General features: G+C 58.8%; 108 protein-coding genes, 6 pseudogenes and 1 riboswitch (2 of these 115 only partly in view). Of the genes and pseudogenes, 35 read left to right on the top strand and 79 right to left on the bottom strand.

From position 1 onward, the window contains the following. The 3 genes in view from BMY98_RS01240 to BMY98_RS01230 are tightly spaced (each overlapping or abutting the next) and all read left to right on the top strand, a layout consistent with a single transcriptional unit that may run on beyond the window. Nucleotides 1–503 carry the 3' portion of a dihydrodipicolinate synthase family protein gene (locus tag BMY98_RS01240; RefSeq protein WP_074883517.1) on the top strand. It extends 343 nt beyond the left edge of the window, so 503 of the gene's 846 nt are visible here — the last part of the coding sequence; its start codon lies off the left edge, out of view; its stop codon occupies nt 501–503. Then, nucleotides 500–1,345, top strand: coding sequence for an iron-containing redox enzyme family protein (locus tag BMY98_RS01235; protein ID WP_074883514.1), 846 nt, complete (start codon nt 500–502; stop codon nt 1,343–1,345). The genes BMY98_RS01240 and BMY98_RS01235 overlap by 4 nt, the downstream gene beginning before the upstream one ends. Next, nucleotides 1,338–1,577, top strand: a complete 240-nt coding sequence (locus BMY98_RS01230; protein WP_074883512.1) for a Rieske (2Fe-2S) protein — start codon at nt 1,338–1,340, stop codon at nt 1,575–1,577. The genes BMY98_RS01235 and BMY98_RS01230 overlap by 8 nt, the downstream gene beginning before the upstream one ends. 113 nt (nt 1,578–1,690) lie before the next feature. On the opposite strand, the gene BMY98_RS26630 is transcribed toward BMY98_RS01230, so the two are convergent. Together BMY98_RS26630 and BMY98_RS01225 are read right to left on the bottom strand one after the other, a co-directional pair. Beyond that, nucleotides 1,691–1,852 (bottom strand): hypothetical protein, encoded by a 162-nt coding sequence (locus tag BMY98_RS26630; RefSeq protein ID WP_108119258.1) that lies wholly within the window; start codon nt 1,850–1,852, stop codon nt 1,691–1,693. Between the two features lie 202 nt (nt 1,853–2,054). Continuing rightward, the gene (locus tag BMY98_RS01225; RefSeq protein ID WP_074883508.1) at nt 2,055–3,638 is read right to left on the bottom strand and encodes a putative bifunctional diguanylate cyclase/phosphodiesterase; all 1,584 of its coding nucleotides are present in this window, start codon (nt 3,636–3,638) and stop codon (nt 2,055–2,057) included. 300 nt (nt 3,639–3,938) lie between these two features. Here BMY98_RS01225 and BMY98_RS01220 point away from each other — a divergent pair, with 300 nt between their 5' ends. The 4 genes from BMY98_RS01220 to BMY98_RS01205 are packed head-to-tail and all read left to right on the top strand — an operon-like array spanning nt 3,939 to nt 6,768. Further along, a complete protein-coding gene (locus BMY98_RS01220) occupies nt 3,939–4,487 on the top strand; it encodes a glutathione peroxidase (RefSeq protein WP_074883505.1) in 549 nt (182 codons plus the stop codon). A gap of 53 nt (nt 4,488–4,540) precedes the next feature. After that, the gene (locus tag BMY98_RS01215) at nt 4,541–5,197 is read left to right on the top strand and encodes a dTMP kinase (RefSeq protein ID WP_074883502.1); all 657 of its coding nucleotides are present in this window, start codon (nt 4,541–4,543) and stop codon (nt 5,195–5,197) included. 24 nt (nt 5,198–5,221) lie between these two features. After that, entirely contained in the window at nt 5,222–5,785 is a 564-nt protein-coding gene (locus tag BMY98_RS01210) for a DUF6891 domain-containing protein (RefSeq protein ID WP_074883499.1), read from the top strand. Nucleotides 5,786–5,811: 26 nt separating this feature from the next. Beyond that, entirely contained in the window at nt 5,812–6,768 is a 957-nt protein-coding gene (locus BMY98_RS01205; protein WP_074883496.1) for an ankyrin repeat domain-containing protein, read from the top strand. A gap of 126 nt (nt 6,769–6,894) precedes the next feature. Here the strand turns inward: BMY98_RS01205 and BMY98_RS01200 are convergent, their stop codons facing one another. After that, the gene (locus BMY98_RS01200; RefSeq protein WP_074883493.1) at nt 6,895–8,034 is read right to left on the bottom strand and encodes a glutathione-independent formaldehyde dehydrogenase; all 1,140 of its coding nucleotides are present in this window, start codon (nt 8,032–8,034) and stop codon (nt 6,895–6,897) included. Between the two features lie 239 nt (nt 8,035–8,273). Between BMY98_RS01200 and BMY98_RS01195 the strand changes: the two genes are divergently transcribed. Next, nucleotides 8,274–9,068 carry an SDR family NAD(P)-dependent oxidoreductase gene (locus BMY98_RS01195; protein WP_074883489.1) on the top strand — a complete coding sequence of 265 codons (795 nt, stop codon included), beginning with the start codon at nt 8,274–8,276 and terminating at the stop codon, nt 9,066–9,068. Between the two features lie 80 nt (nt 9,069–9,148). Here BMY98_RS01195 and BMY98_RS01190 read toward each other — a convergent pair whose 3' ends face one another. Beyond that, nucleotides 9,149–11,395: a putative bifunctional diguanylate cyclase/phosphodiesterase gene (locus BMY98_RS01190; RefSeq protein ID WP_074883487.1), complete on the bottom strand. Its 2,247-nt coding sequence runs from the start codon at nt 11,393–11,395 to the stop codon at nt 9,149–9,151. Nucleotides 11,396–11,832: 437 nt separating this feature from the next. On the opposite strand from BMY98_RS01190, the pseudogene BMY98_RS27970 reads away from it, so the two are divergent. The 4 genes and pseudogenes from BMY98_RS27970 to BMY98_RS01175 all read left to right on the top strand — a co-directional run. Then, nucleotides 11,833–12,999, top strand: a pseudogene (locus BMY98_RS27970) (methyl-accepting chemotaxis protein); the annotation flags it as partial. After that, nucleotides 12,985–13,857: a methyl-accepting chemotaxis protein gene (locus BMY98_RS27965; protein ID WP_425438838.1), complete on the top strand. Its 873-nt coding sequence runs from the start codon at nt 12,985–12,987 to the stop codon at nt 13,855–13,857. The pseudogene BMY98_RS27970 and the gene BMY98_RS27965, both read left to right, overlap by 15 nt. Nucleotides 13,858–14,019: 162 nt before the next feature. Next, nucleotides 14,020–15,786 (top strand): methyl-accepting chemotaxis protein, encoded by a 1,767-nt coding sequence (locus BMY98_RS01180; protein WP_074883482.1) that lies wholly within the window; start codon nt 14,020–14,022, stop codon nt 15,784–15,786. Then, nucleotides 15,783–17,267 carry a chemotaxis protein CheW gene (locus BMY98_RS01175; protein ID WP_074883479.1) on the top strand — a complete coding sequence of 495 codons (1,485 nt, stop codon included), beginning with the start codon at nt 15,783–15,785 and terminating at the stop codon, nt 17,265–17,267. The genes BMY98_RS01180 and BMY98_RS01175 overlap by 4 nt, the downstream gene beginning before the upstream one ends. A gap of 27 nt (nt 17,268–17,294) precedes the next feature. On the opposite strand, the pseudogene BMY98_RS01170 reads toward BMY98_RS01175, so the two are convergent. Further along, nucleotides 17,295–17,792 (bottom strand): annotated as a pseudogene (locus tag BMY98_RS01170) (winged helix-turn-helix domain-containing protein); the annotation flags it as partial. Between the two features lie 2 nt (nt 17,793–17,794). On the opposite strand from BMY98_RS01170, the pseudogene BMY98_RS01165 reads away from it, so the two are divergent. Further along, a pseudogene (locus BMY98_RS01165) lies at nt 17,795–18,694 on the top strand (efflux RND transporter permease subunit); the annotation flags it as partial. Then, nucleotides 18,690–19,199: pseudogene (locus tag BMY98_RS01160) on the top strand (MlaA family lipoprotein); the annotation flags it as partial. The pseudogenes BMY98_RS01165 and BMY98_RS01160, both read left to right, overlap by 5 nt. 104 nt (nt 19,200–19,303) lie before the next feature. On the opposite strand, the gene BMY98_RS01155 reads toward BMY98_RS01160, so the two are convergent. Continuing rightward, nucleotides 19,304–20,542 carry an acyl-CoA dehydrogenase family protein gene (locus BMY98_RS01155; protein WP_074883476.1) on the bottom strand — a complete coding sequence of 413 codons (1,239 nt, stop codon included), beginning with the start codon at nt 20,540–20,542 and terminating at the stop codon, nt 19,304–19,306. Nucleotides 20,543–20,941: 399 nt separating this feature from the next. On the opposite strand from BMY98_RS01155, the gene sfnG reads away from it, so the two are divergent. Beyond that, nucleotides 20,942–22,042: a dimethylsulfone monooxygenase SfnG gene (sfnG, locus tag BMY98_RS01150; protein ID WP_074883473.1), complete on the top strand. Its 1,101-nt coding sequence runs from the start codon at nt 20,942–20,944 to the stop codon at nt 22,040–22,042. A 110-nt stretch (nt 22,043–22,152) separates the two neighbouring features. On the opposite strand, the pseudogene BMY98_RS27510 reads toward sfnG, so the two are convergent. The 3 genes and pseudogenes from BMY98_RS27510 to BMY98_RS01140 all read right to left on the bottom strand — a co-directional run. Further along, nucleotides 22,153–22,230, bottom strand: a pseudogene (locus tag BMY98_RS27510) (AAA family ATPase); the annotation flags it as partial. A 158-nt stretch (nt 22,231–22,388) separates the two neighbouring features. Continuing rightward, entirely contained in the window at nt 22,389–23,138 is a 750-nt protein-coding gene (locus tag BMY98_RS01145; RefSeq protein WP_342742080.1) for a WbqC family protein, read from the bottom strand. Between the two features lie 232 nt (nt 23,139–23,370). Beyond that, nucleotides 23,371–24,261, bottom strand: coding sequence for a glycosyltransferase family 2 protein (locus BMY98_RS01140; protein ID WP_074883470.1), 891 nt, complete (start codon nt 24,259–24,261; stop codon nt 23,371–23,373). 722 nt (nt 24,262–24,983) lie between these two features. On the opposite strand from BMY98_RS01140, the gene BMY98_RS01135 reads away from it, so the two are divergent. Then, complete coding sequence (locus BMY98_RS01135) at nt 24,984–25,352, top strand: histone-like nucleoid-structuring protein, MvaT/MvaU family (RefSeq protein ID WP_074883861.1); 369 nt, start codon at nt 24,984–24,986, stop codon at nt 25,350–25,352. Between the two features lie 149 nt (nt 25,353–25,501). On the opposite strand, the gene BMY98_RS01130 is transcribed toward BMY98_RS01135, so the two are convergent. After that, nucleotides 25,502–26,128, bottom strand: a complete 627-nt coding sequence (locus BMY98_RS01130) for a glutathione S-transferase family protein (RefSeq protein WP_074883467.1) — start codon at nt 26,126–26,128, stop codon at nt 25,502–25,504. A gap of 334 nt (nt 26,129–26,462) precedes the next feature. Here BMY98_RS01130 and BMY98_RS01125 point away from each other — a divergent pair, with 334 nt between their 5' ends. Beyond that, nucleotides 26,463–26,711 carry a CsbD family protein gene (locus BMY98_RS01125; protein ID WP_074883463.1) on the top strand — a complete coding sequence of 83 codons (249 nt, stop codon included), beginning with the start codon at nt 26,463–26,465 and terminating at the stop codon, nt 26,709–26,711. Nucleotides 26,712–26,994: 283 nt separating this feature from the next. Here the strand turns inward: BMY98_RS01125 and BMY98_RS27505 are convergent, their stop codons facing one another. After that, the gene (locus BMY98_RS27505; RefSeq protein ID WP_012723149.1) at nt 26,995–28,035 is read right to left on the bottom strand and encodes a hypothetical protein; all 1,041 of its coding nucleotides are present in this window, start codon (nt 28,033–28,035) and stop codon (nt 26,995–26,997) included. Between the two features lie 112 nt (nt 28,036–28,147). Between BMY98_RS27505 and BMY98_RS01115 the strand changes: the two genes are divergently transcribed. The 3 genes from BMY98_RS01115 to istB all read left to right on the top strand — a co-directional run bounded on the left by BMY98_RS01115 (nt 28,148) and on the right by istB (nt 30,947). Next, nucleotides 28,148–28,411: a hypothetical protein gene (locus BMY98_RS01115; protein ID WP_012723150.1), complete on the top strand. Its 264-nt coding sequence runs from the start codon at nt 28,148–28,150 to the stop codon at nt 28,409–28,411. A gap of 239 nt (nt 28,412–28,650) precedes the next feature. Beyond that, nucleotides 28,651–30,201 (top strand): IS21 family transposase, encoded by a 1,551-nt coding sequence (gene istA / locus BMY98_RS01110; protein WP_032657045.1) that lies wholly within the window; start codon nt 28,651–28,653, stop codon nt 30,199–30,201. Continuing rightward, complete coding sequence (gene istB / locus BMY98_RS01105; RefSeq protein WP_012723152.1) at nt 30,198–30,947, top strand: IS21-like element helper ATPase IstB; 750 nt, start codon at nt 30,198–30,200, stop codon at nt 30,945–30,947. The genes istA and istB overlap by 4 nt, the downstream gene beginning before the upstream one ends. 204 nt (nt 30,948–31,151) lie before the next feature. Here istB and BMY98_RS27960 read toward each other — a convergent pair whose 3' ends face one another. The 10 genes from BMY98_RS27960 to BMY98_RS01060 form a co-directional block, all read right to left on the bottom strand. Continuing rightward, nucleotides 31,152–31,241: a DUF4113 domain-containing protein gene (locus BMY98_RS27960; RefSeq protein WP_311138688.1), complete on the bottom strand. Its 90-nt coding sequence runs from the start codon at nt 31,239–31,241 to the stop codon at nt 31,152–31,154. A 169-nt stretch (nt 31,242–31,410) separates the two neighbouring features. Then, nucleotides 31,411–31,791, bottom strand: coding sequence for a COG4315 family predicted lipoprotein (locus BMY98_RS01095; RefSeq protein ID WP_012723153.1), 381 nt, complete (start codon nt 31,789–31,791; stop codon nt 31,411–31,413). 121 nt (nt 31,792–31,912) lie between these two features. Further along, the gene (locus BMY98_RS01090; protein ID WP_032657047.1) at nt 31,913–32,107 is read right to left on the bottom strand and encodes a hypothetical protein; all 195 of its coding nucleotides are present in this window, start codon (nt 32,105–32,107) and stop codon (nt 31,913–31,915) included. A 3-nt stretch (nt 32,108–32,110) separates the two neighbouring features. Next, complete coding sequence (locus BMY98_RS01085; protein ID WP_012723154.1) at nt 32,111–33,400, bottom strand: cbb3-type cytochrome c oxidase subunit II; 1,290 nt, start codon at nt 33,398–33,400, stop codon at nt 32,111–32,113. A gap of 3 nt (nt 33,401–33,403) precedes the next feature. Beyond that, nucleotides 33,404–34,861, bottom strand: coding sequence for a cbb3-type cytochrome c oxidase subunit I (locus BMY98_RS01080; RefSeq protein WP_046722265.1), 1,458 nt, complete (start codon nt 34,859–34,861; stop codon nt 33,404–33,406). Further along, nucleotides 34,854–35,360: a c-type cytochrome gene (locus BMY98_RS26615; RefSeq protein ID WP_012723156.1), complete on the bottom strand. Its 507-nt coding sequence runs from the start codon at nt 35,358–35,360 to the stop codon at nt 34,854–34,856. Before BMY98_RS26615 ends, BMY98_RS01080 begins: the two co-directional genes overlap by 8 nt. Beyond that, nucleotides 35,357–35,719, bottom strand: a complete 363-nt coding sequence (locus tag BMY98_RS01075; protein ID WP_224265906.1) for a hypothetical protein — start codon at nt 35,717–35,719, stop codon at nt 35,357–35,359. Before BMY98_RS01075 ends, BMY98_RS26615 begins: the two co-directional genes overlap by 4 nt. 1 nt (nt 35,720) lies before the next feature. Beyond that, complete coding sequence (locus tag BMY98_RS01070; RefSeq protein ID WP_103388956.1) at nt 35,721–36,956, bottom strand: molybdopterin-dependent oxidoreductase; 1,236 nt, start codon at nt 36,954–36,956, stop codon at nt 35,721–35,723. A 59-nt stretch (nt 36,957–37,015) separates the two neighbouring features. Beyond that, a complete protein-coding gene (locus BMY98_RS01065) occupies nt 37,016–38,008 on the bottom strand; it encodes a YVTN family beta-propeller repeat protein (RefSeq protein WP_012723159.1) in 993 nt (330 codons plus the stop codon). Between the two features lie 158 nt (nt 38,009–38,166). Continuing rightward, nucleotides 38,167–39,063, bottom strand: a complete 897-nt coding sequence (locus tag BMY98_RS01060; RefSeq protein ID WP_012723160.1) for a LysR family transcriptional regulator — start codon at nt 39,061–39,063, stop codon at nt 38,167–38,169. Nucleotides 39,064–39,178: 115 nt separating this feature from the next. Here BMY98_RS01060 and BMY98_RS01055 point away from each other — a divergent pair, with 115 nt between their 5' ends. Further along, a complete protein-coding gene (locus tag BMY98_RS01055; RefSeq protein ID WP_012723161.1) occupies nt 39,179–40,348 on the top strand; it encodes a TDT family transporter in 1,170 nt (389 codons plus the stop codon). Between the two features lie 8 nt (nt 40,349–40,356). On the opposite strand, the gene BMY98_RS01050 is transcribed toward BMY98_RS01055, so the two are convergent. Continuing rightward, nucleotides 40,357–40,965 carry a uracil-DNA glycosylase gene (locus BMY98_RS01050; RefSeq protein WP_012723162.1) on the bottom strand — a complete coding sequence of 203 codons (609 nt, stop codon included), beginning with the start codon at nt 40,963–40,965 and terminating at the stop codon, nt 40,357–40,359. Between the two features lie 45 nt (nt 40,966–41,010). Here BMY98_RS01050 and BMY98_RS01045 point away from each other — a divergent pair, with 45 nt between their 5' ends. Both BMY98_RS01045 and cydB read left to right on the top strand, forming a co-directional pair. Then, nucleotides 41,011–42,438 carry a cytochrome ubiquinol oxidase subunit I gene (locus BMY98_RS01045; RefSeq protein WP_012723163.1) on the top strand — a complete coding sequence of 476 codons (1,428 nt, stop codon included), beginning with the start codon at nt 41,011–41,013 and terminating at the stop codon, nt 42,436–42,438. Nucleotides 42,439–42,441: 3 nt separating this feature from the next. Further along, nucleotides 42,442–43,449, top strand: coding sequence for a cytochrome d ubiquinol oxidase subunit II (cydB, locus tag BMY98_RS01040; protein WP_012723164.1), 1,008 nt, complete (start codon nt 42,442–42,444; stop codon nt 43,447–43,449). 131 nt (nt 43,450–43,580) lie between these two features. On the opposite strand, the gene ppa is transcribed toward cydB, so the two are convergent. The 8 genes from ppa to BMY98_RS01000 all read right to left on the bottom strand — a co-directional run bounded on the left by ppa (nt 43,581) and on the right by BMY98_RS01000 (nt 49,045). Then, a complete protein-coding gene (ppa, locus tag BMY98_RS01035) occupies nt 43,581–44,132 on the bottom strand; it encodes an inorganic diphosphatase (protein WP_012723165.1) in 552 nt (183 codons plus the stop codon). A 114-nt stretch (nt 44,133–44,246) separates the two neighbouring features. After that, nucleotides 44,247–45,530 carry a phosphopyruvate hydratase gene (gene eno / locus BMY98_RS01030; protein ID WP_012723166.1) on the bottom strand — a complete coding sequence of 428 codons (1,284 nt, stop codon included), beginning with the start codon at nt 45,528–45,530 and terminating at the stop codon, nt 44,247–44,249. Between the two features lie 73 nt (nt 45,531–45,603). Then, nucleotides 45,604–45,945, bottom strand: coding sequence for a hypothetical protein (locus BMY98_RS27220; RefSeq protein WP_032657050.1), 342 nt, complete (start codon nt 45,943–45,945; stop codon nt 45,604–45,606). 103 nt (nt 45,946–46,048) lie between these two features. Next, nucleotides 46,049–46,315, bottom strand: a complete 267-nt coding sequence (locus tag BMY98_RS01020; protein WP_012723168.1) for a hypothetical protein — start codon at nt 46,313–46,315, stop codon at nt 46,049–46,051. 42 nt (nt 46,316–46,357) lie between these two features. Next, nucleotides 46,358–46,681, bottom strand: coding sequence for a DUF190 domain-containing protein (locus tag BMY98_RS01015; protein WP_012723169.1), 324 nt, complete (start codon nt 46,679–46,681; stop codon nt 46,358–46,360). Nucleotides 46,682–46,764: 83 nt separating this feature from the next. Then, nucleotides 46,765–47,130 carry a hypothetical protein gene (locus BMY98_RS01010; RefSeq protein ID WP_012723170.1) on the bottom strand — a complete coding sequence of 122 codons (366 nt, stop codon included), beginning with the start codon at nt 47,128–47,130 and terminating at the stop codon, nt 46,765–46,767. Further along, nucleotides 47,127–48,473, bottom strand: a complete 1,347-nt coding sequence (locus tag BMY98_RS01005; protein WP_012723171.1) for a voltage-gated chloride channel family protein — start codon at nt 48,471–48,473, stop codon at nt 47,127–47,129. The genes BMY98_RS01010 and BMY98_RS01005 overlap by 4 nt, the downstream gene beginning before the upstream one ends. A gap of 80 nt (nt 48,474–48,553) precedes the next feature. Then, a riboswitch (Fluoride riboswitch) is annotated at nt 48,554–48,626 on the bottom strand. Between the two features lie 95 nt (nt 48,627–48,721). Next, a complete protein-coding gene (locus BMY98_RS01000) occupies nt 48,722–49,045 on the bottom strand; it encodes a DUF190 domain-containing protein (RefSeq protein ID WP_012723172.1) in 324 nt (107 codons plus the stop codon). Between the two features lie 137 nt (nt 49,046–49,182). Here BMY98_RS01000 and BMY98_RS00995 point away from each other — a divergent pair, with 137 nt between their 5' ends. Next, nucleotides 49,183–49,686 carry a hypothetical protein gene (locus BMY98_RS00995; protein ID WP_074883857.1) on the top strand — a complete coding sequence of 168 codons (504 nt, stop codon included), beginning with the start codon at nt 49,183–49,185 and terminating at the stop codon, nt 49,684–49,686. A 27-nt stretch (nt 49,687–49,713) separates the two neighbouring features. Here the strand turns inward: BMY98_RS00995 and BMY98_RS00990 are convergent, their stop codons facing one another. The 3 genes from BMY98_RS00990 to BMY98_RS00980 all read right to left on the bottom strand — a co-directional run bounded on the left by BMY98_RS00990 (nt 49,714) and on the right by BMY98_RS00980 (nt 52,921). Beyond that, nucleotides 49,714–50,547, bottom strand: coding sequence for a sugar phosphate isomerase/epimerase family protein (locus BMY98_RS00990; RefSeq protein ID WP_074883460.1), 834 nt, complete (start codon nt 50,545–50,547; stop codon nt 49,714–49,716). A gap of 95 nt (nt 50,548–50,642) precedes the next feature. Next, nucleotides 50,643–51,815, bottom strand: a complete 1,173-nt coding sequence (locus BMY98_RS00985) for an MFS transporter (RefSeq protein WP_074883856.1) — start codon at nt 51,813–51,815, stop codon at nt 50,643–50,645. Between the two features lie 179 nt (nt 51,816–51,994). Beyond that, nucleotides 51,995–52,921 carry an alpha/beta hydrolase gene (locus BMY98_RS00980; RefSeq protein ID WP_074883457.1) on the bottom strand — a complete coding sequence of 309 codons (927 nt, stop codon included), beginning with the start codon at nt 52,919–52,921 and terminating at the stop codon, nt 51,995–51,997. Nucleotides 52,922–53,043: 122 nt separating this feature from the next. Between BMY98_RS00980 and BMY98_RS00975 the strand changes: the two genes are divergently transcribed. After that, nucleotides 53,044–53,982: a LysR family transcriptional regulator gene (locus BMY98_RS00975; protein ID WP_074883454.1), complete on the top strand. Its 939-nt coding sequence runs from the start codon at nt 53,044–53,046 to the stop codon at nt 53,980–53,982. Nucleotides 53,983–54,115: 133 nt separating this feature from the next. On the opposite strand, the gene BMY98_RS00970 is transcribed toward BMY98_RS00975, so the two are convergent. Both BMY98_RS00970 and BMY98_RS00965 read right to left on the bottom strand, forming a co-directional pair. Then, nucleotides 54,116–55,063, bottom strand: a complete 948-nt coding sequence (locus tag BMY98_RS00970; protein WP_074883450.1) for a nuclear transport factor 2 family protein — start codon at nt 55,061–55,063, stop codon at nt 54,116–54,118. After that, nucleotides 55,060–56,064: an LLM class oxidoreductase gene (locus BMY98_RS00965; protein ID WP_074883447.1), complete on the bottom strand. Its 1,005-nt coding sequence runs from the start codon at nt 56,062–56,064 to the stop codon at nt 55,060–55,062. The genes BMY98_RS00970 and BMY98_RS00965 overlap by 4 nt, the downstream gene beginning before the upstream one ends. Nucleotides 56,065–57,284: 1,220 nt before the next feature. Between BMY98_RS00965 and BMY98_RS00955 the strand changes: the two genes are divergently transcribed. After that, complete coding sequence (locus BMY98_RS00955; RefSeq protein ID WP_139214422.1) at nt 57,285–58,589, top strand: tyrosine-type recombinase/integrase; 1,305 nt, start codon at nt 57,285–57,287, stop codon at nt 58,587–58,589. A gap of 38 nt (nt 58,590–58,627) precedes the next feature. On the opposite strand, the gene BMY98_RS00950 is transcribed toward BMY98_RS00955, so the two are convergent. The 9 genes from BMY98_RS00950 to BMY98_RS00910 form a co-directional block, all read right to left on the bottom strand. Continuing rightward, nucleotides 58,628–59,710, bottom strand: a complete 1,083-nt coding sequence (locus tag BMY98_RS00950) for a protein-glutamate methylesterase/protein-glutamine glutaminase (RefSeq protein WP_074883441.1) — start codon at nt 59,708–59,710, stop codon at nt 58,628–58,630. Beyond that, a complete protein-coding gene (gene cheD / locus BMY98_RS00945; protein ID WP_074883439.1) occupies nt 59,673–60,206 on the bottom strand; it encodes a chemoreceptor glutamine deamidase CheD in 534 nt (177 codons plus the stop codon). The genes BMY98_RS00950 and cheD overlap by 38 nt, the downstream gene beginning before the upstream one ends. After that, nucleotides 60,203–61,012 carry a CheR family methyltransferase gene (locus BMY98_RS00940; protein WP_074883436.1) on the bottom strand — a complete coding sequence of 270 codons (810 nt, stop codon included), beginning with the start codon at nt 61,010–61,012 and terminating at the stop codon, nt 60,203–60,205. The genes cheD and BMY98_RS00940 overlap by 4 nt, the downstream gene beginning before the upstream one ends. A gap of 9 nt (nt 61,013–61,021) precedes the next feature. Next, a complete protein-coding gene (locus BMY98_RS00935; RefSeq protein ID WP_074883433.1) occupies nt 61,022–61,561 on the bottom strand; it encodes a chemotaxis protein CheW in 540 nt (179 codons plus the stop codon). 36 nt (nt 61,562–61,597) lie between these two features. Then, nucleotides 61,598–63,256, bottom strand: a complete 1,659-nt coding sequence (locus BMY98_RS00930; protein WP_074883429.1) for a methyl-accepting chemotaxis protein — start codon at nt 63,254–63,256, stop codon at nt 61,598–61,600. A gap of 29 nt (nt 63,257–63,285) precedes the next feature. Beyond that, nucleotides 63,286–65,331, bottom strand: coding sequence for a chemotaxis protein CheA (locus BMY98_RS00925; RefSeq protein ID WP_074883426.1), 2,046 nt, complete (start codon nt 65,329–65,331; stop codon nt 63,286–63,288). Between the two features lie 64 nt (nt 65,332–65,395). Then, nucleotides 65,396–65,683 (bottom strand): STAS domain-containing protein, encoded by a 288-nt coding sequence (locus BMY98_RS00920; RefSeq protein ID WP_074883423.1) that lies wholly within the window; start codon nt 65,681–65,683, stop codon nt 65,396–65,398. 21 nt (nt 65,684–65,704) lie between these two features. Beyond that, nucleotides 65,705–66,073: a response regulator gene (locus BMY98_RS00915; RefSeq protein WP_074883421.1), complete on the bottom strand. Its 369-nt coding sequence runs from the start codon at nt 66,071–66,073 to the stop codon at nt 65,705–65,707. A gap of 9 nt (nt 66,074–66,082) precedes the next feature. Beyond that, complete coding sequence (locus BMY98_RS00910) at nt 66,083–66,994, bottom strand: methyl-accepting chemotaxis protein (protein WP_425438837.1); 912 nt, start codon at nt 66,992–66,994, stop codon at nt 66,083–66,085. An 895-nt stretch (nt 66,995–67,889) separates the two neighbouring features. Between BMY98_RS00910 and BMY98_RS00905 the strand changes: the two genes are divergently transcribed. Further along, nucleotides 67,890–68,414 (top strand): cyclophilin-like fold protein, encoded by a 525-nt coding sequence (locus tag BMY98_RS00905; RefSeq protein ID WP_158273345.1) that lies wholly within the window; start codon nt 67,890–67,892, stop codon nt 68,412–68,414. A 180-nt stretch (nt 68,415–68,594) separates the two neighbouring features. Continuing rightward, entirely contained in the window at nt 68,595–68,987 is a 393-nt protein-coding gene (locus tag BMY98_RS00900) for a PA0061/PA0062 family lipoprotein (protein ID WP_245759997.1), read from the top strand. Nucleotides 68,988–69,100: 113 nt separating this feature from the next. On the opposite strand, the gene BMY98_RS00895 is transcribed toward BMY98_RS00900, so the two are convergent. From BMY98_RS00895 to BMY98_RS00880, 4 genes and pseudogenes are all read right to left on the bottom strand, one after another. Further along, on the bottom strand, nt 69,101–70,210 hold the full coding sequence (locus BMY98_RS00895) for an MFS transporter (protein WP_281248149.1): 1,110 nt from the start codon (nt 70,208–70,210) through the stop codon (nt 69,101–69,103). 321 nt (nt 70,211–70,531) lie between these two features. Beyond that, nucleotides 70,532–71,437: a LysR family transcriptional regulator gene (locus BMY98_RS00890; protein ID WP_074883844.1), complete on the bottom strand. Its 906-nt coding sequence runs from the start codon at nt 71,435–71,437 to the stop codon at nt 70,532–70,534. Between the two features lie 166 nt (nt 71,438–71,603). Then, nucleotides 71,604–71,756, bottom strand: a pseudogene (locus BMY98_RS00885) (carboxymuconolactone decarboxylase family protein); the annotation flags it as partial. A gap of 299 nt (nt 71,757–72,055) precedes the next feature. Then, nucleotides 72,056–72,583, bottom strand: coding sequence for a P-loop nucleotide/nucleoside kinase family protein (locus BMY98_RS00880; RefSeq protein ID WP_074883841.1), 528 nt, complete (start codon nt 72,581–72,583; stop codon nt 72,056–72,058). A gap of 565 nt (nt 72,584–73,148) precedes the next feature. Between BMY98_RS00880 and BMY98_RS00875 the strand changes: the two genes are divergently transcribed. Further along, nucleotides 73,149–73,391, top strand: a complete 243-nt coding sequence (locus BMY98_RS00875; RefSeq protein WP_074883412.1) for a hypothetical protein — start codon at nt 73,149–73,151, stop codon at nt 73,389–73,391. 62 nt (nt 73,392–73,453) lie between these two features. On the opposite strand, the gene BMY98_RS00870 is transcribed toward BMY98_RS00875, so the two are convergent. The 9 genes from BMY98_RS00870 to BMY98_RS00830 all read right to left on the bottom strand — a co-directional run bounded on the left by BMY98_RS00870 (nt 73,454) and on the right by BMY98_RS00830 (nt 81,833). Further along, nucleotides 73,454–73,804, bottom strand: coding sequence for a RidA family protein (locus BMY98_RS00870; RefSeq protein WP_425438836.1), 351 nt, complete (start codon nt 73,802–73,804; stop codon nt 73,454–73,456). Nucleotides 73,805–73,841: 37 nt separating this feature from the next. After that, nucleotides 73,842–75,032, bottom strand: coding sequence for an NAD(P)/FAD-dependent oxidoreductase (locus BMY98_RS00865; RefSeq protein ID WP_074883407.1), 1,191 nt, complete (start codon nt 75,030–75,032; stop codon nt 73,842–73,844). Beyond that, the gene (locus BMY98_RS00860; RefSeq protein WP_074883404.1) at nt 75,025–76,419 is read right to left on the bottom strand and encodes an FAD/NAD(P)-dependent oxidoreductase; all 1,395 of its coding nucleotides are present in this window, start codon (nt 76,417–76,419) and stop codon (nt 75,025–75,027) included. Before BMY98_RS00860 ends, BMY98_RS00865 begins: the two co-directional genes overlap by 8 nt. Further along, nucleotides 76,416–76,784, bottom strand: a complete 369-nt coding sequence (locus BMY98_RS00855) for a (2Fe-2S)-binding protein (RefSeq protein ID WP_074883401.1) — start codon at nt 76,782–76,784, stop codon at nt 76,416–76,418. Before BMY98_RS00855 ends, BMY98_RS00860 begins: the two co-directional genes overlap by 4 nt. Continuing rightward, nucleotides 76,774–77,916: an NAD(P)/FAD-dependent oxidoreductase gene (locus BMY98_RS00850; RefSeq protein ID WP_074883398.1), complete on the bottom strand. Its 1,143-nt coding sequence runs from the start codon at nt 77,914–77,916 to the stop codon at nt 76,774–76,776. Before BMY98_RS00850 ends, BMY98_RS00855 begins: the two co-directional genes overlap by 11 nt. After that, nucleotides 77,913–78,710: an ABC transporter permease gene (locus BMY98_RS00845; protein WP_074883396.1), complete on the bottom strand. Its 798-nt coding sequence runs from the start codon at nt 78,708–78,710 to the stop codon at nt 77,913–77,915. Before BMY98_RS00845 ends, BMY98_RS00850 begins: the two co-directional genes overlap by 4 nt. Before the next feature lie 6 nt (nt 78,711–78,716). Then, nucleotides 78,717–79,589 (bottom strand): ABC transporter permease, encoded by an 873-nt coding sequence (locus tag BMY98_RS00840; protein WP_074883394.1) that lies wholly within the window; start codon nt 79,587–79,589, stop codon nt 78,717–78,719. Further along, nucleotides 79,576–80,649 (bottom strand): ABC transporter ATP-binding protein, encoded by a 1,074-nt coding sequence (locus BMY98_RS00835; protein WP_074883391.1) that lies wholly within the window; start codon nt 80,647–80,649, stop codon nt 79,576–79,578. The genes BMY98_RS00840 and BMY98_RS00835 overlap by 14 nt, the downstream gene beginning before the upstream one ends. 107 nt (nt 80,650–80,756) lie before the next feature. After that, nucleotides 80,757–81,833, bottom strand: a complete 1,077-nt coding sequence (locus BMY98_RS00830; RefSeq protein WP_083398677.1) for an ABC transporter substrate-binding protein — start codon at nt 81,831–81,833, stop codon at nt 80,757–80,759. Between the two features lie 222 nt (nt 81,834–82,055). Between BMY98_RS00830 and BMY98_RS00825 the strand changes: the two genes are divergently transcribed. Then, nucleotides 82,056–82,946 carry a LysR substrate-binding domain-containing protein gene (locus BMY98_RS00825; protein ID WP_074883385.1) on the top strand — a complete coding sequence of 297 codons (891 nt, stop codon included), beginning with the start codon at nt 82,056–82,058 and terminating at the stop codon, nt 82,944–82,946. Between the two features lie 305 nt (nt 82,947–83,251). On the opposite strand, the gene BMY98_RS00820 is transcribed toward BMY98_RS00825, so the two are convergent. From BMY98_RS00820 to gspE, 12 genes are all read right to left on the bottom strand, one after another. Beyond that, entirely contained in the window at nt 83,252–85,624 is a 2,373-nt protein-coding gene (locus BMY98_RS00820; RefSeq protein ID WP_074883382.1) for a membrane-bound PQQ-dependent dehydrogenase, glucose/quinate/shikimate family, read from the bottom strand. A gap of 149 nt (nt 85,625–85,773) precedes the next feature. Further along, nucleotides 85,774–88,128: a type II secretion system secretin GspD gene (gspD, locus tag BMY98_RS00815; protein ID WP_074883379.1), complete on the bottom strand. Its 2,355-nt coding sequence runs from the start codon at nt 88,126–88,128 to the stop codon at nt 85,774–85,776. Further along, a complete protein-coding gene (locus BMY98_RS00810; RefSeq protein ID WP_074883376.1) occupies nt 88,112–88,648 on the bottom strand; it encodes a hypothetical protein in 537 nt (178 codons plus the stop codon). Before BMY98_RS00810 ends, gspD begins: the two co-directional genes overlap by 17 nt. After that, nucleotides 88,645–89,298, bottom strand: coding sequence for a type II secretion system protein GspM (gspM, locus tag BMY98_RS00805; protein ID WP_074883838.1), 654 nt, complete (start codon nt 89,296–89,298; stop codon nt 88,645–88,647). The genes BMY98_RS00810 and gspM overlap by 4 nt, the downstream gene beginning before the upstream one ends. Beyond that, nucleotides 89,288–90,337, bottom strand: coding sequence for a PilN domain-containing protein (locus tag BMY98_RS00800; protein ID WP_074883373.1), 1,050 nt, complete (start codon nt 90,335–90,337; stop codon nt 89,288–89,290). The genes gspM and BMY98_RS00800 overlap by 11 nt, the downstream gene beginning before the upstream one ends. Next, entirely contained in the window at nt 90,334–91,056 is a 723-nt protein-coding gene (locus tag BMY98_RS00795) for a type II secretion system minor pseudopilin (RefSeq protein ID WP_074883369.1), read from the bottom strand. Before BMY98_RS00795 ends, BMY98_RS00800 begins: the two co-directional genes overlap by 4 nt. Beyond that, entirely contained in the window at nt 91,053–91,697 is a 645-nt protein-coding gene (locus tag BMY98_RS00790) for a prepilin-type N-terminal cleavage/methylation domain-containing protein (RefSeq protein WP_074883366.1), read from the bottom strand. Before BMY98_RS00790 ends, BMY98_RS00795 begins: the two co-directional genes overlap by 4 nt. Beyond that, a complete protein-coding gene (locus tag BMY98_RS00785; protein WP_074883363.1) occupies nt 91,694–92,074 on the bottom strand; it encodes a PulJ/GspJ family protein in 381 nt (126 codons plus the stop codon). Before BMY98_RS00785 ends, BMY98_RS00790 begins: the two co-directional genes overlap by 4 nt. Next, on the bottom strand, nt 92,071–92,520 hold the full coding sequence (locus BMY98_RS00780; protein ID WP_074883359.1) for a prepilin-type N-terminal cleavage/methylation domain-containing protein: 450 nt from the start codon (nt 92,518–92,520) through the stop codon (nt 92,071–92,073). The genes BMY98_RS00785 and BMY98_RS00780 overlap by 4 nt, the downstream gene beginning before the upstream one ends. A gap of 9 nt (nt 92,521–92,529) precedes the next feature. Beyond that, a complete protein-coding gene (gene gspG / locus BMY98_RS00775) occupies nt 92,530–92,958 on the bottom strand; it encodes a type II secretion system major pseudopilin GspG (RefSeq protein ID WP_074883356.1) in 429 nt (142 codons plus the stop codon). Between the two features lie 33 nt (nt 92,959–92,991). Then, on the bottom strand, nt 92,992–94,206 hold the full coding sequence (gene gspF / locus BMY98_RS00770; RefSeq protein ID WP_074883353.1) for a type II secretion system inner membrane protein GspF: 1,215 nt from the start codon (nt 94,204–94,206) through the stop codon (nt 92,992–92,994). A gap of 1 nt (nt 94,207) precedes the next feature. After that, nucleotides 94,208–95,926 (bottom strand): type II secretion system ATPase GspE, encoded by a 1,719-nt coding sequence (gspE, locus tag BMY98_RS00765; protein ID WP_074883352.1) that lies wholly within the window; start codon nt 95,924–95,926, stop codon nt 94,208–94,210. Nucleotides 95,927–96,528: 602 nt separating this feature from the next. Between gspE and BMY98_RS00760 the strand changes: the two genes are divergently transcribed. Together BMY98_RS00760 and BMY98_RS00755 are read left to right on the top strand one after the other, a co-directional pair. Further along, nucleotides 96,529–96,780, top strand: a complete 252-nt coding sequence (locus BMY98_RS00760) for a hypothetical protein (protein ID WP_122624976.1) — start codon at nt 96,529–96,531, stop codon at nt 96,778–96,780. Nucleotides 96,781–96,851: 71 nt separating this feature from the next. Continuing rightward, a complete protein-coding gene (locus BMY98_RS00755; RefSeq protein WP_425438835.1) occupies nt 96,852–99,521 on the top strand; it encodes a beta-glucosidase in 2,670 nt (889 codons plus the stop codon). Nucleotides 99,522–99,537: 16 nt separating this feature from the next. Here the strand turns inward: BMY98_RS00755 and BMY98_RS00750 are convergent, their stop codons facing one another. The 4 genes from BMY98_RS00750 to BMY98_RS00735 form a co-directional block, all read right to left on the bottom strand. Beyond that, the gene (locus BMY98_RS00750; protein WP_074883349.1) at nt 99,538–100,188 is read right to left on the bottom strand and encodes a TetR/AcrR family transcriptional regulator; all 651 of its coding nucleotides are present in this window, start codon (nt 100,186–100,188) and stop codon (nt 99,538–99,540) included. Between the two features lie 55 nt (nt 100,189–100,243). Further along, the gene (locus BMY98_RS00745; protein WP_074883346.1) at nt 100,244–101,599 is read right to left on the bottom strand and encodes an MATE family efflux transporter; all 1,356 of its coding nucleotides are present in this window, start codon (nt 101,597–101,599) and stop codon (nt 100,244–100,246) included. A gap of 79 nt (nt 101,600–101,678) precedes the next feature. After that, on the bottom strand, nt 101,679–104,276 hold the full coding sequence (locus tag BMY98_RS00740) for a bifunctional diguanylate cyclase/phosphodiesterase (RefSeq protein WP_074883343.1): 2,598 nt from the start codon (nt 104,274–104,276) through the stop codon (nt 101,679–101,681). A gap of 33 nt (nt 104,277–104,309) precedes the next feature. Continuing rightward, nucleotides 104,310–105,317 (bottom strand): DNA-binding protein, encoded by a 1,008-nt coding sequence (locus BMY98_RS00735; protein WP_074883340.1) that lies wholly within the window; start codon nt 105,315–105,317, stop codon nt 104,310–104,312. A 180-nt stretch (nt 105,318–105,497) separates the two neighbouring features. Between BMY98_RS00735 and BMY98_RS00730 the strand changes: the two genes are divergently transcribed. The 3 genes from BMY98_RS00730 to BMY98_RS00720 all read left to right on the top strand — a co-directional run bounded on the left by BMY98_RS00730 (nt 105,498) and on the right by BMY98_RS00720 (nt 108,010). Next, on the top strand, nt 105,498–106,463 hold the full coding sequence (locus BMY98_RS00730; RefSeq protein ID WP_074883337.1) for a tyrosine-type recombinase/integrase: 966 nt from the start codon (nt 105,498–105,500) through the stop codon (nt 106,461–106,463). 203 nt (nt 106,464–106,666) lie between these two features. Further along, the gene (locus BMY98_RS00725; RefSeq protein WP_074883334.1) at nt 106,667–107,035 is read left to right on the top strand and encodes a histone-like nucleoid-structuring protein, MvaT/MvaU family; all 369 of its coding nucleotides are present in this window, start codon (nt 106,667–106,669) and stop codon (nt 107,033–107,035) included. Nucleotides 107,036–107,272: 237 nt separating this feature from the next. After that, nucleotides 107,273–108,010, top strand: coding sequence for an alpha/beta fold hydrolase (locus BMY98_RS00720; RefSeq protein WP_074883332.1), 738 nt, complete (start codon nt 107,273–107,275; stop codon nt 108,008–108,010). Nucleotides 108,011–108,036: 26 nt separating this feature from the next. Here BMY98_RS00720 and BMY98_RS27215 read toward each other — a convergent pair whose 3' ends face one another. From BMY98_RS27215 to BMY98_RS00695, 6 genes are all read right to left on the bottom strand, one after another. Next, nucleotides 108,037–108,210: a hypothetical protein gene (locus BMY98_RS27215; RefSeq protein WP_158273348.1), complete on the bottom strand. Its 174-nt coding sequence runs from the start codon at nt 108,208–108,210 to the stop codon at nt 108,037–108,039. 108 nt (nt 108,211–108,318) lie between these two features. Further along, a complete protein-coding gene (locus BMY98_RS00715) occupies nt 108,319–108,648 on the bottom strand; it encodes a hypothetical protein (RefSeq protein WP_139214416.1) in 330 nt (109 codons plus the stop codon). Between the two features lie 87 nt (nt 108,649–108,735). Next, on the bottom strand, nt 108,736–109,101 hold the full coding sequence (locus tag BMY98_RS00710) for a response regulator transcription factor (RefSeq protein ID WP_074883829.1): 366 nt from the start codon (nt 109,099–109,101) through the stop codon (nt 108,736–108,738). 92 nt (nt 109,102–109,193) lie between these two features. Continuing rightward, nucleotides 109,194–110,582 (bottom strand): ATPase domain-containing protein, encoded by a 1,389-nt coding sequence (locus tag BMY98_RS00705; RefSeq protein ID WP_074883327.1) that lies wholly within the window; start codon nt 110,580–110,582, stop codon nt 109,194–109,196. 271 nt (nt 110,583–110,853) lie between these two features. Continuing rightward, nucleotides 110,854–111,060 (bottom strand): hypothetical protein, encoded by a 207-nt coding sequence (locus BMY98_RS00700; protein WP_074883324.1) that lies wholly within the window; start codon nt 111,058–111,060, stop codon nt 110,854–110,856. A 78-nt stretch (nt 111,061–111,138) separates the two neighbouring features. Continuing rightward, nucleotides 111,139–111,776 carry the 3' portion of a manganese catalase family protein gene (locus BMY98_RS00695; RefSeq protein WP_074883321.1) on the bottom strand. Its footprint extends 247 nt past the window's final position, so 638 of the gene's 885 nt are visible here — the last part of the coding sequence; its start codon lies beyond the right edge, outside the window — the gene reads right to left on this strand; its stop codon occupies nt 111,139–111,141.

The following is a 111,776-nucleotide window of genomic DNA, read 5'->3' as shown; positions in this document are numbered from 1 at the left end:
TTCTGGCCCACTACCAGGCCATTCACAGCCGCGCGCCGCTGGACCTGCTGATCTACAACGAGTCGGCGCTGTCGGGTAACGAAAAGAGCTTCGACACGTTGCTGGAGATTGCACGGCTGGAGCGCGTAACAGGCCTCAAGGACTCGCCGAGCCAGGCGCGCACCCAGGCGCAGATCGCGCGGATTCGGCAGGAGGGCGTGGACTACTTCATCGGCTGGGAACACGACCTGGCCGGCGAACTGCTCAGCGATGGAAACATTGTCTCCCTGGCCAACCTCGAACCGGCCCTGTGCCGGGTGGCCTGCCTGGGGCCGCAGCCTGAAGTCGCGGCCATCGTGGCCCGGCTGAATGAAACATTCTGCCTGGACGAGGATGACTGGTACGCACACGTAAAGCGCGAACTGGCGGCCCGCGGTGTCTTGCGCTCGTCGCTTACGACTCAGGAGCAGGGCGCACACGAGCACGCCGCACTTGAGCACTTCAGTCGGGAGTACGCCAGATGATCGCTTCCCACAAATCGCTGTTTCGCGCCAACCGGGCGCTCATCGAACAGCTTCAGCCGATCCCCGCCGAGCTGCTGCACTTCGAGCAGCAATGGCTTGACGCGGCGATCCGCGACAGCATGACCGAGCATCAGCCCACCGACCTGAACGAATTACGCGCCATGCTCGCGGCGCTGGTAGAGCAGGACAAGGCAGAGGAACCCGAGACGGCGCGCTACGTGGCCGAACACATGACCCTGGACGAATTCAAGATCCTCGTGCAGGAGTTCGCCCTCGACGGCCTTACCGAAGCCCAAGTGTTTTATCACCTCATGCCGCGTCTGAGCCTTGAAGCCCAGATGCCCATGCTGCGGATGATGATCGACGAGTTCGGTTCGGGGAACATCAGGCGTTCGCACACCACGCTCTATAAGGTGCTGCTGGATGAACTGGGCATGCCGACGGATCTGGAAAGCAATATCCAGGCGAACGCCGAGGCCGGCTGCTCGTTTCCCAACATGTTCTGCTGGTTGACCATGCGCGCCCATGATCCGTCGTATTTCGCGGGAGTGATCACCTACTTCGAGACCGTGGTGCCGTTTTTCTTCGGTTGCTATACGACGCTGTGCGACAGGCTCGGGATAAAAGCCCACACCTATTACAGCGAACACGTGCACATTGACGTCTTCCACGCGCTGGAAGGTCAACGGCTGCTGAAGGCGATGGACAATGACCGGCAGTTGAATCACGCCAACGCGTGGAAGGGAATCTGCATGGGGCGGTTGATCACCAACCACGCATTCGATCAGGCGGTGTATAAGGCTCAAGGGAGCAAGGTCGGTGAGGGGGTCGCCCATGCTTGATGAAGGTGACGTAGCACTCAGGCCCGCAACCTTCGTGATTCAGGCCGGGCAGGACCGATACGAAGTGCCGAGTCTGTGCCCGCACCGTGAGGGCTGGCTGGAGCACGGTACCGTCAATCACAGCCGGCGGACCATCACCTGTCCGCTGCATTTCTCGGTGTTCAGTCTGGAAACGGGCGAGCAACTGGGCGGGCCTGCATGCGGTGGGCTGGTGTGCCGTAAATTGACGTGAATGTCAGGGGAAACCCTGCACGGTCGTGCGGGTGTCATAGCTGTGGATAGAGCGGCTGCTGACGTCAGTCAGCGCCGCTAAACCGCGATCTCAAGCCTGTTTCAACGCCTGATTCACGCCTGTTCGTCTTGCTCGGTCGCATCATCGTCGTGCTTGAGCGCAGGCTTCATGCCTGGCTGCGGCGCGTGCACGGCATCCGGCGCGACTTCTTCGCCGTGGTTCTTCTTCTCTTGCTGCACTTTTTTGTCGTGGGCGACGTTACGTGGATCGGTCATGGCAATTCCTTGATCTGGCAGATGATTCGAGTGCCCGCCGACGCAACACGTTGGTCGTGAGTGTGGGGGCAAGCTTTGGAGTCAGCGCCGGGTTCAGCGTTCAGTGCATTTCATACCGCGATGGCTGACCCGCCATGACAGCCTCGCGAAGGCCGTGAAGCAGGCGCCGAACAATGTTCGCAGCGCCACGGCCCGCGAACCATCAGCCTGCCTGCTGCGCAAACGACGAATGGGTGTAGCAGAACAGGCTGGACGCCGGCTTCGGACGGCCATACAGGTAGCCCTGGGCGTAATTGCATCCACTGTTGGCCAGCCAGGACGGGAGATGGGGCAGGTGACATTCCTCGACGCCTTCAGCCGTCACTTGCATCTTCAGGCTGCGCGCCATGCCCAGAATCGCCTCGACCATGGGCAGGTGATCGGTCTGTCCCGGCTCAAAGAACGACCGGTCTATTTTGATCTTGTCGATGGACAGGCGGGTCAGGTGATACAGGCTTGAGTAACCGATGCCGAAGTCATCCAGCGCCACCGTGATGCCGTGCTCGTGCAATTTCCTCAGGTTTTGCCGCGCCACGTCCAGATTGCCGACGAGGGCCTCCTCGGTGATTTCAACTTCGAAGCGATGAAACGCGAATTGCTCTTGCCGCAGTTGCTCCAGCAACTGATCGGGAAACAGCACGTCGGTCACCATGCCGGCGCTGACGTTCATGGACAAGCGCAGGCGATCGTCCCAGCGATTGGCGGCACGACAGGCCTGCTTGATCAGCGACCGGGTCATGGCGGGGATCAATCCCAGGCGCCCAAGCACCGGAATAAAGTCCGCCGGCGTCGCGGTGCTGCCGTCGGGCCTGAGCCAGCGTGCGAGGACTTCGAAGCCCACAACCTCCTGAGAAGGCAGCGCCACGATCGGCTGAAAGTAGGGCACGATTTCGTCTGCTTCAACCGCCCGTTTCAGTGCCAGTTCAAGGTCGGCCTGGGCCCGGCGTTGCTTTTCGTAGTCCTTGTCATAAAAATTGTAGGTCGAACGCCCGTCTTCCTTGCCCCGGTACATTGCGGTGTCGGCACAGTGCAGCAATGCCGAAGCATCTTGAGCGTCTGTCCATGACCGTGCGATGCCAATGGTGGCGCCCAACGCCGAAGGCTCGACGGCGCCGGACAATGGCGCACTGAGCTGAAACACTGCCGCCTCGGCGATCTGGCACAGCTCGGTCTGGTGTTTGAAATTGAGGAACAGCAGGCAAAACTCATCACCACCCAGACGCGCCGCAATGCCTCCGTTGTCGTCGGCAATGGCCTCGAGCCTGCGCGCGATCTCCACCAGCACAATGTCGCCGGCGGCGTGGCCGTGCTGATCATTGACTGCCTTGAAGTGGTCCAGATCGATCAGCATGACCGCTGCTGGACGCCTCAAGCCCAACTGGTTTCTAATCATTTCCATCAAAATGCGTCGGTTGATCAAACCGCTCAGCGAGTCATAAGTGGCCAGGGATTCAGTCTGCGCCTGAGCCTGCTTCAGTCGACGGTAGCTCAATCGCGTGTTGGCGATCAGACGTTTGAGAAGAATGGTGGGGATGATCAGCGAAATAAGCGAAAATCCCGTGACGGTCATGACGAACCGCCATCTTTCGGCGTCTTCAAAGTCCGCGTCATAGGGCAGGGCGAGCCAGTGCATCACCCAGGCTTCGAGCCTGAATTCCCACACGATGGAAAGTCCAATCACGGTGGACAGCGTGATTATCAGCAGTACAGGCAGGCGACAAGGGTTGCGGCGGTGCAGGTCATTCATGTCAGGCCTCACTGGGCCAGAAAAGTGATTGTGATGTCAGACTGCCATCTTCTCATATAGGTTCGTACCGTTGATCGAAGAATCTTGCCTGGACGCCGAACGGTCTTCTGCGCGTAATCAAAAAAGGGTAAGGGTCGCACTGTGATCATCCCTGGGGTGCCACTGCCTTGGGACTAAAGCGGAAATCATGACTGAATCATTGGCCGCATGCTTTAAGGTGTCCCTGCAGTCCGCCCACTGATGGTCCATCACAGACACCTCATCCCGGCGATAGCCAACCCGGTAAAAAAGGAGCCACACATGACCGATTCTCTGTACGACATTCCCCTCAAGCAAATCGATGGCACGCCAACCAGCCTGGGCCAGTACAAGGGCAAAGTGCTGCTGGTGGTGAACGTGGCCTCCAAATGCGGGCTGACGCCGCAATACGAAGGGCTTGAAAGCCTTTACCAGGGCAAGAAGGAAGCCGGACTTGAAGTGCTGGGCTTTCCGGCCAATAACTTCAAAGAGCAGGAGCCGGGCAGCGACAGTGACATCCAGTCGTTTTGCTCGACCACCTATGACGTGCACTTCCCGCTGTTCTCGAAAATCTCGGTCGCCGGCGACGACACCCACGCGCTCTACCGCGAACTGACTGCCGCCCAGCCCGCTGCCACAGGCGACGGACCGTTCCGTGAACGCCTCAAGGGCTACGGCATCGAAAGCGGCGCGGGCACTGACGTGCTGTGGAATTTCGAGAAATTCCTGATCGGGCGAGACGGCAAGGTGATTGGTCGCTTTGCGCCAGATGTGACCGCCGACGATCCACGCCTGATTGCGGCCATCGACGAAGCCCTGAGCGCCGCCTGAGCGCCTGAGCGGGCAGGGCAAACAAGGCTGTCTATCGAATTGTTGTGTGAAGCATGAACCCTGCGCTTTTTGTATCTCTGGATGGGCCCAAGGGCGTCGGGAAAACCACGCTGCTGGAGGCCGTCACGAAATCGCTGAGGGCCGATGGCAAGAAGGTGATCCGGCTAAGCGAGAGCAAAAGTGATCCCCACCGGGGTGAAATAATGGCCCTCGTCAACCAACTCGCCAGGCATCCCAACCGCGATCTGGAGTTTGAGGTGTGTGAGCGCCTCGCCGACAGCCGTGCCTGGATCTCCCGGCACGTCCTGACCAAGCAGCCCGCCGACAGCATCATCCTGATCGATCGCTGGTACCCGTCGGACGCCGCGTTTCGCCGGCTCGTCCCGTTTGCCGAGATCCTGCAGTTGAACATTGACAGGAACGTGCGCGTGCCGGACCTCCATGTCGGGGTTGTCACTGCGGCCGAAATTTCATGGGGGCGGGCAGCGGCACGCCGGCGTGGCTTGAGCAGTACGGTGGTGCATACGCTGGAAGAACACGCCGCTTGTACCGAGGCGTTCGAGCGGGCGGTTTCAGCTAACGGGTGGGTTTTGTGTCGCAATGAAGGGCGGCTGGAAGACGCGACGGTGCAGGTGGTTTCCGAGGTATGCAACGCGCAAGCCACTAGAGGCTTTCGCTGCCCCGAGGGGGGAAGCTTGGATCTCTATTGATTGTTTAACGAAGGCGAGGTGCCAATGGCCGACAGCAATGAATACGTGGCGGACAGCATACGGACGTGGGTGTGGTCGGGCTTCTACACGCCTGAAGAGATGGATGAGATGGTCGATGACATCATTGACGATGACTGTGATGTACCAGCGCTGAAGGCGTTGATCCTGCCAGAGTGGCAACGCAAGCTCGACGCAGAGCGTGACTGGCCAGAGGTGACTGCCTGCGAGCGGCTCGATGCAGTGTTCTACGATCTCCATGAAGAGGGGATCTGTGCCCTGTCCAATGCGGGTTATACCTTGTCGGACGGATTCACGGAGGTGGCCGAAGCGATTCACCAAGCGCCGAACGAGCATTACCACGGTTTTTGTTTTTATCACGGACAAGACGTGGAACGCGCTGTAGAGGGAGAAGCCCTGCTCATCGCTTTTGGCGCAATCGATGATGATCCTGCACAGAGTCTCAAGGTAGGGCACCGGTTGTGCAGCGTGTTGAAAGCCGCTGGCTTTGAAGTCTTCTGGAATGAAACCGTCGAGCAGCGTGTGGAAATTCACAACTTCAACTGGCAGCGCAGAGCGCCCCGCGACTGAACGGCGATCAATATCAGGAGATGCCCTTGAGCAAGAAACTGTTAAAGGCGGCCGCCCGAGGCCAGAACGAGACGTTGCTGAGCCTGCTGGACGGTGGCGCCGATATCGATTTTATCGACAAGATGCCCGGTCGTACGGCATTGATCGAAGCGGCCATTGCCGGCCATGTACACACCCTCAACCTGTTGATCGCCCGAGGCGCGAGCCTGGACAAGGCCGATAAGACCCTCGGGTTCACGGCCCTCGGCTGGGCCGCCGACAGAGGTGATCTTCACGCAGTGGACGCGTTACTGGTGGCTCAGGCGTCCGTCGATCTGACAGCCCACACCTATCAACAGACGCCTTTGATGCTCTCCGCCCGTGAGGGGCACGCTGGTGTCGTGGCTGCCTTGCTGGCGGCCGGGGCCGATGTGCATTTACAAACCGGCAACGGCCACAATGCGCTGTCGATGGCTGATGCGCGAAACCACGCGGAAATCGTGGCGCTGTTGCAGCAGCACGGTGCGCTGGCGCCTGTCCCGCCTGATGAGTATTCGATGCCTTGGCCCGCCGTGGCAGCGGACGGGTCAGATGTTGATGACAGCAACCCTGCAAGCGTCCTGCGTGGCTTCATCCTGGCCATGTATGCCTGGGAAACCGACTGCTACAGCCAAAAGCAACGCATCGATGATGGCGAGCTTGCCTGGTCGGTTATTCAGGCGGCGCAGAATCAAATAATCGAGCGTTTTTGTACGTCCAAGCCCCGTATTTACGGGAGCCTCGGCAGCTTCGGGTTTCCACCGGAGTATTCGCCCAAAGATGCACTGGTGAGTGTCGAGCGTGAGGCTCGCCGGGCGGTGATCATTACGCGGCAGGCGCCCAGTACGAGGCTGCGGTATGAGGTGCTGTTCGGCCTGACCCGCAAAGGTGATATCTGGCGCATTGATACAAAGAAGCGGCGCGGTTGGGGCGAAGCCGCTGATTGGGAAAGGTCGATACTGTGAGAGGAGCCTTGAAGCTGCCATGTTGATGGGAGTGATCCACACCAAAGCGAGCGCTTCGGCACGGATCACCCATTAACATCGTTCAGGCGCAACCGTCACAACAGCTCAACGGAGTGCGCCAGAGGCTTACGCCGAAGGCTTGAGCACCACTTTGGTCCAGCCGTCGGCGCGCTGATCAAAATGCTTGTAGGCGTCCGGACCTTCGGACAGCTTCAGGCTGTGGGAGATGATCTGCGACGGCTTGGCACGGTCATGGTGAATCAGCTCGGCGAGGCGACGGTTGTACGCCTTGACGTTGGCCTGGCCGGTGCGGATCTGCTGACCCTTGAACCAGAAGGAGCCGAAGTCGAAGGCCATTTTGCCTTCTTTCGCCAGATCGCTCGCAGCGTTCGGGTCCTGCGGCACGAAGACACCCACGACACCGATGCCACCAGTGGGCTTGGTGGAGGCCACCAGGTTGTTCATGGTTTCGTGATTGGCTTCATGGCCGTGCTTGTCGCAGCACTGATAGCCCACGCATTCGCAGCCACGGTCCGTGCCTTTGCCGTTGGTCAGGTTCATGATTTGCTCCACGGCCTGGGTCTGTGCCGTGTTGATCGGCGTCGCGCCCAGCTTGGCGGCCAGGGCCAGACGGTCTGGATGGTTGTCGACCACGAAGACTTGCGAGGCGCCTTTGATCATCGCGGAATGGGCAGCCATCAGGCCGACCGGGCCCGCGCCGTAAATGGCGATGCTTTCACCCGGCAGCAGGCCGGACAATTCAGTCGCGTGCCAGCCGGTTGGAAGGATGTCCGACAGCATGACGTAGTCGTCTTCTTTTTCCTTGGCATCTTCAGGCAGCACCAGGCAGTTGAAGTCGCCATACGGCACGCGCAGCAGTTCGGCCTGGCCGCCCTCGTAAGGCCCCATTTCGGCAAAACCATAGGCGCCACCGGCACTGCCAGGGTTGACGGTCAGGCAGTAACCGGTCAGGCCGCGCTCGCAGTTATCGCAGAAGCCGCAGCCGATGTTGAACGGCAGGCAGACCATATCGCCCACTTTCACGCGATCGACTGCAGCGCCCACTTCGATGACTTCGCCCATGTTCTCGTGACCCAGAATCCGGCCCGTTTCGAAGCTGGTGCGGCCTTCGTACATGTGCAGGTCGGAACCACAAATGTTGGTCGTGGTGATGCGGACCAGGACATCGGTTGCTTTTTCGATTTTTGCATCGGGGACGTTCTGAACGCTGACGTCGTAAGGACCGTTGTAAATAATGGCTTTCATGGGTTCTCCAGAACAATGAGATGCAGATACGGATAGTTCGCCAGTTTTAGTACGACCGTACTGACCTGTCGTTCAAAGAGATTCGCCGCGAGTGACGAACGGTAAATGCTGGCAAAAGGCTCTGGAACGCGGCTTGCGGCCAGCCCGAGACGAAAGCCACCCTCGCGTCTATGCAAGCGGTAGAAGCTCCACTAGGGTGAATTCAGTCCTGCCCCGCAACCCAATGTGAAGGAGTGGAAATGAACATTCAGCTGAATAACAAACGCGCGCTGGTCACTGCGTCCACCGGCGGCATCGGTTTTGCAATTGCCAAAGGTCTCGCCGAGGCGGGTGCCGAGGTGGTCATCAATGGCCGCAGCGAAGGGTCGGTGAAGGAAGCCATCGCCCGACTGGTCAGCGCCGTGCCCGCTGCCACCATCACCGGTGTAGCCGCAGATCTCAGCGATGCCAGTGGTGTTGAAACCCTGCTCAAGGGTGCAGGGCATATCGACGTTCTAGTGAACAACGCCGGGATCTATGGCCCGCAGGATTTCTTTGAAACGGAAGATGAGGTGTGGGACAGCTACTGGCAGACCAACGTGATGTCAGGGGTGCGCCTGAGCCGCGCGCTGCTGCCGGCAATGGTGGCGGGGAAGTGGGGCCGGGTGGTATTCGTGTCGTCCGAGTCTGCACGCAACATTCCGGCCGACATGATTCACTACGGCGTCTCGAAGACCGCGCAGCTGGCACTGGCACGGGGCCTGGCGAAGCGCGTTGCCGGCAGCGGCGTGACCGTCAACAGCGTTCTGCCGGGGCCTACCTTGTCCGATGGTGTGGCCACCATGATGCAGAGTGAAGTGGAGCGCACGGGCAAATCCCTGGAGGAAGTGACCCAGGCATTTGTGGCCGAACACCGCCCGAGCTCGATCATTCAGCGTGCAGCCACCGTCGAAGAAGTCGCCAACATGATCGTCTACGTGTGCTCGCCCCAGGCATCCGCCACCACCGGCGCCGCGCTGCGAGTTGACGGCGGTGTGGTCGACGATATCGTTTGAGCCGGGCGATTTCCCGGCTGAAGCCGCTCCAGCGGAAACCGGCCGCGCGCGTTCAGTCAACTATGAACGCGAGCGGCTCGTCATCGCCTGCTCGCAACCAGCAATGCCAGAACATCCTCGGCCAGCACTGGTGGGCTGAGCAGAAAACCTTGCGCATATGGGCAGCCCAACTCCCTGAGCTGGTCGAGTTGGCCAAGGGTTTCGACGCCCTCGGCAACAATGGCCAGGTCCAGCGCCTCGCCCAGGGACAGGATACTTTTGACGATGGCAACGCTGCGCTCGTGCTTCATCATGCGCGTGACGAATGACCGATCGATCTTGATGGCGTCGATGGGGTAGCGGTCGATGTAGCCCAGGGAGCTGTAGCCGGTGCCGAAATCGTCCAGCGCAATCCGGATGCCCTGCGCGCGAAGGTCTTCGAGGGTCTTGGCAACAATCTCCGGTTCATGCAGGAACACTGACTCGGTGATCTCGATCTGCAAGGCACGGGCATCGAATCCGGTCTCTGCAATAATCTCGGCGACCTGAAGGGCGAAGTCTTTGCGGTTGAGCTCTACCCCGGACACATTCACGTTCAGCTTGATGCCGCACGGCCCGCCTGCGTCTCTCCATTTGCTGACTTCGCGACAGGCCTTGCGCATGACCCACTGGCCAAGGTCGCAAATGACGCCAATGTCCTCGGCCACGCCGATGAACACGTCAGGGGCGATAATGCCCAGGCTCGAATGGCGCCATCTCACCAGTGCTTCAACGCCCACAATCGTTTCAGTGGTGATGGAAAAGATCGGCTGGTACACCAGATAGAACTCGTCGCGGGTAATCGCATGCTTGAGCGCGTTCTGCATCACCAGCATGTCGATTGAGGCCTGGCGCATCGAGAGGTCGAAAACGGCCCAACTGCCACGGCCCTTTTTCTTGGCGGCGTACATGGCCACGTCTGCATCACGGATCAGGTCTTCGGCGGTACGGTGCTGAGCATCCAGCGTCGCGATGCCGATGCTGCAGGAGATGAAGAGTTGTTGGCCGTCGATGGCAGTTGGCAAGCTGAGGGCATGGGTCACACGCTTGGCGGTCTCGATCGCCTGTTCCTGATGGCCCTTGTCGGTCAGCAGTATGGCGAACTCGTCGCCGCCGATGCGGGCAATCACCGCGGTGGGATCGATGCACTCGCTCAGGCGCTCGGCAACGCTTTTGAGCAGCGTGTCGCCAGCATGATGACCCATGCCGTCGTTGACGTATTTGAATCGATCCAGGTCCAGGTACAACACCGTCGCCGCGCCGGGCTCATCGGTGGTTCCCTTGCTCAAGGCTGAATGGATGCGAGCCATGAAGTAGCCGCGGTTCTTGAGCCTCGTCAGTTCGTCATGGAAGGCCGCGTAGGACAACTCGTCCTGAATACGCTCACGCTCGATCAGCCGCGACTCAAGCGCGACACGTTCCTCGCGGTCGAGCTGGGCTTGCCGAAAATGCTGCTCTGCGTCTTTACGCTCGGTGATGTCGCGTTGTACGGAAACCCAATGGGTGAACCAGCCTTTTTCGTTCGCGACCGGCACGATGCTGAGCTGCACCCAGAACCGGGTGCCGTCCCGGCGCGTGTTGATGAGCTCGACTTCCACGGGGTCCCAGCGTTGCAACGCGTCCCTTATTTTCTGGAGCGTTGGGCGGTCTGTCTCCTCGCATTGCAGAATCCGCGGCGTCTTGCCCATGACTTCGTCGAGGCTGAACCCGGTGGTGGTCAGAAAGGCCGGGTTGCAATACACGATGCGTGGCCCCGGCAAATCGATGGGTTCCGCCTCGGTAATCAGAATGGCGTCCTTGGCGTTGACTACCACCGACTCCAGCAAGCGCAAGCGCTCGATGACCGCAGATCCGCCAGACGGATGGGTGGGGTTCATCTTGAGTGCGTCGTACAGATCGGCTGCATGGGTTTGCAGGCCATAGATGTGCGCGGCGCTGAGACGTTTGTGGGAAAGCGGAATCGTCATCAACACCGCACCGGTCAGGACGGCGTCGCCATCCCGGATAGCAACGCAGATCAGCGATTCGTCGACCACTTGATCCAGCCCGGCAGGCAGCGCAGCGTCAGCGGGCATGGCCTCGCCAACGTCGACGACATCCCCGTAGGACAACATCATCTTTAACCAGCCGCCGGTGATTTCGTTCGTGCGCACCTCCGGCGCGTTGCCGCAGGTGGCTACCGTGCGCCACTGCTCCTCGTCCCGCAATATCAGGATGGCGCCCGCCGCCCCGGTCAGGTGGGAAGCCGCGTCCAGAAACTGACCCAGAACTTCATGATTCTTCAAACCAACGTGAGCCTTGACGGCCATGTGCATTACCTGAAAAGGGGACGGAGTGGCAGGCGGTCATTCGATACGAGTAGAAATCAAAAAAACCAGCAACAACCGGGTGCGATATCTGCGGCCACTGGCGAGGTGGTTGGCAGCTTCGGTATCGGCAGGTCGACGAAGTTCAATAAGACGACTTGGCAATGGCTGGCGCTAACCAAGTGAAGGAGTGCGGGCGATCCATCATTTGAACCTTACAGCGTAGTGCTTTCGAGTGATGGGAAATGTCCCTCAACCGCACTGGTTCCAAGTGTTGCAGGCCCTCGAAACCGGAGAGTGGAAAGGTTCAAAGTTATACATGAATAAATAAATGTACAACCCTGCCTAAAGTTCATCCCACCCTCTGCCGATGCGAATAGGCCAGCACATGCGCTTCGTCTGGCCGGGTCACTTGGAAATGGCTCTCAACCTCGCCCTGGATGACGACACCTTCTCTTCGAAGGCAACTGTGGTTGCCCGAACTATTTTTCGCCTGCGGATTGATTACGCGATGGCGTTTGAGGCTTGAAATGGCAGTGGCAACGAGATTTTTGGACAACATCAAGGTTTCCCGAAAGCTGGGGATCGGCTTTGGCATCCTGCTGCTGGCCGTACTGGCGGTGGCGTTTGTCGGTTACACCAGCAATAACCTCCTCGTTGATCGCCTGAACACCACACGCTTGACCGGTACGCTCAACGATGCCGCGCAGGATATGCGTCTCTCCGAAAAGCAGTATGAAGCCTCAGCCGATCAAAACGCGCTTGAGGCTTACCACACACAGCTCAGTGCGCTGCAGGCGCTGACAGCCCAGGCACTGCTTGCAATGAAACGGGCCGAGAGCCAGCAAGCGCTGGCGCAACTGCAAGCCAGTACCGCGTCCTATGATCAAAAGGTCAATCGCCTCGTTGATACCGACAAGTCCACCAGTGGTGCCCTGAAGCCGCTGGGTGCGCTGTCTGACAAATTCGTCGACACATTCTCCAGAATGCTTGAGGCCACCACGGCCAGCGCTTTGGAGCAACCCGGGGTCGAGCGTGTAACCGAGCTGCGCACGGTCGCCGACCTGCGAAATGGCATGACGATGTTTCGTCTCGTGCTGCGCCGTTACATCGCCGTTCCGGACGCCACCAACAAAAAGCTGCTTCTGGACACGACCGACTCGTTCCTGAACAACATCACTAAAGCCCGCACCAGCCTGCCCGCCGAACTGTCCAGCCAACTGGACGAAGCCTTTGCCGGGATGCGGCAGTACCGCGACGTGCTGGTGCAAGTCTCGGCTCTTTTTGAGCAGAAGCAGAGCCTGCGCCAGCAGGTGGATCAAGAAAGCGAGGCCATGGATAAAATCCTGACCGGCTTGAAGGACACCCAGCAGCGGCTGGCCCTTGCCGATCAGCACGATGCATTGATTCAGGTGGTCGTTCTGACCTTGTTTGCCGTGGTGGTGGGGCTGCTGGCTTCTGTGATCATCTCCCGTCAGATCACCCTGCCGCTGGCGCTCACGGTCGACCTGGCTCGCCGGATTGCCAAAGGTGACCTTACTGTTCAGTCCAGATCCACGCGCCGAGACGAGGTGGGCGACCTTCAGAATGCCATGCAAGAGATGGCGCAAAGCCTCAACACGCTGGTGCAGGGCATCGGTGGTGGCGTGACGCAAATCTCCAACTCTGCCCAAAAGCTGTCCGCCATGAGCGAGCAGACCAGCGCCGGTGTTCGTCAGCAAAAAGTCGAAGTGGATCAGGTCGCCACTGCCATGCACGAGATGGCCTCCACTGTTCAGGAGGTCGCGCGCAACACCGCCGACGCCTCGGCCGCCGCCACCCTGGCCGAAGAGCAGGCGCGTCACGGCAGCGCCGTGGTCAAGCAGGCCACGACGCAGATCAGCGAGCTGTCCCAGGCAATAGAGGCGCTGGGAGAGGCCATGAATGTGCTGACGCAGGACAGCGGGCAAATCGGCAAAGTCATTGACGTGATTAAGGCGGTTGCCGAACAGACCAACTTGCTGGCACTCAATGCCGCCATCGAAGCCGCAAGGGCCGGGGAGCAGGGTCGCGGGTTCGCCGTGGTCGCTGACGAAGTCCGTTCGCTGGCACAGCGCACGCAAGACTCGACTCAGGAAATCGAAACACTGATCCTCGCTCTGCAGCAGGGCACTCAATCCGCCGCCAGCCTGATGGTGTCCAGCCGGGAACGCACGCTGGACACAGTCGAACTGGCGCAAAAAGCTGAGCAGGCGATCAACCAGATCAACCACTCCATCGGCACTATCCAGGAAATGAGCCTGCAGATATCCGCAGCCGTCGAGCAGCAAAGTGCGGTGGCCGAAGAAATCAACCGCAGTGTGCTGAGTGTTCGTGACGTCGCCGATCAGTCCGCGACAGCGAGCGAGGAGAGCGCAAGGGCAACCGTCGAGCTGGCGTCTTTGGGCAGCGGTTTGCAAAAAATGACGTCGCATTTCAAAACGTAAGACGTTTCACCCGGTTGCCTGCCGAGCAAACAACGGGAAGCAGGGCTTTTCCAGAGCCCTGCCTCCTGCGGCGCCATCGAAGGTTGGACAGTGAACAGCGGTTGCTTATCGCTTTCAGGGACGGAGCCCCGCCCACTCAACATCATTTAGCGGATCTGCCCCATGAATAATAAATCCAACCCAACCGCCGAACTTGCCCAGGCCGGCGCCGACCTGAATTCTCTGCTAAGCGCGATCGACCGCTCCCAAGCCGTCATCGAATTCGATCTGCAGGGCAATGTGCTGTACGCCAACCAGAATTTTCTCGATTGCATGGGCTACGACCTCGAAGAAATTCGTGGGCGCCATCACCGGCTGTTTTGCATGCCCGACTATGCGACCAGCAAGGAATACCTGATGTTCTGGGAGAAGCTGGGGACCGGCAAGTTTGACGCCGGCCAGTACCAGCGTCAGGCCAAGGACGGGCGCCAGATCTGGCTGCAGGCCACCTACAACCCGGTGATGGACAACAACGGCAAGCCATTCAAAATCGTCAAATTTGCCAGCGATGTCACCGAAGTACGCAATCGCAATGCCGAATGGGAAAGCAAAATCGAGGCGATCGAGCGCTCCCAGGCGTTGATCGAGTTCACCCCTGAAGGCTATGTATTGAACGCCAACAGGAAGTTTCTTTCGGCCATGGGTTACACGCTGGACGAAGTCGTCGGCCAACATCACCGCATGTTTTGTGAACCCGAATACGCGGCTTCCCTGGCGTACCGCGAGTTCTGGGAGAAACTCGGCAAGGGCGAATACGACTCCAGCGAGTACAAGCGCCTGAGCAAGGACGGTCGGGATGTCTGGATTCAAGCGTCCTACAACCCGATTCTTGATACCCAGGGCCAGACGTACAAGATCGTGAAGTTCGCCACCGACGTGACCGAGACCAAACTTCGCACCATGGAGCACGAAGGCAAGGTCAACGCGATCAACCGCGCCCAAGGCGTGATCGAGTTCGACCTGAGCGGCAATATTCTCTCGGCCAACGCTAACTTCCTGGATCTGGTGGGCTACCGGATGGAGGAATTGAAGGACCGGCACCATTCGCTGTTTTGCGAACCGGAGTATGTCAAGACCACGCCTTATCGTGAATTCTGGAGCGCGCTGAGCAGCGGAAAATTCTTCACCGGGCGCTTCATGCGCATCAGCAAGTACGGACAGAAAATCTGGATTCAAGCGACCTATAACCCGGTGTTCAACGCGACGGGGCAACCCTACAAGGTGGTCAAGTTCGCCACCGACATTACCGCTCAGGTCGAGCTTGAAGAGGCCATTGAAGCCAAGACCCAGGCGATGGATGAGTCGGTCACGCGCCTGATGGAGGCCATTGCCGAAGTGGTCAAAACCACTGGCGACGCCAACGATCAGGCACGCATTACCCAGGATGAAGCCCAGCGCGGTTCCCAGACCCTCAACGAGGCGTCCGCGGCGATGGACACCATCGGCAAATCGGCAGAAGACATTCAGGAAATCATCGAGGTGATCAGCACGATCGCCGGTCAGACCAACATGCTCGCCTTCAACGCCGCCATTGAAGCGGCGAGGGCGGGTGAGCATGGGCTGGGCTTCTCTGTGGTGGCCGATGAGGTGCGCAAGCTGGCGGAGAAGTCCTCCCAAGCCACCACCAAAATCAACAAATTGATTCAGGAAACGGTCCGCCGCATCAACTCCGGCAGCGAGATCTCCCGCAGCGCAGGCAGTGCGTTCGAGCGCATCGTAGCCGGGGTCGAAAAGACCAATGGCGCGATGACCACCATCGGCGCGGCGACGCAAGAACAGCATCACCTGGCTGAGCGTGTCGCTGAACTGATCGACGAGCTCAACCGTATCAAGCTCGCCACCGGGTTGGGCAAAGGCTTGAGCGCCCCAGGTCAGGTTGAAACCCTATGAGCGAGGCCCTCGCGTTTGGGATAGTCAAACTAGGCGCGCTGGAAGTCGCGATTGACGCCCAGGCCCTGGAGCAGGTGATCAACTGGCCCGCCCGGCTGCAGCCCCATCCGCTGCAAGGCGGGGCATTGCTCGGCATGTTCAGCCTGCGCGGCAAGGCGCTGCCACTGATTGAGCTCCGGTCGTTGCTGGGTGAGCACGACGTCGCCCAACACGACCCACTGGAAATGGTTGCCATCGTCAACCATCAAGGCCGACGCCTGGGCATTGCGGTCAGCGGCGTCAGCGATGTCATGAAAGTCGAGGCGCGGAACCTTTGTCGTCTCGGCGGGGAGGGCACCGCGGTCGCGCTGCTGCCAGAACTCGTGCTGGTCGAAAATGAGCGAATGATTTACCGGCTCGACCTCGACGCGCTGTGCGGCTCGCCCCAAGTGTTGACTGCGCAGTCCAGAGAAGTTGCCGACACCATGCAGGTTCAGGACCCGTCCCGGGAGCTGCATCATTTGCTGTTGTTCGAGTGCGAAGGAAAGCGCTACGCAGTAGACGCCAAAGCAATTACCGAGCTGGTGGACCGCCCGGACATGCTGCCCAGCAAATTGGGCGGCGACTTCTGCCTGGGCGTCGTGAACCGCCGCGGCGTTGATGTACCTGCCTTGAGCCTGAACCGGATCCTGGGTATTGAATGTCCGGCGACGGCCCAGCCCCAGAATCAACTGCTGGTGTTGACCTCGCGAGAAGGCTATCGCATCGGTCTGGTCTACGACCGAATGATTTCGATTGTGCGCAAGCGTGCTCACGAAATTCTCCCATTGCCCCGCTATGGATTGCGGGAGCCCGGGCTGTTTGCCGGCGTTGTCGGGCTGGAGAACGGAGAGCAAGCGCTGTTGCTTGATTACCGCGAGTTGCTGGAGCGCAAAGAGACACTGAGTTTCGCCAGGATCTACCAGACCAGCGCGCCCAACCAGGATGCGCTGGGCTCGCGTCTTGCGCAGATGAACCAGACGTGTCTGGTGTTCCAGGCGTCCCAGCCGTTCGTGGTGCCCCTTGATCAAGTGTTGGAAATCCTTGATATGCCCGAGCACTACGTACGGTTTGCCCAACAGCAGTCCCATTTGTTGGGCAGTTACAACCTGCGTGGCGAGCAGATTCCGCTGGTCTGCCTGAGCAGCCTGATAGAGGGCACAACGCCTCCCGGCAATACGCTGGAGCGGGTGCTGTTGGTCAAAGGCGAACTTCATAGCTTCGGGCTGGTGGTCAACCGCACCGACTCCATTGAAACCTTTACCCACCCGGCCTCCGAGCATCCCGAGGGTTGGGAGCACAGCGTGAGGGTCAAGGGCTCGGTCAATGACCGCATGCGCAGCCTGGTGAGTATCGGCAAGGGTGATCAGGTCCGCTGGATGACGCTGATCAATCTGAGCAACATCGTCAGGGGACTGGAGATGGCCGTGACGGAGGCGCAGACCCGGCGCCTCGCGGGTTAAGCCAGGGACATTTGCCTCGCTGACGCTTCACCCGTCAGTGAGCTGGAACCGATAGCCGACGCCATACAACGATTCAATGGGCGTCTCCCCAGGGCATGCCTGCTCCAGCTTGCGCCGCAGGTTGCGGATATGGCTGTCCACTGTCCGGTCAGTCACCACGCGGTGGTCGGAGTAGAGCTTGTCCAGCAGTTGATCTCGGGAAAAGACCCGGCCGGCCGAACGCGCAAACGTGCTGAGCAACCGCAGTTCAAGGCGTGTCAGGTCCAGCTCGACACCATTGAGTGACGCGCGGTGCTGTGCGTCATCAATGATCAGCCGCGGTGCAACGCCGGTCAGCAGTTGGGGGCCGCGGCGCAGGATGGCCTTGACCCGGGCCACCACCTCGCGGGGGCTGAAAGGCTTGCAGATATAGTCGTCAGCGCCCAGATCGAGGCCCCGAAGGCGGTCCATTTCTTCAACACGGGCGGTGATCATGATGATCGGCACGGCGCTGAAACCGCGCAGGTCCTGGCAGACCTGCATACCGCGAGGCGGTCAAGGCCAAGCTTCAGGAGATGGAGCCGTTCTATCCGGCAGAAATGCAGCTCAAAAACGTGATTGCCTACGACACCACGCCCTTTGTGAGCCTGTCCATCGAGGAAGTGGTCAAGGCCCTCGGCGAGGCGATCGTGCTGGTGGTGTTGATCATGTTCCTGTTCCTGCAGAACCTGCGCGCGACGCTGATCCCGGCGATTACCGTGCCGGTGGTGCTGTTGGGCACGTTCGGCGTGTTGTCGCTGTTCGGCTACTCGATCAACACCCTGACCATGTTCGCCATGGTCCTGGCGATCGGCTTGCTGGTGGACGATGCCATCGTTGTAGTGGAAAACGTCGAGCGGTTGATGGGCGAGGGCCTGTCGCCCATGGCGGCCACGCGACAATCGATGAGTGAAATCAGCAGTGCACTGGTCGGCATTACCCTGGTGCTGAGTGCGGTGTTCATTCCGATGGCGTTTTTCGGCGGCTCCACCGGGATTATCTATCGGCAGTTTTCCGTGACCATCGTCTCGGCCATGGTCCTCTCGGTGTTGGTGGCCATGACCCTGACACCCGCGCTCTGCGCTTCGCTGCTCAAAGCGCATAACGGCCAGACGCCAAGTGCTCAGCGTGGGTTCTTCGGCTGGTTCAACCGCACCTTTGAACGGGCCAGTGCCGGTTATGAGCGCTGGGTGGGTGCGGTGTTGCGGCGGTGGGGACGGAGCCTGCTGCTTTATGGGCTGGTGCTGGTGGTCATGGCGGTGGGCTACATGAGTCTGGCGACCTCGTTCCTGCCGGACGAAGACCAGGGAATTCTGCTGGCACAGATCCAGTTGCCGGTGGGGGCGACGGACAGCCGCACGCAGGCCGTGATCAAGCAGTTCGAGGATTACATTCTCCAACAGCCTGACCCCCCACATTCTTCAGGACGGGATTCACAATGCGCTGAGCAATCTGGGGGAGGTGAAAAATGTAGCCAACCATTTACTTCAAGCCAGGTTTCACAGCGCCGGCGTTGATACGAGTCGCTTTTTGTTCAACAGCACGATTGGCCTGGCGGGTTTGATCGACGTCGCCACGCCGATGGGCTTGCCGCGCAGTGATGAGGACTTTGGCCAAACGCTCGGTCGCTGGGGTGTCGCGAGCGGTCCGTACCTGGTACTGCCGCTGCTGGGGCCGAGCACATTGCGCGATGCGCCGGCGATCCTTCCCGATGCATACGCCAACCCGATTCGCTACATCGGCGACGTCCCTACGCGTAACAGTCTGTATGGCGCGAGCATCATCGACGGACGTGCTCAATACCTGAAGTCTGAAAAACTCATCACGGGCGACAAGTACAACTTCATCCGAAGTGTCTATCTGCAGACCCGAGCGTTCAAAATCAACGGGGGAGAGGTGCAGGATGACTTTTGATCCGCTTGACGACCCGCAAAGCGTCGCGTGCCAACATGAGGCACCGCGACGGGCTTGCCAGATTCAAGGCCAGGAATCGAAATCTTCGGCTGTAAGCAACGCTTTCAACTGGCCTTCGGCTCTCCCTGCCCGATTTGCCAGACATAGGGTGGCTCGGTGCCGTTGATACTCCAGTCACCGACGATCTTCGCCTTGTAGATAAGCGGGTTATGGGACGCGACGGTCCGCGCATTACGCCAGTGGCGATCCAGAGCTTTATTGACGCTAATGCCTGAGGCGCCGAGCGCATTGAACAGGTCGGTGGCGGCTCGCAGAACAAGATCGGAGACGACGACCTGTGCTTGTGCCGTTTCGATTTCCGCTGCAATGTTTGCCGTTCGCTCTGCCTCGGGGTTCCCCGAAAACCGCGCTTCATAGGCTCGCTGCAAGGGCGTTGCAGAGCGAAGGGTGGTGGCCTGTGCAGCGTAGACCTGCGCGGAAATCTGGCCGACCACTTGCTGGATCTGAACATCGGCGCTCACGCGGGTGGCATTGCCGTGGCTGTAAACACGTGTGCGCTCGCGGATCTGCTGGGTAATGTCGCGTTCTATCGCCCGACCTGTGCCCGCCAATACGGCGAGCAACACCAGTTGGTAGAACGCGGTTTGATAGTTGAAACGGTTTTGGAAGGGGATGATATGTGTCGCGGGAACAGGGACGTTATTGAATACCGAGGTCCCGCTGCCTGTCGTGCGTTGTCCGAAACCGTCCCAATCATCACTTTGCTGTACCCCGGCGTGACGGGCATTGACCACTGCAATAATGTCCGCACCCGTGTCTGATCGCTGGGCGTACACATCGATCCAGTCAGAAAATAGACTGCCGGTGCTGTAGTATTTTTTTCCGTTCAAAAGAAACTGCGCTCCGTCCGGAGTCGCTTTGGTGATGACTTCACCGAGCTTTACATCGCCTGTTTCTGTCCACGCGTTACCCACTAAATCGCCTTCAACGAAGCGCCGGAACCATGTGTCGCGTTCGGCCGTCGCGGGCGAGTTCAGTTGATCTTCTACGAAGGCAAAATGGCCGCGCAGGGACTGCGGAATATTGGAGTCGGCTTCGGCCAGCTCGATCAGCAACTCACACAGTTGCTCAACAGAAGCGCCGGCGCCGCCATATTCTTTGGGCACTCGGACAGCACCGAACCCGGCCTGCTTGAGCCATTTGATGGGCTCGTCGGGAAGTGCACGAGAGTGTTCTCGCTCAACGGTGCCCGCTGCAATGTGCTGGAACAGCGGCCGAAAACGATTAGCCAGTGCTTCGTAGTCGGTACCCAGAGAAAGCGGATTGTTCGTCGCGTCAGGCATAGGGGAACTCCCGTGATGATGAAAGCCGTCCGGTGCTGGCGGCTTCAATACACCCGCTTTGCATGCTCCATGCCTAACCATAAAGGGCCGATTGATCCGGGTTATCCGTTGAATCCAAGGGCACAACTGTTGATGCATCAACAGTTGTGCTGTGTTGCTGGCTCTCTCGTAACAGCGTCTCGCGGCGTGCAGGCAATACAACTGTTTGCCGGCGAACACCTGTTCAGCAAAACGTTGTTAGCGAGAAAACCAAAACATGTGATCCGGTCGTTAACCTGTTGAAATGTCGTTAAATAAACAACTGGCACAGTTGCTGCTATTTCCACATCAGGCAGGTGGGGCACACCGTACTTGGCGACCACGCCGGGCGGCTCCCTTGCTCTACTTGGAGATCGGCATATGAGTCAGAGCGCAATCAAATTCGCATACTGGGTACCCAACGTCAGCGGCGGGTTGGTCGTTAGTAAAATCGAGCAGCGCACCCACTGGGGCATCGAATACAACCGCAAGTTGGCACAAATTGCCGAGCAGTCGGGCTTTGAGTATGGGCTCACGCAAATCCGTTTCACCGCCGGGTACGGCGCAGATAACCAACACGAATCCGTTGCGTTCAGCCATGCGCTGTTGGCGGCGACCGAGAAACTCAAGGTGATCGCGGCCATCCTCCCCGGGCCCTGGACACCCGCCGTGGTTGCCAAGCAACTGGCGACGATTGATCAACTGACGGCCGGCCGTGTGGCGATCAACCTTGTCAGTGGCTGGTTCAAAGGTGAATTCCAGGCCATCGGGGAGCCATGGCTGGAGCATGACGAGCGCTACCGTCGTTCCGAAGAGTTCATCCGGGCGTTGAAAGGCATTTGGACAACCGACAACTTCACCTTCAAAGGCGATTTCTATCGCTTCCACAATTACACACTGCGTCCGAAACCGATTCAGCAACCCCACCCTGAAATTTTTCAGGGCGGCAGCTCCCGTGCTGCCCGCGACATGGCTGCACGCGTGTCCGACTGGTACTTCACCAATGGCAACACGGTAGAAGGTATCAAGGCGCAGGTGGATGATATTCGCGCTAAAGCAGCGGCGAACGGGCATTCGGTGAAAATCGGGGTCAACGCGTTCATTATCGCTCGCGAAACCGAAGAGGAAGCTCGCGCGGTGCTTCAGGAAATCATCGACCAGGCGGATCCTGAAGCCGTGAATGCATTCGGCGATGCGGCAAAACAGGCCGGCAAGGCCAGTCCTGAAGGCGAGGGTAATTGGGCCAAGTCCACCTTTGAAGACCTGGTTCAATACAACGACGGGTTTAAAACGAATCTGATTGGAACGCCGAAACAAATTGCCGAGCGCATTGTGGCGTTGAAAGCCGTGGGCGTGGATCTGGTGCTCTCGGCATTTCTGCACTTTCAGGAGGAAGTGGCGTATTTCGGTGAACACGTATTGCCGCTTGTACGCGCGCTGGAAGCTTCAGATCAGACGGTTTCTGTGGCTCAAAGCGCCTGAGGTGTTGCGGAGAAAATTTGCTGGCCGGGGAGGGGGCTGAGTCATTTGCCGAGCAGGATTTCCTGCAACCCCTCGCGCCCGACGACCAGCCCATACGGACATTAGATGCAAGCCCCGCTCGCAGAGACGAGCTCTTGGGCGATGGTGGTTTTTCCGGTGCCAGGAAGGCCGCTGAATACGATAAGCATTGTCTGTCCTTGGACGTGGGTTGATTCACTATACGTCGTGGCGTGGAAGCGACCCATCCGTATGTTGTCCATCAACCAGCCGCTGAATCCCTGGTCTGGGCATGTACACCATCAAGACGGAACGCTCGAGAGGGCCTGACCAGACACTCAGGGTAAAATCAGGCGTACCGCGCTTCTCGCGCCGGCAGCGGTGTGACGCTATCGCTTTGTATTGAATAGCATGGCAACAGTTCTCTGACTGTCTCAGCAGAGTTAAACATCACTACATCAATGATCGAAAGATTGCCAACGAAGGTCGACCGGTACTGGGGATAGGCAATGTCGTCCATTTTAAGGAACTCAAGCGCTAATCCGTGCTGCGCAAAGTACCCGGAGTCGTAAAGCGCGGTGCCGCCTACAGAATTAATACAGGTGCTCGCACCAAACAATTTCGCTGTCTTGATGACCCGGTCTTGCTTGTCGATTGAGCCCGCCATCTCCAGGTCAGAAGCTTTATAAATCGGTGTTCGAATATCCAGATAATGACACAGCTCTTTGATCGAGTGCTCGATGTACAGCGCCAGGTTCCGCTGCGGCGAGCGAATCAAGTGCTGTAGCAGTGGCATGACTTTTCCGTAACAAGGCGCTTTGGAGTAGCAATGAGTGATTAATTTGATCAAGCGCTCTGCTTCTTCGTCGAAGTTATCGCAAAGCCGGCGCTGATTGATGCCCAAGTCGAATCGATCACGTTTGAGTGGAAAAGTGACCATCCTGGGCTCGTTCTTATCGAGTATCCTGTTGCGATTGACCCAGCCAGCCTTCATGTATTGCAAGTCATCGCCCAGAACAAACACATCGGCTGCCGCAATAAGTTGGAAATACCCGAGGTAGGGGAAAAGGTAGGGCTGCATCATTGCGATGGTTTTCATCAGGTTAATCTCCATATTTTAGTTACGCCAATAACTACCTTGATTGGTTGCTTTTGTATCGATATAGCATGACGATGCACTGCTAATAGCTGATGACTAAAAGGGATGACGAGTCGCGGTGGGGCGCTGTCAAGGCTTTTAGTCCAATGCGTGAACGCTTTCTTCTGTTAACCTCTGGCGCCCTGCAAGGGTGATGCAATGCCCAGCCTTGTTTTTCAACTTTTTCTGCGCGCTATTGAACATGTCGTTCACTGCGAGACGGAATGAGCCTTTTGCCCAAATTTATGCTGACGTTTCGAGCGACCAGACCCAGTGCGCAGAGTTTCTGAAAAGGCGAGATGGCCGACAGGCACATGCCAAACAGCTGAGTCAAGAAGTACTCATATAACGGCTGATTGCCCATGCGATGGTAGTAGTTTGCGAGTGCGGAGTACGTTTGCAAATTCATATGTAACTTGCGTCTGTGGGAACGCATGGAAAATATTCCACCTGGGTGAACCCGGTAAGCGGCAGGCTTTATGCGGCCGAGAAACTTCCCCTTGCCGTGAGCGCCCAGCAGAGACCACCAGCACATGTCGCCTAGAGGGGCGTGGAGTAACTCCTGGGGTAATTCATGAAGAACGTTGCGAAAACATACCGTCAACGTGGAAATCGGTCGCCCTTGTTGCAGTTCCACAGCGCTTGCATCTCGGCGCCACTTGCCCAAGAGCTGAATACCTCTTTCGCCATTGACGTCGAAGGCCATTGCATCGTGGTAGGTCAACACGTAGTCGTGATTGGCCTCCAGAAAATCAACCTGAATCTGGAGTTTCTGTGGGTCAGTCCAATAGTCGTCTCCTTCGCAATAGGCGATGTAACGTCCGCGGGCTTCCTTGAATATTCCCGGTGTGCAGGTCTTACCCTGCTGGTACTGATTCTCCTCTTGATAAAATGGCCGGATGATTTTCGGGTAAAGCGCGGCATATTTAGCCAGGACCAGCGCTGTGCCATCAGTTGAAGCGTCATCGTTCACCAAAATCTCGAAAGGGAAGGTCGTCTGTTGTGACAGAAAGCCATCCAGTGCTCGAGCGAGAAACGCCGCCTGGTTAAAGGTTGGGCACACGATGCTAAGAAGTGGGTTCATAGTGATACATTCGCTGACAGGTGTGAGTGAAATAGCAAACAGCGTTCAATAACTCCGCCTGATGTACTTCAAGCAACTTCGAGGTTTTGAATGCACACGCAGCGGATCGCGCTTGGGGCAGCTCGTCAGAAACGTTTGCCAAGAACTGTCAACATCTTCGACAACGTGCGTTATAACGACCAGTTTAGAGCTGTGGCCGACGCAAAGAGCAGGCGTCCAGGATCAACGCCGTTGTTCTCCATCCGTGATGTAAAAGCTTCGCGAGCCCTGGCATGCCGACAAGACCATCCGACCCCTATATGTATCGACTTTGTACACATTCTTGTCCAATCGTTTACCTGATCAGGCACCCCGAGAGGCGACATTATTTCGGCGCTGGAAAGCGAGCCTGAATCGGCTGCCTGTTGTGGGAAATCTATAGCTGGGCGCGAGGTATCTAAGCTCATTCAGCCCTGGGGCTTCCGCGATTTGTCATCGCTGGTCTTTGCGATGGATAAGCTACGACACATCCTCCAGCGATTATTTGGCGTCGTTTATCCGCCTGTTGAAAGGGCAGATCTAAGAAGCTCACTATCAACAACCAGTCTTTACAGCGGCAGCCTTGATTTTTATATCGTGCAGCGCAGCAGTCGCTCGGCGCAGTGTTGACGAGAACAAGGCGAATGACTGATCTCCGGCGTTCGGCTAATATCGCTCACATCAAGACGACCCTGGAGATCTACATGTCCCGCCTCGCAGAATTCCGCAAACTTGAACAACAGCTCGCCGCCCAGCTCGCCGAGCTTGAAACGCTGAAAAATGATACCGGTTTGAAGAAAGAAATCGAATTTGAAACCAAACTGCGTGGCCTGCTCGGAGAGTACGGCTTCAGCTTGAGGGAGATCGTTGGCATTCTGGATCCGCAGGCAGCCAGCGGCCGGAAGTCTGCTCCAGTGACTGCCGAGAAAAAGACACGCAAGGCCCGAGAAATGAAGGTGTATAAAAACCCGTTGACGGGTGAGGTCGTAGAAACCAAGGGCGGCAACCACAAGCTTCTGAAAGCCTGGAAGGGTCAGTTCGGGGAAGAGGTTGAGAATTGGTTGGTTAAATGACCTTTTGAAGCTGAAACAGCCGTCGTGAGACGGCTTTTTAATGGGTGCGACTCCGCTCTAAGCTCACATGCAGGTCCGTTGCCACGCCGTGCCGCGTGTGTGGGCTGTGTCGTACACGCCCTTAGAGCCCTGCATCGCCTTGGTCGTACTCAGCCCGCGAACGTGTACTCACCGCCTTTTTCTATTGCACTGATATAGGCCGGCCGCGCCTGGAACCGGTCGATCCACGCGGCAAGGGAAGGGTAGTCTTGCAGCATGCCTTGGGACTTCGCTAATTCGCCGATAAAGCTCATCTGGATATCCGCGCCGCTGATTTCTTCACCCAACAAATACGGGGTGAGTTTCACAGCGGCGTCCAGATAACCTAGATAGTTGGCCAGCTCGGATTCGATTCGCGGCTGGAGCGGCTTGCCAGCGTCCCCAAGTCGCCCGACATAAAGGTTGAGCATGAGCGGCAGCATGGCCGACCCTTCTGCGAAATGTAGCCATTGCACATATTCGTCGTAGGTCGCGGTGGCTGGATCAGGCTGCAAGCGGCCGTCGCCGTGGCGGCGGATCAGATAATCGACGATAGCCCCGGATTCGATCAGCACATGAGGTCCATCCTGAATAACCGGTGATTTGCCCAGCGGGTTTATGGCTTTCAATTCAGGCGGCGCCAGGTTGGTCTTGGCGTCTCTTTGGTAGTGCTTGATCTCGTAGGGCAGGGCGAGCTCTTCCAGTAGCCAGAGGATGCGCTGCGAACGGGAATTGTTGAGATGGTGAACGATGATCATGGGGTTCCCTATGAGATGCAAAGGTGTGTAAGGACAGACTGTCGTGTCGCCCTGTGGTTCTAAATGGTTGCGAAATCAGCAGTCCCTGGCATCTTCTCAAAGGCGGCGCCCCGGACATGATGCAAAACCTGATTCGCGATACGTTCGGCGCCCATTGGCATTGACGTGATCTCCTGCAGTGACGCGCAGGATGGCGACGGGTAGGGGGGCATACGGAGGAATCCCTCGGCTCATCCTCGCTGAACTAATCACTTCGCCTGTCCCCTAATTCTGCGCACGTTGCGTCAATCCCAGGCTGATCCTGGGTCACTCACACACGAAGGTTTGGTGAATCATGAAAAGCGAACAGGTAGAAGGCGTTGTAGAGCAGGTTGCCGGCAAAGCACAGAGCGCAGTAGGGAAACTGTTTGGTGATTCGACGCTGGAGGCGGAGGGTACCGGTCGCCAGGCTTCTGGTCAGTTGACCCAAGCCTATGGCGATGCCATGAACAGCGTATCTGCGTTTGTTAAAGAGAAACCAGTCGCTGCAGTTGCAATTGGTGGCATTGCTTTGCTGATTCTGGACCGTCTTCTCCGCCGCTGAGTGAGGAGCAAGGGAGGCTCCGCCAGGGGCGTCCCTTAGCGCGTACCGGAGCATCAGACAGCCGTTCGGTGGGCTATCGAATCCGACGCGATACTACGAAATCATGGACTGATCGATGCAAAAATTTCAAAAATACAGTTGGTTCTTCGTGCTGGCAGGGGCGGTGGGAAATTGCAACCCATTTGACCAGCCATTTGCATTCGACTTGACCAGTCGTTTGCATCGGAAGTGACCAGGCATTTGCATTGGACTTGACCACTCGCCTAGCGAGTCATTTGAAAGGCTAAAGCAGCGGTACTGGTGGCACTGTCTGTGGCGCGCCATCGATGATGCACATCCATCCCCAAGTTCTCAGTGCCGACGTCTTCTTAAACTCCTCGACCAGCTCGGCCGCAATTTCCCCTATGTCCGTCCGCAACTCGAACTGAGGGCGCATTGCGTGCAAAACGTCAATTCCCATGTCCCCGGCAAGCAGCTTGCACATCAGCTTATTACGAAGCTTCCAAGGTAGGGCTTTTCCGCGCCTTTCCGGATGCTGGTAAACCATGGTGTTCAAATGCGCCGACGCGTGGATGTAGTCAGCGCTGCTCATCCAGATATGCAGATGGGCAGGCACTCCAAGGGGTAGGACGTTGAACACGAGCCAATCGATTAGGCCAACGGCAACACCGCGCGCTTGAAGCTCCATTGCCAGCATCAGAAGTACTTTGTGCAAGGTGCCTGCTGCCTTGATAGCAACGGTTTTTCGACCTAGGAGATCTGCTTCGACCACTATCGCGATCAACGCAGCGAGGGCATCCAAGCTTGCCCTGCGTTCGAGTTTTTCGAGTAGAACTTGAGTGATTGGTTCGCGCTGAACACTGTCCCAAATCATGTTGCTGGTGCTGCGATAAAGCACCAGTTGGACATCGGTATTTAACGCACGGAAGTAGCTGTCGAAGCTGATTTTCTGTTGCCGGGAGATCAGCTTCATCAAAGTCCATATGGGATGATTCAGGTCGCGGGACGATCCAGGTGCTAGCAGTTCCACCCTACTCAAGGTCTTGGCCTTGGGGGAGATCATTTTCTGTTCGTACCTAGACCACTTGCTTCGGTAATGCCGGATCGTGCCATTCGTATTTCTTCGAAATGACTCTTTTTCGAAATACAGCTCAAGGGCATAGGCAGTTTTGAGGCCTGTCCGCTGCCTCAGTCCTTCGAACCAGTAGCCCACTGCGAGCATTTCCACTGTGTTGCTTCGGGGGCGGCTATTTTCCGGAATTTGTTCGCGCAAGCTGCCTGCGAACTCCGAATAAATGTTTGCAATTCTCTTAAAATCAGACACTTAAAAATCCCCGAACGATCTTTGTACCGTAAAAAATGTAGAAGTCTTACGGCTGGAGCGCAAGGGGGCGGTTTATTACTATCAACTGTGACCAAACCGGACATTAAGTGCGATGCGCGAGCCCCTTGAAATCCAATTTCTGTCATTCGAATTAGAGCTCGACCTCAAACAGCGATATGGCCTGATGGTGGGTGGCAGCGCGCTGTGGAGAGAGTTGGGTTACACATCGTACGACGCGTTTCGTAAAGCTAAACAGCGAGGGACAATTGAGGTGCCGCTATTTGAAGTGCCTAATCGTCGGGGGTTCTTTGCTCTGTCCAAAGAGGTCGCTTGGTGGATTGCTACGCAGCGCTGCGCACGGCAGCAGGCCGTATGAACTAAGCATATGAGGAGTATCACAATGAGATCAGGATAGGAGCTAGCCGGTGGATTTGGAGCACAAAAAAGCCCAGGGGTGGAGCCCTAGGCTTTTTTGATGGTGTTAGGTTTCAGCCCTACGCGCCGTCATTCTGTGTTCCCTCGCGTTCGGCGTCAAGTCGATCACATTCCGTTTGTCTGCAATTTTCACACGGCGCGACCTGTGAGGTGTTCACACACCTGTCGCGAGGAGAACATATGAGGCTGCCAATAAGTACGCAGCGCGAGGTGCTACGCCTTACGAGCGACCCCAAGCTGTCGAATAGGGCTATTGGCCTATTAGCCAAAGTGTCCCATAACACTGTTCGCACCATTCGGGATCAGTTGGCACAGTGTGGACAAAGCTGGGAAGAACTGAAGCACCTTGACGACAAAGCGCTGGCGGAGCGTCTGCATACCCAGCCAAAAGTCTCATCTCAAAGGAAGGCTTACCCGTCATGGCCTGCCATCCATGAACAGCTAAAACTTCCTGACATCACCTTGGAACTCCTATGGCAAGAGTTTCGTACAAGCGAGCCAGAAGGCGTGTCTTATGCTCAGTTCACACGGATTTATCGTGAATGGGTCAATAGGCAAAAGCTGAGCATGCGACAGACTCACCTCCCCGGAGACAAGTGCTTCGTGGACTTTTGTGGCAGGACAATGCCTGTGACCAACCCGGATACTGGAGCAATCAGCCAAGCTCAGGTGTTCGTGGCAACGCTAGGTGCCTCGGGATACATTTTTGCCACCGCCGTGAGAAGTCAAACGATCCCAGACTGGCTCAGATGCAACATTCTGGCCCTGGAGTTCTTCGACGGGGTTCCACGGTTCGTTGTGCCTGATAATTTGAAGTCAGCAGTGACGAAAAACACGAGAGATGTGGTGACCCTAAATCGTGCCTACGCCGAGTTTTCTGAGCACTACGGATTTCAAATTTACCCCGCCAGACCGCGTAAACCGCAAGACAAGTCGCTAGGTGAGATTGCTGTTCAACTGGTACAAAGATTCGTTCTCGCAAGGCTGAGAGCGAGCACCTTTTTTTCCTTAGAAGAGCTCAACGAGAAAATCAGCTACTGGGTTGATGAGCTAAACAGTCGAATCACTCGAACGTACCCTAAGAGCCGAACCAGCCGCTTCCTTGAGCTTGACTATCCAGCCCTCAAGCCGCTCCCAGAACATAAGTACAGCTACAGCAAGTGGGTGTATCAGGTTAGGGTAGGCAGCGACTACCACGTACAATTTGAAGAGCACAGCTACTCGGTTCCTTACCACTTCGCGAATCTTCTTGTCGATTTGCGCGTGCGAGACGATTGGCTCGAAATCATTCATCAGCGCCGTCTCATCGGCTCGCACAAGCTCAATCGTCAGCGGGGCACTAGCACTCTCAAAGAGCACTTGGCCCCGAATCACAGATATTTCCAGGACTCCCAGCCGGAAGCTCTGATTGTCTGGGCTGAGACTATTGGGCCGGAAACGCTCCGTTTCGTGAAGGACAACCTCAACCTGCGGAAAGATTTCTCGACCGGTTTGAAGGTCGTTGTTGGCCTGAAACGTGACGTTCGCAAAGGGGCAATCACACCGTCACGCCTTGAGTCCGCGTGCGGCTATGCGAATAGCTTGAACATCCTAAGTTCTGAGCGGCTGCGTTCGATCCTTCGGAACGAATCTGACCTGCGCCCCAACTACCGAAGATCCGCCCCCTTGGTCGAACACGCCAACATACGTGGTGCTGAATACTACGCCTCACAGGGAGATGAGCCGCTATGAAGTCAATCCTCGATACTGCCCAAAACCTTATGTCTCTTGGTCTGCACGGGATGGCAGCAGCCTACGAGCGTCAGCTTGAAACACCGGCGCTGCTGAAAGAACCATTCGAAACAAGGCTTGGTTTAATGATGGATGCCGAAAATAGCGAGCGTGAGAGCAGAAAGGTTGGACGTTTGCTAAAGAACGCAAGGCTTCGTGAGAATGAAGCCACAATAGACAGCATTGAATTCAAGGCGTCTCGAGGCATAGACCGCAATACGGTCATGTCCCTTGGTGAGTGCGAGTGGTTAGCGCGACGTCAGAATGTGATCATCACGGGCGCTACGGGCACTGGCAAAACCTGGCTCGCTTGCGCACTCGGAAACCAAGCCTGCCGCCTTGGGCGAGCGACGCTGTATCGCACTGCCACGAAGCTTTTTGAAGAAATCTCACTTTCTTACGCTGACCACACCACGCCTAAACTACGTCGGCATTTGATCCGCGCAGAATTATTAGTCATAGATGATTTGGGCATCGGTGGCATTGACGCCCAGTTGGGCCCGTTCCTCCTGGACGTTATCGACGAGCAGTCACAGAACGGCTCATTGTTGATTACAAGTCAGTACCCTAAAGAAAAATGGTATGACCTGTTCTCCGACCCCACGATTGCCGATGCAATTCTTGACCGTATCGTTCACAAGTCCCACGTTATAGAACTGAAAGGCGAATCAATGCGAAGGATCAAAAGTCGCAAACGGTTGCAATAGGATCCGGTGTTTATCCAGGTGGGCAATACGAATGCAATTGGTCAAATTGAATGCAAGCAGTTGGTCAAATGCAACGCAATCACCTGTTTTTTCAATAATGTATAATTGGCGGGATTAAGATTTTTGCTATGCTCTTTGAATCATCCTACCTTAATCAGATCTGAGGGTTGAAACCTTTAGTAAGTCCCAGCCCCAGTGCTAGCCCTATTTAAATTTAACAGTCCAGAGGTGATCCAGCTGGGTTGTGCAAATGGGGCTTAGCATCTGGCGCTTCATACCCCAGTATGGCGTTATGGGAACATCTCAAGAGCGTACGGTGCCTCGGCCCCATTTTACGTTGATCTGATCCATCATGCTTTGTGAGGCGCAGCGGCCGCACGTTGGCGGAACTATCAGGTAGTTAAACTTCTAGTTTGCGCCACTGACAAAGCCAGGGCGCATGCTAGCCTGTTAATTAATGAGGTTACGGTTTAGCAACGTGCCAGACTTGGTTGACACCGTCGCCGGTTGTATCCCCTGGCTTGGTATCTTTGACCCAGCTGTAAAGTGGCATGCCTTTGTAAGCCCATTGTTTTGTGCCATCGTCTCGAGTGACGACAGAATAATCATGATCCGCTTTGGCGTTTGCCGACACTGCCAGAGGTGGCCAGTTTGCAGCGCATGGCCCAGTGCAGACCGACTTGCCCGAGGTGTCCTTACCGAACGTGTACAGAGTCATTCCTTTCGCGTCTACGAGTACTTTTCCCTTGTCTGTTTCAGCAACCTTGACTGGCGCGTCGGCGAACGCAAAACCAGATATGCAGCAGACGGCAACAGCAGCGGTGAGGATCATTTTTTTGAACATACGTATTCCTTTGGTTTTTGTGAATTTTTGTAGGCTCGCCTGCTATTTGAAATAGTACGCGACCAGACAGTAGACGAACGCCAGACAGTTCTATTCCAGTTCCGTAAAAAACTTCCCAATATTATGTTTTACCGGAACCCTGATCTTTCCCCCCCTGTTGATCCAATGGCGTTCTTATTTGAGCAAAACGACGTTCACGCTCAAGCATCACGAGCTTGGGCGCCTCACTCCACAGCCGAAGTTCAGGGCTGACCCACCAAGCTACAACGAATGCAGAAACGATCAGGGTCATCACAATTACCATTGAAGCAAACATGATTCACTCCTGCTCGGTAGGTTGGTATAGCGTACGCAAATAGGTAACTACAGCAGTTCGTTGTTCGTCCGAGAGCACTGCTTTCCAGGGAGGCATTGCCGTACCTGGTATGCCTTCACGCAAGACGTTCTCCAGATACGCCGTGTTGCCTTTCTTCTCCCAGAAGTTCGCGGGGCGTGGGGAGAGCCCGCGAGATGCAGGCCCATTGCCCTGGCCACTGGCACCGTGGCAGCTAGCACAATTGGTGGAAAATAGAGACTGCCCAAGCGCTACGTCGCTAGACGGCAAGGCGCGCTCGTCCGCTGTATGCAGGCTTTGCACATAAAGCGTGAGTGCCACCAGCGTTGAGTTATCAAGGTCTCTCCAAGCGGGCATTGCTGTCCCGGGCCTGCCGTTCCACAAAACATCGGCTAAATGCCGGGTTGTAAATTGTGCATCGCGCAGGTTAGCCGGACGTGGCAGCAACGTCGGCGCCGCTAAGCCATCACCTGTTCCACTCGGACCATGGCACCCGGCGCAGTTCTCCGCGAAAGCCGCTTGTCCCAGACGTAATGCGATCGAGCGGTCATTTGCGTTAGTAGGTATCACAAAGCCAGGCACTGGCCCATCCAAGCGAGGTCGCGCGGCGATTGCATCTTGGCTTACATTGAGTGACGCCGACATTTCTTCATCTGCCATGCTGTCGTGCGACATCGCGTTACTGCTCTTCTGGGTTGATTGTTGAGCGTCAACCTGCGCCTGAAGCGGATCGTCATAACCCGAAACTTTTCTAGCTCTACCAAGCGTCTGTAAGTAGGCAACGAGGTCAATTCCATCCGATGTCGGTTTGTTGGCATCACCTTTAAACAACCAGGGATAGCCAGGCATTACAGAGTCACGAACGACATATCGAGGATTGAATAGGTGGGTCAGATGCCAATCATTACTTCGTACCTCGGTTTCCCGAGCTAAATCAGGACCAATGCGGCGAGTCCCCCAGAGTTGTGGGTAGTCGTATTTCGTTTCCCATGCTTCAGTGGGCGCCCCCCAGCGACTGACGTCCTGAGCTACGAATCGTACTTGTTGAGTATGACAATAACCGCACCCTTCGCGGGCATATACAATGCGCCCTCGTTCTTCTTTCGCGGAATACTGTTGCATGTTGGCAGGTGCACGGGCCTCGATTTCCTTTTGCAGTTGCTTCCCAGGCAATATCCCGAGCAGCATAAACGACAAGATAAAGAAGCCGATACCGGCTACAAATATGATCAGATAGGCGCTATTGAACAGGCGATGCTTGGTAACCGTTTGCATACCTTAAACTCCCGCTAACGTAGGGTGAATGACGGGAGAGGTACTTACGGCAGCACCGTTGTTTCGGGCTCCTGTAGTTAGGCCCAGGAAAAACGCGATGAAGCCTGCCAGAATCGGCAATCCGCTTAGGTCTCTGATCCACCAGTACGCCAGAGATGCGCGTACAGAGTCCATCCACGGCGCGGTGGTTTCCCATATTTGTGCCTGTACCAAACCGCCGGCCGTTAGTGTGGTGAACATGGCCAGTAGGCCGATAGTTATCAGCCAGTAAGCCCAATTCATCGCCGCTGCGCTGTAGCGGTTGTTTGGTATACGCTGCCAGGCATGGGCAATCCCGCCAGCGGCAACGAAGGTTGCAAAACCCAGCATCGCGAGATGCGAATGGCCAATTACCCAATCGGAAAAGTGAGTCAATCGGTTGACCGGCATCAGAGCCTGGAACGCGCCCTGCAAACTGACGATTAAATAGAACACCGTGCCCGTCCAGACAAACCTCAGAGGGACATCGCTTGCGACTGTCGAAGCTTGGCCTCGCAGTGACATCAGTTGGTTGAATACAACTAGTATCACGTCCATGCCCAAATACACGGAGGCGATAATGGCCGCCTTCTGCGCGTCCATGGGGATAGCCGAATAGACGTAATGGTGAGTGCCATTGAGCGGATAAAAAAAGAATAGAAACCAGAAACCGATCATTGACAAAAAGTGGCTATAGATAGGTCGATTGGTGGCGGCCGGAATAATGTAGTAAGAGATCGCAAGTACAAATGGCGTAACGAACAAACCCACTGCGTCGTGAATCCAAAGCCCGCTGAATGCAGCACCTTGCGCGCCGGGGATAAATGCAGGCGCGAAATTTCCTACTGGATATGCAAGCAGCGTAAATACGGCTCCGCCGATCAGGTACCAAGCCGAAATATACAAGCCTCCTCGTTGCCGCTTAAGCAAGAAAGGCCCCGCGAATTGGGCACATACCAAAATCAGACCGAGTACTACCACTAGGTCCACGATCATTGGGAACTCCGCCCATTCTAAAGACTGTATTGCGAACCATGGGCTATCGAGCCCGAGGGAAATAAGTAACCATCCGGGCAAAAGGACACCAAGATTCCAAATATAGAAAATGACCCAGCCCAATCTGCGACTGAACACCGGGCGATCAGCCAGGCGCGGGACCATGTGGTAACAGAACGCAAAGAAAGCATTGGCAAGCCAACCAAAAAAAATACCTTGTGTGTGATCGAACCTCAGGCGACCCCAGGTCAGCGCTGCGTGGCTACTCAGCAGATCGGGCATTGTCAGCTTCAGAGCAACAAGCAGGCCCGCAAGAGCTGATAGAAACAGTGTGATCACTGCTGCATAACCGTGGGCTTTGATAAGATCGTAATCAATGCGCGGCAAAATATCCGAGGGTTGATTCGCGTCTAGAGCATGCTCTGTTCCAGCTATCAGTCTACTCATGGCTTAGCTCCTTCAACGAAACGGTTTTGGAGCGGCTTAGAATCCATGCTGCCGTTCCTGATCGCTCCTCCGGCGTCAGTGTTATGTCCGTAGGCCCTGCAGAATAACCATCCCATCCTGGTTGGGGATGGGAAATGGCAGCGACCATGACAGCCAATGCTTCGTGATTAAGCGGCTTCGTCCCAATTACAGATTTATATCGTGCAAGGACTGCATTCCAGCTAGGACCTACCGAACGTTGAGTCGCGTCATGACACCCTGCGCAACGCTGTTGGACCACAATTGCGCCTGCGCCGACCAATGCAGTGGTCAACTCGACCTTATCTGTTGAGTCCACTCGCGACGGGAGAGCATCTCCTCGTCGGGTGATATCCGAGGCGCCGTGGGTGCCGATGACCTTCCAAGATATCAACGTGCCGAGCGCCAATACACCAATCAACATAGCCAATGCAGTTCGGGAAATCCCATGGGCCGATGTGTCGCGAACAGGATCACTCATGGTGTCTCCTTGCCATTGAAGAACATCAGATAATCGATGATTGGTTGTACGGCTTCGTCGGGGATGGGCGCTCCATATTCGTCGCGCATTTTGGCGACCTCAGCCGCCCAGGTTTTACGCGGAAATGCAGGTTGGTTGGTAACGTAACGAGGAGAATGGCAGATCACGCATTGTGCCAGAAATTCGCTGCGCCCCGGACCGTCCGGCAAGTAGGGCTCGTCGTGGGGAACAGTGATTGAGTGCACGGGAGCACCAAAATCGACCTTCGGTTCCTCGGCCGCAAAGGCGCTTGGTATCCAAATAGGTAGGCTACACATCAAGGCAAAAAAGAGCATTCTAGGCTGGAGAAATGTCGTCATCTCACACCACCATTCCAGTGGTTTGTTCGATAACCCGGCGCGCATAGCCTCCCCGATTCCACTGGGTGGTCAGTTGACCTTGCCCGGCGCGGTTGGTGGCGCGGACCTTGAACGTGTATCGGCCTTTGTCAAGGGGGGTCCATACGAAGCGCCACCGACGCCAAGAGAACCGGCCGATCTCGGGGTCGAGCGTCGCATCTGCCCAAGTACGCCCGCCGTCAACTGAAACCTCAACCCGAGCGATACCATCGCCGCCATCATTGGCTAAGCCCTCTAGCATGTATGGATGATTTACAAGCAATAGTTCTTCGGGTTCTGGACGTACGAATACGGAGTGAGTGACAAAGCGGTTGATGGGTACCGTTTTCTTGGAGAGGTTTCCTGGCTCCTCGTTGATCTCTGGATTATCAGGAATTCGGTAGGCTTGGTTCATCCAAATATTGCTTAAAGGTTTATCTAGCACCTCAATGTGAGCCAATGATTTAATCCAGTAAGTCGCGTACCAACCGGGTACCACTAAGCGCAATGGAAAGCCATTGAGCATCGGCAGTGGTGCGCCATTCATTGCGTATGCAACCATCACATCACCATCATTGGCATGGTCAAACTTCAATGACTTCACGATCTTTGGCAAGCCTGGCATTGGCGACTCATCCAGCCCAGAAATTGCCACCTCGACTGCTCCTGCTTTAACACCTGCACGATCAAGGAGGTCCTTGAGGCGAACGCCTGTCCACTGTGCATTTCCCATCGCGCCAAATTGCCATTGCCCACCAGGAGGTTTAGGACCAAACAAGCTTCTGGCATTGCCTGAACATTGGTTCATGGCCACCAGTGTCACGGGCTCGAACTCGTTGACCAAGGCATCAAGAGAAAAAGACTGAGGATTGGCAACCTGGCCATCGAGACGCAGTCGAAAGGTTCGCGTATCGACCTGAGTTGGATACCCCGACAGATGCCACCGAACAAAATAGGCTTCGTTAGGCGTCAGGTCCTGGCGAAAATAATGCAGCGGCGTTTCCAACTGCGGCGGACGATCAGTAATCAGAATCAGTCCCGTTTTCTCTGGAAAACGTACAAGGCGTCGTTCGGACTCTGCGGATTCGATCCTATCTAGTTGCGCCAAGTCCGTTCCAGAAAGGGCTTGGCGCGGAAGCAGGCTAGCGAGACCAGCGCTAGTGGCCAACCCGAGTAAACGACGGCGATTCATCATCCAGAACTCATCACTTCCATTCATTATTATTCACCAGGTCGTGGAGTATCAGCAGGCCCTCGAGAAGGCCTGCGTTGTTTCGATCAGTCAGCCTTGAGCGTCGATACCACCTTGTTGCTGGCGAGATCGACGGTGGAGATGCTCAGGTCCTCGTTGAGGACATAAGCCTTCGACTTGTCTTTGGTGAAGACAATGGCCTGGCGGGGTGCCTTCAAACCGGTCACAGTGGTCGTCACTTTCAGCGTTTTGGTGTCTATCACTGACAGGGTGTTGTCACCCAGGTTACCCGAGTAGACGTGCAGTCCGTCTGGAGTCAGGGCTGCACCGTAGGGGTCTTTGCCCACCATAACGGTGGTTGTGATAGCGCGTTTTTGAGTGTCGACAACTGCGATGCTGTTACTGCCGCTGTTAGCCGCGTACAGCGTATTGCCGTCGGCCGATATGGAGATGGCGCGCAACTTGTTGAAGCCAGTGATCTCACCTTCGATCTTATTGGTCTTGCTGTCGACCAGGGTGATTTTGTCGCCAAGAAAGTTGGTGACATAGACGGTTTTGCCGTCAGGGCTTACTCGGATGCCTTGGCGCGGTTGGGAGAAGCCAGGTACCACAGCTACTGGTCGTTGGTGATCAAGGTCAATAACCGACAAGGTGCTGGCGGCCTCGTTGTTGACGTAGAGCAGGCTCCCATCCTTGCTGAGCGTGGTACCAAAAGCACCTGCACCTAACGGAAGATCTGCGATGACTTTTAATGTTTTGGTGTCGATCTTACGAACGACCCCTAAGCTGCTGTCGGAAAGGTAGAACACATCGCCGTTTGGAGAAAAGACAATGTTGCGTGGCGTGATATAGCCGGTGAGAACCTGACGAACCTTGCCGGTTTTCAAGTCGTAGACCACCACGTCAGGACGCTGACTGTAGGAGACTACGGCTGTCGATTCGTCAGGGCTGACAGCCAGTGAGTTGTTATGAATATCACCATCGAAGGTCCAGCGATCTTCCGCTGCCGACGCACTCATTGATGCGGCGAGCGCGATACCCAACGCCAGTGCAGTCACTGTTTTCTTGATCACATTCATCAGAGGTTCCTCACAAGGGGCAGCCAGGCGTGAGATTGCGCCTTGGCAAATGCAGCTCGCTGATTGCTGCTAGACAATGAGTTGACCTTAAGCGCTTGGGATAAATTCCGAAAACAAGTTGTTGTGGTAGTAGTTACCTACTTTTCAAATAGATTTCGTTAGCTTTGGCTCGCAAACTGAGTGCAACTTTGCCAGAACCGTTCAAGTCCGGACGAGATGAATTTTTCCCGGTGGCGGATCAGAAAAAAGCGCCGGCTCAGCCCAGGCAACGCATGCGGCAGTTCAATCAGGTCTTGAGAAGTCAGCAGATCCCGAACGACCCTGCTCGACAGGCAACTGATGCCGATGCCTTGTGCAAGGACGTGTTTGATGGCTTCTGAGCTGCCGATCTGGCGGGTTTCAGCGAGGTCGTGCAGGTGACGCAACAGCAACTGTTCGACTTCCTCCCGAGTGCCCGAGCCAGGTTCGCGGAGAAGCCACTCAGCAGTACGCAGGTCATCAAGGGTGACCTGCGACTTGAGTGCTAAAGGGTGACGTTGGCCCGCTACAATGAGCAGTTCATCTACAAGCCAAGGTTCGGCACTCAGTTCGGGCAAGTGGCACGGTCCCTCAATCAGTCCCATATCAATCTCGAAATCTGCGACCTTCCGGGCGATAGCCATGCTGTTGGCCATATCAACATCGACCCGCAGGTGCGGAGCCGATTGGCGTAACTCGCCAAGTATCAATGGCAAAACATAGTTGCCTATAGTGGTACTACAGCCTACCCGCAAGCGAGTCTTCAGCTCTGCATGCCCTGGAAGGAAGCTGTTTTCTATCTGCAACGCGTTCTCAAGCATGCTTCTGGCCTGGGGCAGTAATGCTTGGCCGTTATTGTTTAACACCAAGCGTTTGCCTACGCGATCGAAAAGCCGGGTATCCAAGGCGCTTTCCAACTCGTTGAGTGCGGCGCTGGTGGCCGATTGCGAAAGTGACACAGCGATGGCCGCGCTGGTGGTGCTGCCCTGTTGCGCAATGGCGCAGAAGATTTGCAATTGACGTAGGCTTAACTTCAATTTTCTACCTCTTTAACAGGTAACGTAAACCTATACTATCCGTTTAGCCGCTAACCTCATCAAGCTATACTTCAGGCAAGTCACATTGAATGAACACTGAAGCGGGAGCGCGAAAATGAGTGATACACGACTCGCAGCGATTATGGGCGGCAGCCATCCACTGGCAGCATTGTCCAATCCACGAGAAGCGATCCGGCAGTTCACACCTAACTGGTTCGCCGCCACGATGGGCACCGGGATTCTGGCTCTGGCTTTGGGCCAACTGCCATTTGCCGCGCAGTGGCCCAAAGTGTTAGGTGAAGCCTTGTGGTTTTTCAATATCGCGTTGTTTTGCCTCTTTACGGTGTTGTACGCAAGCCGCTGGGCCCTGTTCTTTAATGAAGCCAAACAGATCTTCGGTCACTCCACCGTGTCGATGTTTTTTGGAACCATCCCCATGGGGCTGGCGACAATCATCAACGGATTTCTCCTTTATGGCTTGCCACGCTGGGGGGATGGGGTTGTCGCTTTAGCTGAAGTCCTGTGGTGGATCGATGTCGCCATGGCGTTGGCGTGCGGGGTTCTGATCCCGTTCATGATGTTTACCCGCCAGCAGCACAGTATCGACCAGATGACAGCAGTATGGCTGCTACCTGTGGTTGCGGCCGAGGTAGCCGCCGCCAGTGGTGGGCTACTGGCGCCGCACCTTGCTGATGCGAGTGCACAGTTCACCCTGTTGATCACCAGCTACGTGCTATGGGCATACTCAGTGCCCGTTGCCTTGAGTATTCTGGTGATTCTGCTGCTGCGCATGGCATTGCATAAATTGCCTCATGAGAGCATGGCGGCATCGAGCTGGCTTTCATTAGGGCCCATTGGTACTGGTGCGTTGGGGATGCTGGTACTCGGCAGCGACGCTCCGGCGATCTTCGCCGCTCATGGAATGGCCGGCATCGGAGGCGTTGCCGAGGGCATTGGCTTGATCGGTGGTGTGCTGTTTTGGGGGCTTGGATTGTGGTGGATGGTTTTGGCGCTGCTGATTACCGGTCGCTACTTCAGGGAGGGTATTCCTTTCAACCTCGGCTGGTGGGGTTTCACCTTTCCGCTAGGCGTGTATGCGGTGACTACCCTTAAATTGGGCTCCATGTTGCACCTCGCGTTCTTCAATTTTGTGGGCGTGGTACTGGTATTGCTGCTTGCGATCATGTGGATCATCGTCGCGGCCAAAACTTTGGTAGGCGCGTATCGCGGCAACTTGTTCATCTCGCCCTGCATCGCCTCGCTGAACAAGATGAGCAAACCCTGAACCTTTGGCTACTCAATCGACTGTTTGGCGTCACGCAGCGTGGATAGGATGCGTTGCCGAACACTCGGGTGAGTGCAAACAGAAAGCGGGCTGGGGTGTGGCATCTCGAGCAATGAGATATCGGGAAAGGCGTGTCGAACCCGCAGCATCGCCTGCTGAGCGACACGTCCGGCAAATACGACAGTCGCGAGATCAGGAAAATGCGGAAGCAGCGTGATTAGCTTCTCAATTCCCTCCTCAATTTGCGCCCTGCGGAGCGACGCCTTGGGCTTTTCAAGATCGGGCAGCCAAGGATATAGATTCCAGATAACGGTCTCTCGGCGTTCCAACCCAACCTGTTCCATGAAACTTTTGAGGTTGCGTTGTGCAGGCCCCGGATTGTCTCGTGAGACATACCGTGCACGACTGACCGTTCGCGCGGGTGACTCTAGCAATATCAATATTTTGGCGTAGACGCCGCCATCCAACGGATCGAAATACGGCAAGGTTTTGTCGCCCGTGGACTGGGAAATCACCCAGCGCGTCAGTTGCGCAACGTTCGGCATCAGCAGAAAAATTTCTCGCGCTTCAAGCGAAATCCCGAGGGGGGCGGTGCCTTGGTGAGTCGACACTGACAAGACGCTTCCTCTATTGATACGAAATTGCCATTAGGAGGCCACGATATGTTCGATCTTCAAGCTCTTGACCTCGCGCGAATGCAGTTCGCTTTCACCGTTTCATTCCACATCCTGTTCCCGGCAGTTACCGTCGGGCTGGCTGCTTATCTAGCAGTGTTGGAAGGTCTTTGGTTGAGGACGCATGACAATACCTATCGGACCTTATACCACTTTTGGATCAAAATCTTCGCAGTCAACTTCGGTATGGGTGTGGTGTCAGGATTGGTCATGGCGTATGAGTTCGGTACCAATTGGAGCAGATTTTCGTATTTCGCCGGCCCTATAACGGGGACCCTACTGACCTACGAGGTACTGACGGCTTTCTTTCTTGAAGCTGGATTCTTGGGTGTGATGCTTTTTGGTTGGAGTAGAGTCGGCCGTGGCCTACATTTCTTTTCTACCGTGATGGTGGCCGTTGGCACCTTGGTTTCCTCGTTCTGGATTCTCGCCTCTAATAGCTGGATGCAAACCCCACAGGGCTTCAAAATTGATCATGGTCAAGTGATTCCGATGGACTGGCTGAAGATTATCTTCAATCCGTCTTTTCCTTACCGCCTGGTGCACATGTCGATTGCTGCCTTCGTGGCAACGGCGTTCTTTGTCGGCGCTTCAGCAGCCTGGCACCTGTTGGGAGGTCGCGATAACCCGGCCGTCCGTCGAATGTTATCAATGGCGATGTGGATGGCGTTGATTGTGGCGCCGATACAAGCCGTGGTGGGCGATGCTCACGGGTTGAACACTTTGGAGCATCAGCCGGCAAAAATTGCGGCAATAGAGGGCCACTGGGAAAACGTGGGCAATGAGCCGACGCCGTTGATCCTGTTTGGCTGGCCCGATATGAAGGCTGAGAAGACCCGGTTTTCCGTCGAGATTCCCTACTTGGGCAGTTTGATCCTTACCCACAGCCTGGATCGTCAGATTCCTGCCTTGGCATCCTTTGCGCCGGAGGATCGCCCCAACTCGACTATCGTGTTCTGGTCGTTCCGTATCATGGTTGGCTTGGGAATGCTGATGATTTTCACTGGACTGTGGAGTCTATGGTTGCGAAAGCGCGGCACGCTCTACCGGTGCCGCTCGTTCTTATACTTCCTGATGCTTATGGGGCCGTCAGGGCTGATCGCCCTATTGGCCGGCTGGTTTACCACTGAAATCGGTCGTCAGCCTTGGGTAGTGTATGGACTGCTGCGCACTGCCGATGCTTCGTCGAACCATAGCGTGGCGCAGATGAGCATTACCTTAGTGCTGTTTGTCCTGGTTTATTTCGCGCTTTTCGGAACCGGCTTGGGCTACATGATGCGCCTGGTACGTAAAGGACCCCAAAATCACGAAGGCGACGCGCTTAGCCACGGTGGGCCTGGCCATCTGCGAACACCTGCCCGTCCTCTATCTGCCGCCCACGGTGGCGATGCTGATAGCCATCACAAGGGGCATTGACTCATGGGCATTGATCTTCCGCTGATTTGGGCCGTGATCATCATCTTCGGCATCATGATGTACGTAATTATGGACGGCTTTGACCTAGGGATTGGCATTCTTTTTCCTTTCATGAAGGGCTCGGGCGATCGCGACGTAATGATGAACACGGTCGCGCCTGTCTGGGACGGCAACGAAACCTGGCTCGTGCTTGGCGGCGCGGCGTTGTTCGGCGCCTTCCCGCTGGCCTATTCGGTGGTCCTGTCGGCCCTGTACCTGCCGCTGATTTTCATGCTGTTCGGGCTGATTTTCCGCGGCGTGGCCTTCGAGTTCCGTTTCAAGGCCACTGACGAGAAGCGCCACATCTGGGACAAGGCCTTTATCGGCGGCTCCCTGGTGGCGACCTTCTTCCAGGGCGTGGCGTTGGGCGCCTACATCGACGGCCTCCCGGTGGTCGATCGCCAGTACGCCGGGGGCGGCCTAGACTGGCTGACGCCGTTCAGTCTGTTCTGCGGCGCTGCGCTGATAGTTGCGTATGCCTTGCTTGGCTGCACCTGGCTGATCATGAAAACTGAAGGCGTGCTGCAAAAAGCCATGCATAACCTGGCCCGTCCTTTGACGTTGGCACTGCTGGCTGTGATCGCCGTGGTCAGCTTATGGACGCCGCTCGCCCATGGCGATATCGCTGCACGCTGGTTCTGCCTACCGAACCTGTTCTGGTTCCTGCCGGTGCCAGTCCTAGTGTTGGTGACTATGTGGGGGTTGTTCAGGGCCGTGGCGAGCAGTGCTCACTACGCGCCTTTTATCTTGACCCTGGTATTGATCTTTCTGGGTTACAGCGGCCTCGGCATCAGCCTGTGGCCGAACATCGTCCCACCGTTGACGTCGATCTGGGATGCCGCAGCCCCCCCGCAAAGCCAAGGTTTTATGCTTGTAGGTGCTCTGCTCATTATCCCGATCATTCTGGGCTACACCATTTGGAGCTACTCCGTGTTCCGAGGAAAGGTTAACGATCAGGCAGGCTATCATTGAGTGAACTGACACCCTTTAAATGCCTCGGGAATCTCTAGTCCGTTCAGGAATGCAGTCCTTGGGTTACTTCGCCATCAGTGACATTATTGCAGTGCTTGGAGCGTAGCTCGGTACACAGGTGGCCACATCCTTTAATGTGGCGAGTGGTCCCCCTTTTTTGGTTTATACGTAGCTACCGATTTGCGAATCTCTTCTCGGGCCTCATCTGCGCTCCCCCAACGGCCCATCTTTACCCACTTACCCGGCTCCAATGCCTTGTAGCTTTCGAAGAAGTGCTGGATCTGTGCGAGGAGTAATGCAGGGAGGTCAGAGAATTCCTTTATGTTGCTGTACACAGAGCTTAGTTTTTCATGAGGCACCGCGATCACCTTGGCATCCGCTCCAGCTTCGTCCGTCATGTACATCACGCCAACCGGGCGACTACGAATGACAACGCCAGGCGATACCGGGTAAGGGCAAATCACCAAGACGTCCAACGGGTCTCCGTCATCGCTCAACGTATTTGGAATGAACCCGTAGTTGGCCGGATAGAACATGGGCGTGCTGAGGAAGCGGTCTACGAAAATTTGTCCACTCGGCTTGTCCACCTCGTACTTGATCGGCGAGTGGTTTGCAGGAATCTCGATAACGGTGAAGAAGTCATCGGGGATCGCGTTACCAGCTGGAATATCCGTGTAGCTCATGCTCATATCTCCAAGCGTCTAGGAAAGGCCAATGCCACTGACGTTTTTGCCAACAGCGATATGTGGTTCGTTTTTTACGGTAACCAGTACAACAGGTTTACCGGCTATAGGCCGTCAGCGCACGAATGCATCATGTCCTGCATAAAACGCATGGCTGCCAAGATGCTCTTCTATTCTCAGAAACTGATTGTATTTCTCGACCCGCTCCCCTCGACATGGAGCGCCCGTCTTGAGATGGCCAGTACCCATGGCAACAGTCAGATCTGCGATGAAGCTGTCTACAGTCTCCCCGCTACGATGAGAAACCATAGCTCCCCAATTTGCCCCGTAAGCCATTACGATGGCGGCTTTGGTCTCAGTCAGGGTTCCGATTTGATTGGGTTTAATCAGTACAGCATTGGCGACGTTTTCTTTGATGCCTCGTTGAATCCGTTCGACGTTGGTGACAAACAGGTCATCTCCAACCAACTCGATCCGGTTACCCAGCGCAGCATTCAATTGCTTCCAGCCCGACCAATCGTCTTCCGCGAGGCCATCTTCCAGTACCGCAATCGGGTACTTGTCGACCCAGGAGGAATAGAGACTAATCAGCTCTTGAGCATCGACCTTACGACCTTCAGAGCGCAGATGGTAAAGACCGTTCTCATAGAAACCGCTGGATGCTGGGTCGATAGCGATCTCGATCTGAGATCCAGGGGTATAACCGGCCCTTTCAATTGCCTTAATGATCAGCTCAATGGCATCTGAGTTTTTCTTGAGCGTCGGCGCAAAGCCGCCTTCATCTCCGACCGCTGTTGAGTAGCCGGCGTCCTTAAGCACCGCTTTCAGCTCGTGGTACACCTCAGCGCCCCAACGCAAGGCTTCCTTGAAACTGCCAGCCCCTGTAGGTGCAATCATAAATTCTTGGAAGTCAGGGCCTTGCCAGTTTGCGTGAACACCGCCATTGAGAATATTGAACATTGGGACGGGCATTCTTGCTGCTTGCTCGCCGCCCAGATATTGGAACAAGGGCACTTTCATCGCAGAAGCCGACGCTCTGGCTACGGCGAGGCTGACGCCCAAGATGGCGTTTCCTCCAAGCCTAGACTTATCAGGTGTTCCATCCAGCTTAATCATCAGATGATCAATCTGTTCCTGGTCAACTGCATCCTGGCCTCTCAGAGACTCAAGTATTTCGGTATTCACATTGCTAACGGCCTTTAACACTCCTCTGCCGGAATACCTCTTTGGATCATGGTCACGCAACTCAACAGCTTCGTGAGCGCCTGTAGAGGCACCGGACGGGACTGAAGCCCGGCCCAGTGTTCCGCACTCCAAGGTGACGTCGACTTCAACGGTAGGGTTACCGCGTGAATCGAGAATTTCACGTGCATGAATAGCCTGGATTTGCGTTTTCATTGATTTTCTCCAAGGGACGATTCGGGAACGTCATTAACCATGTGAATAAGTCGAGAGGCCTCGATTTCGGAAGTCAGCTCTCCATGAGTATTCTGAACAGCTGCACTGCCGACACCGCAATTGCGGGAACCAAGAAGCCTCCAATAATTAGCTCAGGAATCTCTCCCACCAAGGGCATGAATTGCCCTCCCTTTGCCATCTGGAAAAGCTCCAGCATTTGGTTTGACGCAACCATCACAGAACAGCAGTACGCAGTCTGGGCTTGTAGCATGGCCCGCCTTTGATCTAGCAGATGAAACGTCAGCAACGACACTCCAATGCTTACGATGAAAAGCGCGACGAATTCATAGACGGATCCTGTAAAAAGCCTGCCCATCACAAGCCCGAATACGATGCTCAGCATCACTGCGCTCATGTGGTATCCCATTTCTCTAAAGTGGTTTTGATGAGCCGACGTCGGTGAGTTCCATTTCGCAATCTCATCTTTGGATTGCCCACCACCATCGCGCTCGTAACGTTCAACGTTGCTGTGCTCTCAGCTCGTAGCCAGGTACGCAGGTGATGGTCACGTCTGCCTTGCAGGATTTCTCACTGGGCATGCGCATCGTGACCAAGGCGCCTTCGAGCGAGGTGACGATGTACCAACCCTCGCTCGATACCTTTTGGCTGCCTGCAATGCCCGCCAAAAAAAGCGCCCAAAAAACCAGTCCTACGAGGAGCGGCCTGTTGTCACGAGCCCAGTTGACGGGGGCTGGCTGTGGACGCAGGTTATAAATTCGGTACATGGCGTTTATCCTTTTTACTGGTTGTCCAACAAACCGTGGTTTTCAGCTTTTCGCCTGGCCCACTCGACCGTACTCGATGGGCAATTTGATAAAGCTCAGCGAAAACGCCTCCTTGGCCAATGCTTCCAGCAACTTCTCGCACCCGGGCTCATCAGTGGATATCGTCACTGTGACCGGATGATCAGCACCGCTGAGGAAATGCGCGGTATGCAAATGTCCTAAATGATCCAGGCCTTCCGTACCGCTCACCAGCGTCGCTCCCAACATGCCCTCTCGTTTGGCGAACTCAACCAGCCACTCCCCGAGTGGAAGATGCTGGTAGTTGGTACTCTGTTCAGTGAAAAACGTCAGTTGAAAGCCATTCATGGCAACATCCTCTAATGTGGCGAGAGCGACCAACGGTTAGTCGGCTATGCCTCTTCATTTGCGAACTGTTTCTTTGAACTGAATTACAAGGCTTCACTGAGCGGTAACTCGCATAAGAGAAGAACTGCTCGCACCTTGCGCAACTCGTCAGCGTGGTCGCGCAGGAAGGTGCGCAGCTTGACCTCTGTATCCAGCAATTCCAGACACTGCGGATGACGCATATCACCAAGCTCCGGGTGATGATGGGAAATGCGATGGCCCGTCAAATAGCCCGCAGAAATCGGTTTGAGCATGACCTGATCAATCTTGGCTTTCTGCGCGACTTTAAGAAGGTGTTGGGCAAGTGCGGGCGCACTCAGGTGATGCCAGAAATTTGTAACTCGAGCCCGACTAGCGCCAGGGAAATAGAGCTGCAAAGCTGTCAGGCGATCTTGGCGATGTTCGGTCATTTCTCTTCCCCAATAAAAGTCACTTTGCGCTCGCTGGCGGATTCACTTTGAGCATGAAATTGCTTGATATCGGAGAGCCGGATTTCCTTCGGCAGAGGACGGTGATGCTTGCTGTGACCGACGCGCTGGGCGTGATAGATCCCGGTATGCCCGGATACGAGGTAACTTGCGATACAGGCAATGGCTGCAAGCGGAGCAATTTCAGGCCCGAAGAGCTCCATGGCCATGACAATGGTTGCCAGTGGCGTATTAGCTGCACCAGCGAAGACAGCGACAAAACCGATACCAGCCAGCATGCCGAAGGGAAGATGTAAGAGGGGCGCTAGCGCGTTCCCCAAGGTGGCTCCAATGTAAAACAGCGGAGTGACTTCGCCGCCCTTGAATCCAGTCCCCAGGGAGACAACGGTGAACAACATCTTTCCAAGCCAGTCCCAAGGAGCCATTGGCATTTGAAAGGATTGGACGATGCTCGGAATCCCCAGTCCGATGTACTTATCGACATCGGTGTAATGGTTGCTACCAAGCGCCCACACTGCCACTGCGATCAGAAGGCCGCCGGCGAATGGTCGTAATGGCGAATAGGAGATAAGTCGTTTAACGAAAGCCCCTAGCTTATGGGTGGTCGTCGCGAATAGCAGGCCAGTGAGGCCGAAGATAATCCCAGCGGCGACCACAGCCATGACGCTCCAGAGCTGCACGGGAACCACTTCGCCAATGACGTAATGCGTATGAACCACTCCCCAGGCTTTCCCCACCTGGTCAGCAACGATTGCCGCAACCACGCAAGGGAAAAGCGCGTCGTAACGCATGCGTCCGATGGCCAACACTTCAAGTCCGAACAAAGCCCCGGCAAGAGGGGTGCCGAAGACGGACGCAAAGCCAGCACTGATACCGGCCATGAGAATCACCCGGCGATCTTCGCGGCGTAGCCGAAAGACATGCGTCAATTGATCCGCAAGAGCGCCGCCCATCTGCACCGCCGTTCCCTCACGTCCCACAGATGCACCGAAGAGGTGGGAAACCACGGTTCCGATTAGCACCATCGGCACCATGCGCAAGGGAATAGTCTTTTTAGGATCGTGGATCTCATCGATGATCAGGTTGTTTCCGGCATCAACTGGTTTGCCTATCAGGTGATACGCAAGTCCCACGGCAAAGCCAGCAACTGGCAGGAGCCAGAGCACCCAGGGATGGGCTTCTCGCCACTGGGTGGCATGATCCAAAGAAAGGAGGAATAACGCAGAGGCAGAGCCTGCCAAAAGAGCTACAAGACCAGCAAGCGCAAGCCATTTCGCAATATAGGGCAGTAAGTCGAGTTGTTCAGGTCGTCGAAATTTAGACATTTGGCCAGCCACAAAAATGTAAGTGGGCCTGACCAAAAAGGGGATTCTGGGCGCGAACGCCTACAGACCTGGTTGATCAGGTTTCTGTAGGCATCATCAGCTGCTACGGGCACAGCGGTTGGTTAATGGAGGAATGCCATCTCCAATGAGCCGATCTTAGCGAGCTCTGTCCAAAATGTAAAATCGTGTTTCGGAGCACGAGGCAAGCGTAGGCGTCTTCGAGTCACCGCTTATGAAAGCAGGCCAGACTAGGTGACTTCTGTTCCGGCGAAGCCCATCTCAACTGGGGTTTTTATGTAAAATAACGAGATATCTTCAAGCTCCAATCGCTTGAATAACTGCACAGATTCGTCCTCGGTAATGGCCATACGAATTTCGGTAGGCTGATCCGCTAGTTCAAAAAAATGCGAGGAATGCAGCCGGCCGGTATGCCCAAAGCCTTCGATACCTGTGGACAGAGTCGCACCCCGCAGTCCCATTTCTTTCGCCAAATCAACGATCCAGTCGCCGAGCATCTTTCCCTGATAGCGACGATTCTGTTGAGTAAAGAAAGTGACCAGAAAACCTTTCATGTTCCTCTCCTAAGCGCGTGCTGATTATTTGATAGGACAGAAGCCCGGCAGCCGTCATTGCCACCCGGGCAGGATTCACACTGGCATCATGCGCACTGGTCAAGTCGGATGCAAACGACTGGTCAAGTCGAATGCAAATGGCTGGTCAAGTTCATGCAATTGCCCAGGTGGCTCTTACAAGTGGCTGCAACTCAATCATGTACGGCAAGCAGTATGCTGTTCCTCAGCCTGGTCAACCCTCAGCGACGGTGCGTATGAAATACGATCACGGCGCCAGGCTGGATCTGATGACGTTCAACGAAAAAGGGTGTTACGCGGGTTACACAACGCTGCTTGCCACTGGTGACTTCGTCGAGTCTCCAGTGGCCGTGGATAAAGAGCTGATTTTGACTTATCGCAGTGAAGTCGGAGGCATGCAATGCCAGGTTCCGTTCTCTTTCACGCCTGAAGAGGGCGCTACGTATACCGTGGCGAAGAGGTTTTGGAGCGAGCCAAGGAAAGGCGTCTTATCCGTTGTCAGCCCAGACCAGTATTTCTGCGCCGTAGACGTAGTCAAGAAAGTTGGCGATCAGGAAAGCGTTGAACCTGTTCAGCCGCTTCGGATTGATACGGGATTTGCATGTCTCAAGTGGGTGAAATAAAGGAAGTTCTGTGACTGCCAGTCAGGCTTAAAGTGACAGGCTGTCGAAGATTCGCGTACTGGCTTCGATCGCCAGGCTGATTGTCGAAGCGTCTCTCCACAGCGAGTCAGAAACCGAGTCTGAGAAGATCTCCAGAACATAGTCACCCTTGTAGCCACACTCCAATAGTCTGCGCAGTATGGGTGAAAAGGATATCTGACCATCCCCGAGGGCACGTCGGTCATGCAGTGACCTTGGGCGACGCCAGTCAGCTAGCTGCACCAGAAATAGCTTCTCTGATGTGATTGATTCGATAAGGGCCGGATCCTGCCAGCTGTTGTAAATATCGAGGCAGACGCCAAAGCTTTTTTTGTCCACCGATGCGGCCATCTCTTGAGCTTGGCTGTAGGCGAAAAGAATGGAGTTGGCGTTCATAAGAGATGGGCCGAGAGCCTCCAGAGCGATCTTCATCCCCTGATCTTCGGCATGGTTGGCCAGAGTCTGGTAACGCTGCACGCAGCCTTCCCAAACTTTGTACTCGTTGCCATCGGGATCAGCTCCAGTGTTTGTCACCAAAGGCAGACCTTTCCAGTATTTGCTAAACAGATCCACCGAGCCAATGAGATTTTCCAGCCGGGCCTCCGGAGACTCTGGCTGCGGTGCTGAAGCGGATGGAAAGACTGTAAGCGTCTTAGGTTGGATGGACGTGATCCGAACACCGCTTTCTTTGATATACGCCAACTGGTCATGAGCCTCGCTACGATCAACCGAGAGCTTTTTCTCATCTATCTCCAGTCCGCAGTCCAGTGTTTTGCAGAGGGCCAAGTCCTGCTCCAACGTTAGTGGCTTGGTGGTGATCTGGCTGATAGCTAAGCGTTGCATAGTGCTTCCTGTGAACTTGGCTCGGATGAATTGCGCCATTTGCGCAAGCAGCCATTGGCTGCCTCGACTGATAGGACGGTATCCACATCTACAACTCATTCATGATGATGTACGTTGCTTCGTTCGATTTTCCATCGAACAGACAGCGCCAAAAAAATGAAGCATGCGCCAACCCAACCTATGGTGCTAACGCCCGCGCGATCTATCAGCAACCCAGTAATGACTGCACCAATGCCGATGCCTAGATTTATCATTGATACGTTTATGGCATTGATCAACTGACCAGCGTTCCCAGCCCTTTTTAATACGTCTATTCCGACAAGCAGGCTGACACCAGCGTGGCTGCTGGCAACAATGATGATGGCGAGTGGTACAGCCCATGTGAGATTGCCAAAAACTGACAGGGCGCACATGCCCAAGGCCATGGTCATCAAGACCCGTCTGAACAGTGGCTCCAGATCATCTTTTACACGTCTGGACAGGATCAAATTGCTCACGATGTCTGCGACGCCGTAGAGACATAGGATCAGCGTGACGTTCATCTCACCGAAGCCGGTTTCCTTTTCCAGGAAGGTAGCCAAGAAGTTGAATACCGAGGCAACGCCAGCAAATATTAAGCACGAACTGACCAAGGTCATTGAGACGTCAGGCTTGAAGGCTACACGCAGGGTGTCGCGCAGATTTTCTTTCTGCCGCGATTCTTCTGCAGGCCTCACCCAAATCCACACGGTTAGCAAAGCCACACTGCTCAGCGCTGTCATCATCCACATTGCCATCCGCCAATTGGTGGCGTCTGCGATGAGTTTGCCGACTGGGACGCCTACGACCGATGCGATCGAGATTCCCACCAAGACTCTACCAATCGCCATGCTTTCATTGCGGCCTTGCGACAGTGACTTCGCGGCCAGAGCGGCGTTTGTCCAGAAAACAGCAACGCCGATTCCTCCTAGTACGCGACCAATGAGGATGATGGAGTAGTCGCTAAAGACTGCGGAAATCCCATTCCCGAGAACGAGTGCCACGCACGCGGCGATGAGGAGGGATCGTTTCGAGGCCCGGTGTGCTAGAACACCAATGATTGGCGCGCTGATGCCCATGCCTAAAGCAAAAGCCGTCACCAGCCCACTCGCGGCGCCAATAGTGATGGCCAGCGAAGTTGCAATTTCAGGCAGTAAACCTGCGACGATAAATTCAGAAGAGAGCATTACAAATGCAGTGAAGGTCAGCGCATAGACCCTTGGGTTGATCGTGCTGCGGGCTGGTGTCATCGGAAAAACCATCTTCTGAGTTCAGTGGACACGGCCTGCCAAGCAGGGGCGTTAGGTGAAATATTAGGGGGTTGGGCAGGGCGCTTGCTCAGGCTCTCGGCATAGCCTGATGAAGCTTTTATAGAAACGGGATGAGCAAAACCGCGACAGCCACAAAGCTATCGCGGTTGTCCTTCGTTTTAGCGGTTAGCGTCGGCCAAGCCAGCCTCGATGAACCGAGCGGAACTCTCCATAGCCTGCTGACCTTCCGGCAGCATGGCGGCGTAGAAGTGCCAGGCGTGGAACATCGCAGGCCATACTTCCAGGTTCACGCGAACTCGGTTATCAGCCAGGTGAGTTGCAAGGCGCATTGCATCACTCAACATCAGCTCGTTCTCGCCGATCTGCACCAAGATTGGTGGAAGACCGGTGACGTCCGCGAACACAGGTGAGGCCAGAGGATGATTGGCCAATGTGTCGCCCAGGAATGCTCTGGCGAGGATGTCCAAGACAGGCTTGGAGTTCAGAGGATCCAGCCCTTCACGGTTGCTCATGGAAGTACCGGTGTGTTCAAGGTTTGCCCATGGCGAGATGGACGAACCCACTGCAGGCAGTGGAAGCCCTTTGGATTTAGCAGCCACCATCACGCTGACAACCATCGCGCCGCCAGCTGACTCGCCAGAGAATGCGATCTTGTTAGCCGGGATTTTCTGCTCAAGCAGCCACTCGTAGGCGCGCAGTGTGTCGTCAATAGAGGCTGGGAACTTGTGCTCAGGGGCAAGGCGATAATCCGGCATGTAGACACGAGCGCCGAGCATTTTTGCGTAGTTGCCGCCGATACCGTGGTAACCGTCTGGACGACCAACAATGTATGCGCCGCCATGGATGTACATCACTACTGCGTCGGTCTTGATCTCATCAGGGGTAACGAGTGTGCCCGGTACGCCGCCCATGTCGACCGCTTCGAATTTGACGCCAGCAGGCGCAGGATTCTGTGCGAGCATTTTTGCGTAAGAGTCGCGGATGTCGCTCATTTTTGTGGTGGTATCGATTCCTTTAAGAACGGGTACCAGATCGCTCAGGCTGTTGGCCCAGGTTTGGACGGCTGCTTGGACTTTAGTGTTCATAATGACCTCAATTGATCGTTGGGCAATGGAGTAGCTAATTGAGATACTATGCTTCTTATTGGGGAATAGGGTTCCCCATATCAGGTGCTAAATCGCCCTAACGTTGACGGCCAGAGGTCTCCATGGAACTCCACAACCTGAACGACATTGCCGCTTTTGTAAGCTCCGTAAACGCTGGCAGCTTCACTGCGGCGGCGAAGCAGCTGGGGCTCACTCGCTCGGCGGTGGGGAAGTCGATAGTCAGGCTTGAGGCTCGTTTGCAAGTACGCCTGCTCAATCGCACTACTCGTAGCTTGAGCATGACGGACGACGGGCAGGTTCTTTATGAGCGGTGTGTGGGTGTTCTCCAGGATCTGGACGATGTGGAGGACGCCTTGGCGTTTCGTCGCGCGACACCCAGTGGACGGCTGCGGATGAGCCTGCCGGTTGCATTGGGGAGGCTTCACGTTCTCCAGCACATCGAATGCTGCCTGAAAGATTGGCCCTCCTTGAGCGTGGATATCACCTTTTCTGACAGGCTGGTGGATCTGATTGATGAGGGATTTGATCTGGCCATGCGCATCGGGCCACCGAAGGAAGATTCTCGGTTGTTAACGCGCACTGTGGCCTACCAACAAATGATTACCTGCGCTTCCCCCAAATATTTGGCTGAGCATGCCGAGCCTAAAACGCCGGACGCTTTATCCGAGCACCAGTGCCTGCATTTTGTGAGCGGTGGGAGATTGCTTCCCTGGAATTTTCGCGTGAATGGTAGCTCTGTGTCCGTTACTCATGGCGGAAGGCTGCAGATGGACAGTGCCGAGTCGTTGCACCAGTCGGCTGTCGCTGGCCTGGGGATAGCGACTCTGCCTTCCTACGTGGTCAACGACGATTTGCGCAGTGGCAAGCTCGTTCAACTGCTCGCGGAGTACGCCGAGGCGGCGGAGCCTATTCGGGTGATCTACCCTAGCAAGCGGCACCTCTCTCCAAAAATTCGACTCTTCATCGATAAGCTCGTGGAGGCTTGGTCACCATGCCCCCCATGGGAGCAACATTCTGCGGAAGGCATTCACTCTGGCTGACCTGTGAGCGAAGCCCGGCAACAGCGTTGCGCTGATCGAGGGGCGCCCACTTGCACGCCGCGAGCGCATACAAATCGAACTCGTCGTCCGAGACAGTACGGCGCCACGGCCCTAGAGCGTTTCCAGGAAGGGACTAAACTCTTGGTGCTTCATGGGCATTGAACCAGCCTGGGCGGTACTCGCTCCAGGTCAGTTGCCAGAAGCCCTCATGCTTGCGACGAAGCCGCATCCGGTAATGCGCGCCATAGAGGGGCGTGCCATCTTGCGTGTGTGAGTTTCCAGGAATGACTCTGCCGACAATCATTTCAGCTACCCCCTTTTCCTCGTCGGACTTGATCTCCAGCACGTCCGCGAAATGCTGCATCCACGGCCAGGGCCTGCGAAACTCTTTGAAGGAGCCGATGATCGCGTGGCGCCCTTCAATAAGGCCCATCGGTTGGAAATCACCAGCGGCGTCGTTGGTAAAGCAATGAGCAAGCAGCTGCATGTCAGCCTGATCCAGCGCCCATGAGTAACGAGCGTAGGTTTCAGCAATACACTCCTCGCTGGGTACCAAAGGCGTTGAGCTTGGGAAAGCAAGCCATGGCGCGTTCAGTTCGCTCACGAGGGTCGGAGCGGGATCGCCAATCCTCCATCCGTCGTCACCTGGTGGAAGTTGCCAGTGAGTTGCAAGCGAGTGGTCCCCGGTTACCCAATTCAAGGCAATCAGCACGCTGTCGAGGTGCCAAGTGTCTGCTGTCTTTTTCAGAGAGCCCGTGACCGTCATGCCAAATCCGAGCGTGGCCGACTTTGCGGCTTTGCGGATATGGCCATAGGCGTAAAAGCTGAAAGTGGCATCGGTTTCTCCACCTCCTACATAGTGATTGGTTGCCTTCACTGAAAAGCCAACAGCCTTGGCACGGTCTTGCTGGAAAGCTCTGACAATCTTGCGTCCACCCTCATGAGCGGACATGTGGCTTGTCACCAACTGGCAATTGTCAGTGAATATATCCCCAGCAGATTCCCAATTACCGCTCTCCCAGGCTTTCAGAAAGGTGGCTATAACGCCCTTAATGTCGGTGCGGTCACTTGAGCCGGTCACTGGGTAACCTGCGAGGCAGGTTGGCCTATGGGGAAGTGTGGCAGGACATACTCAGCCATCTCATCCAGGACATCAGCGGCTGGTCGCTGCAGAGGTTTGATATTCAGCGCGACGTGTGAAACACCTTCATCCTGTTGCCGTTTCCAGAGCTCCACGAGAGCATTACGCCCGATTCTTATTCCGTTGTAGCCGCGTTCCAGCGGTGTGTTCGGATCCTTCGCCAGATCGAAAAATGTCGCGTAGCCGTATGGTTTTGCATTGCCGGTCTGGCTGGCAGAACGGAACTCGCGGATGAGGCCGGGCAAACGATTGAAGTCGCTTAGATGCCAAATCCAGGCATCGGCATTATTGGCTATCCACTCAAGCGTCTGACGCGCCCGGCCCACGACGATCATCGGGAGTCGAGGGCCAACTGGCTTGGGTACCATGTCTAGCAAGCCTTCCAGCTGGCCGAAAAGTTTGGTTGAGACGGTTGGGAAGCTGTTTTCAGTGACTGTCTTAATCAGCTCGAAGCCCTCCCGGTATCGTTCTTCTCTCGCTTCGAAATCAATCCCGAATGCGGGATATTCAATCGGGCGATCTCCGCTGGAGAGCCCTAGCAAGAAACGACCGCCGGTTAGCTGGTCGACCGAAACGGACTGCTTGGCGACAATCAGTGGTTCACGTAACGGAAGAACGATGCCCGTTGTGCCCAAAGCAATGTTTTTGGTAACAGCAGCCAGATATCCCAGATAGACAAACGGGTCGATCATTTGACCAGTGTCACCAAAGCTCGGGTCATAGAAGGGCACATCTCTCATCCACAGACTTGCGAATCCAGCCTCGTCCGCAATGCGAGCAAGGCGTTGATGATCCTGGAGCGTCGGAAACGGTGAATTCGGATAGCCCTCCAGGGGCATGATGTATCCGAAGGTGAGGCCTTCGGGCTGGAATACACGCGAATAGGCCGGGTGAGATGCAAGCTCGGGACTGAGCTCAAGGGAAGGGCTGAGAGAAGTCATTGCTAAACCTCATTGTTTCAAGCCGATTACTACTGCGTAAGCGGCTTTCAGATGAACAGGTCTGCATGGTAATGAAGGTATTGGGGAAAATGTGTCCCGTCTGATGGGGCGCGAGCAACTGTTGGCCGCTATTAACTCAATGAAACGTCTGCTGGGTCAGTCGCTTAAACTCGTCCGCTATAGGCGCCTTAGAGGGGATGAGTATTCTGGTGATTCGAGGCAGACCACGGTTTTTGCCCGCTGGTGAGACAAGTGATTCGACATTCAGACACATAATTTAACATAATATACATTATGCGTAACACCATGTTACGCATTTGGCCCAGTGCCCCAGGCAATCGAACGTGGCGCTTCCGCATTTCATGAACCTCTGTCCCAGGCATCTAGGTTCACCCCAAACCCAACGCTCACTTTCGATGATCACAGCTCACAGCTCACAGCTCACAGATCACAGCTCGCCGTTCACGCTGAGCTCGGTGATCCAACAAGCTCAATCGCCGCTTACCTAACGCGCACCCTTGAATCCAGCGCAGCCTCCGAAGCCACAGCAAACATCTCGTAAGCCATGCCAACATCCACATCAGCATCAGCATCGATACCTGATCCCCAAGTCACGAGGATGTCGATACCTGACCAGCGCCAGTGATATGCAAGACAGATGATCCGCCACAGACGCAGATCCGGAGATTTACGGCAGTTCAGCTCGCAGACATCCAGCTGACCGCGAGCGCCTGACCGCCGTGAGCTTGAACGGCGACTTCATGAGGCCCAGGCTTCGAAGCCGATCCTCCGACACAGCCGGCTCAAGTCAGCGCAAGGACGCCCCAATGAACCGTCACTCCAGCCGCGTAACAGGCAGCTGCCCAACGCCGATCACCCGGGCGTGCGATTGCCTGAACACCCCGAAAGCCCAGTAAATCAAGGCCTGTAGAGTATCAATGCGCCCGCAAAAGCCCCTGGATAGCCCAACAAATCGCTGCTCCTGGGTGTCGAAACTGGCCCAAAAGTCGCGAAAGACACCTACCTGCACACGCAAACGGCACTTGAATTGCCCGAAAGGCCTAAACGAGTCCACAAACCCTAGGGTGACCAGAGAACCCCGCTAACACACCCCGACGCAAATATGCAATATCCGATAACTGTCAGACCCGGATATTGCATCTATGCCCATCCTGCACGATCATGCCGGCATCTTCCGCATCTCCAGCCAGCGAATTCAAATGCCCGCGCCTTCGTCCCCTCATCCGCTGTTCGAAACCTACGCGAAGTTCGGCGAGCTCAACTTCAGCTCCTTAAAGGAAGAGCTTCCGGCGATCCGGGGTTATCTCGAGCAATTCCCCGCTGAGACCCAGGCCATCGAAGGCTACCGCGCCGTGCGCAGCTTTCTCAAGTCCTACGCCGGCAACGAGTCCACGTTCAATTCCTACCGCACTCACGTCGAGCGACTGCTGCTCTGGACCCTGCTCAAATCCAGAACACCCCTCCTCGCCATGCGCCGCACCCAGGCCGAGAGCTTCATGGAGTTCTGTCTGGCGCCCGATCCTTCATGGGTCGGTCCTGTGGTGAAATCTCGCTTCACCCGCCTGGGTGCCCGCAAGAAAACCGCGACGGACACTTACGTGCTCAACCCCGACTGGCGGCCGTTCAGCCAGACCGTCGCCAAGGAAGAACGCAAGCGCGCCGAGGAGGAAAACCGGCCCGCCCTTCAGGACACTTACCGGCTGGCCCAGGGCTCTATTGCGCAGATCTTCGCGGTATGCGGGAGCTTTTTCCAGCACGCGATCGATGAGGGTTTCTGTGAGCAAAACCCGTTTCGCGCGGTGAAGCAAAAGAGCAAATACAAAGAGCGCAACACCGACAACCAGGACACGCGCATCCTGACCTCGCTGCAGTGGGATTTCGTGCTGGAGACTGCCGAACTGCTGGCCGCCGAGGACACCAAGTACGAGCGCACGCTGTTTATTGTGGCGACGATCTTTGCCATGTACCTGCGAGTTTCCGATCTGGTCGGTCGCGATAACTGGAAGCCGACCATGGGCGATCTGCGCAAAGACAGCGCCGGGAACTGGTGGTATCACGTGGTGGGCAAAGGCAATAAAGCCGGCAAGATCAGCGTGCGTGACGACTACGTCGAGAACTACCTCAAGCGCTGGCGCCTGCACCAAGGCCTGTCCCCCCTGCCCGGCTTCCGTGAAAGCACGCCGCTGATTGCCACTCAACGCGGTCGCGCCGGTTTGTCGGACCGGCATATCCGCGTGTTGCTGCAGGAAGTGTTCGATCGCGCGCTGCAGCGTATGCAGGCCGAGCACTGGCCGGACGAAGACGTCGGTCGCCTGCGCGCGGCGTCCTTGCACTGGCTGCGGCACACCTCGGCCACCTTCGATGCGCCGCACCGCGACATGAAAGACCTGCAGGTCGATCTGCGTCACAACAGCCTTAGCACGACGCAGAACGTCTACTACAACTCCGAGGATGAAAAACGGGCTTACTCGGTCAAGCGTCTCCCCATGAAAGAGCGATCATGATCTAAACGCTTGGGCGGAAGCTGCATGTCACGGGCCGGTTAGCCGTTGAGGATTGCCTGATGAATATGCTCCAGCGGCATGACCCGCTGGGCAGCGTTGAGTTTGATGGCCTCCTTGGGCATGCCGAACACCACGCAGCTCGCCTCATCCTGTGCAACCGTGGCAGCGCCGGCGTCGAGCATCTCCTTGAGGCCGCGCGCGCCGTCGTCGCCCATTCCGGTCATGATGATGCCGGTTGCGTTCTTGCCGGCGAACTTGGCCACCGAACGAAACAGCACATCCACTGATGGCCGATGGCGGTTGACCTGGGGCCCGTCGATCACCTGGGCGTGATAATAGGCGCCACTGCGCGTGACTATCAGATGCTTGCCGCCGGGGGCGATCAGCGCCAGACCTGGAAGGATTCGGTCGTTGTTGCGTGCCTCGCGTACTTCGATCGCACAGATGCTGTTGAGGCGTTCGGCAAACGAGGCGGTGAACTTCTCTGGCATGTGCTGCACGATCACAATGCCCGGGCACACCCTCGGCAATGCCTTGAGCACTGCTTCCAGCGCCTGCGTTCCCCCGGTGGACGTGCCGATGGCGACGATCCGTTCAGTGGTCTGCGCCATGGCGTGGCCACTGGCGGCAGGCAAGATGGCGTCCGCAGTCAACTTCCCGGCCGGGGCTGGCAGCGGCGCCGGGCTGGCACTGCGCTTTCCCAGGTTTCTAACGTTGGAGTTGGCCGCAGCCCGTATCGCCGCCACCAATTCGGCCGCCGATTCGATCAGGAAATTTTTCAACCCGGTCGTGGGCTTGGTGATGATTTCAACAGCGCCTGCGGACAGCGCCTGCAACGAGGTTTCGGCGCCTTTTTGAGTCAGCGAGGAACAGATCACCACCGGCGTCGGCCGCTCGCTCATGATTTTCTTGAGAAAGGTGATCCCGTCCATCCGTGGCATTTCCACGTCCAGCACGATCACATCGGGCCATTCCCGGGCGAGCTTGTCCATGGCGAAAATCGGATCGGAGGCGGCGCCCATGACATGGATATCCGGCGTGTCGCTGAGAATGGCCATCAGCACCTGACGCACCACGGCCGAGTCATCGACCAGCAGTACGCTGATTTTTTTGGTAGGCATCTTGTTGAAGTGTTCCCATTGGTTGGTGCCGAACCCAGACGTTGCCGTTCCACACGTCGAACATGATCGTGCGGTGACCGGTGCTGCCCATGTCCTGGGCGGTCAGGTGCAGGTGGTAACGCTCGGCCAGGGCCAGCGCTGCGCGAATATTCAGGCTGGCCACGTCCTCCGTGCGCAGGTCGCGCGGCTGATCGGGAAACATCCTGCCGCCGCCGAACAGCTTGATCTGGTAATCCTCAACCTGCGTCCCGTTGATGAGGACGTGTCGAAGCAGCAACTCCAGCGCCTCGTCGCCATATCGGCCGTCCAGCGGCTGATCGTGACGCAGGCGTCCTGGCAGCATGAAGTGACACATCCCGCCGATCAGCCGTTGCGGGTGCCAGAACGTGATGGCCACGCAGGAACCCAGCAGCGTGCGCAAGCGTGTCGGACGCGTCGCGAAACTGACCTGGCCAGGGGCCAATACCACTTCGGCCGCGCCGACGGGCATTTTCATGGCTTGCGGTAAATCGATGGCGCGACGAGCTTCAAGGTGTCATTAACACCGTTGAGGCTTTCCGAGTGACTGATGATCAAGTAGCCGCCTGGTTTAAGCAGCGGCAGCATGCGTGCGACCACCTGGGCCTTGGTCGGCTGGTCGAAATAAATCATCACATTGCGCAGGAAGATCACCTCGAATTCACCGAGGGCGGGCAGCGTTTCGTTGAGGTTGACCTGGACAAAATTGACGCGGCTGCGCAATGCCTTGTCGATCAGGAACGTGCCCTCCTGGCGGCCGATGCCTTTCAGGCAATATTTGACCAGCAACGGCTGAGGCAAGGTCTCGGCACGGCCCATGGCGTAATGGCCGCTGCGCGCCTTGGCCAGCACTTGCGTACTGATGTCCGAGCCGACCACTTCCCAGGGCGTGGTGCCCAAGCCCTCGGCGAGGGTCATCGCCAGGCTATAGGGTTCTTCGCCCGAGGAACTGGCCGCGCTCCATACCCGAAACACCTTGCCCGGCGCCGCCTTGGGCAGCACCTGCTGGCGCAGGAAGTCGAAGTGCTTGGGCTCGCGAAAGAAATAGGTCTCGTTGGTGGTCAGCAAGTCCAGAGCAACCTGCAGCTCGCCCTTGCGCTCGTCCTTCATGATCAGCTTGAAATACTCGCCGTAGCTCTGCAGCTCGTAATGCTTGAGACGCTTGAACAGGCGCCCTGCTACCAGCGCCTTCTTGGCGGGAGACAGGTTGATGCCGGCCGCGCGGTAGAGCCAGCTCTGAAACTGGCCGAATTCGCGATCATCAATGGTAGCGGTGTCTGCCATGTTCGGGCCTCAACGCGGATCGATATCAAGGGCCGGTGCCTGGCCGGCTTCGGCAATGCTGGACATCTCATCAATGGACAGCACCTTGTCCACATCCAGCACAATCACGAACTTGCCATCGACCTTGGCCATGCCGTTGATGAAATCGGAGCGAATCCGTGCGCCGAAACTCGGTGGCGGCTCGATCTGCGCGGCCGCAATCTCCTGCACCGCAGAGACGGTGTCGACCAGCAAACCGATGTCCTGCGCCTGCCCCTCTTCGGTGCTCGCTTCAATGATGATGACGCAAGAGCGCCGGGTGATCGCAGAGTTGGCTCGCCCGAAACGCGCCGACAGGTCGACCACCGGCACCACCGCACCGCGCAGGTTGATCACCCCGCGCACGAAGGCGGGCATCATTGGCACAACGGTCAGGCTGCCGTATTCGATAATTTCCTTGATCCCCAGAATGCCGATGGCAAACATTTCGCCGCCGAGCATAAAGGTCAGGTACTGCGCATCCTCATCCACCGCGACGGCGGTATGCCGAGTAGTCATCACTGCGCCCATGTCGTTCTCCCTGTAAGCCCGCATCGATTCTTGTGATCAGAAACGGGTGAATTCGGATTCGTCCGGGGCACTGGCCATGCTGTACGCAAATGCTTTGCGTGGCGGCTGCGGTTTCATCCGTGGCGGCTGATGGCCTGGCTTGCTGCCGGGGCTGTCCACGCTGCTGCTTTGAACGGCGGGCCTGGGCGTTGAGTCAAGCACGAAGAAACTCATGGCTTGTTGCAGCTGTTCGGCCTGACTGCTCATTTCTTCGGCTGTGGCGGCGAGTTCTTCGCTGCTCGACGCATTCTGCTGGGTCACCTGGTTGAGCTGGGTCATTGCTGTGTTGATCTGCGCGACGCCTGCGGCCTGCTCTTCGGATGCCGCGCTGATTTCCTGCACGAGATCGGATGTTTTGTTGATGGACGGCACCATTTCGCCGAGCAACTTGCCGGCCTTCTCGGCCATGTCCACGCTGCTGGAAGACAGCTCGCCGATTTCCTGGGCGGCGACCTGACTGCGTTCGGCCAGTTTGCGCACCTCGGCCGCTACCACCGCGAAACCCTTGCCATGCTCACCGGCCCGAGCGGCCTCGATGGCTGCGTTGAGGGCCAGCAGGTTGGTCTGATACGCGATGTCATCAATGATGCTGATGCGCTGGGCGATTTTTTTCATCGCCACGACGGTCTGCTGCACCGAATCGCCGCCCTCGGTGGCTTCCTTGGCGGCTTTGCTGGCCATGCCATCGGTCACTTTGGCGTTTTCGGTGTTCTGGTTGATGCTGGCGCTCATCTGCTCGATCGAGGCACTGGTTTCCTCGACGCTGGCCGCCTGTTCACTGGTGGCCTGGCTCATCGATTGCGCGGTGGCGCTGACCTGCTCGGAGGCACTGGCCAGGTTATCAGCGGCGTTGCGGACTTCGCCGATGATGTGTCCCAGCTTGCCGACCATGTTGCGCATGGCGTTGAGTACCATGCCGGTTTCATCTTTCGTGCCCGGTGCGATAGGTGCACTGAGGTTGCCTTCAGCCAATTGCTCGGCGGCGGAGGCGGCTTGTCTCAGCGGACGAGAAATGATCCGCGCGATGAACACGGCCAGGCCCAGACCGATCAACAACGCAGCGACCAATGCCGCGATGATCGCCAGGCGGGCACTTTCGTACAGCGCCGAACCCTTGTCACCGGCAGCCGTTGCGCCGGCGTCGTTGAGCTCGACCATTTTCTGCAAGCGGTTGGTCAAGTCTTCGAAACGCACCTTCGACTCACCCCTGAGCAGGCTGCGGGCCTGGTCCTCCTGGTTCTGCCGGGAAAGCTCGAGCACTTGACTGCTGGTTGCCTGGTAGGACGCCCAGGCGCTTTTCGCACCCGCCAGAAGCTGACGATCTTCCTCGTTCGACACCAACTGCTCATAGGTGCCCATGCGGGTTTCGAACTGTTGGCGGGCTTCGACGGCTTCTCGCCCTGCCTGGGCCTTTTCCTCGGCGATATCGGTGCTGATGTAGCGGTTCTCTTTCAAGCGATAGTTGGCGGCAAAAAAGCGCATGCCTGCCGCTGCCCGCATGGAAGGCATCCAGTTGCCACGGATGTCCTGAGCAGCCTGATTGACGGCCCCCAGCTGATGAATGGCGAACACGCCCATCGCCGCAGTGAGGGCCAGCACCACCAGGAATGAGCTGATCAACTTGGTGGAAATTTTAAGATCGTAGAACCATTTCATCGTGGAGCCTCCAGGGTGTTGCAAATACGTCAGCGAGCGACGACGGTTGGCGAATAAGGCGCCTGGGTCGTGCGGGCTTCCAGTTGTACGATTTGGTTGAGCAATGCCGGTATGTCGAGGATCAGCGCCACCGCGCCACTGCCTAATATGGTCGAGCCGCTGATGCCCCGCAGGGCGCCGAACAACTTGCCCAACGGTTTGATCACGGTCTGGAACTCACCGAGCAGATCATCGACGACCAGCCCGGCCTTGTGCTCGGCGTAACGCACCACCACTACATTCTGGCGTCGGCCGGCGCTGCCTTCGTGGCTGAAGTGGTTGCGCAGGTCCACCAGCGGCAACACCTCGCCACGCAGGTCCAGGTAACCCTTGTCGCAGCTCGACTGGCGCTGGTGCTCGTCCAGCTCGATGCACTCCTGAACCATGTCCAGCGGAATCACGTAGGTGGATTTGTCGATGCCGACCAAGAATCCGTTGATGATCGCCAGGGTCAGCGGCAAGCGAATACGCACCACGGTGCCCTGGCCGGGACGACTGTCGAGATCGACGGTGCCGCGCAGCAGCGTGATATTGCGCTTGACCACGTCCATGCCGACGCCACGGCCCGACAGATTGGTCACCGCCTCGGCGGTAGAGAAGCCCGGTTCGAAGATCAGGTTGTAGATCTCCTGATCAGAGAGCACCGCACCGCTGGCCACCAAACCGCGCTCTTGAGCCTTCTCCAGGATCCGTTCGCGGTTGAGTCCGTTGCCGTCGTCGGCGATTTCGATGACGATGCTTCCCGAGTCGTGGTAGGCATTGAGGCTCAGATGGCCCTTCCCCGCCTTGCCGGCAGCGCGCCGGGCATCGGCGCTTTCGATGCCGTGATCCATGGCGTTGCGCAGCAGGTGCATCAGTGGGTCGCCGATTTTTTCGACGACGGTCTTGTCCAGTTCGGTTTCTGCACCGCTGATGGTCAGCTCGATGTCCTTGCCCAGCTCCTGGCTGATATCGCGCACTACGCGGCGGAAGCGATTGAACGTGTCGCCGATGGGAATCATGCGCAGGTGCAGTGCGCCATCAAGAATCTCCTCCACCAGTCCTGATACCGTCGAGGTCGCCTCTTGCAGCGGGTCGTTCTGGCAGGAACGTGCCAACAGGCTGGCACCGGCGCTCGCGATCACGAGTTCGCCGACCAGGTTAATCAGCTCGTCAAGCTTGTCCGCATTGACGCGCACGTAGTTGCCGTCCCGGTTTTTTGGCTCGCTGGTCGCCGGTAGCCGCTGCGCCGACGCCGTCAATGGCCCCTGCTCCGCCTGAGCAACCAGCTCGCTGCCGATGGACACAGCCTTGTGGGACGTTTCGTCGACGGCCTCGATGCGCACTTCACAGTCGTCACGCACAAAGTCGAAGACTTCGTTGAGGGTGGCGTGGCTGGCCGTCGAGCGCAGGTCGATCTCGAAACCCAGATAGCAGCTTTCCGGGTCCCAGCTGTCCAGTACCGGAATAGTGTCGGTGAGGGTCGTGACTTGCGTTATCTGCCCCAAAGTCTCCAGGTAGCGCAGGAACGACAGCGGGTCCATGCCATTGCGAAACACGTCCACACCAAAGCGCAGGGAAATATGCCAGAGCACCTCGGCTGATGTGTCGCCAGCGCCGGTTTCGGTGTTTTGAACGCCGGTGTCGGGGGTACTGTGCGGGGCCTGATAGGTGCTCAACGCCTCGCGCAACGCCGCTTCACGCTCCAGGGCGGCAGGCTGGAGCGTCTCGCCACGACTGGCGACGACGTTAATCAGCTCCAGCATATGATCGCCGGACTTGAGCAGCACCGCGATGAGCGCGGTGTCGACTGCCACACTGCCGTCGCGCAGTCGGTCGAGTACGTCCTCGACAATGTGCGTGAAGCTGACGACCGGGTTCAGGCCGAACAGGCCGGCGGAACCCTTGATGGTGTGGGCGGCACGGAAAATCGCGCCGATGGCATCCTGGTCGGCGGGCTCGTTTTCCAGCTGCAGCAGGGATTGCTCCATGACCTGCAACAGTTCGTGCGCCTCGACGATGAATGTCTGTAGTGCCTGGTCGAGATTGATGCTCACCCGGACCTTCCTTGTCTATCAATGAACGTGCAATGAACGGGTTGGGACTGGCGCGGCGGTCGGTTTATGAAGCCGCTTTGCGACACAACTCAAGTGCCTGCGTGACCGCCAGGCTCTGGCCGGTGACGCTTAACGCCGTGCCAGCGTTCTCGGCTTCACGCTGGATGACCGCGAGCAACTGCAGCCCGGCTCCATCCATTTCCGTGACCGGCGAGAGGTCCAGCATCAAGCGTGGCGCGGCCCCCATCTGCGGCAACAGCGCGCCCGCCAGCTCGGCGACGGTGTAGATCGTCAGCTCTCCGTCAATACTGACGCAGGTGCTGTCGTCGAGTGTTTCGATGGTGATCGGCATCGCAGCCTCCCTCGCAAGGATTCAGGGCAGGATCAGTTTCGAAACCGCAGCCAGCATCTGCGCGGGCTGAAACGGCTTGACCACCCACGCCTTGGCACCCGCCGCCTGGCCCTCGGCCTTCTTCGACTCCTGGGATTCGGTGGTCAGCATGATGATCGGCGTGAACTTGTAGCTGGGCAGCTTCTTGACCTCCTTGACGAAGGTGATGCCATCCATGTTGGGCATGTTCACGTCACTGATGATCAGGTGCACTTTCTGCCCGGTGAGCTTGCGCAGCGCATCCTTGCCATCGCACGCCTCGATCACGTCGTAGCCGGCGCTTTTCAAGGCAATGCCTACCACTTGCCGCACGCTGCTGGAGTCGTCGACCACTAATACATTCTTCGCCATGAGAGAGTCCTAAAAGAAGGTGATGTCTTGAGAGTTCTGCTGCACAGGCGTCTCGCCACGATGGGTGCGCCGCTGCTCGTCGGTGGCGTAGGTCGCGTCCATTCGTGCCAGCCACTGGCGGGCATCAATGGACGTCGCCTGATCCGGGGCCTCGCTGGCCTGGAGCAGGTGGCCATGCAAGTCGTCCATGTTGTCTCGCACATGGCTGAGGATCTGGCTGACACGGTCCTGGAATTGCAGGTCGACCAGCACCTCGGTCATCTCCTCACCAATGCCGCGACTTTCCTGTTTGAGCAGGTCCGCGGATTCGGCCAGGCGGCCGGTGATGTTGTGAAACCGCTCGAGGACGACTTGAATACTGTTTTCTGACGCAGCCACCGATTGACTGTCCTGATCGGCGCTGCTGGAGGCGGCGTGCACCAATTGGGTGATGCCGTTATTGATGATGTCGACCTTGGCCGACATCTGCTGGCCGGTCTCACTGGATTTGCTCGACAGGCTGCGTACCGCGTCAGCCACGACGGCAAAGCCGCGACCGGCTTCACCGGCACGGGCCGCTTCAATGGCCGCGTTGAGCGCCAGCAGGTTGGTCTGCGCGGCAATGGCCGCCACGTCGGCGGCCATGGTGCGCAGTTCACCGGTATACGCGGTAAGGCCGCGCACCTGGGCCAAGGTCTGGTCACGGCTGGCTTGCGCGGCCTTGAGCGAGTTGATCACCTGGCTTAAATCGCTTTCGCTGAGGGACAGCACTTCAACCGCTCCGTCCGAGGTTTGCCCGTCGAGTTCGCCGGCCGCACGCTGGGACGCCTGAACCGTTTCCTGCAATCGCGCGGCAATCCCGATGAATCGATTGGTCAGATTCACAATCGCTTCTTCGGTCTGATGGCGTGAACTCTCCACCTGCCGGGCCCAGATCGGCATGGCGCCCAGCAGCACCTCATTGAGTTGTACCTGCGAGGTCATGCTGTTGCTGGCCGCGTGCGCCGCTGACTGATCCCCTTGCTCCAGCGCAATGGCTCGCAGCACCGCGTCACGCCGGGAAACAGCACTCCATGCGCCTGCGCCGAGGCCGGTCAGCATCAGTGCCGCGCACGCAATGAGGTTAGGGAGAGAGGTTGACTGGAACAGTGTCCATGCAACGGCGGGCACGACCGGAATGAAAGCGAACCAGAGAAAACGCGGCTGAGCGGAGCGGGGAATGCGGATGGATTGACGCTGGGTCATGGGTTCGATCCTTGAACAATGCTGCTGATGTAACTGACATCACGGTTATCTGCCCAGTGCGTCACAACTTGAGTCACCCCCGCTGCCTTCCGTCTGGTTTATGACTGTCGCGTGACCGCCGAGGATGCCTGCCCTCCTCTTGCCGCCGGCCACGACCCGGCGATTCCCGGTGATGCCGGACTGCAAAACCGGGGACTTTTTTTGTGCGGTGCGGTGCGGTGCGATGTGATGCGGAACGTGCCTGAACCTTCCTGCTAGCGCATGTGCAGGATGACGGGATCAGGGCTCGTCAGAGAGCGACCATCATCAACATCCCGATTGACACTTATATAAAGAACTGGCGATTGAAAGGGTCTTCCAGGGAAAACGGGAACGCTATGCACAGCAACTTTCCGGCATTGGTGAAGTTTGTTCACAGAAGCATGCTGGAGACCGGCCTAGTTCGGACTCTTCTCCGGGGGTAGATTGCCGTGACATCAGGCGTCCAACGTAAGTTATTAAAGGCGAAACGTTGAAATCGCCGATCGCTTTAATCACTGATCCCTGACTCACTCGCCCGTGAATCATTCCACTGCATAAGGTGCCCCACAGTATGCGCGACCATAAGTTCGGCCTCCTCACTCACGCTCATGCCGGGGGCACACGAGGGCTGACGCGGGCCTTCGGACTTCTGTTCGGCCTGGCCGCCGTAAGCGAAGCCAATGCGTCGCCGCTGAGCAGCGCGCGCGCTGCCCCAGAGTCCTCGTCAATCACGGCGCAGCAAGCCGCGTCGCGCATCTGGATGACCGTTCGCGACACGCGCTTTGAGATCACCCTCGCCAATACCCAGGCAGCCCGGGACTTTGCCGCCCTGCTGCCACTCTCCCTTGACATGCCCGACCTCAACAACAACGAGAAACACGCCGAGCTCCCCAAGGCGCTTACTACGAATGTCACCCGGCCAGGCACGATCCACAGCGGTGACCTGATGTTGTACGGGTCGCAAACCCTAGTCGCTTTTTACGTCACCTTCCCTTCGTCTTATTCCTACACCCGCCTGGGCCGCGTGGATGACCCTGCCGCACTGGCGCGCCTGGTTGGCAGCGATGACGTACGGATCAGCTTCTCAAAACAATAACGTCCGATCACTTATTCCAGACGTCTACGCGTCGCAACGGCCGACGTCTGAATAACGCTTTTATAACGAGCGCACCCACGTGGCGATTTGAATATGGCGGCGCCTGTCGTCATGTTCAGCCGTCGCTGACGAACGGGGGTTTGCTTTAAATACTTAATACTCTTAGTTAACAGGTAACCCATGAAACTACAGACACTTGCCGCCTTTATGACGGTCTCGGTGCTCGGCGGTTGTGCCACTGGAACAACAAGTCCTGAACCTGGAAAGTCCATCGTCAACATAGAGGCCCACGCGGGAGACGACATGATCGCAAGGCGTCTCGACGGAAATCAGGCCCAACATTTGAATCACTTCATTGTTTCACCGGGCAGGCATTCGATGGAACTGGGGATTGTGATGATCGGTTATCAGAATAGCCATCGTCGTTGCACGGCGACACTTGACTACGCCAACTTCGCGGCCGATCAGCGCTATACATTGGTACAGAGCCGAGCAGACGGCGAGCTCAAGGTGTCGCTGATGGACAGTGGTGGCGTTGAAGTGGCTCAAGCCGGCACGGTGCCTTGCCTTTAATCAGCCAATCAGTCCTCTACGCATTGCAAACCGAATCGAGGGTGGCATCCAGCGAATGTCGGGATGCCACCCCTGAGGCACTGCCTGCGAGGGCGCAAGCGCTTAAAACCGGCTTAGCCGCGCAAGCGACTGCCATTCCCCACGATCAACGCGCCCAATACCAGCAACGCGGCAGCGCCCATGAACGTCGCGGCAATGGAGACGTGATCCAGCAGCAAGCCACCCAAAGCGCCACCGACCATGATCGACAGCTGGATCGCCGCAACCAGCAAGCCGCCGCCACTTTCCGGGTCATCACTGACGCTTCTGCTAAGCCAGGTTGACCACGCCACCGGAATGGCCGCGTTCAGCCCGCCCCAGCAAATCATCGCCACGGCGACGCCTGGCTTGAGGTGGCCGAACAGCAGCATCAACAGCGTCACCGTTGCCAGCAGCAATGGCAGCCAGCGCAACAGCGCATACATTCGGTCACTCACCAGCGCCGTCCCCGCATAGGTGCCGGCAAAACCTGCGACGCCGAGCCCCAGCAAGAACAGCGACAGCTGCGGGGTCGTCGCCTGCGTATAGGTTTCAAGGAAGGGTCGAAAGTAGGTGAAGGCCGAAAACGCGCCGGCGAAGGTCAACATCACCGCCATCATGCCGAACGCCACGTGACGACGACGCAGCAGCGCGAACAATTGACGGACCGAGCCCGCCGACTTGGGCGGCATGGACGGAAGGCTGATCCATTGCCACAGCAGGTTGATCAGCACCAGCGGGACCAGTCCCCAGAACACGCCTCTCCAGCCGATGATGCCGCCCAGGTAGCTGCCGATAGGTGCCGCAAATGCCGTGGCGATGGCATTGCCGGTGAAAATGATGCCGAGGGCTCTGGGCACGGTGTCGGATGGCACGAGCCGCATAACGGTCGCCGTGGACAGTGCCCAGAACCCGCCGATGGCAATCCCCAGCACGGCGCGCGCAATCATCAGGACCAGAAAGCTAGGCGCCTCGGCAATCAGGATCAACGAGGCCAGCATCAGACTGGTCAAGCCGATCAACACGTAGCGACGATCAATGCGCCCGGCGATGACCGACATGAACAGGCTGGTGACGACGGCAAACAGTCCCGAAATCGAGATCGCCTGGCCGGCCATCCCTTGGGTCGCTCCGAGGTCGGAGGCAATCGGTGTCAGCAGGCTGACCGGCATGAATTCGGATGAAATGAGCATGGCCACGCACATGGCCATGGCACCCACGGCGCTCCATACACCTCGATCAGGCCTGGCTATTTCAGGCTCGACTCTTTGTAGCTCAGCAGTACGCATTCATGCCCTCGACACGTGTCCGGCCCGTGCAATCGCCTCACGCCAGGGTGATGTGCGACGAGCGCCGGTTTTGATGGATTGAGTGGCGTCACGGTACAGGCGACGTCAGCCCTCGCCTATCGGGGTGCGTGTGATGCGGTGATGAGCATTGCTCATTAATGACGGGAAGCGGGAGCACCCTGTGGGACAGGCTTTAGCCGGGAAAGCGTCAGACCTCCCGGTTTGAGCCGTTGCGGATCACCCCAGCGGGGCAATGTCCCGGATCATGTCGATCAGGAGGCGCAGGCCCAGCGGTTGCTGGCGATAGCTGGAATAGTAAATGTGGAAACCCGGACTCACACTCGCCCAGTCCTCAAGCACCAACTCAAGGGAACCGCTTTTCACGTAAGGCGCGAGGATCGGTTCAGCCGCGTATATCAGTCCACTGCCCGCGCAGGCCAGTGCAATCGCCATCCGCGTCTCATCGAGAATCACGCCACCGAAGACCGGGACCGCGAGCTGCACGCCTTCTTTTTCGAACTCCCAGTCGTATATCTTGCCGGTGCCGACCTTGAACTTCAGGCAGCGGTGTTGCTTCAGGTCCTCAGGGTGAACGGGGGTGCCCCATTTGCGCAGATAGTCGGGCGTGCCGGCGACCAACCAGCGCACGTCCGGGGACAGACGGTGCGCGATCATCCCTTCGGGCACCGTCGCGCCAAAGCGCATGCCGGCATCGAAGCCGCCCTCCACGACATCGACCATGCTGTTGGAGATCGAAATATCCACTTCGATGTCCGGGTAACGCTCACCGAACAGCGGTAATACCGGCGCCAGCAGCAACAGCGCGGCATCGCTGAACACATTCAGCCTGATCCTCCCCGTGGGCTCGTCCCGGTAACGGTTGAGCACTTCCATGGCCTGGTCGATGCGGTCGATGGGCTCACGAATCGACGCCAGCAACTCCTGACCGGCAGCGGTCAAGGTGACATTGCGGGTGGTCCGGTTCAGCAAGCGCACGCCAAGCCTGGCTTCCAGCGCCTTGATCGCATGGCTGAGGGCCGACGGGCTGATGCCGACTTCCAATCCCGCACGGCTGAAACTCAAATGCCGGGCGACGGCCAGGAAGTACATGAAATCGGCGAGGTTGGCACGGGTGAGCTGCATCATCTACCTACGCAAGGGCGTCTCGAACGGCGAGGGACGGGTTGATCACGAACACGCGGATTGGGCGGAGTATATCCGGGTTCGCCACTGGCCTTAGATGAGCGTGGTTCATAAGTGAGCTGAGCGTGACTCAGCAGTTAGTGCGGTTATGCCACGTGCCTGGCCCCTACCCGGCCCTGCTGGCAAACACCTTCTTTAACACCGGGACCGCTGAAAACACGTTCGGCCATCCGGCATAGAACGCCAATTGGGTGAGCATTTCCGAGGCCTGAGGTTGGGTCTGGCCGTTATCCATCGCGCGATTGAGGTGAAATCCCACGGGATCCCGAGGATCGAGGATTGCGAGCCGTTCGGGACGAGGGTCATGGAGGGTGCGCTATCCTCCGCCTGAGCGTTGGCGACCATCAGCATCATCGCCAGCGTCGAGAGTGCTGCAACTGCGTTCATGGGCGAGCTCCTGAGTGAATGAGGTTTGGGCTTCAACCTCATTCACGCGGTAGCGATGTACTACAGGGCCCTGTGACAAACAGCAGTGAGCGATGCTCATGAATTCAGGCTGATCACCCCTTTCCCCAATTGCTGACCACGGCGAAGGTGTTCAACGCCACGACAGCGCCGTTAGCCCTGGTCAGGGGTGAATAAATCAGACCGTTTCAAGTAGTCGGCAATCGCCGCTAATGCCTGCGCCGGGGAATTGAGCGCGGTGTCTACGGTGAAGGGTTCGGTGTCCCAAGGCTCATAGTCATGGTTCATAACGGATTGCCAAGAGGGAGGCGTCAGCCCCGGGATATCGACCTGCCGGCTCTCCACCCTGCGTCGATGCTCCGTCATGTCGGAACAGATGACCTGAATATTCACCAATGGCGCGCCAGAGCGAGAGGATATGGCGCTCCACGCTCTACGGCTTTCCACCACGGGATTCACACAGTCGACAACCACCGTGCCGCCCAAACCAAGGTTGCCGGCCGCCAACCCGTAGGCGATCAGATAACCCGTGCGGCCCACATCCCGCGCAAAATCCGCCGAATCACGAAGGGCTTGTTCAATCGTATCGATGCGCACATAAACGGCACCCAGCTTCGCGGCCAGACCCTTGGCGATGGTCGTCTTCCCGGTACCGGGCAGACCACTGAAGACGATGAGCATTTCAAACTCCCCATAGGATGTGCTGCTAAAGGAGGCTAATTTACTCCTGTAAGGGATGCCAACGCCGCCGGTGGCGTTCAAGATCAAATAAATAGACCCTTTGAATACAACATGCTGAGTTGACCCATCCATGCAGATCCGAGCCGTTTTGATACTGGCGAGCTCTACTCACCTCACGGGCTGAATGAGCTTGAACAGGGGCTTTTGCGCATGAACCCAAACTTCCCGCAACCCGTGCTGTTTCGCAAAAAGGCGCAGAGCTATCAGGCACGCTGGGACTGGTTGCGCGTTATTGAGCCCAAGCCCGATTGCGGTCTCCAGGAAGGTTTCAAAAGCCCCCGCCAGCCCGCTTAAGTGACGCCAGACTTAAGTAAATTGACCCGATTTAAAAAACGTGACGTCAATTTACCGACTGCAAATTTACCCTCTAATCCCTAGAAAACCTAAAACCGTCATATTCCCGACGAAACGCACTTTCACCGCATTGCCTTCTGCCATCACCTCCCCTCAGAATCACGTCACACCCGCTGTCCGCGCCGTGATTTGCCAAAAAGGAATGAGAGCAATGAAGAGCATTTTTGTGGTTGTGATGAGTATGTGTTCCGGCGCGGAAGGATGTCTGGACGAGAACCAGCCGACAGCGTATTCGACCCGCGCGGAATGCATGGAAAGCGTTGCCTTGATGCCGACCCGAAAGGGGATCAAGTACCACTGCTCCTCAGTGCCTCAGGTGCTGATCACCCAGCAGCGACGTACAACCAAGAACCACCTCGTGACCAACTCCGTCGAAGCATCTGTTGGCCCTTGACCGGCAACGCCGGGCTGCGGATAAACCGCGCCCGGCGCACCTCATTCATACAGCCTGCCGATTCAGCTCGCTGCCACTACCGTGATCTCCACCAGCAAATCAGGCGCTGCCAGGCGTGATTCCACGGTGGCGCGTGCAGGTGCGTGCCCTTCCGGTGCCCAGGCGTCCCAGACTTCGTTCATACCCGCGAAATTCGCCGCGATGTCCGACAGCCAGACCTGTGCGGTGAGAATTCGCGTCTTGTCCAGGCCCGCCTTGGCCAGGTAGTTGTCGATCTTTTCCAGCACTTGCGCGGTCTGTCCCTTGATATCGAGGGTGCGATCCGTCGCGGTCTGGCCGCCGAGGAAGGTAAAGCCATTGCACTGCACGACACGGCTCATGCGTTGGTTGGTTTCGATACGGTTGATTTCCAGCATGTGAACTCCTGATGGGTTGCGAGGGTGGAACGAATTAACGGGCAACTGACGGTACATTGATTGGAATGTGGGAGCCGGGTGAAGGTGCCTCATCACATCGGGCGGTATCAAAACGTCCTATGTCGAACGCCTCCAGCGAAATGTCCGAGTGCTCGCCAAGGATCTGCTGGGCCAGGCGCTTGCCGGTGCCGGGTCCCATCTGGAAGCCGCTGCCGCAGAAGCCGAACGAATAGCTGAGATGACTGGCCTTGCGGCTGGCCCCGATCACCGGCAAGTCGTCAGCGGTAAACGCTTCGACGCCGGCCCAGACCCGATTGACGCCCAAGTGCTTGAGGTGGGGAAACAGGTCGGTGACGGTCCTCGCGCTGATGCCCAGCCGCGCCAGATCGACCTCACCATGGCGCGCCGGGAAATCCACGCTGCCAATCAGCTTGCCGCCAATCACCACCGTGCCGTTGGCGAATTGCTTGAACGACAGCGAGCGGCCGGTAGCTCCCAGCACTGGCGCGCAGAACGGCGCGACGCGGTGGGTCACCATCAGCATCAGACCTTCCGGGTGCGCCGGCACCGATTCGCCGACTTGCTCCGCCAGTTCCCGCGCCCAGGCTCCGGCGGTGATCACCAGATGCCCGGCGCTGAACACACCGGCGGGCGTGGTGACCTGCCACTCACTGCCGCGTTGCTCGATGCGTTGGGCCGGTGTCGTTTCGTGCACTTTCACGCCGTTTTTTTCAGCGGCCAACCGAAAGCTCGTCACGGTTTTGTAGGGGATGGCGTAGCCGTCATCCTTGACCCAGATGCCGCCCACCACATGCCGGGCGACGGTGGGAATGATCTCGAACACTTGCTGAGCGTCGATCAGCACTTCATGGGTGAAACCCAGGCGCTGCAAGTGGTTCACGCGCTGTCGGCATTCGTCGAGCTCCGCAGCGGATTCCGCGAGTTTGAGCTGGCCGCTGGGGACGAAGCCGCCGTCATCGCCCAGCATCTGCGCCAGGTCATGCCAGAGTTCGCGAGACGACAGCGCCAGCGGAATTTCTGCGTCGTGACGGCCCAGTGTGCGCACACCGCCGGCGTTGACCCCGGACGCGTGGCGACCGCAGTAATCAGCCTCCAGTACCGTGACTTCGACGCCGCGCCGGGCCAGATGCAACGCGGTGCTCAAGCCATGGATGCCGCCGCCAATCACCAGCACGTCGCTGTGCCTTGCCCGCACCTCACTCACCGGCCAGTTCTCCCAGGGTGATGGGCTTGATCGGGGGTCGAATGCGGTAGTAACCGACTTCTGCCGCCGACACGCCGCGGGCCTTGGCAATCACTTCGGTGACCGTCAGCCCGCACATCCTCCCCTGACAGGGCCCCATGCCGCAGCGGCCGAAGGATTTGGCTTGGTTGGGGCCGGCGCAGCCCAGTGCGACGAACGTGCGCAGGTCCCCCGCCGTCACTTCCTCACAGCGGCAGACGATGACCTCATCGGCAGGGATGCGATTCGCTTCCTTGGGCTGATAAAGAGCATCGAGAAACGGCCTGATCCGCAGATTCAACGCCAGCTGTTCACGCAGCGGCCCTGCCCGTTCATCTCGCTGACCGGCATTGACCCGGCCCAGCCGTTGCGCAATGCCCAGCGCCGCCAACTCGCCCTGCAGCGCCGCGGCCTGGGCACCGCCAATACCGGCGCCGTCACCGGCGACGAACATCCCCGGCACGTCCAGCTCACTCCACGGGTCGACCACCGGGCTGAAGCACAACTGATCGACGTCCCAGACATGGCGCGCGCGCAGCGACTGACTGAATTGGATGTTGGGCACCACGCCCTGGTGCAGCAGCACGCAGCGCGCAGCAATACGGTGAGCTTTGCCGGCCACGGTGAAGGTCAACGCGGTGGCGGCCTCCTCACCCTCGATCGCCAGCTGCTCGGCGCCGGTGTGGTGCGGGATGCGCGCGCTGCGCAGGCTGCGCATCAACTCCAGGCCCTTGCGCAAATACGGCCAGGCACGCAACGCCGCGAACAGATGACGCCTTGCGCGCCAGTAGTCCTCCGGCCGCGTGGTGTCGACCAAGGCCTTGATCGGCACGCCGGCGCGCAGGTACTGCCAGCCCAGCAGGTACAGCAGCGGGCCGCAGCCGGCCAGTACCACCGGCTCGGTCGGCGCAAGACCTGCACTTTTCAGCAGAATCTGCGCGGCGCCCGCGCTCATGACGCCGGGCAAGGTCCAGCCCGGGATCGGAAACGGCCGTTCCATGGCGCCAGTGGCGAGCAATACGGCCTTGGCCTGCAGGGTGCGCAATCGCCCGTCGCGCAGGTAGCTGACCTGATGATCCCGGGTGACTTGCCAGACCGCCGCGCCCTTTTCATAGCGCACCGATGAGGACGCCAGGGCCTGTGCCAGTACGTTGCCGTGGGCGTATTCCGCGCCGAGCAGGTCTCTTCGGGACAGTGGCGCGAGGGTGATGCCGCGGTAAATCTGCCCGCCCGGACTGCCCTGCTCGTCCAGCAACACCACCTGCAAACCCAGCCCGGCCAGGGCCACGGCGCCTGCCATGCCGGCGGCACCTGCACCCACGACGACCACGTCCACCGCTTCCACGACACCGCCAAAATGATCATTCATGACTGCACCTCGACGGTCTGCTCAATGGCGGTCTGCACATTGTCGGCCTGAATAATCAGGTCCCGGGCGCCTTCCTGGGAACGGATGCGCATGCCCTCCGCCACCTCGATCAGGCAGCTCTGGCGATTGGGCACGCCGTCGATGTCCACCAGGCACTCGAAGCACACGCCCATCATGCAATACGGCGCCCGGGGCGATTCGCTCACCGGCGTCGCGCGAAAGCGGTTAATGCCCGACATGAGCAGCGCCGCCGCGACACTGATGCCCGCCGGCACCTCAAGGGCTTGGTCGTTGAAGCTGAGGCTGACGGTCCGCGTCGACCTGACTTCACTCGTGACCGTTTGGAACAGCGGATCAGTGCGCATGGGAAAACACCTTGTCAGTCAGGAAACGCTCACCGGCGAACGCGCCGAGCTCGTTAGGCATGGCGCCGCCCATCACCCACGGCGCGATGCGCAGGGCGTGGGCAGCGGCCAGGGTCACGCCGCTGTGGCAGGTGACCACGAAGGCGCCGGGGTGGCTGGCCGATTGCTGATAAATGGGGAAGCCATCGGGGCTAAGGACGCGCAGCGCCGCCCAGGCCCGAATCAGTCGCACTTCACGCAGCAGCGGAAAGGTCGCGACACCGCGCCGTGCAATGGCCTCGAGTACGTGGGTGGAGGTGCTGTCGTCGAAACCCACCTCTTCCATCGAATCGCCGAGCTGAACCGTGCCTTCGTCGGTCTGCCGGACATGGACCGTCGGGTGATCGAGAAACGGCCGGACCCGCTCGCTGACCAGGACCTGCCCGCGATTCGGCGCCACCGGCGCATGCAGGCCTACTTGGCGGGCCAGTCCCGGATTGCCCAGCCCGGCCGCCAGCACCACCCGTGCGGCGATGAAGCGTTGGCCGCCGGCGGTCACGCAAAACTCACCGGCTGCGCCGTCGATGCGATCAACCTGAATGCCGCCGTGAAACCGCGCGCCCTTGGCCTGAGCCGAGCTGTGCAGCGCGCGCAGCAGTTTCAGCGGATTGACGTGGCCGTCCTGGGGCGTGTAGCTGGCACCGACTACCGACGGGCCGATCAAAGGCAGGCGCGCCTTCAGGTCGGCGGCGTCGAGCATCTGAAAAGGATAATCGCCGAGGGCGTCCTGCAGGGTTTGCAGGCGTGACTGTCGCTCGATCAGCTCCTCGTCGTTGAAGCACATATGGAAACCACCGGGCTGACGGAGCTGCACGTCCACCCCGCTGTCGGCCATCAGCGCCCGCGCGAAGTCCGGCCAGCGGCTCCCCGACGACTGCGTCCAGCGCGAATAGTCCGGCAGGTCGTGGCCTTTGCCCTGGACCCAGACCAGCCCGAAATTGCCCCGCGAGGCACGAAACGCATCATCGCCCTGGTCCAGTACCACGGTGTCGGCGCCGCTGCGGGCCAGACCGTAAGCCACTGCCGTGCCCACCAGCCCGCCGCCGATGACGATCACCTCCACCTGAATGACGCTCTGTGTGCCCTGGCTCATTTGCCTTCTCCAATCAACACCCGGTCCAATCCGACCATTCGGTCCAATATCAGCATGAGCAGCAAAGTACCGACGATAAGCACCGTCGACACCGCCGTGATTAGGGGGTCGATGGTCTGGGAAATCTGGTTGTACATCGCCACCGGCAGGGTGGTGGTGCCCGGCGTTGCGACGAACACGGTCATGGTCAGTTCGTCGAAGCTCTGAATGAACGCGAGCATCCAGCCGCCGACCACGCCGGTGCGAATCCGCGGCAGGACCACCCGGTAAAACGCCGTCCAGCGGCTTGCACCCAGAGACAACGCGGCGTGCTCGATGTCACGTTCAAGGCCGATGGTAGAGGCCAGCGTCAGGCGCAGTGCGTAGGGCAGCACGACAATCACGTGGGTCAGGGTCAGCGCCCAGAACGAGCCGCCGATCTGCGCAAGGGAAAAGAAGCGCAGGAAGGCGATGCCGAGCACCACCGACGGAATCATCAGCGGCGACAGCAGAAACCCGGTCACCGCGCCCCGGCCCGGAAAGTCATAACGGCTGATGGCCAATGCCGCCGGTATCGCCAGCAGCGCGGCAATGGTCGCCGAGGCCAGGCCCAGCTTGATCGACAGCCCGAAGGCGTCGAGCATTTCATGGTTGTCCGCCAGCGCCCGAAACCAGCGCAGCGACAGGCCGTCGGTGGGCAGTGACAGGTAGCCCTTGCTGGTGAACGCCATGGCCATCACCACCACCAGCGGCGCGACGATGAAGATGACGAACAACGCATGGAACAGCAGCGAGAAAAATCCGTTCTTGTGCATGGTCGGCTACTCGAAGACTTGCTTGAACCGGCGCTCGGCCAGTTTGCTGCAACCCAGAATGATGATTAGATTCGCCAGTAGCAGAAGCATCGCGATGGCCGCGCCAAGGGGCCAGTTGAGGGTGCCGAGGAATTCGTCGTACGCCGCCGTGGCAACGACTTTCAGACGCCGACCGCCGATGATCGCCGGGGTGGCGAAGGCCGACGCGGCCAGGGCGAAGACGATGATCGAGCCGGACAGCACGCCGGGCATGATCTGCGGCAGGATGATCCGGCGGAACACCGTCAGCCGCGACGCACCGAGGGACAGGCCCGCCCACTCCACTTGCAGGTCCAGCCGTTGCAGGGTGGCCCAGACCGCAATGACCATGAACGGCACCAGCACATGGGTCAGGGCTATCACCACACCGACTTGGGTAAACAGCATTTTTACCGGTTGCTCAGTGATGCCCAGGGCTTGCAGGGCATCGTTGATCAGGCCGTTGTTGCCCAGCAGAATCGCCCAGCCCAGGGTCCGCACCACCACGGAAATCAGCAGCGGCCCCAGCACCACCAGCAGGAACAGCGAACGCCAGCGCGGCGCCATGCGCGCAATGATGATGGTTTCCGGAATACCCAGCAGCACACACAACACCGTGACCGCCAGGGCCATGCCGCCGGTGCGCAGGAAAATCTCGTGGAAGTAATCGTCCCTGAACACCTCCAGGTAATTGCCAAGGCTGTAGCTCGGCACCACGCCGTCGGTGTCGCTGAACAGGTTCAGTGACAGCACGGCGGTCAGCAGCAAGGGCGCCAGCAGCAACGCGATGAACACCAGCAACGCCGGGCCGCTCAGCAGCCACGGCGCCACGCCTACCCGTTCGGCGTCATACCTGGCCATGGGCGACCTCCCGATCGAGCAGGCGCAGGTCGTCGTCCGACCAGTCCAGCCCGACTTCGCTGCCCTCCTCCGGCGGCGGCGTGCCGAGGTTTGGCAGCGTCATGTGAACCAGCCCCAGGCGGCTTTCCACCGCCATCAACCATAGATTGCCGAGGAACACCCGCAGCCGGACGCGCCCGGAAAACCGACCGCTGCCCAGCGCCACCAGCCGGATTTTCTCCGGGCGGATGTAGACGTTGACGTCATTGCCCAGCGCGCGGTCTTCGTGGGGCACGTGCATCAGGGTGTCGTGGACCTGCACGTGGCAGCAGCGGTCGTTACGCAGTTGCACGGCGCCGGCAAACGCATTGGTCTTGCCGAGGAACGCCGACGCGAATGGAGAATGCGGCCGCTCATAGGCTTCGAACGGCGTGTCGATCTGCACGATGCGGCCCTTCTGCATCACTGCGATGCGGTCGCTCATGGTCATGGCTTCGACCTGATCGTGGGTGACCAGGATGGTGGTGATGCCCAGCTCGCGCTGAATCGCCCGCAATTCGATGTGCATCTCTTCGCGCAGCTTGGCGTCCAGGTTGGACATTGGCTCGTCGAGCAACAGCAGGTTTGGGCGGATGGCCAGTGCGCGGGCAATTGCCACCCGCTGGCGCTGACCGCCCGACAGGGCTTTCGGGTAACGCTCACCGAGGCCGGCGAGGCGCACCAGATCCAGCGCTTCATCGACGCGCTTGCCGCGCTCGGCCCTGGGCACGCCGCGCATCTCCAGGCCGAAGCTGATGTTCTGCGCCACCGTCATATGTGGAAACAGCGCATAGCTCTGAAAGACGATGCCCAGCCCGCGCTGTTCAGGGCGCACGTGGGTGATGTCGCGTCCGTCCAGAACGATGCGGCCTTCCGTGGGCTGTACGAAACCGGCGATGGATTGCAACGTGGTGGTCTTGCCGCACCCGGACGGGCCGAGCAAGGCGATGAACTCGCCGTGCCTGACCTCCAGGTTCAAACCGTCAATGGCCCTGAACGTGCCGTAAGTCTTGACGATGCCTTCGAGGGTGAGAAATGCCATGGGCGTGCCACGCAGGCGGACCTGCGTCTCCAGAAGAGTGCTCGGGAAGATCGGCGCGTGCGTCGATCAGCGACTGTCGATCGCGACAGGGATCGGTAGATCGACCGCTAGCGCTCGACGGTGCGGTTCCAGCGAGTGGTCCACTCGCTGCGCTGCTGGTTGATGGTTTCCCAATCGACCTTGATCAGCGCGTTGACCTTCTCCGGCCCGTACGGCATACGCGCGGCGACATCATCCGGCAACTTGACACTCTGGTTCACCGGCGCGAAGCCGTTCTCCCGGGCCTGGATTTCCTGCACTTCTGGTGACAGCACGTACTGAATGAACGCCTGGGCCAGTTCGGATTGCGCGTTGGGGGTCACGCTGCACGCGGCGACCTGCAAGGCGATGCCGCCTTCCTTCGGGTAGATGAATTTGAGCGGAAAACCGGTTCCCTGCAGGGCCACGGCCCGACCGCTGCCGTACACCGCCATGACGATGTCGCCGTTCTGCATCATGCCGTCCATCTCGCCCGGGGCCGAAACCCACGCCAGCACGTTAGGGCCGATTTCATCCTTCAACGCCTTGAAACCGGGATCGATATTCTTCTCGCCGCCCCCCCTCAGCCGGGCCATTTCCACCAGCGTGTGCAGGCCATAGGTGTTGGTCACCGGCGGCATACCGAGCAGTTGTTTGAAGCGTGGGTCGGTGAGGTTCTCCCAGGAATCCGGTGCCGCCCAGCCGCGCTTCTTGAAGGCCTCTTCGTTGTAGCCTATGCCGGTGGCCACCACACCAATCCCCGTGGCTTCAGGGCTCAGCCGCGCCAGCGGGTAAAGATCCTTGTAGATCGGCGCGTCGGTGAGTTTTTCGCACAGGCCCATCTGCAACGCCTGGTACATCGGGCCATCGTCCATCATCGCGACGTTGATCTGCTGACGGCCTTTCTGCGCTTGCAGCTTGGCCAGGGTCTCCGTGGAGTTGCCGGCGACGTAGACGACTTTGACGTTGTGCTGTTTTTCGAAGGCGGGAATGACGCGGTTCTTGTACATCTGCTCGGTGGAGCCGCCGACGCCGGCCACGTACAGCGTGGTTTCGGCGAAGACGGGGGTGCTGCCGATCGCGGCAAGCGTCAGGCCAATGGCCACGGCACTGCGATGGAAGGTACGAAACGGTCGTGCTGCTGAGGGAAGGTCAAGGCTATTCACAGACTATCTCCGAAGTGCGTGGGGCAGATCGAACAATGCGTCAGTCGCTTCGGCGTGAACCGGAGCCATGCATGCAGCGTGCATGCTCCCGGCGAATCCATCGCGGGGTGGCGCATCTTCATGTGCGCTATGGGTGGCTGGGTTCGAGTATTGCGACCTCCCCTCCATATGGTCAAATACGGATATCCGCCTTAGTTATTCATAATTGATATGGAGCGCGACATGAACCTGAGACAGATCGAAGCCTTCCGCAGCGTGATGCGTCTGGGTTCCATGACCGCTGCCGCTGAGGTGCTGTTCACCTCGCAGCCCAACATCAGCCGGTTGATTGCTCAACTGGAGCTCAGCACCGGACTGACCCTGTTCAAGCGCGCCGGCGTCAGGCTGATTCCGACACAGGAGGGCCAGGCTTTTTTTCAAGAGGTCGAGCGCGCTTATGTGGGGCTGGACAGCCTGAAGCTGTCGGCCAAGAACATCCGCAATCTCGGCACGGGGCGCCTGCGGGTGGCGGCCGTGCCTTCCACCGGGCTGAGCATGATTCCCCGGGTGCTGAAGGCGTTCACCGAGACGCGCCCGGAGCTGACCGTTTCCCTGCACGTGAACTCCTCGCCCACCGTCGAGCAGTGGGTGAAGTCGCAGTTCTGTGATGTGGGGCTTGTGGTGCACCCCGGCGATGTCGACAGCCAGCAAATCGAGCTGCTCAGCGAAGTGGCCGCGGTGTGCGTGTTGCCGGCGTCCCATCCCTTGGCAAGCCGAGCGCAGATCACCTTCACCGACCTGGAAGGCGAAACCTTTGTTTCCCTGTGCCACGGCGATGGCACCCGGGCGCTGGTCGACGGCCTGTTCGAGCAGGCCGGCGTTGAGCGGGTCATGACCGTTGAAGCGCAGTACAGCGCGATCAATTGCGAGATGGTCGCGCTGGGCATGGGCATCACCCTCGCCCATCCGCTGGTGGCCCGGGATTATCGCCACCGCGATATTGTCATCCGCCCCTTCGTGCCGCAGATCCTCTTCCCCACCTACGTCATGTGGGCACCGGCCCAGGCGCGGACAAAATTGTCCGAAGAGTTCGTTGATACGCTGAAAGCGTTCTACCGCGACATCGTTTTTTAGGAGCACGCCGCGGCAGCGCCCCCCTTCAGACACCGATCGACTGTAGGAGCGTGGCTTGTCCCGCGATCTGGCGCGCAGCGGCAGCATTCCAGGCGCCGCATTCCGTCAGGCGAAGCGGGTCCAAAGGTTTCACAACCGGTCCCCGGCCGATCGCGGGACAAGCCACACTCCTACAGAACGTGCGTGCGCCGCGTGCTTAGGGTTCCATAGATTCATTGGAGGACGGCGGGAGCAGCGTTCAATGCCCGGCGTAAAAAAAGGCCGTCACGCACCACTGCGTCACGGCCTTTTTACACATCAGCCCATCAATCCAGACGAAACGCGATCACGCTGTCGCCCAGCGTGGTGCCGAGCGAGCCGTGCCCGCCGGCCGAGATGACGACGTACTGCTTGCCGTCGCTGCCCAGGTAGGTCGAAGGCGTCGCCTGGCCGCCCGCCGGCAGCTCCTTCTCCCAGAGCACGTCACCGGTGTTGATGTCGTAGGCGCGGATGAAGTTATCCGCCGTGGCGCCATGGAACACCACGCCGCCCGCCGTCACCAGCGGACCGCCGTGGGCGACCATGCCCATCGGGAAGCCGATCGGGAAGCGGCCCGGCAGGAAAGAGGTCTTGAGGTTTTGGGTGGTGCCGGTGCGGCGCATCCACTCGGTTTTGCCGGTGGTCAGGTCAACGCCGACCATGCGGCCCCACGGCGGCGCAATGCAAGGCACGCCCAGCGCCGAGGCGAACTGCTTGATGCGAATCGCGTAGTCGCCGTTGAAGTTCTCGTTCCAGTACGGCGTACCGTCCTGAGTGAACAACCGTTTCTCGGCGGTTTCCGGCGTGCGCTTGATCAGGTGGTAGGTGTAGGCCAGACGCACCGGCGCGGCGATGAGAATCTGCCGGTCCGGATCGACCGCCACCGAGCCCCAGTTAAATACCCCGATGTTCCCCGGGAAGATCAGCGAGCCCTGCTCGGTGCTCGGCGTCCAAGGGTTGGCGTCGTAGCGCAACTTGTTGTACGTCGTGCGACAGGACATCTGATCGAAAGGCGTCAGCCCCCACATCGATTTCTCGCTCAGCGGTTCCGGGATGAAGTTGATCTTCGACACCGGCTGCGTCGGCGCGAAGTGTTCGCCCGGCACGCCGCCCTGGGTCGATACATTGACCTGAACGACCGGAATGATCGGCTCGCCAGTCAGCCGGTTCAGCACAAAGATGTTGCCCACTTTGGTTGGCAACAGCAGCGCCGGTTGCTGGCTGCCCTCCTTGCCCACGTCCATCAAGGTCGGCTGCGACGGGTTATCCCGGTCCCAGAGGTCGTTGTTCGAGGACTGGAATTTCCATTTGAACGCGCCAGTGTTCAGGTCCAGCGCCACCAGCGTGTCACGGAATTTTTCCGTGTTGCTGTTCGGGTCGCGGTTGATGCCCAGCTCGTCTGGCGAGGCGTTGCCGAACGGCACAAACACCAGGCCGTTTTTCATGTCGGCGCTCAGGGTGCCCCACGCCACGGGTGTGTCCTGCGGGTAGGTCTGGTCGGCGGCGATGGGCCGGGTCATCTCAGGATTGGCCGGGTCGAAATTCCACACCAGTGCGCCGGTCACGGCGTTGTAGGCGCGGATCACACCCGAGGGGTTGCCGTCGTTGTAGCCGTTGTCCATCACTGAACTGCCAACGATGACCAAGTCACCGGCGATCAGCGGCGCAGCCGTCTGCATCAACGCGTGGGGACGAATCTCGCCCATGTTGGCGCTCAGATCGACCACGCCTTTGTTACCGAAATCGCTGCACAGCGTGCCGGTGTCAGCGTCGAGGGCCACCAGTTTTGCGTCTGCGGTGGCGGTGATAATACGCTTGGCGCATTGGCTCGGTGAGGCATCGGCCGCAGCCGTTGCGGCCGGCGCGTAATAGCTGACGCCACGACAGGTCTGGTGCTGCTGCAGGTAAGAGCGGTTCTTCTCCGGCACCCACTTCCAGTCCAGCTTGCCGGTTTCAGGGTTCAGGGCGTGCACTTCGTTGTGCGCGGTGCAGACGTAAACCCGGTTGTTGACCTTCAGCGGCGTCGCTTCAAACGTGTACTCGCCGGCGTCTTTTGCGGCATCGCGCAGATCGCCGGTGTGGTATTCCCACGCCACGGTCAGCTTCTTCACGTTACCCGCATTGATCTTGTCGAGGCTGGAGAAACGCTGACCGTTGTTCGTGCCGCCGTAGGCCACCCAGTCATTGCCGGCTTCGCCCGTGCTGCGCGTCGCCAGCGGGGTGTCGATCTTGCCCGCCACCGGGTAAGGGTCGTAGAACATCACCGCCAGCACGATCAGCATCATCACGCCGACGGTGCCACCCAGAAACGGATGGAAGCGGCGGGTATCGCCCGGGTTATGCGCCTTGTACAGCGGGCGCACCACCCAAGGCAGCGCCAGCCACAGACCCAGCAGCGCGAACAGGTCACCGCGCGGAATCCACTGCCATTTGTCGAAGCCGACCTCGTAGACGATCCAGATCAGAATCGCCCACATCAGCAGCGCATACACCGTCAGCGCCGACCGCTTTTTCAGGACCAGCAGCACCGCCGAGGCCAATACCGCGAGGGCGATCATCGAGTACGCCGCCGAGCCGCCGGCGGCCACCAATTGCGCACCCATGTACAGCAGGGCAATGGCGAAAATCGCCATCACTGCCCCAGTCAATCTCAAGATCATCGTTGGTCGTCCGTGTTGGGGCCGGTGATGGCGCCCGTGTGGGAAGTGGGCGAAAGCGGACTGTTCGAGCCGTCCGTTCGCACGCGTCCTGTCCATATTAGCGCCCACACCTCCCACCCCGGAAAACTTTGTTACTCGCTCGCGAGCCTCTAGCGCAGGGCTTGTGGCGCGCCGGCGCCGTTCAACAACTGCATCTGCTGACGATAATCGTCGGTGACCTGACGCGCCTGGCTGCTGCTGTTGATGACCCGCGGCGTGATCAGCACCAGCAACTCGGTGCGGTCCCTGGATTTGCTGCGATTGCCGAACAGCCAGCCCAGCCCAGGCACCCGGCCGAGATACGGCACGGCGCTGACGCTCTCGCTGTTGTCCTGCTTGATCAGCCCGCCGAGCAACACGGTCTGTCCGCTTTGCGCGGCGACCTGGGTCGACACCGAGCGCGTCGAAATGCGCGGGTTGCCGTTCACCGTCACCGTGCCGTCGGCGTCGCTGACCTGCTGCTGAATGTCCATATACACCAGCCCGCCCGGATTAATGCGCGGCACGACATTGAGGATCACGCCGGTCTGCAGGTACTCGACGCTGCTGAGGGTGGTGTTCGAGACACCGGTGTTGACCGTCGTCTGACTGATGGGGATGTTGTCGCCGACCTGAATCTGCGCGTTTTCGTTGTTCATCACCACCAGCGACGGCGCCGACAGCACCTGGGTGCGGCCGTTGGTTTCCAGGGCATGAATGGCCACTTGCAGGTTGGTGCTGACGAAGGAGTAGAACAGCGAATCTGTCGCGCCCAGACCCGCCCCGCCGCCACCCAGCGCACCTTGACTGCCTGCAGTGTTGGCGACGGTGGTGCTCGTGGAGTTGCCGGCCAGGCGGCCGAGGTACCACTGAACCCCCTGATCCAGCTCGCCGGTCAGCTTGACCTCGAGAATCCGCGTCTCGATCTGCACTTGCAGCGGCGCATTGTCCAGGCGCTTGATCGCTGCTTCGATCTCCTTCCACTGCGCCGGGCGCGTGCGCACCAGCAGCTGGTTGCTGCTTTTCTGCGCCGAGATGCGGGTGGTCGAATCAAGGCCTCTCTGCCCATTACCCGAGGCAGAAGTAGCCGATGATGTGCTGTCGTCGGAACCGCCGTCACTGCGGGTGTCCGCGTCTTGCTCCTGCTCGTCGTCCGAGGTCGCCGTGTTCTGAGTCCCGCTCTGGGACAGGCCGCCTTGGCCGCTACTGTTCAGACCCGTACCGGAACTCATCCCCGTGCCGGAGCCGAGACCGCTCGATGTGCCGCCAGACGTGCCCCCGGTCAACGACGACATCGAGCGCGTGCGCAATCCTGGCGCAACCTTCGCAGCACTCTCCTCTTGTACCGCGCCCGTGCCGTAGATCTGCTTGAGGTATTTCGCCAGGTCGGTGGCCTTCATGTTGCGCACGTCGTACACGTACAGCTGCGGCTCGTTGCCGCCGCCTTCGTCAATGGTGCGAATCCACGTGCCCACCTCGTTCAGGTATTCGGGTTGGGAAGAAAACGCCACCACCGAGTTGGTCCGCTCGATGGGCAGGAACCGCACCATACCGGCCAACGGCATGCCACTGTCCGGTCCGAACAGCTTCTGCAGCTCCGGCATCAGCTCGCTGACCGAGGCCCGTTGCAAACCGAACACGCCCACCGACATGCCCTTGAGCCAGTCGACGTCAAAGGTGTCGATGGTCTGCTGATAGTTCGCCAGCTCCTCAGTAGTGCCCGCCAGGCTCAGCACATTGCGGGCCGGGTCGACCAGCAGGAACGCGTTCTCCCGGGCAAACGGCTTGAGCAGTTTCTGCATTTCCGTGGCCGAGATATAACGCAGCGGAAACAACCGCGCCGACAACCCGGCAGAGGGCTGGGCCACGGCCATTTCCGGCACCAGCTTGCCGGCAATTGCCTGGCTGGCCGGGAGGATGACGTAGCGATTGCCCTGACGAATCATCGCGTTGTCGGTCCATGACAGCAGTGTCTCCAGAATCGACAGTGCCTGCTGCTGGTTGACTCGCCGGGACGTGGAGAAACTCACCTCGCCCTTCACCCCTTGGGCAATGGTGTAGCTCTCGTGAAGCATGTCGCCGAGGATGCTGTTGACCACCGCTTCGATGGGCTGGTTGGCGAAATTGAAGACGATGTCGCCTTCCGGCGCCCGGGGCGTTGCGGCTGTCGGCGCCGGTGTTTTCACGAAGCGCTGGGTGCCCCGGATGATCTGCCGGGTGCCGGTAGTCGCCGTCGAGCTGTCCGCGGCACTGGCTTGTGCCTGGACCGGCAGTTGCTCGCTACGCGGGTCGACCGGCCGCCGCTGGGTGCCGGTTCCATCCAGCGCCTCGCGCAGCATGCCGTTGTCCGGCTCAAGGGTCGTCGGCGCGGTGGTGCAGCCGCTCAAGGTGACGGCGGCGGCCAGGCACAGCAAGGGCGAACGCAGCGTGGCGACGGGTTTCGTGCTAGAGGCACGGCGCAGGTAAGGATTACGGGGCAGGTTCATGGAGGTCTTCACGGGAAAAGGAAAGCGGTGGTGGGGTCGACAGCGCAGGCAATCGCAGACGCCGGACAGTCAGGGTTTCGGTGCGGTCGCCGAGGCCAAACGTGGCACTCGTCGGGCTGATGGCGCGCAGGGTCCAGCCGTTGGGCAACTGCCCGTTAAGGCGGACTTTCAGCGCCGGGCCGGTGGCCGGTTTGATGAATGCCAGCTGCACCGTGCCGTCGAGCAGCACACCGGTCAGGGTCAACCCGCTGAGACTCGACGCTGCCTGCTGAGCTGCTTGTTGCAGGTCCGGACGGCGGTCGACGCTGAACAGCGGGGTCTGCCAGGCGCTGGCCAGGCTGGGCAATTCCACGCGCGGTAATGTCGGCGTTCTTGCCACGACGGCCGGGCGATGATTCGGTTCGGCAGGCAGCCAGTCCGCCGACTGCCAAGTGCCGGTGAGCACCAGGGCGATCAGCGCCAGCAGTACGAGGGCGACGGCCATCAGCACGCGCTCGAGTGGGAGCGGGAAGCGCGTCATGGGGCGGCCTGCGCGGGGTCGGTTTGATCGGTAGATGCCTTGACGGCAACCGGCTGCAGATAGCCGCGAATCAGCAGTTGCACAGTCAGTCGTCCTGCCCCGCCTTTGCCCGGCGCATTGCTCGCGCGACGCACGCTCATGTGATCGATGAACAGCAACGGTCGCTGATATTCCAGCCCGTGCAACACCGCCATCAACGGCTCGATGGCGCACTCCAGGGTGACGCTGACCTTGACCTGGCGGAACGGCTCGTTGCCATCCTGCTCCGGGGTGATCGGCATGCGTTGAGTGAGCGTGCAACCGGGGCCTTTCGCGCCTTGGGCCGTGATGACGTCCGCGACGTGCTGCATGAGATCGGCGGCAACCGCACTCGGGTCTTCGCCGGTCAACAGGCTCGCGCTGCTGGCCGGGTCCTGCTCGGCGCTTGCCAGCGCTGCGCTCAGGCTTTCGCGCTGTTGCACAAGGCCAGCGTAGCGCTGTTGTTGAGACCTGAGCTGCTCGACCTCTTCACCCATGTCCCGCAGCGGGCCGGCGAACCAGCTGTCGAAGAGCAGCCAGTAGCCTGCGCTGATCACCAGGGCGAGGACGATCAATGCCGCGCCGCGACGTTCACGGGGTGTCAGGGCTCGTGTTGTCAGCTCACGGGGCATTCGGCGCATCGGCGACCTCCCGATGCAAGCGTGCGTGCAGGGAAAAGCGCTCTTTGCCGCTGTCGGCGTCGGGCTGGATGACGCCCTGAAACTGCGGATTTTCCAGGCTGGGGCAGTCTTTCAAGTGGTTGATCAGGGCACTGGCGCGCACGCTCTGCCCGGAAAACGACACGTCGTCAGCGTCGATTTCCAGTTGCTCCAGCCAGGTGTCGTCGGGCAGGCAGGCGGTCAGTTGACTCATCAGCGCAGCCATGGTCGGGCGCGCTGCCTTGTGACGGGTCAGGTAGTCGGCGGCGCCGAGGGTGTTGGTCAGTTGCTGACGCAGGTGATGAACCTGCGCCACCTCGCCTCTCTGCGATTGCACCGTGACGCGCATGCCTTCCAGCCGTTGCTGACGATCGTGTAGCCACAGGCCCATCAACGTGACGAGCAACACGGCGCATGACCCGACCAGCACACGACGCCGGTCCACGGCACCACGCGGGCTCACCGGACGCGCGGATTCGGGCAGCAGATCGATCCCCAACGGCGTGCCGTCCGCTGCGCAGACGTCCACCCGTTGCGGCGTCAGGCCCTGGGCGGCGCACTCAGCCAGAATCGCGTGCATGCGCTCGCGGAGGATGGCGATCAGGGTGATCTGCAACCTGCCCGCGCTGCGTCCGCCCTGGCGCACGACGTAAAGCAATTGATCGCGGGGATACGGGGTGTACTTGTCCAGTTCATAGCCGACCACAGCGGTCAGATCCCGCGCGGCTGCGGTCGGCAAGTGCAGCCGATGAATCATCACCAGAGTGGTCGGCAGCATCAGCACCTGGCGGGCGCCGGCCTGCACTACGGGGCCGGACATCGTGATCGGCCAGCGGTGGGTCTGCACGGTTATCGGGGTGCTGAAGCGGTGACGCAAACGCGCCGGTACGCAACCGTGCAATTCCGCCAGCCAGAGCTGCCAGAACCGTTGCGCAGCGCTGCCCTGCCAGCGCCGTTCAACGTTAGCCAGGTACGCCTGAAGCGGCGCAGGGACTGATAGGAGTGAATTCATTCTTGCCAACGCAGCACCCGATACGGCTGAGCGTTACCCTCCGATGGGGACAGTAGAACGGTGGTCTGAAGCCGGGCGATGACGCCACCCCGCAGTTGTGCCTGGCTGTCGATGCTCAGCACGCTGCCAGGGTCGGTGCCCGTGGCTGTCTGTTGCGGCAGGTTCAAGGCGCTGCGCAGCAATGGCGAGGCGAATGCAGCGTCCGGCCGCGACAGCCCGCTCCACAGCGTCACTTCCGGCGCCATGCGCCGGTACAGGCGCTGGGTCATGCCTGGCACCTGGCGCAGCTCTTCGATGACCCGCAACGGCGCAGCGCTGCCATTACGACGGGCCTGCAGGGCTTGGCCCAGGCGCGTCGCCTCGTCGCGATCGGCGCCGCAGGCCTGGGCGACGCGGGTGATGTCCTCATTGCTGGCCGCATTCAGATCTAGCTTGCCGCGTTCGCTGGTGACGCTGACCACCATTCGCGCGTCGTCGAATGCCAGCGGGACCGCGCGGCCGTCGGCGATCCAGCGCTGTCTGTGATCAGTGTCCTGCAATGCCTGCAACGCCAGATTCATGCCGGCCTGGGCCGCCAGCAGCGCCTGGGTATGCTGCCGCTGCCATGACGCCTGGCGAGTTTCCAACTGCACCCAGCCAGCCAGACCGCCAAGCAACAGGCTCAGCGTCGCCACTGCCCACAGCACCAACAACAGCGCCACGCCGCGCTGTCGATTCATTCCGCGCCTCCCGCAGCTGGCGCAGCACCGGAGGCCCCGCCGGACAGATCAAGGCGCAGGGCGATGACTTCGCCGGGCCAGTTCACCGGGCCGTTCATCTGCACCTCGACGCGCACGGCGCGGGGCAAACGGTTGGGCCACGGCCACTCAGTCAGCCAGCCGGTCGCCTCACCTTTTGGGGTCACGCCGCGATAGCTCAGCGACAAGCCATCCACGCCGTGAAGCAGCACCTGAGGCTCACCCCACGCGCGTAATACGTTGTCCTGGACTTGGGCGAAAGCGATCTGCAAACGCCGGTCCGTTGTCGGGCCGGAGACTTCCAGAGTGTGCAGCTGAATGCCGCCGCCCAGGTTGCCCGGCAAGGTCGCGGCAAACTGCATGCGTTGCGCCGAACCTACGAAGAGCCCGGCACCGGAGTGGTCGTTTTCCGCCAGATCCAGCGGCAGCGCCTGACTGATGGCCTGGCGCAAAAAGCCTTGGGCGGCCCGCCGTTCATCCAGGCGTGAGGTGTAGTGATCGGCCTTGACCACCGCGCGGTTGGCGCCCACAAGCGCGCCGCCGATCAGTGTCAGCAGCACCGCCAACAGGCTCAGCACGATCATGATTTCCAGCAGGGTGAAGCCGCGTTGTTGATTGTTCACTGGGCGCCCGCCTTCGCCGGATTGACCAGCCGCAGGGTGCTGAACCGCGCCTGATGCCGGCCTTCGCTGACGATCACATTCACCCGCAACATTCGCGGCTGCCCGGCGTCGGTGGGCAACGCCCAGACGTTCATGGCCCACTCAATGCCATCGTCCATCACGCCGTTGCTCAGCCCCGCCTGCAAGGCGCCGACCGCCTGATCATCCAGCACCGAGCGCGCCGCCTGGCTGAGCCGGTCCGCGCGATCGACCTGCTGCAACGAGCGCGCGCTTTGCCCGAACCCCATCAGCAGCACGCCACTGCACAGGGCCATGACCACCAGCGCGGCGAGCATTTCCAGCAGCGTGAAACCGGACTGACCGATGCGGGCACTCATGGCAAGGCGCGGCTCTTGACGCTGCCGGTCAGCCAGCCAACATCAATGCGCCAACGCCGATCGCCCTGGAACACCAGCAGATTGCCGCCGCTGGAACTGCCATCCGGGTAGAACGCGAACGCTGCGCCCCCGCCCTCCCCTAGATCCGCAGCCGTGTTCAGCTGCACGCCGACCTCGGCGGGCCATTGTTCCGGCCGTTTGCCGGGGGCCTTGAAGGTGCGGCGGTCGAGATCGAATGAGGTCTCGCGAGTCTGGCCGCTGATGATCGCCGCGCTGCGGGTCGTGCGCAGGGCCTGAACCATTTGCCCAAGCAACTGGCGATCCGCGGCCTGCTGCAAACCCTTGTGCAAGCCGAACCCGACCACGCCGATGCCGATGCTCATCAAGACGATGACCACCAGCATCTCCAGCAGGGTAAAACCACGGCTTGCCTCAGGCGCGTTCATGCTCGCCGATTACTCCCAGTTGCCCAGGTCAGCGTTATAGCCTTCGCCGCCGGGCTGGCCGTCCTGACCGTAGAAAATCAGGTCGAACGCACCGTGCTCACCAGGGGAACGGAAGCCGAAGGCGTGACCGAAGGGGTCCTTGAGGTCCGACGGCTTGGCGTACGGCCCGGCCCAGCCTGAAGCGTTGGTCGGCCTTTCGACCAGTTGCTGCAGGGTTTTCGGCGGCGAACCCAGGTCCAGGCCGTAGCTTTCGATCTTCATGCTCAGGCTCGCCAACTGCGCCTTGCCGGCGCCGTACTTGCCCTTGTCGACGTTGCCGCCGACCTGGCGCACGACAATGGTCGCCACGATGCCCAGCAGCACGATGACCGCGAGCATCTCCAGCAGGGTGAAGCCGCGCTGGCGGCGGGTTGCAGCGGTATACGGAGTACGACGCATCGGTCTGGTTCTCTGATTGAAAGGGTTCGGGCTTCAGATATTGCTGGTCAAGCTCATCAGCGGCAGCATGATGGCCAGCATGATCACCGCCACCAGCACCGCCATGACCACGGTCAAGGTCGGCACCAGCGCGGCGAGCATGCGGTCGATGCCGCGTTTGGCCTCGACATCGAACACGTCGGCCACCTTCAGCAACATGGTGTCCAGTTCGCCGGCCTGTTCGCCGACCTCGATCATTTGCAGGGCCAGGTCCGGCAGTAGCGGTTGCTCGCCGAACGCGCTGGCCAGCGTGCCGCCGCCTTTAACCGACTCACTGGCCTGCTCGACCTGCTGCTGCAGCGCCCGGTTGCTGCACACTTGCCGGGCGATGACCAGCGCCTGCAACAACGCCACGCCATTACTCAACAAGGTCCCGAGGGTTCGCGACAGCCGTGCTGCTTCGATGCGCTGCAGCAACGGGCCAATCACGCGCATGCGCAACAGGCGCCGGTCACGTCGCAACCGGCGTTGGGGATCGCGAGAGCGCAAGGCGATGACCCAGATCAACGCAATGCTGCCGGCCAGCAGCATCAACCCGTAGTCACTGAGGAACTGCCCGAGCCAGAGAATCGCCTGGGTGATGAAGGGAATCGGCACGCCGAGGTCGCGGAAGATCGGCACGAACTGCGGCACCACGTAAGCCAGCAGCAGCGCCAGGGAACCGAGCACGCCGACCACCAGAAACGCCGGGTAGATCAGCGCGTTGATCACCTCGCCGCGCAGCAGTTGGCTGCGCTCCAGGTAGTCGCTGAGCTGACGCAGGGTGTTTTCCAGCGCGCCGCCGGCTTCGCCTGCGCGGACCATGCTGATGTACAGCGGCGAAAACTGCCGGCCCTCTTCTTCCAGGGCCACGGACAGCGGCTTGCCGGCCTTGACCTGTTCGCGAATGCGCTCGATCAGCGCACGGGTCTGAATCTGGTTCCGGGACTGGCCGGGTTGGCGCAGCAGAATGGTCAGCGAGCGTTCCAGGGGCTGGCCGGCGCCGAGCAGGGTCGCCAGTTGCTGGGTAAAACTCATCAGCGCAGCGCCGCTCAAGGTGCCGCGACCGAGGGCCTGACGCAGCCCGCCCAGGCTCGACGGCTCGACCTGCAAGACCATCCAGCCGCGCTTGTGCAGCAAGGCGATGGCCACGTCACGGTCGGCGGCGTCAAGCAAACCATTTTGCTCAGCGCCCTGTCCGTCCAGCGCGCGGTATTTGAACGGGGTCATGTCATTCGCCTCGGGTGACGCGCAGGACTTCTTCGAGCGAGGTAATCCCCGCCACCGCCTGCCGCAAACCCTCCTCATGCAAGGTGCGCAAACCCGCACGGCGCGCGGCGTGCTCCAGCGTCGAGGCATCGGCGCGGCTCATCAGCAGGCTGCGCAGTTCCTCGTTCATCACCAGCAATTCAGTGATTGCACTGCGGCCCCGATACCCGCCGCCGGGTGCATCGGTGCGCGGGCGGTAGAGAAGAATCGGGCGCTCGTCGGTGAAGCGCTCCAGCTCGTGTTCGTCTATCAGCGCCTGAGGGGCTTCGAAGGCTTCGCGGGTGAGCGGATCGAGGCGGCGCACCAGGCGCTGGGCGAGAATGCCGTTGACCGTCGAGGCGATGAGGTAGCTCTCGACACCCATGTCCAGCAAGCGCGTGATACTTGCCGCCGCGCTGTTGGTGTGCAGCGTCGACAGCACCAGGTGCCCGGTCAGCGAAGACTGAATGGCGATGCGGCAGGTTTCCAGATCGCGCATTTCACCGATCATGATCACGTCCGGGTCTTGCCGGACGATGGAGCGCAGCGCCCCGGCGAAGTCGAGGCCGATGGCCGGCTTGACCTGAATCTGGTTGATCCCTTCGAGCTGGTATTCCACCGGGTCTTCGACGGTGATGATCTTGCGCTCGGCCGTGTTGAGCCGCGACAGCGCGGTGTAGAGCGTGGTGGTCTTGCCCGAACCGGTCGGCCCGGTCACCAGCAGAATGCCGTGGGGCCGTTCGAGCACCGCCAGAAAGGCATCAAGGCGCTCGCCGTCGAAACCCAGGCTGGGGAAGTCGAAATTGATGGTCTGCCGATCCAGCAGACGCATGACCACCGACTCGCCGAAACTGGTGGGCACGGTGCTCACCCGCAGGTCCAGCTCCTTGCCCTGAATACGCAGCATGATCCGGCCATCCTGGGGCAAGCGCCGCTCGGCGATGTCGAGGCGCGCCATGATTTTCAGGCGGGAGATCACCGCTGCCGAAGAACTGGACGGCGGCGCTTCGGCTTCGTGGAGCACGCCGTCGATGCGATAACGCACTTTCAGCTGGCTCTCGAAGGGCTCGATGTGAATGTCCGAGGCGCGCTGCTCGACGGCCCGCTGCAGGATCAGGTTGACCAGGCGTATCACCGGCGCTTCAGAGGCAAGGTCCTTGAGGTGTTCGATGTCTTCCGGCGAGCCGTTGTGGTCGTCGAGGGATTCGATCAGCGTGCCGATGGCGCTACGGCCCTGGCCGTAATAGCGCTCGATCAGCGTGTCGACGTCATTGCGCGAACCGATCGACAGCCACACCAGTACCTGACAGCAATAGGCAATGGCTTCAAACGCATAGGGCTCGCAGGGGTTGGCCGACACCACGTGCAGACCGTCTTCACGCCACGCCAGGGGCACGACCTGGAAATGCCGCATGAAGCGCTCGGTCAAGGCCGGCAACGGATCAAGCATGTCGGCCGCGGCGTCAAGTGTCAGAAGCGGCGTCTGCAGCAGCGCTGCCCAGGCCCGAGCCATCTCCGTTTCCGAGACCAGCCCCAGGCGGGTCAGCAAGGCCAGCAGCCCGGCGCCTTCGGATTCGGCCATCAAGCGCCGCGCCCGCTCCAGGTCAGCAGCCTTCAGCCCGGCGTTCGCCGACAGCCACGCGCAGACCTGCTCGGCGTCCGGAATCTTCAGTTGTCTGGCGTCGAGCGGGTTTAGGGGCATGGTGGTTTAAGGTCTGGATGGATAACGGCGTGAGGCACTTTATTAACTAATAAACGGTTAACTCGTTTAATCGCGCCCACGGGTTATAAGCCGCGGACAATTCATCCAGCGGCTGACAATCAATTCGGCTTTAACTTTAATGCTGTAAACGGCTTGCTCATCAACAAGCAATTGCTAATAACCGCCAAAGCTGGCGACTGTGTACCGGCAACTAAGGCGGCTATGCAGTCGTCTGATTTGTCGAGGATTACTCAGCGCCGGGAGAGCTTACCAGCAAGCTAAACCTAATAGCAATTAGGTTTTCTACATAGCAATTCGTAACCATTCTTAGCGATAATTACGCCTGCTTACTGACTTTTAAGCGATTATATTGGCGTTTTATTGCGCAGAAATCCGGTTTTTCATCTCGACCCCAGCGCCGGACCCTGCTCAGAAACCGAGATCAAGGTGCCTTTTCACTCACCGCTCGTCTAATTAAAAAATAATCTTGCAAACCCTGAACTAATCAGTAGATTCCCCGGACTTAACGTTCGTCCTGTTCCCCTCTGGACGGGTTTGCACGTTTATTTAATTTCCACCCCCCATCAATCGAGAAACAATCGATGAATAGACCCCTGCTGTCTGTTTGCAGCGTCGTGCTTTTCGGCGCCTGCAGTTTTGCTGCTGTTGCGGCGGACTCTACGTCCAGTCAAAACGCAACTTCTGCAGAAACCGTTCGCGCCCAAGTTGAAAAACAGCGCGACCAGCTCTCTGGCGTCGACAAGGTAGCCGTGCCGACCACCAAGACCTCCTCTGCGGTGCTTGATGCTCCCGTCGACACCGGTGATGCGCCGGTACTGGTGCAAAAGCCATGACCGACCGCCACGACATCACGAACTGCCACCCGCCCACGAGGACGTTGCCCTTGTCAGCTTTCAAACAGACTATGGCGTTGAGCCTGCTGGCCATCAGCGTCGCCCAGGCCACCCTCGTTCACGCCGCCACGCCGATGACCGGCAACGAGGTTGAAGCCCGCGTTGGCGCGGTGCTCGACAACATGAACATCTCGGAGAAGATCAACTTCACCCGGGTTGACGACGGCCACATGATCCCCCGACTGCCCAAGTGGGGCATGGAAGGCACCATCGCCTACGACTCGTCGATGGGTGTGCACGTCAACAACGCCACGTTCGGCGCGCAATACCCGGCGCAGTCTGCCCTGGCCGCGACCTGGAGCATCAACCGCGCCAAGGAATTCGGTCTGGCGATCGGTTACGAAACGCGGATCTCCGGCGGTCAGCAAATGCTCTCCCCGGGTGTCAACCTGTACCGCACACCGTTTGGCGGTCGCTCCGCCGAATACGTCAGTGGCGAGGACCCGTTCCTCGGCGCCGTCATGGGCCCGGCCATCGCCAACGGCATCCAGGCCCAGGGCATTCAGGCAGCGGGCAAGCATTTCCTGGCCAACGAGCAGGAAGCCAACCGTCACTACGTGAACATCAAGGCCGACGAGCGCACCTTGCGCGAGCTGTATCTGCCGGGTTTCGAATCGCTGGTGAAGAACGCCAACGTCGCGTCGATCATGTGCGGCTATAACAAGATCAACGGCGATTACGCCTGTGAAAACCATCATTTCCTGACCGAAGTGCTCAAGGGTGAATGGGGCTATCAAGGCAACGTAATGAGCGACTTCAACTCGGTGCAGGATGCGTTCAAAGGCGCCTGGGCCGGGACTGACATCGACATGCCGTCAGGCCTGCAATTCACCGAAGCCAAGCTGCTGCCTTACCTCTGGAGCGGTCAGCTGACCCAGAACGTCATCGACGACAAGGTCAAGCGCAACCTGCGCGCGCTGGTGAGCTACGGCTTCGACAAGCAACTGAACAAGGCGCAAACCCTTGATCACCCTGAATACGGCCAACGCGCAGCGCTGAACATGGCGCGGGAATCCATTGTCCTGCTGCGCAACGAGAAGACCTCGGCGGGCAAGCCCCTGCTGCCGCTGGCACGCGATGCGAAGATTGCTGTGATTGGCGACTTGGCCCTGCAGCCGCCGACTTCACCATTCGGCACGCCTAACTCGCCGCCGAACACCTACGTCACCGAACTCAGCGGTCTGCAGCAGCTGGCTTCGAACGGCGCGAACGTCGAATACCTGCGAGAGATGAGCCTCAATCCCAAGGCGTCCGTCTGGTATCAGCCGAGCACCGGGCAGAACGGCATCAGCAACACGGGTGTGAAGGCCGAGTACTTCTCCAACACCGAGCTGGCCGGTTCTCCTGCCACGACCCGCGTCGAACCGGGCGTCAATCTGAGCTGGACCACCAACACCAACACCACCGATAGCGGCGTCACTGCGGTGTCTGGCTTCAACACCACGCCAGGCGCGTTCTCCGCACGCTTCACTTCGAAAATCAAGCCAACCATTTCCGGTGAGCAGGTCTTCAAAGTGCGTGCCGACGGTGCGTTCAAGTTGTGGGTCAACGACGAGCTGGTGCTGGAAAACGACGGCACCGAGAAGTCCTTCGACCTGATCAACGCACTGGTCACTTCCGGCAAAACCGCGAAGTTGCAAGCCGGAAAGGAATACACGGTCAAGCTGGAATACCGTCGCCTGCAAGGCAACTTCACTCCAGTACTGGGCGGCATGGCAGGCGTTCAGATGAGCTGGGCGTCCTTGCGTCCGCCGAAGGATCTCTCGAAGTACGATGCCGTGGTCATCGCCGCCGGTACCAATTTCGAGTACGAAGGCGAGTCCAACGACCACGACTACGCACTGCCCGAGTATCAGTCCGACCTGATCACCTACGCCACCAAGGCCAACCCCAACACCGTGGTGGTCTTGCACAGCGGCGGCGCGCTGGACATGCAGCCGTGGGCGAACAAGGTAGGCGCCAGCCTGCACGCCTGGTTCCCGGGTCAGCAAGGCGGTCAAGCCCTGGCCGAGATTCTCTACGGCAAGGTCAACCCGTCGGGCAAATTGCCGATCACCATCGACAAGAAGATCGAGGACAACCCGAGCTACCCGTCGTACTCCGATCCCAAGCAGTACCTGGGTGACAACGCGCTGACCGAAATGAACTACAGCGAAGGCATCTACCTGGGCTATCGCGGTTATGACAAGAAGCACGCCAAGCCGCTGTATCCGTTCGGCTATGGCCTGTCCTACACCACGTTCGACTACAGCGACCTGAAGCTGTCGACCAACGTGATGGCGCCGGGCAGCACGGTTGACGTGAAATTCACCGTCACCAACAGCGGCTCCCAGGCCGGTTTCGAGGTCGCGCAGCTGTACGTTCACCCTGCAAACCCTGCGGTTGACCGTCCTGAGAAGGAGTTGAAGGGCTTCACCAAGGTTTACCTGCAACCGGGCGAAAGCAAGACCGTGAGCATCCCGATCGATTCGCGCTCCCTGGCGTACTACGTCGAGAAAACCGACAGCTGGGATGTGGACGCCGGCAAGTTCAAGATCCTCGTAGGGCCTGATTCCGAAGACCTGCCGCTGGATCGCACCTTGATCACGCTCTTCCCGGAACACCTGACCACCCGCGACAGCAACCCGCTGCCGTCTCCACTGCGCAAAGCAGTACAGGTCAGCGCCGCACAGACCTACTAAGCCGCAGGATTCAAGCTCAGGGACGAGCTTGAATATCCGCCTTCAGCCGCTGTAGATAAACATCGAATACCGCCATCACATCGACTTCATCGGGTGCCCGCAGCCACTGGATCTGCAAGCCATCCATCACCGAAAAGATCTCCTGAGCCAACGCACTCGTCTGAATGTCCTCACGAATCTCCTTCGCCTCAATCAGCGCTTTCAGGTGGCCCTGGGCGTGATGATGGGTGATGTGAAAGCGCTCCTTGTACCAATTGAACGCCGGATGCAGATTCGAAAGACTCTCCGTGTTCAGCACCATCGCCGCCTGGCACTCCCCAGCACTTTCTACACTGAAGCTCATGCTCTGCTTCAAGAAACGCACGAACCCCTCCAGCGTCATCTCCATGGTCAGTTCACTGAACCGCGACACCACCCGCTGATCCCGGCGCTCCAGCAGCGCATTGAGCAGCGCTTCCTTGTTCGGAAAGTGATGCAGCAGGCCAACCGTGGTGATGCCGGCGAGCTGCGCGACGTCCTTCATCGACGCACTGGAGTAACCATTGCGGGCGAAGATCACTGTTGCCGCATCAAGCAAGGCGGCACGACGCATTTCCCCTTTCGGTGCACGCCGCCGTTTCGGCGATCCCGCGTCGGGCGAGTCATTCCCTGATTCGTCGTCTGTCATAAACCCTTGTCTCGTTGATTCGAATGAAGCCTGACCGAGCACGGCCACGGCCTGCTCAAGCAAGCGCCTGCGCATCGCTGCGGCGCTGAAAAAACCGCCGGGCCGTGAGGGAAGCGATTGTAATCGAAGTCACGGCAATCAATGCGTTACCCGTCAGCATGGCCGGGAACGCACCGGCCGCACCGAACAGGTGAATCCCGCCCAGCACGAACGGCACGGTCCCCAGCGTTGCCCGCAACCAGGCGAACAGCGCCACCAGCCAGGGTCGGCCCAGGGTGACGAACATCGCGATGGCGACGAAATCCAGCCCGATCAGTGCCCACAGCCCGCCGCCGACGTGACAAAACGCCAAAAAGATCGCTCGCCCGGTGCCTTCAAGCTCGTAAGTGTCGGCCAGCGACGTGGCCACCAGCAGCAGCACGGCCCACACCAGCAGCCCATAAACGATCACCAGTTTGCGGCTGAACACGATGGCTGAGGCGACGCGGGCGTGGCGATGGGCGCCGATGTTCTGCCCCAGCACCGGCGCGAGGGCGCTGGGCAGGGAAAAGAACACGCAGTAGGCAAACTGCATCACGCGGTCCATCACCGCCATGGCCGCCAGCGCCGACGTGCCATAGGCGCCGATCGACGAGACCAGATAGGTCAGGCCCACCGGCGTCGCCAGGTTGCCGACCATGGCGGGCAAGCCGACCTGCATGACCTTGCGCGTGTGCAGGCGCAGCAGTCGCCAACGGATGGAAAACGGCATCGCCAGCCGCACCCGCAGCCAGTAAATGCCCAGACCCAGGGACACCAGCGCCGACAGCGCATATGAAATCCCTGCACCCTCAAGGCCGAGGCCAAAAGCGAAGATGAACAGCGGATCGGCCAGCGCCAGGGTCGCCGCACCTGAAAGTACAACCCACAGGGCGCGGCGGCTGTCGCCGGCGGTTCTCAGGATCTGCGCCGCCATCTGCATGGCCGATTGCAGCACGCTGAACGGCAGGGTCAGCCAGATGAAAATTCGCGCGGCTTCGTAGGTGCTGGCGTCCGCGCCGAGCCAATGGGTGAGCGGTACTAGCAGCGCCAGTTGCAACGCCGCCGCCGCACCCGATGCGACCATCACCATTAACATCAGGTGCGTGACCAGACGGGATGACGCCTTCGAGGCGCGGTGGCCGATCCGCTCGGACAGCACCGTTGCGGCGGCAATGATCAGCCCGCTGGAGACGGCGCTGTTGAGGAAGATCAGCACCTTCGCCACCCCGGTCGCGGCGAGCAGTAACGGATCATGGAGCATCGAGACGTAGATCAGCGTGAAGATGTCCACAAGAAACACCGCGAGCAGGCTCAACGCGCTGGTGCTCGACATCACCAATACGTGCCGGGCCACCGAGCCTTCGGTGAAAACAGCGCGCGGGTGATTCATGAACACTCCAGATATAAACAGTGGCCGGGTGCGGCAGCAGGTGTGATGGAAAAAGCGCTGCCGGGACAGCGCGCGCACTTTATACGTTTGTGCCCAGCACCGCCGTATTTCTCGCCGCCAACAGCGCGTGAAAGTCCGAGGTGGTGAGCGGAAGACTCAAGAAATAGCCCTGCCCCTCATCGCACTGCACTGACTTGAGCAATTGCAGATGCTCGGCGGTTTCAATGCCCTCAGCCGTGACCGTGAGTGACAGCGCCCGGCCCAGACCGACGATGGCCTGGACGATGGAGCGGTCGCCTTCGCTTTCGGTGAGGCGGGTCAGGAAGCTGCGGTCGATCTTCAGCCCGTCGAAGGGGAAGGTGCGCAAGTAGCTCAACGACGAATAGCCGGTGCCGAAGTCGTCCATGGCGATGCGCACCCCCAACTGCTTCAGGGTCTGCATGACATCGAGTGCCCCCACGGCGTCTTCAATCATCACGCCTTCGGTGATTTCCAGTTCGACCCGCGACGGCTCGATCCCCGTGGCCGTGAGGGCGAACTGAATGCGCGCCGGCAGGTTGCCGCGCTTGAATTCAGCAGGCGACAGGTTGATGGAAATGAACAGGTGTTTCGGCCAGCGCACGGCTTCACTGCACGCCTGGGCCATAACCCAGTCGCTGAGGGGAATGATCAGCCCGCTTTCTTCGGCGATGGGAATGAAGGTGTCCGGCGGAATCAGCCCACGCTGGGGATGCTGCCAACGCACCAGCGCTTCGGCCCCGACCATTGCGCCGTCGGAAATACGAAAACGCGGCTGGAAATGCAAGCGCAGTTCATCGTGTTTGATGGCGTAGCGCAGGTCACTCTCCAGCCGACGGCGTTCGATGATTTTGGCGTTCATGTCCCCTGCGTAAAACCGCCAGGTGCCGCGACCACTGGCCTTGGCTTCGTACAGCGCGATGTCGGCGTACCGCAGCAGCTCGGCGGCCTCGCGCGCATCGGTAGGCGCCATGGCGATACCGATACTGGCGCTGACGAATATTTCCTGGTCGTCGATCAGCACCGGGCGTTCGATGGACTCGATCAGCCGCCGACACAACGCCTCGACTTCGTCCTGGGTCTGGGTGTCGCTGAGGATCAGCACGAATTCGTCGCCGCCCACCCGCGCAACGAGGTCACCATGGCGCACGCAATCGGACAGCCGACTGGACACGTCATTGAGCACACGGTCGCCGGCAGCGTGGCCGAGCAGGTCATTCACCGGCTTGAAGCGGTCCAGGTCGATGCTCAGCATCACCAGTGGCTGGTCGAGGGTTGGCAGCGCTTTGAGTTTGCCATCCAGAAACTCCTGCAACCGGACCCGATTGGGCAGCCCGGTCAGGGCATCGTGCTGGGAGAGAAACTCGATGCGCCGACGCGCTTCCACTTCTTCGGTCACATCCGTGGCCGTGCCGCGGAATCCGCCGACCACCATCGACCGCGCTGACAGCCGACTGATGCGCTCGCGACCGCAGGTCTCCAGGTAGCGGCACTGAATAGTGATGTCGGGGCGACGGTTGGGGATCGCCAGCCACTGCGACACTTGGCCGAGCTCGGTCTGCAGCAGGTCGTCCATCAAGGCGCCGATCCACTGCGCGCGGTCCAGGCCGGTCACGATCTCGAAGCGGTCGGAAAGGTACGTGAACCGCCCTGCGCTGTCGATTTCCCAGACCCAGTCCGAGCTGGCTTCCACCACATCGCGAAAGCGCGCCTCACTGGTGGCCAATGCGCTTTCGCTTTTCTGCAGGGACGCGTAGCTGTCATCGAGGGAGCGTGCGGCGGCGGTGGCGCGACGCAGGATGGCCCAGGTCATCAGGCACACCAGCAGGGCGGCGAGCCCGATCAGCGGCAGACCCAGCGCGATCAAACGCTGTCCGGGTCTGGGTGGCGACCAATGCAAGGCCCCGGCGGCACCGCCCTCACCCAGCGGAAAGATCGACACCTGTTCGCGCTCGTCCGGCGTGGCGACGTGCAGCCCGTCCACACCATACTCCTTGCCCAGGACCGCCAGTTTGGCATCATCGAGCACATCGACGAAGATCAATACTGAGGGCGTCCGGCCATCAGGAACGACGCTTGGATCGGTGCCGGGGGTGATGGCAGCCGCAGCGACCAACGCAGGTGTGCCGTTCAGGTCGATGAAGGCAGTGAACGGGGTTTCTGTCTCGGCGCCCTCCCGTGCCCTGGCCAGTAGCGCGTCCTTGGCAGGACCCAGCCATGGCTCGGCATCGACCTTTTCCAGTTGTCCTTCAACAACCGCATACACCGTACGACCAGCGTCATTGATGACAAACACGCCTTGAAACCCGAAATCGCTGTACAGCGTAGGCCCTATATTCTGGCGGACAAATGCCCAGTCGGGATCAACACTCAAGTGCAGGTAGCGGTAGGCATCGCCCCAGAACGCATAGTCCCTGACCGTGACGGTCAGCGATTTTTGAAGGGAGTGGATCGCCTTCTCGGTGTAGAAAGCGCTTTCGATCTCCTCGTTGTGATCGAGGTCATGGGCGAGGAACGCCAACAAGTAAGCGGCCAGCAGAAACACGCCTGCCAGCAGGAACACGAACTTGAACAACGAACCCCGCGCCAGCTCCACGGTCGAGGGGCTCGCGGGGAGGATGGCTGGCGTCGCGGGTGGTGTAGTGGTTTGTTTTGGCATGGCTTTCTGCAGAACTGAAGACGGGTGGGTCGCTTACGTCTGTATCGGCGGCGCCGCGGCAATAATGAGCTGCACCTGAGCGCGCAGGCGGTCGTTGTCCTCGCTCAACACAGTCACACGCTGATTGGCCTGCGCCAATTGTTCGCTGGCCAGTGCCAGCGCTGTCGCCAGAGTTTTACTTTCCGCTTTTATAGCCGTCAGTTGCTCTTGAAGCTGCTCACGGGCGCCGTCGGCTTTGGCGGTGGTCATCTGCGCGTCGCGAAGTTCTGTAGCCAGGCGCTGCGTCTGGTCTTGCTGATCGGCCAATGACCGGGCCTGCTGACGCATCTCGCCGAGCAGGCGCTCGTTATCGCGGTTCAGGCGCGTGGATTCATCCTGCTTGACGACCAGCGTCTCCTGAAGTTTTCGCTGCTCGACCTGGATCTGCTGAAGCTGGGCGTCGTGGCGACGCTGATCCTGCTCGCGCTGCTCCTTGATGGCCTCGCGGTAATGCTCCAGCGCGGCGCGGGCGTGCACATGCTTTTCTTCGAGGGACTGGATTTGCACGTCCTTGTCCTGCACGCGCCGCTCAAGGTCCTGACACTGCTGGCTCAGACCGGCGTTGCGCGTAAGTTCCGACTGCCAGGACGAGTGCGTGGTGTGCAGCTGGGCGCCCTGCTCGGTCAACGCGGCGTGCTGCGATTCGCACTGCTGGCGGGCTGACTTCAGCTCCGACTCAAGGGTTTCCAGTCGAGCTTCCCAGGCCTCCCGCTTGCGCTCGAAGTCCGCCTGTGCCTGGGCAACGACCTCCGCGCCCTCCTCCGTCAAGCGATCAAGCAGACTTTCAACCAACGCTTTGAGCTCGTCGCCCATGCGCTCCCGGGAAGACGCCTGCGCCGGCGCCTGGGCGTCCAGCTCTTTTAGGTAGCGGGCAATGGTGGTCTTCGAACCCGTGTTACCCAGCTCCACTCGCACCGCATCGATGCTGGGGTAAGCGCCCTTGCTCAACAGCGCCTGCCGTGCCCTCTCTACCACCGCCTTGTTGATGCCTCCGCGTGCCATGTCGCCCCCTACGATTTCATACTGTGTTACGTAACACGTTATTACGGGGCACGTTATCATCTAAAACCTTGTATGGAAATGTTTCTTCCAGCAACCGATAATAGTGCTTTATCGCTTTTCAGACGCTCATTTCACGACTTGCGTCAGTAAAGCGCCCGTGTCACGCCCATCGAGGGATGTATGGAAAAGGCAGATCGATACCTGTCAGCAGGCACCCGCGCCAATACGCGCCGGAGCTATCGGGCCGCGATCGAGCATTTCGAAGTGGTCTGGGGCGGCTACCTGCCCACGACGGGCGATGGCATCGTGCGCTACCTCGCCGAGTACGCCGACAAACACGCCATCAGTACGCTGAAGCAGCGCTTGGCGGCGCTCGCCCAGTGGCACGTCACCCAAGGGTTTCCGGACCCGACCAAAACGCCCACCGTGCGGCAACTGCTCAAGGGCATTCGCGTTGTCCATCCGGCACAGGCCAAACAGGCGGCGCCGCTGCTGTTGCGTCATCTTGAGCAAGCGGTGGCGTGGCTGGAGAACGAGGCCGATGGCGCCTGGCAGCGGGGCGACCACAAGACTTTGATGCGGCACCGACGCTCTATCGCGCTGGTGCTGATCGGCTTCTGGCGAGGGTTTCGTGGCGACGAGCTGGCCAGGCTGGACATTGGCAACACCCAGGCGCAGGCGGGCGAAGGCATCAGCTTCTATCTGCCTTACACCAAAGGCGACCGCCAGCATGAGGGCACGACGTTTCGCACCCCGGCACTGAAGACGCTGTGCCCGGTCAACGCCTACATCAACTGGATCACCGTGGCCGGCCTGACCCAAGGGCCGGTATTTCGGCGGATTGACCGCTGGGGCAATCTGTCCCTGGAAGCCATCAATTCCCACAGCCTGGTGCCGATGTTGCGGCGTATCTTTAAAGACGCCGGGTTGCCTGATGACCTCTACAGCAGTCACTCAATGCGCAGGGGATTTGCAACTTGGGCGTCCGGCAACGGCTGGGACATTAAAAGCCTGATGAATTACGTCGGCTGGAAAGACATTAAATCGGCCCTGCGTTATGTAGACCCGACCACCTCGTTTGGCGGGCTGGCATTGAAGCCCGCGTTGAACCCGGCCATGCAGCCTGCAGCGCTCGAGAAAACCTGACCGCCGTGCAAGTTTTAAAGCGGCAGCGGCGGATGAACTGTCTGCCTTGCAGTCAAGGCAGAAAAGTTTGCTGTAAGTACTGGCATCCATGCACCCACTCGCACTACAGTGTCCACGGTTACACCAGTAATCACCGTGCGCTCCAATGTTCGCCAGTGCTAACGCCGCACGTCAGTATCAACAAACCGAAACATGGAGTTCCAATGTCTAAACTTGCTGAATACCGCCAACTCGAACGTCACCTTGCCGACCAGCTCGCTGCCCTCGAGGCCATGAAAGGCGATAAAGGCCTGGAACAGGAAATCGAATTCGAAGGCAAATTGCGTACGCTGCTCGGCGAATACAATAAGAGCCTTAAAGATATTATTTCGATTCTGGATCACCCTACCGGATCCAAACAGGGCAAGAACACCAGCGCCCCCGAGAAGACCACTCGCAAAGCCCGCGCTGTCAAAGTCTACAAAAACCCGCACACCGGTGAAGTCGTAGAAACCAAAGGCGGCAATCACAAAACCTTGAAAGAATGGAAAGCCGAACACGGTTCCGACACCGTCGAATCCTGGGTTTCCTGATCGGCCTGTCAACGGGGACGTCTTATTGATCAGCGCCCCGTTGCCGATCTCCCGATGCACGCGCCCGCGGCGCTGCATCGGTGATTTGACCGCTGCCTGTATCGCGCTCGCGATCGTTGCTCCCTCTCTGGTTTGCAACTGCCCGCCCCATACTTCAATCGTTTAAAAGCACTACCGCCACACTTCAGCCCGGTATTTCTCAGGGCTTCGCTTCTACTTGTCTGTCGGAGTCATCCCGTGAAGAACATAGTTGCCGGCGTGCTGAATGTTTCGTACCGCGACATAGGCCCGGACGGGGGCCCGGTGGTCGTATTGCTGCACGGATTTCCCTATGACATCCACGCCTACGACGAGGTGTCGGCGCGCCTGGTCCAGGCCGGCTGGCGCTGCATCGTGCCTTACCTGAGGGGATACGGCCCTACCCGTTTTCTCGATTCAGCCACGCCTCGCTCCGGCGAACAGGCAGCACTGGGCGCCGACCTGCTGGCACTGCTGGATGCATTGCATATCCCGCAAGCCACTCTCGCGGGTTACGACTGGGGCGGACGCGCCGCCTGTGTGGTGGCTGCGCTGTGGCCGGAACGCGTGGCGGGGCTGGTCAGTTGCGACCCCGGCTACAACATTCAGGACATCGCTGCTGCAGAGTTCGCTGATACAGCGCAGGCATTCGAGAACCCGGACTTCGTCGACGTGGTGGTGCACTCTTACCGCCATCGCTTCGGGCTGGTGGCGGGCGCCCCCCGCTACGCCTTTATCCAGCAGAAACTCGCGCAGCAGCCAATGATCAGTGTGCCCACGGTGATTCTGGCCGGAGCAGACGACGGCGTGGCTTCAACACGCGACAGCAGCGCGGCGATACGTGGATTTGCAGGGGCAGTGCGTCGACAGGTAATCGAGGGAGTGGGCCATAATGTACCCCAGGAAGCACCGGCAGAATTTGTCGATGCGATAACAAGCCTGCTGAAGAACCAGTAAGTACAGGTAAGCCGGCCGCTGATTATTCAGGAATGCTCGGCATCGCTCAGTTCAACGGCCGACTTGGCCGCTTCAACTTCATCTTCGAAATACAACACGGCGCCCTCTTCGTTCTTGACACGGAACACGGCGGTGACACCCGACTGCCGATGTTCGAGGGGGATATCTTCACCTTCCAGTCTGACGACGGCCACGGCCATTTGATTCTCCTTGGGATAACACTGACAGCACTGGTCCCGCTCACGCGGCCACTCACTAGAGTTGCTAATCAGCTTCGAAATTCAAGCACACCGATATGTTCCGGGGCATTAAGCGTACAAACGGGGCTCGGTGCGGATACGTGGAGAGCTGAACATCTGCGAACTTTGTGCACTCACGGGAAGCGGGCGGTATTCAAGATCGATGAGGCGAACCCCATTGATGTTGGGCTGCCCACAAGGCATTGCACCGAAGGCGGAGGCCAGGACAATCTGCCTGGGATCAAACAATACGATGGTCTCCGCGCTGACGGCGTCCATATAAAGCGAATAGGGACAAGGGGCGTCGGGACACATTTGATGACGAAGTTCGTTCAGTGCACGCAGGCGGCTATACACCACGGTGCCTTCACCCAAAGATTTGCTGTACCAGGTATTCATCGCACTGCCCGACTCGTAAGCGTTATCAGTATCGACCCGGGGCTGAATCGATTCGTTCAACGACAATGACGGTCGAACTGGAAAACCTTACAGCCGGGCTTGAAACAGAGCGTGAATTTTGCCGATGACCTGGTCGATATCGAAGGGCTTATCAATCACCTCATCAAAAAGGTCCGGCCGCTCGGCCCCCATGTAGGCCTGGGCGCCACTCATGAGCATGATCGGCGTCGACATGTGCTTCTCGCGGGACTTGATTGTCTCTGCGAGTTCCAGACCGGTCATGCCGGGCATCATGAAATCAGTGATGATCAGGTCGGGGCGCTCGCGATCGAGAATCTCCAGCGCCTTGCGCCCGCTGCCAGCCACCACTGTCTGAAAACCCTCATCCTCCAGCGCGAAACTGAGAATATCGGCAATCAGGTATTCGTCATCGATGATCAGAATCGTCGGCATCAGATGGCCACTTCCCACGATGTCGCGAGGGCCGTGCACCTGATCCAGCAACTCACTCGTTCTGGCCGCCCCCACGTTGCGAATCGCATATATCAGACCTTTTGCATGGTGATTCCAGCGTTGCTCATCACGACTTCAAGTGGCGAGGGATCGTACGCATTGTCTCTGATCTTAAGAATCGAAACCTGACGTTGAAGTTCAGTCCGATGCTGAACGAACTGGACGAGCAGCAGGTTATCAACCACACCGGAGACATCCGGGGCCGGGACGCTCGGTTGATCGTCGAACAACCGATGCGCTTCCCAGGATGCCATCACCGTCACTCCACGGGCGCGAAGCTCGCCGAGCAAGGTGTCGAGGACGTCCGGTACCCGACTCTGATCGGCAGTCGCGCGGCTCAGGGCGTTGAGACTGTCAATGAACACACGTTTGATCTGCAGCCGCTCTACCCGGTCGAGCAAGTCGTAACAGACACGATCAATCAGACCTGCCGAGGCCGGTGTCCAGACGGTGTGCAGCGCGCCCGCCGCTTCGAGCGCTGCGAAATCCTTGCCGAGGGAACGCGCTTTGGCCCTCGCCCGTTGCGGCGACTCATGAAAGCCGAAGTACAGCCCGGGCTCTTGCGCAGAGCAGCCGCTTAAAAACTGGATGCCAAGCGAAGTCTTGCCGGCGCCTGAAGGGCCCATGATCAGGGTCACCGATGAACGGACCAGACCACCACCGATGTGGGCGTCCAGCCCGTCGATGCCGCTGCTCAGGATTGTGTAGGGGTGTTCGGGCATGGCACCGGTTCGGGTCAGCATGCATTCCAGGCGCGGATAAATGGCAATGCCCTGGTCGTTGATCTCGAATTCGTGGGCGCCGGGTATGGCGCCGCTGCCCCGGGTCTTGCGCATCTTGATCCGGCGCACCGCGCGCGAACCGACCATGTCTTCGCCCATTTCGATCACGCCATCGACCATGGTGTGCTCAGGACTGCCATCGTCGAGTTGCGAGCTGGTGAGGAATAGCACCGTGCAACCGGCGAATGCGGCATGACCCTGCAGTTCGGCAATGAACTGTTTGGTGTCCAGCGGCGTTTCCGCCCTGGAGCGCGCGTTGAGCAGGCCGTCCAGAATCAGCATGCTGGAGCGTTGTCGGGTGATCTCGCGGCGCAGCAACTTGACCACTTCGTGCAGACCGTCGTTCTCAAGGGTGTCGAAGGCACTGACGAACTGGATGCTCTGGCCCACGGCACCGCGATCAAAAAAGCTCAGGGTCGACAGGAAATGAAACAACCGGTCGTGGGGTTCGGCGAGCAGCGTTGCGAACAGCACGCGGCCGTTCTGCCGGACATGATTGAACCCTAGCTGGTTGGCGAGGATCGTCTTGCCCGACCCTGGCCGTCCTTGAATGATGTATGAGGCGCCCGCAACAAGGCCTCCTTTTAGCAGCGCGTCGAAGCCCTTGATCCCGCTTTCAAGGCGTTTTAGCTGATTCAAATCCGCTCCCTCTCCTGATAGGCATCAGGCCTGAAAATACGCATTGCGCACGCGCGAAGGCCAATACAGTGGCGGGTAATCACAGTTCCGTCCAGCGCCTCGCAACGTTTCGGATTACGGGTGATGTGGCCGCTTTGGCGGGATCCAATTCCGCGCCCTCGGCAGAGACAAAAAAGCCCGCTTTCGCGGGCAAAATCGATGGGCTAGTAGCGGGATGAAACGGGCTAGCCAGCGGATATTTTCAGGCAATCGTCCACAGAAGCTCCACGCCCTAGTGGAGTCTCTCAACTCCTTTTACCGATTTGGGCAGCAGTCCGGCTTTGAATTGCTGAACAAACAAGGCCGTTCTGAAACCGCGACCGAGCGTCGCTGCTTCTGCTTCGAAACGCGTTACACAAGAAGAGAAGTCCAGCTGAGCGTTGTCGTTGAACAACTCGCTGTCTTCATCGAGCGTCGAATCTTCCAATAACGTGTTCATTAGAAACCTCCCTGCTTTACGGGGCAGTGATCAGTTCGTCGGCAGGGCCGGCCAAATGCCGGCCCTGCCCTTATCGGTTTACTCGGCTTTGCCCTGAGCCATGCCCGACCCGAGGTCGGCACCGGTCATGGGGTCGGCTGTCAGATCAGACTTCAACCGCTCTTTCATCATGGTCAACGTGACCGACTCGTCCTCGCTCAACGTGACCGAAGCGGTTCCGTCGCCCCCGTCTACTGCCGGCTTTGGATTCTCGACGTATTCGAAGTCGTCGTCGTTATTCCATGGCCCACGCACATTAGGCTCGCCGTTTGACATGCTGAAGTACGTCCGGGAGAACTCTGGCATGCCTGGCAACTTGCCTTGGGGGAAGTTCGGCTGAATCGAGTGGAGCGCTTTTTCGAAGGAAATCTGGTGCGCGATTTCACGGGTCATCAGGAAGCCCAACGCGTCCTTGATGCCTGGATCGGTGGTCACGTTCATCAGGCGCTCATAGACGATCTTGGCCCGCGCTTCGGCAGCGATGTTGGAACGGAAGTCCGCCGTCGGCTCACCAATGGTGTCGATGTAAGCCGCCGTCCATGGAACGCCGGCCGAGTTGACCAGCGGAGCACCACCGCCGTAGAGCAGACTGGTGATGTGTGAATCATTGCCGGCGCCGTTGATGTCACGGTACAGCTCGCCTTCGGCTTGCACGCCTTCGGCCAGTTTGCCTTTGG

It is taken from the genome of Pseudomonas graminis, from assembly GCF_900111735.1.
Lineage (GTDB): Bacteria > Pseudomonadota > Gammaproteobacteria > Pseudomonadales > Pseudomonadaceae > Aquipseudomonas > Aquipseudomonas graminis.
This window is presented reverse-complemented; position numbering and strand designations above follow the sequence as displayed.

What these genes read in the sequence shown, in the direction of transcription:
- BMY98_RS01195 (WP_074883489.1), top strand. Translation starts at nt 8,274, where the DNA reads ATGAACATTCAGCTGAATAACAAACGCGCGCTGGTCACTGCGTCCACC.
- cydB (WP_012723164.1), top strand. Translation starts at nt 42,442, where the DNA reads ATGGGCATTGATCTTCCGCTGATTTGGGCCGTGATCATCATCTTCGGC.
- BMY98_RS00890 (WP_074883844.1), bottom strand. Translation starts at nt 71,437, where the DNA reads ATGCAGCTCACCCGTGCCAACCTCGCCGATTTCATGTACTTCCTGGCC.
- BMY98_RS00915 (WP_074883421.1), bottom strand. Translation starts at nt 66,073, where the DNA reads ATGGCGAAGAATGTATTAGTGGTCGACGACTCCAGCAGCGTGCGGCAA.
- BMY98_RS01075 (WP_224265906.1), bottom strand. Translation starts at nt 35,719, where the DNA reads ATGACGACATTTCTCCAGCCTAGAATGCTCTTTTTTGCCTTGATGTGT.
- sfnG (WP_074883473.1), top strand. Translation starts at nt 20,942, where the DNA reads ATGAGTCAGAGCGCAATCAAATTCGCATACTGGGTACCCAACGTCAGC.
- BMY98_RS26630 (WP_108119258.1), bottom strand. Translation starts at nt 1,852, where the DNA reads ATGACCGATCCACGTAACGTCGCCCACGACAAAAAAGTGCAGCAAGAG.
- BMY98_RS01005 (WP_012723171.1), bottom strand. Translation starts at nt 48,473, where the DNA reads ATGTCTAAATTTCGACGACCTGAACAACTCGACTTACTGCCCTATATT.
- BMY98_RS01145 (WP_342742080.1), bottom strand. Translation starts at nt 23,138, where the DNA reads ATGAAAACCATCGCAATGATGCAGCCCTACCTTTTCCCCTACCTCGGG.
- BMY98_RS01175 (WP_074883479.1), top strand. Translation starts at nt 15,783, where the DNA reads ATGAGCGAGGCCCTCGCGTTTGGGATAGTCAAACTAGGCGCGCTGGAA.
- BMY98_RS01180 (WP_074883482.1), top strand. Translation starts at nt 14,020, where the DNA reads ATGAATAATAAATCCAACCCAACCGCCGAACTTGCCCAGGCCGGCGCC.
- istA (WP_032657045.1), top strand. Translation starts at nt 28,651, where the DNA reads ATGAGGCTGCCAATAAGTACGCAGCGCGAGGTGCTACGCCTTACGAGC.
- BMY98_RS01230 (WP_074883512.1), top strand. Translation starts at nt 1,338, where the DNA reads ATGCTTGATGAAGGTGACGTAGCACTCAGGCCCGCAACCTTCGTGATT.
- BMY98_RS01220 (WP_074883505.1), top strand. Translation starts at nt 3,939, where the DNA reads ATGACCGATTCTCTGTACGACATTCCCCTCAAGCAAATCGATGGCACG.
- ppa (WP_012723165.1), bottom strand. Translation starts at nt 44,132, where the DNA reads ATGAGCTACACGGATATTCCAGCTGGTAACGCGATCCCCGATGACTTC.
- BMY98_RS00795 (WP_074883369.1), bottom strand. Translation starts at nt 91,056, where the DNA reads ATGAATCGACAGCGCGGCGTGGCGCTGTTGTTGGTGCTGTGGGCAGTG.
- BMY98_RS00860 (WP_074883404.1), bottom strand. Translation starts at nt 76,419, where the DNA reads ATGAATGATCATTTTGGCGGTGTCGTGGAAGCGGTGGACGTGGTCGTC.
- BMY98_RS01215 (WP_074883502.1), top strand. Translation starts at nt 4,541, where the DNA reads ATGAACCCTGCGCTTTTTGTATCTCTGGATGGGCCCAAGGGCGTCGGG.
- BMY98_RS00905 (WP_158273345.1), top strand. Translation starts at nt 67,890, where the DNA reads ATGCGCGACCATAAGTTCGGCCTCCTCACTCACGCTCATGCCGGGGGC.
- BMY98_RS00780 (WP_074883359.1), bottom strand. Translation starts at nt 92,520, where the DNA reads ATGAACGCGCCTGAGGCAAGCCGTGGTTTTACCCTGCTGGAGATGCTG.
- BMY98_RS01090 (WP_032657047.1), bottom strand. Translation starts at nt 32,107, where the DNA reads ATGTTTGCTTCAATGGTAATTGTGATGACCCTGATCGTTTCTGCATTC.
- BMY98_RS01015 (WP_012723169.1), bottom strand. Translation starts at nt 46,681, where the DNA reads ATGAATGGCTTTCAACTGACGTTTTTCACTGAACAGAGTACCAACTAC.
- BMY98_RS01115 (WP_012723150.1), top strand. Translation starts at nt 28,148, where the DNA reads ATGCGCGAGCCCCTTGAAATCCAATTTCTGTCATTCGAATTAGAGCTC.
- BMY98_RS01080 (WP_046722265.1), bottom strand. Translation starts at nt 34,861, where the DNA reads ATGAGTAGACTGATAGCTGGAACAGAGCATGCTCTAGACGCGAATCAA.
- BMY98_RS00935 (WP_074883433.1), bottom strand. Translation starts at nt 61,561, where the DNA reads ATGGGCGCAGTGATGACTACTCGGCATACCGCCGTCGCGGTGGATGAG.
- BMY98_RS01085 (WP_012723154.1), bottom strand. Translation starts at nt 33,400, where the DNA reads ATGCAAACGGTTACCAAGCATCGCCTGTTCAATAGCGCCTATCTGATC.
- BMY98_RS00845 (WP_074883396.1), bottom strand. Translation starts at nt 78,710, where the DNA reads ATGCACAAGAACGGATTTTTCTCGCTGCTGTTCCATGCGTTGTTCGTC.
- BMY98_RS00750 (WP_074883349.1), bottom strand. Translation starts at nt 100,188, where the DNA reads ATGACAGACGACGAATCAGGGAATGACTCGCCCGACGCGGGATCGCCG.
- BMY98_RS00910 (WP_425438837.1), bottom strand. Translation starts at nt 66,994, where the DNA reads ATGCCGATCTGGGCCCGGCAGGTGGAGAGTTCACGCCATCAGACCGAA.
- BMY98_RS01140 (WP_074883470.1), bottom strand. Translation starts at nt 24,261, where the DNA reads ATGAACCCACTTCTTAGCATCGTGTGCCCAACCTTTAACCAGGCGGCG.
- BMY98_RS01045 (WP_012723163.1), top strand. Translation starts at nt 41,011, where the DNA reads ATGTTCGATCTTCAAGCTCTTGACCTCGCGCGAATGCAGTTCGCTTTC.
- eno (WP_012723166.1), bottom strand. Translation starts at nt 45,530, where the DNA reads ATGAAAACGCAAATCCAGGCTATTCATGCACGTGAAATTCTCGATTCA.
- BMY98_RS01020 (WP_012723168.1), bottom strand. Translation starts at nt 46,315, where the DNA reads ATGTACCGAATTTATAACCTGCGTCCACAGCCAGCCCCCGTCAACTGG.
- BMY98_RS00880 (WP_074883841.1), bottom strand. Translation starts at nt 72,583, where the DNA reads ATGCTCATCGTCTTCAGTGGTCTGCCCGGTACCGGGAAGACGACCATC.
- BMY98_RS00965 (WP_074883447.1), bottom strand. Translation starts at nt 56,064, where the DNA reads ATGACTTCTCTCAGCCCTTCCCTTGAGCTCAGTCCCGAGCTTGCATCT.
- BMY98_RS01155 (WP_074883476.1), bottom strand. Translation starts at nt 20,542, where the DNA reads ATGCCTGACGCGACGAACAATCCGCTTTCTCTGGGTACCGACTACGAA.
- BMY98_RS00825 (WP_074883385.1), top strand. Translation starts at nt 82,056, where the DNA reads ATGAACCTGAGACAGATCGAAGCCTTCCGCAGCGTGATGCGTCTGGGT.
- BMY98_RS00895 (WP_281248149.1), bottom strand. Translation starts at nt 70,210, where the DNA reads ATGTGCGTGGCCATGCTCATTTCATCCGAATTCATGCCGGTCAGCCTG.
- BMY98_RS00980 (WP_074883457.1), bottom strand. Translation starts at nt 52,921, where the DNA reads ATGAACACTAAAGTCCAAGCAGCCGTCCAAACCTGGGCCAACAGCCTG.
- BMY98_RS00920 (WP_074883423.1), bottom strand. Translation starts at nt 65,683, where the DNA reads ATGCCGATCACCATCGAAACACTCGACGACAGCACCTGCGTCAGTATT.
- BMY98_RS00810 (WP_074883376.1), bottom strand. Translation starts at nt 88,648, where the DNA reads ATGACGCGCTTCCCGCTCCCACTCGAGCGCGTGCTGATGGCCGTCGCC.
- BMY98_RS00990 (WP_074883460.1), bottom strand. Translation starts at nt 50,547, where the DNA reads ATGCAACGCTTAGCTATCAGCCAGATCACCACCAAGCCACTAACGTTG.
- BMY98_RS01130 (WP_074883467.1), bottom strand. Translation starts at nt 26,128, where the DNA reads ATGATCATCGTTCACCATCTCAACAATTCCCGTTCGCAGCGCATCCTC.
- BMY98_RS00740 (WP_074883343.1), bottom strand. Translation starts at nt 104,276, where the DNA reads ATGCCAAAACAAACCACTACACCACCCGCGACGCCAGCCATCCTCCCC.
- BMY98_RS00730 (WP_074883337.1), top strand. Translation starts at nt 105,498, where the DNA reads ATGGAAAAGGCAGATCGATACCTGTCAGCAGGCACCCGCGCCAATACG.
- BMY98_RS00745 (WP_074883346.1), bottom strand. Translation starts at nt 101,599, where the DNA reads ATGAATCACCCGCGCGCTGTTTTCACCGAAGGCTCGGTGGCCCGGCAC.
- cheD (WP_074883439.1), bottom strand. Translation starts at nt 60,206, where the DNA reads ATGAAAATGCCCGTCGGCGCGGCCGAAGTGGTATTGGCCCCTGGCCAG.
- istB (WP_012723152.1), top strand. Translation starts at nt 30,198, where the DNA reads ATGAAGTCAATCCTCGATACTGCCCAAAACCTTATGTCTCTTGGTCTG.
- BMY98_RS00900 (WP_245759997.1), top strand. Translation starts at nt 68,595, where the DNA reads ATGAAACTACAGACACTTGCCGCCTTTATGACGGTCTCGGTGCTCGGC.
- BMY98_RS00855 (WP_074883401.1), bottom strand. Translation starts at nt 76,784, where the DNA reads ATGCGCACTGATCCGCTGTTCCAAACGGTCACGAGTGAAGTCAGGTCG.
- BMY98_RS01070 (WP_103388956.1), bottom strand. Translation starts at nt 36,956, where the DNA reads ATGAATGGAAGTGATGAGTTCTGGATGATGAATCGCCGTCGTTTACTC.
- BMY98_RS00985 (WP_074883856.1), bottom strand. Translation starts at nt 51,815, where the DNA reads ATGACACCAGCCCGCAGCACGATCAACCCAAGGGTCTATGCGCTGACC.
- BMY98_RS00820 (WP_074883382.1), bottom strand. Translation starts at nt 85,624, where the DNA reads ATGATCTTGAGATTGACTGGGGCAGTGATGGCGATTTTCGCCATTGCC.
- BMY98_RS27220 (WP_032657050.1), bottom strand. Translation starts at nt 45,945, where the DNA reads ATGAGCGCAGTGATGCTGAGCATCGTATTCGGGCTTGTGATGGGCAGG.
- BMY98_RS00710 (WP_074883829.1), bottom strand. Translation starts at nt 109,101, where the DNA reads ATGCCGACGATTCTGATCATCGATGACGAATACCTGATTGCCGATATT.
- gspD (WP_074883379.1), bottom strand. Translation starts at nt 88,128, where the DNA reads ATGAACCTGCCCCGTAATCCTTACCTGCGCCGTGCCTCTAGCACGAAA.
- BMY98_RS00715 (WP_139214416.1), bottom strand. Translation starts at nt 108,648, where the DNA reads ATGAATACCTGGTACAGCAAATCTTTGGGTGAAGGCACCGTGGTGTAT.
- BMY98_RS00700 (WP_074883324.1), bottom strand. Translation starts at nt 111,060, where the DNA reads ATGAACACGTTATTGGAAGATTCGACGCTCGATGAAGACAGCGAGTTG.
- BMY98_RS00955 (WP_139214422.1), top strand. Translation starts at nt 57,285, where the DNA reads ATGCCCGCGCCTTCGTCCCCTCATCCGCTGTTCGAAACCTACGCGAAG.
- BMY98_RS01125 (WP_074883463.1), top strand. Translation starts at nt 26,463, where the DNA reads ATGAAAAGCGAACAGGTAGAAGGCGTTGTAGAGCAGGTTGCCGGCAAA.
- BMY98_RS00800 (WP_074883373.1), bottom strand. Translation starts at nt 90,337, where the DNA reads ATGAATTCACTCCTATCAGTCCCTGCGCCGCTTCAGGCGTACCTGGCT.
- BMY98_RS27965 (WP_425438838.1), top strand. Translation starts at nt 12,985, where the DNA reads ATGCAAGAGATGGCGCAAAGCCTCAACACGCTGGTGCAGGGCATCGGT.
- BMY98_RS01225 (WP_074883508.1), bottom strand. Translation starts at nt 3,638, where the DNA reads ATGAATGACCTGCACCGCCGCAACCCTTGTCGCCTGCCTGTACTGCTG.
- BMY98_RS01055 (WP_012723161.1), top strand. Translation starts at nt 39,179, where the DNA reads ATGAGTGATACACGACTCGCAGCGATTATGGGCGGCAGCCATCCACTG.
- BMY98_RS00725 (WP_074883334.1), top strand. Translation starts at nt 106,667, where the DNA reads ATGTCTAAACTTGCTGAATACCGCCAACTCGAACGTCACCTTGCCGAC.
- BMY98_RS01235 (WP_074883514.1), top strand. Translation starts at nt 500, where the DNA reads ATGATCGCTTCCCACAAATCGCTGTTTCGCGCCAACCGGGCGCTCATC.
- BMY98_RS00995 (WP_074883857.1), top strand. Translation starts at nt 49,183, where the DNA reads ATGGCTGGTCAAGTTCATGCAATTGCCCAGGTGGCTCTTACAAGTGGC.
- BMY98_RS26615 (WP_012723156.1), bottom strand. Translation starts at nt 35,360, where the DNA reads ATGAGTGATCCTGTTCGCGACACATCGGCCCATGGGATTTCCCGAACT.
- BMY98_RS01010 (WP_012723170.1), bottom strand. Translation starts at nt 47,130, where the DNA reads ATGACCGAACATCGCCAAGATCGCCTGACAGCTTTGCAGCTCTATTTC.
- BMY98_RS01200 (WP_074883493.1), bottom strand. Translation starts at nt 8,034, where the DNA reads ATGAAAGCCATTATTTACAACGGTCCTTACGACGTCAGCGTTCAGAAC.
- BMY98_RS00840 (WP_074883394.1), bottom strand. Translation starts at nt 79,589, where the DNA reads ATGGCCAGGTATGACGCCGAACGGGTAGGCGTGGCGCCGTGGCTGCTG.
- BMY98_RS00755 (WP_425438835.1), top strand. Translation starts at nt 96,852, where the DNA reads ATGGCGTTGAGCCTGCTGGCCATCAGCGTCGCCCAGGCCACCCTCGTT.
- BMY98_RS00930 (WP_074883429.1), bottom strand. Translation starts at nt 63,256, where the DNA reads ATGAAATGGTTCTACGATCTTAAAATTTCCACCAAGTTGATCAGCTCA.
- BMY98_RS01190 (WP_074883487.1), bottom strand. Translation starts at nt 11,395, where the DNA reads ATGGCCGTCAAGGCTCACGTTGGTTTGAAGAATCATGAAGTTCTGGGT.
- BMY98_RS01095 (WP_012723153.1), bottom strand. Translation starts at nt 31,791, where the DNA reads ATGTTCAAAAAAATGATCCTCACCGCTGCTGTTGCCGTCTGCTGCATA.
- BMY98_RS01135 (WP_074883861.1), top strand. Translation starts at nt 24,984, where the DNA reads ATGTCCCGCCTCGCAGAATTCCGCAAACTTGAACAACAGCTCGCCGCC.
- BMY98_RS00950 (WP_074883441.1), bottom strand. Translation starts at nt 59,710, where the DNA reads ATGCCTACCAAAAAAATCAGCGTACTGCTGGTCGATGACTCGGCCGTG.
- BMY98_RS01000 (WP_012723172.1), bottom strand. Translation starts at nt 49,045, where the DNA reads ATGAAAGGTTTTCTGGTCACTTTCTTTACTCAACAGAATCGTCGCTAT.
- BMY98_RS00735 (WP_074883340.1), bottom strand. Translation starts at nt 105,317, where the DNA reads ATGGCACGCGGAGGCATCAACAAGGCGGTGGTAGAGAGGGCACGGCAG.
- BMY98_RS00850 (WP_074883398.1), bottom strand. Translation starts at nt 77,916, where the DNA reads ATGAGCCAGGGCACACAGAGCGTCATTCAGGTGGAGGTGATCGTCATC.
- gspG (WP_074883356.1), bottom strand. Translation starts at nt 92,958, where the DNA reads ATGCGTCGTACTCCGTATACCGCTGCAACCCGCCGCCAGCGCGGCTTC.
- gspE (WP_074883352.1), bottom strand. Translation starts at nt 95,926, where the DNA reads ATGCCCCTAAACCCGCTCGACGCCAGACAACTGAAGATTCCGGACGCC.
- BMY98_RS00835 (WP_074883391.1), bottom strand. Translation starts at nt 80,649, where the DNA reads ATGGCATTTCTCACCCTCGAAGGCATCGTCAAGACTTACGGCACGTTC.
- BMY98_RS01210 (WP_074883499.1), top strand. Translation starts at nt 5,222, where the DNA reads ATGGCCGACAGCAATGAATACGTGGCGGACAGCATACGGACGTGGGTG.
- BMY98_RS00975 (WP_074883454.1), top strand. Translation starts at nt 53,044, where the DNA reads ATGGAACTCCACAACCTGAACGACATTGCCGCTTTTGTAAGCTCCGTA.
- gspF (WP_074883353.1), bottom strand. Translation starts at nt 94,206, where the DNA reads ATGACCCCGTTCAAATACCGCGCGCTGGACGGACAGGGCGCTGAGCAA.
- gspM (WP_074883838.1), bottom strand. Translation starts at nt 89,298, where the DNA reads ATGCCCCGTGAGCTGACAACACGAGCCCTGACACCCCGTGAACGTCGC.
- BMY98_RS00785 (WP_074883363.1), bottom strand. Translation starts at nt 92,074, where the DNA reads ATGAGTGCCCGCATCGGTCAGTCCGGTTTCACGCTGCTGGAAATGCTC.
- BMY98_RS00760 (WP_122624976.1), top strand. Translation starts at nt 96,529, where the DNA reads ATGAATAGACCCCTGCTGTCTGTTTGCAGCGTCGTGCTTTTCGGCGCC.
- BMY98_RS00940 (WP_074883436.1), bottom strand. Translation starts at nt 61,012, where the DNA reads ATGGCAGACACCGCTACCATTGATGATCGCGAATTCGGCCAGTTTCAG.
- BMY98_RS00875 (WP_074883412.1), top strand. Translation starts at nt 73,149, where the DNA reads ATGAAGAGCATTTTTGTGGTTGTGATGAGTATGTGTTCCGGCGCGGAA.
- BMY98_RS27215 (WP_158273348.1), bottom strand. Translation starts at nt 108,210, where the DNA reads ATGGCCGTGGCCGTCGTCAGACTGGAAGGTGAAGATATCCCCCTCGAA.
- BMY98_RS01065 (WP_012723159.1), bottom strand. Translation starts at nt 38,008, where the DNA reads ATGAATGTGATCAAGAAAACAGTGACTGCACTGGCGTTGGGTATCGCG.